The 115,343-nt window shown below is 36.4% G+C and carries 89 protein-coding genes and 1 pseudogene (1 of these 90 running past the window's edge); 70 read left to right on the forward strand and 20 right to left on the reverse strand.

Going from position 1 to position 115,343, the window contains the following annotated elements:
* Positions 1 to 2,484: ribonuclease E (gene rne, locus H4J62_RS08255; RefSeq protein WP_182231324.1), on the reverse strand; the 2,484-nt coding region annotated here is incomplete at its 3' end.
* A 614-nt stretch (positions 2,485 to 3,098) separates the two neighbouring features.
* Between rne and rluC the strand changes: the two genes are divergently transcribed.
* On the forward strand, positions 3,099 to 4,046 hold the full coding sequence (rluC, locus tag H4J62_RS08260) for a 23S rRNA pseudouridine(955/2504/2580) synthase RluC (RefSeq protein ID WP_070376494.1): 948 nt from the start codon (positions 3,099 to 3,101) through the stop codon (positions 4,044 to 4,046).
* Between the two features lie 112 nt (positions 4,047 to 4,158).
* Positions 4,159 to 4,824: an HAD-IA family hydrolase gene (locus H4J62_RS08265; RefSeq protein WP_182216873.1), complete on the forward strand. Its 666-nt coding sequence runs from the start codon at positions 4,159 to 4,161 to the stop codon at positions 4,822 to 4,824.
* 121 nt (positions 4,825 to 4,945) lie between these two features.
* On the opposite strand, the gene H4J62_RS08270 is transcribed toward H4J62_RS08265, so the two are convergent.
* Positions 4,946 to 5,545, reverse strand: a complete 600-nt coding sequence (locus H4J62_RS08270; RefSeq protein ID WP_070376496.1) for a nucleoside triphosphate pyrophosphatase — start codon at positions 5,543 to 5,545, stop codon at positions 4,946 to 4,948.
* Between the two features lie 119 nt (positions 5,546 to 5,664).
* Between H4J62_RS08270 and yceD the strand changes: the two genes are divergently transcribed.
* The 19 genes from yceD (at position 5,665) to prpF (ending at position 24,853) form a co-directional block, all read left to right on the forward strand.
* The gene (yceD, locus tag H4J62_RS08275; RefSeq protein ID WP_070376497.1) at positions 5,665 to 6,177 is read left to right on the forward strand and encodes a 23S rRNA accumulation protein YceD; all 513 of its coding nucleotides are present in this window, start codon (positions 5,665 to 5,667) and stop codon (positions 6,175 to 6,177) included.
* A gap of 47 nt (positions 6,178 to 6,224) precedes the next feature.
* Positions 6,225 to 6,395, forward strand: a complete 171-nt coding sequence (gene rpmF, locus H4J62_RS08280; RefSeq protein WP_070376498.1) for a 50S ribosomal protein L32 — start codon at positions 6,225 to 6,227, stop codon at positions 6,393 to 6,395.
* Positions 6,396 to 6,435: 40 nt separating this feature from the next.
* A complete protein-coding gene (gene plsX / locus H4J62_RS08285; RefSeq protein WP_070377233.1) occupies positions 6,436 to 7,437 on the forward strand; it encodes a phosphate acyltransferase PlsX in 1,002 nt (333 codons plus the stop codon).
* Positions 7,438 to 7,558: 121 nt separating this feature from the next.
* Positions 7,559 to 8,494: an ACP S-malonyltransferase gene (gene fabD / locus H4J62_RS08290; protein ID WP_182216871.1), complete on the forward strand. Its 936-nt coding sequence runs from the start codon at positions 7,559 to 7,561 to the stop codon at positions 8,492 to 8,494.
* An 8-nt stretch (positions 8,495 to 8,502) separates the two neighbouring features.
* A complete protein-coding gene (gene fabG / locus H4J62_RS08295; protein ID WP_070376500.1) occupies positions 8,503 to 9,237 on the forward strand; it encodes a 3-oxoacyl-ACP reductase FabG in 735 nt (244 codons plus the stop codon).
* A 160-nt stretch (positions 9,238 to 9,397) separates the two neighbouring features.
* Complete coding sequence (gene acpP / locus H4J62_RS08300) at positions 9,398 to 9,631, forward strand: acyl carrier protein (protein ID WP_070376501.1); 234 nt, start codon at positions 9,398 to 9,400, stop codon at positions 9,629 to 9,631.
* Between the two features lie 460 nt (positions 9,632 to 10,091).
* Positions 10,092 to 11,330, forward strand: a complete 1,239-nt coding sequence (gene fabF / locus H4J62_RS08305; protein ID WP_182216877.1) for a beta-ketoacyl-ACP synthase II — start codon at positions 10,092 to 10,094, stop codon at positions 11,328 to 11,330.
* A 105-nt stretch (positions 11,331 to 11,435) separates the two neighbouring features.
* Complete coding sequence (gene pabC, locus H4J62_RS08310; protein ID WP_182231325.1) at positions 11,436 to 12,245, forward strand: aminodeoxychorismate lyase; 810 nt, start codon at positions 11,436 to 11,438, stop codon at positions 12,243 to 12,245.
* Between the two features lie 2 nt (positions 12,246 to 12,247).
* Positions 12,248 to 13,246: an endolytic transglycosylase MltG gene (gene mltG / locus H4J62_RS08315; RefSeq protein ID WP_182216867.1), complete on the forward strand. Its 999-nt coding sequence runs from the start codon at positions 12,248 to 12,250 to the stop codon at positions 13,244 to 13,246.
* A 21-nt stretch (positions 13,247 to 13,267) separates the two neighbouring features.
* Entirely contained in the window at positions 13,268 to 13,897 is a 630-nt protein-coding gene (gene tmk / locus H4J62_RS08320; RefSeq protein WP_070376504.1) for a dTMP kinase, read from the forward strand.
* Positions 13,898 to 13,925: 28 nt separating this feature from the next.
* On the forward strand, positions 13,926 to 14,837 hold the full coding sequence (locus H4J62_RS08325; protein WP_182216865.1) for a DNA polymerase III subunit delta': 912 nt from the start codon (positions 13,926 to 13,928) through the stop codon (positions 14,835 to 14,837).
* Positions 14,838 to 14,974: 137 nt separating this feature from the next.
* Positions 14,975 to 15,301, forward strand: a complete 327-nt coding sequence (locus tag H4J62_RS08330) for a PilZ domain-containing protein (RefSeq protein WP_182216863.1) — start codon at positions 14,975 to 14,977, stop codon at positions 15,299 to 15,301.
* A 38-nt stretch (positions 15,302 to 15,339) separates the two neighbouring features.
* Complete coding sequence (locus H4J62_RS08335) at positions 15,340 to 16,110, forward strand: TatD family hydrolase (RefSeq protein ID WP_070376507.1); 771 nt, start codon at positions 15,340 to 15,342, stop codon at positions 16,108 to 16,110.
* Positions 16,111 to 16,487: 377 nt separating this feature from the next.
* Positions 16,488 to 17,717, forward strand: coding sequence for a nucleoside recognition domain-containing protein (locus tag H4J62_RS08340; RefSeq protein ID WP_182216861.1), 1,230 nt, complete (start codon positions 16,488 to 16,490; stop codon positions 17,715 to 17,717).
* A gap of 153 nt (positions 17,718 to 17,870) precedes the next feature.
* Positions 17,871 to 18,563 carry a GntR family transcriptional regulator gene (locus tag H4J62_RS08345; protein WP_182169907.1) on the forward strand — a complete coding sequence of 231 codons (693 nt, stop codon included), beginning with the start codon at positions 17,871 to 17,873 and terminating at the stop codon, positions 18,561 to 18,563.
* Between the two features lie 73 nt (positions 18,564 to 18,636).
* Positions 18,637 to 19,527 carry a methylisocitrate lyase gene (prpB, locus tag H4J62_RS08350; RefSeq protein WP_070376509.1) on the forward strand — a complete coding sequence of 297 codons (891 nt, stop codon included), beginning with the start codon at positions 18,637 to 18,639 and terminating at the stop codon, positions 19,525 to 19,527.
* Positions 19,528 to 19,605: 78 nt separating this feature from the next.
* Complete coding sequence (gene prpC, locus H4J62_RS08355) at positions 19,606 to 20,745, forward strand: 2-methylcitrate synthase (protein ID WP_182169913.1); 1,140 nt, start codon at positions 19,606 to 19,608, stop codon at positions 20,743 to 20,745.
* A 5-nt stretch (positions 20,746 to 20,750) separates the two neighbouring features.
* Positions 20,751 to 23,375: a Fe/S-dependent 2-methylisocitrate dehydratase AcnD gene (acnD, locus tag H4J62_RS08360; RefSeq protein ID WP_070376511.1), complete on the forward strand. Its 2,625-nt coding sequence runs from the start codon at positions 20,751 to 20,753 to the stop codon at positions 23,373 to 23,375.
* A 275-nt stretch (positions 23,376 to 23,650) separates the two neighbouring features.
* Positions 23,651 to 24,853, forward strand: a complete 1,203-nt coding sequence (gene prpF / locus H4J62_RS08365; RefSeq protein ID WP_182216859.1) for a 2-methylaconitate cis-trans isomerase PrpF — start codon at positions 23,651 to 23,653, stop codon at positions 24,851 to 24,853.
* A 93-nt stretch (positions 24,854 to 24,946) separates the two neighbouring features.
* On the opposite strand, the gene dgcA is transcribed toward prpF, so the two are convergent.
* The 4 genes from dgcA to gltS all read right to left on the reverse strand — a co-directional run bounded on the left by dgcA (position 24,947) and on the right by gltS (position 29,278).
* On the reverse strand, positions 24,947 to 26,014 hold the full coding sequence (gene dgcA, locus H4J62_RS08370) for an N-acetyl-D-Glu racemase DgcA (RefSeq protein WP_182216857.1): 1,068 nt from the start codon (positions 26,012 to 26,014) through the stop codon (positions 24,947 to 24,949).
* On the reverse strand, positions 26,014 to 27,009 hold the full coding sequence (gene dgcN, locus H4J62_RS08375; protein WP_182216855.1) for an N-acetyltransferase DgcN: 996 nt from the start codon (positions 27,007 to 27,009) through the stop codon (positions 26,014 to 26,016). The genes dgcA and dgcN overlap by 1 nt, the downstream gene beginning before the upstream one ends.
* A gap of 128 nt (positions 27,010 to 27,137) precedes the next feature.
* Positions 27,138 to 28,013 carry a LysR family transcriptional regulator gene (locus H4J62_RS08380; RefSeq protein WP_182216853.1) on the reverse strand — a complete coding sequence of 292 codons (876 nt, stop codon included), beginning with the start codon at positions 28,011 to 28,013 and terminating at the stop codon, positions 27,138 to 27,140.
* A 50-nt stretch (positions 28,014 to 28,063) separates the two neighbouring features.
* Positions 28,064 to 29,278, reverse strand: coding sequence for a sodium/glutamate symporter (gltS, locus tag H4J62_RS08385; protein WP_182216851.1), 1,215 nt, complete (start codon positions 29,276 to 29,278; stop codon positions 28,064 to 28,066).
* A 335-nt stretch (positions 29,279 to 29,613) separates the two neighbouring features.
* Between gltS and H4J62_RS08390 the strand changes: the two genes are divergently transcribed.
* The 3 genes from H4J62_RS08390 to H4J62_RS08400 all read left to right on the forward strand — a co-directional run bounded on the left by H4J62_RS08390 (position 29,614) and on the right by H4J62_RS08400 (position 35,325).
* A complete protein-coding gene (locus tag H4J62_RS08390; protein WP_182216849.1) occupies positions 29,614 to 32,484 on the forward strand; it encodes a TonB-dependent receptor domain-containing protein in 2,871 nt (956 codons plus the stop codon).
* 98 nt (positions 32,485 to 32,582) lie between these two features.
* Positions 32,583 to 33,755 (forward strand): M14 family metallopeptidase, encoded by a 1,173-nt coding sequence (locus tag H4J62_RS08395; protein ID WP_182216847.1) that lies wholly within the window; start codon positions 32,583 to 32,585, stop codon positions 33,753 to 33,755.
* A gap of 10 nt (positions 33,756 to 33,765) precedes the next feature.
* On the forward strand, positions 33,766 to 35,325 hold the full coding sequence (locus H4J62_RS08400) for an amidohydrolase family protein (protein WP_182216845.1): 1,560 nt from the start codon (positions 33,766 to 33,768) through the stop codon (positions 35,323 to 35,325).
* A gap of 232 nt (positions 35,326 to 35,557) precedes the next feature.
* On the opposite strand, the gene H4J62_RS08405 is transcribed toward H4J62_RS08400, so the two are convergent.
* A complete protein-coding gene (locus H4J62_RS08405; RefSeq protein WP_182216843.1) occupies positions 35,558 to 35,722 on the reverse strand; it encodes a hypothetical protein in 165 nt (54 codons plus the stop codon).
* 234 nt (positions 35,723 to 35,956) lie between these two features.
* Here H4J62_RS08405 and H4J62_RS08410 point away from each other — a divergent pair, with 234 nt between their 5' ends.
* Together H4J62_RS08410 and H4J62_RS08415 are read left to right on the forward strand one after the other, a co-directional pair.
* Positions 35,957 to 38,020, forward strand: a complete 2,064-nt coding sequence (locus tag H4J62_RS08410; protein WP_182216841.1) for a CapA family protein — start codon at positions 35,957 to 35,959, stop codon at positions 38,018 to 38,020.
* Between the two features lie 49 nt (positions 38,021 to 38,069).
* Positions 38,070 to 38,543: an ArgR family transcriptional regulator gene (locus H4J62_RS08415; protein ID WP_182216839.1), complete on the forward strand. Its 474-nt coding sequence runs from the start codon at positions 38,070 to 38,072 to the stop codon at positions 38,541 to 38,543.
* Positions 38,544 to 38,599: 56 nt separating this feature from the next.
* Here H4J62_RS08415 and sbcB read toward each other — a convergent pair whose 3' ends face one another.
* The gene (gene sbcB, locus H4J62_RS08420; protein ID WP_182216837.1) at positions 38,600 to 40,069 is read right to left on the reverse strand and encodes an exodeoxyribonuclease I; all 1,470 of its coding nucleotides are present in this window, start codon (positions 40,067 to 40,069) and stop codon (positions 38,600 to 38,602) included.
* Positions 40,070 to 40,229: 160 nt separating this feature from the next.
* Here sbcB and H4J62_RS08425 point away from each other — a divergent pair, with 160 nt between their 5' ends.
* Positions 40,230 to 41,405, forward strand: coding sequence for a site-specific integrase (locus tag H4J62_RS08425; RefSeq protein ID WP_182216835.1), 1,176 nt, complete (start codon positions 40,230 to 40,232; stop codon positions 41,403 to 41,405).
* 84 nt (positions 41,406 to 41,489) lie between these two features.
* Here the strand turns inward: H4J62_RS08425 and H4J62_RS08430 are convergent, their stop codons facing one another.
* Positions 41,490 to 41,666, reverse strand: a complete 177-nt coding sequence (locus H4J62_RS08430; RefSeq protein WP_182216833.1) for an AlpA family transcriptional regulator — start codon at positions 41,664 to 41,666, stop codon at positions 41,490 to 41,492.
* A gap of 269 nt (positions 41,667 to 41,935) precedes the next feature.
* Positions 41,936 to 42,898 carry a hypothetical protein gene (locus tag H4J62_RS08435; protein ID WP_182216832.1) on the reverse strand — a complete coding sequence of 321 codons (963 nt, stop codon included), beginning with the start codon at positions 42,896 to 42,898 and terminating at the stop codon, positions 41,936 to 41,938.
* A 1,243-nt stretch (positions 42,899 to 44,141) separates the two neighbouring features.
* Here H4J62_RS08435 and H4J62_RS08440 point away from each other — a divergent pair.
* Genes H4J62_RS08440 through H4J62_RS08450 form a run of 3 tightly spaced genes read left to right on the forward strand, consistent with a single transcriptional unit; the run spans position 44,142 to position 46,259 of the window.
* The gene (locus H4J62_RS08440; RefSeq protein ID WP_182216830.1) at positions 44,142 to 45,074 is read left to right on the forward strand and encodes an integrase domain-containing protein; all 933 of its coding nucleotides are present in this window, start codon (positions 44,142 to 44,144) and stop codon (positions 45,072 to 45,074) included.
* 4 nt (positions 45,075 to 45,078) lie between these two features.
* Complete coding sequence (locus H4J62_RS08445) at positions 45,079 to 45,414, forward strand: hypothetical protein (RefSeq protein ID WP_182216828.1); 336 nt, start codon at positions 45,079 to 45,081, stop codon at positions 45,412 to 45,414.
* Between the two features lie 44 nt (positions 45,415 to 45,458).
* Entirely contained in the window at positions 45,459 to 46,259 is an 801-nt protein-coding gene (locus tag H4J62_RS08450) for a TraI domain-containing protein (protein ID WP_182231326.1), read from the forward strand.
* A gap of 110 nt (positions 46,260 to 46,369) precedes the next feature.
* On the opposite strand, the gene H4J62_RS08455 is transcribed toward H4J62_RS08450, so the two are convergent.
* Positions 46,370 to 47,317, reverse strand: coding sequence for a YeeE/YedE thiosulfate transporter family protein (locus H4J62_RS08455; RefSeq protein WP_220470086.1), 948 nt, complete (start codon positions 47,315 to 47,317; stop codon positions 46,370 to 46,372).
* Between the two features lie 131 nt (positions 47,318 to 47,448).
* Here H4J62_RS08455 and H4J62_RS08460 point away from each other — a divergent pair, with 131 nt between their 5' ends.
* Complete coding sequence (locus H4J62_RS08460) at positions 47,449 to 48,567, forward strand: cysteine desulfurase family protein (RefSeq protein WP_182216825.1); 1,119 nt, start codon at positions 47,449 to 47,451, stop codon at positions 48,565 to 48,567.
* Positions 48,568 to 48,664: 97 nt separating this feature from the next.
* On the opposite strand, the gene H4J62_RS20200 is transcribed toward H4J62_RS08460, so the two are convergent.
* From H4J62_RS20200 to H4J62_RS08475, 3 genes are read right to left on the reverse strand one after another with little or no spacing between them, the layout of a single operon-like run.
* Positions 48,665 to 49,765, reverse strand: a complete 1,101-nt coding sequence (locus H4J62_RS20200) for a phosphoadenosine phosphosulfate reductase family protein (RefSeq protein ID WP_220470085.1) — start codon at positions 49,763 to 49,765, stop codon at positions 48,665 to 48,667.
* Positions 49,758 to 52,988: an AAA family ATPase gene (locus H4J62_RS08470; RefSeq protein ID WP_182216823.1), complete on the reverse strand. Its 3,231-nt coding sequence runs from the start codon at positions 52,986 to 52,988 to the stop codon at positions 49,758 to 49,760. Before H4J62_RS08470 ends, H4J62_RS20200 begins: the two co-directional genes overlap by 8 nt.
* A 1-nt stretch (position 52,989) precedes the next feature.
* A complete protein-coding gene (locus tag H4J62_RS08475) occupies positions 52,990 to 53,946 on the reverse strand; it encodes a DUF4007 family protein (RefSeq protein ID WP_182216822.1) in 957 nt (318 codons plus the stop codon).
* Between the two features lie 356 nt (positions 53,947 to 54,302).
* On the opposite strand from H4J62_RS08475, the gene H4J62_RS08480 reads away from it, so the two are divergent.
* Genes H4J62_RS08480 through H4J62_RS08505 form a run of 6 tightly spaced genes read left to right on the forward strand, consistent with a single transcriptional unit; the run spans position 54,303 to position 64,335 of the window.
* Positions 54,303 to 55,136: a DUF4007 family protein gene (locus H4J62_RS08480; RefSeq protein WP_182231327.1), complete on the forward strand. Its 834-nt coding sequence runs from the start codon at positions 54,303 to 54,305 to the stop codon at positions 55,134 to 55,136.
* A gap of 12 nt (positions 55,137 to 55,148) precedes the next feature.
* Positions 55,149 to 55,622 (forward strand): hypothetical protein, encoded by a 474-nt coding sequence (locus tag H4J62_RS08485; RefSeq protein ID WP_182218694.1) that lies wholly within the window; start codon positions 55,149 to 55,151, stop codon positions 55,620 to 55,622.
* Between the two features lie 15 nt (positions 55,623 to 55,637).
* On the forward strand, positions 55,638 to 59,327 hold the full coding sequence (locus tag H4J62_RS08490) for a hypothetical protein (protein ID WP_182231328.1): 3,690 nt from the start codon (positions 55,638 to 55,640) through the stop codon (positions 59,325 to 59,327).
* Positions 59,327 to 61,624, forward strand: coding sequence for a PglZ domain-containing protein (locus H4J62_RS20645; protein ID WP_182218575.1), 2,298 nt, complete (start codon positions 59,327 to 59,329; stop codon positions 61,622 to 61,624). The genes H4J62_RS08490 and H4J62_RS20645 overlap by 1 nt, the downstream gene beginning before the upstream one ends.
* Positions 61,624 to 63,018 (forward strand): BREX system Lon protease-like protein BrxL, encoded by a 1,395-nt coding sequence (gene brxL, locus H4J62_RS08500; RefSeq protein ID WP_182218576.1) that lies wholly within the window; start codon positions 61,624 to 61,626, stop codon positions 63,016 to 63,018. Before H4J62_RS20645 ends, brxL begins: the two co-directional genes overlap by 1 nt.
* Positions 63,019 to 64,335 (forward strand): hypothetical protein, encoded by a 1,317-nt coding sequence (locus H4J62_RS08505; RefSeq protein WP_182218578.1) that lies wholly within the window; start codon positions 63,019 to 63,021, stop codon positions 64,333 to 64,335.
* Between the two features lie 36 nt (positions 64,336 to 64,371).
* Here H4J62_RS08505 and H4J62_RS08510 read toward each other — a convergent pair whose 3' ends face one another.
* Positions 64,372 to 66,408, reverse strand: a complete 2,037-nt coding sequence (locus tag H4J62_RS08510) for a DNA phosphorothioation-associated putative methyltransferase (RefSeq protein WP_182218580.1) — start codon at positions 66,406 to 66,408, stop codon at positions 64,372 to 64,374.
* A gap of 295 nt (positions 66,409 to 66,703) precedes the next feature.
* Between H4J62_RS08510 and H4J62_RS08515 the strand changes: the two genes are divergently transcribed.
* Positions 66,704 to 69,592: a hypothetical protein gene (locus H4J62_RS08515; RefSeq protein ID WP_182231329.1), complete on the forward strand. Its 2,889-nt coding sequence runs from the start codon at positions 66,704 to 66,706 to the stop codon at positions 69,590 to 69,592.
* A complete protein-coding gene (locus H4J62_RS08520) occupies positions 69,592 to 72,024 on the forward strand; it encodes a hypothetical protein (protein ID WP_182218358.1) in 2,433 nt (810 codons plus the stop codon). The genes H4J62_RS08515 and H4J62_RS08520 overlap by 1 nt, the downstream gene beginning before the upstream one ends.
* Positions 72,025 to 72,230: 206 nt before the next feature.
* Here H4J62_RS08520 and H4J62_RS08525 read toward each other — a convergent pair whose 3' ends face one another.
* On the reverse strand, positions 72,231 to 72,809 hold the full coding sequence (locus H4J62_RS08525; RefSeq protein WP_182218356.1) for a hypothetical protein: 579 nt from the start codon (positions 72,807 to 72,809) through the stop codon (positions 72,231 to 72,233).
* A gap of 669 nt (positions 72,810 to 73,478) precedes the next feature.
* Between H4J62_RS08525 and H4J62_RS08530 the strand changes: the two genes are divergently transcribed.
* The 22 genes from H4J62_RS08530 (at position 73,479) to H4J62_RS08635 (ending at position 99,068) form a co-directional block, all read left to right on the forward strand.
* The gene (locus H4J62_RS08530; protein WP_182218353.1) at positions 73,479 to 73,874 is read left to right on the forward strand and encodes a DUF6979 family protein; all 396 of its coding nucleotides are present in this window, start codon (positions 73,479 to 73,481) and stop codon (positions 73,872 to 73,874) included.
* 12 nt (positions 73,875 to 73,886) lie between these two features.
* On the forward strand, positions 73,887 to 74,237 hold the full coding sequence (locus H4J62_RS08535; RefSeq protein WP_182218351.1) for a hypothetical protein: 351 nt from the start codon (positions 73,887 to 73,889) through the stop codon (positions 74,235 to 74,237).
* A 362-nt stretch (positions 74,238 to 74,599) separates the two neighbouring features.
* A complete protein-coding gene (locus H4J62_RS08540) occupies positions 74,600 to 75,286 on the forward strand; it encodes a VWA domain-containing protein (RefSeq protein ID WP_182218349.1) in 687 nt (228 codons plus the stop codon).
* A gap of 3 nt (positions 75,287 to 75,289) precedes the next feature.
* Positions 75,290 to 75,985, forward strand: coding sequence for a PP2C family serine/threonine-protein phosphatase (locus tag H4J62_RS08545; protein WP_182218348.1), 696 nt, complete (start codon positions 75,290 to 75,292; stop codon positions 75,983 to 75,985).
* Entirely contained in the window at positions 75,972 to 77,375 is a 1,404-nt protein-coding gene (locus H4J62_RS08550) for a protein kinase domain-containing protein (protein WP_182218346.1), read from the forward strand. The genes H4J62_RS08545 and H4J62_RS08550 overlap by 14 nt, the downstream gene beginning before the upstream one ends.
* Positions 77,376 to 77,383: 8 nt before the next feature.
* Positions 77,384 to 80,695 (forward strand): DEAD/DEAH box helicase, encoded by a 3,312-nt coding sequence (locus H4J62_RS08555; protein ID WP_182218345.1) that lies wholly within the window; start codon positions 77,384 to 77,386, stop codon positions 80,693 to 80,695.
* On the forward strand, positions 80,679 to 82,151 hold the full coding sequence (locus H4J62_RS08560; protein WP_182218343.1) for a hypothetical protein: 1,473 nt from the start codon (positions 80,679 to 80,681) through the stop codon (positions 82,149 to 82,151). Before H4J62_RS08555 ends, H4J62_RS08560 begins: the two co-directional genes overlap by 17 nt.
* Positions 82,144 to 84,504, forward strand: a complete 2,361-nt coding sequence (locus H4J62_RS08565) for an AAA family ATPase (protein ID WP_182218341.1) — start codon at positions 82,144 to 82,146, stop codon at positions 84,502 to 84,504. Before H4J62_RS08560 ends, H4J62_RS08565 begins: the two co-directional genes overlap by 8 nt.
* On the forward strand, positions 84,504 to 86,255 hold the full coding sequence (locus H4J62_RS08570) for a hypothetical protein (RefSeq protein WP_182218340.1): 1,752 nt from the start codon (positions 84,504 to 84,506) through the stop codon (positions 86,253 to 86,255). The genes H4J62_RS08565 and H4J62_RS08570 overlap by 1 nt, the downstream gene beginning before the upstream one ends.
* 94 nt (positions 86,256 to 86,349) lie before the next feature.
* Entirely contained in the window at positions 86,350 to 87,933 is a 1,584-nt protein-coding gene (locus tag H4J62_RS08575) for a DUF4145 domain-containing protein (RefSeq protein ID WP_182231330.1), read from the forward strand.
* Positions 87,934 to 88,035: 102 nt separating this feature from the next.
* Positions 88,036 to 89,169, forward strand: coding sequence for a CRISPR-associated ring nuclease Csm6 (gene csm6, locus H4J62_RS08580; RefSeq protein WP_182231331.1), 1,134 nt, complete (start codon positions 88,036 to 88,038; stop codon positions 89,167 to 89,169).
* A gap of 380 nt (positions 89,170 to 89,549) precedes the next feature.
* The gene (locus H4J62_RS20750; RefSeq protein WP_182216431.1) at positions 89,550 to 89,846 is read left to right on the forward strand and encodes an Arm DNA-binding domain-containing protein; all 297 of its coding nucleotides are present in this window, start codon (positions 89,550 to 89,552) and stop codon (positions 89,844 to 89,846) included.
* A gap of 260 nt (positions 89,847 to 90,106) precedes the next feature.
* Positions 90,107 to 90,562: a hypothetical protein gene (locus H4J62_RS08590; protein WP_182216355.1), complete on the forward strand. Its 456-nt coding sequence runs from the start codon at positions 90,107 to 90,109 to the stop codon at positions 90,560 to 90,562.
* 54 nt (positions 90,563 to 90,616) lie between these two features.
* A complete protein-coding gene (locus H4J62_RS08595) occupies positions 90,617 to 91,099 on the forward strand; it encodes a hypothetical protein (RefSeq protein WP_182216356.1) in 483 nt (160 codons plus the stop codon).
* Between the two features lie 154 nt (positions 91,100 to 91,253).
* Complete coding sequence (locus H4J62_RS08600) at positions 91,254 to 92,006, forward strand: nucleotide pyrophosphohydrolase (RefSeq protein WP_220465926.1); 753 nt, start codon at positions 91,254 to 91,256, stop codon at positions 92,004 to 92,006.
* A 12-nt stretch (positions 92,007 to 92,018) separates the two neighbouring features.
* On the forward strand, positions 92,019 to 92,339 hold the full coding sequence (locus tag H4J62_RS08605) for a hypothetical protein (protein ID WP_182216358.1): 321 nt from the start codon (positions 92,019 to 92,021) through the stop codon (positions 92,337 to 92,339).
* Between the two features lie 85 nt (positions 92,340 to 92,424).
* Complete coding sequence (locus H4J62_RS08610; protein ID WP_182216360.1) at positions 92,425 to 92,745, forward strand: hypothetical protein; 321 nt, start codon at positions 92,425 to 92,427, stop codon at positions 92,743 to 92,745.
* On the forward strand, positions 92,738 to 93,898 hold the full coding sequence (locus H4J62_RS08615; protein WP_182216361.1) for a WYL domain-containing protein: 1,161 nt from the start codon (positions 92,738 to 92,740) through the stop codon (positions 93,896 to 93,898). The genes H4J62_RS08610 and H4J62_RS08615 overlap by 8 nt, the downstream gene beginning before the upstream one ends.
* Positions 93,899 to 93,976: 78 nt before the next feature.
* Positions 93,977 to 95,962, forward strand: a complete 1,986-nt coding sequence (locus H4J62_RS08620) for a DUF2779 domain-containing protein (RefSeq protein ID WP_182216363.1) — start codon at positions 93,977 to 93,979, stop codon at positions 95,960 to 95,962.
* Positions 95,955 to 96,923, forward strand: a complete 969-nt coding sequence (locus tag H4J62_RS08625; RefSeq protein WP_182216364.1) for a hypothetical protein — start codon at positions 95,955 to 95,957, stop codon at positions 96,921 to 96,923. Before H4J62_RS08620 ends, H4J62_RS08625 begins: the two co-directional genes overlap by 8 nt.
* A gap of 137 nt (positions 96,924 to 97,060) precedes the next feature.
* A complete protein-coding gene (locus H4J62_RS08630; RefSeq protein ID WP_182216366.1) occupies positions 97,061 to 97,513 on the forward strand; it encodes a GIY-YIG nuclease family protein in 453 nt (150 codons plus the stop codon).
* Positions 97,514 to 97,760: 247 nt separating this feature from the next.
* Positions 97,761 to 99,068 carry a hypothetical protein gene (locus tag H4J62_RS08635; RefSeq protein ID WP_310733558.1) on the forward strand — a complete coding sequence of 436 codons (1,308 nt, stop codon included), beginning with the start codon at positions 97,761 to 97,763 and terminating at the stop codon, positions 99,066 to 99,068.
* Positions 99,069 to 99,444: 376 nt separating this feature from the next.
* Here the strand turns inward: H4J62_RS08635 and H4J62_RS08640 are convergent, their stop codons facing one another.
* From H4J62_RS08640 to H4J62_RS08650, 3 genes are all read right to left on the reverse strand, one after another.
* Positions 99,445 to 101,736, reverse strand: a complete 2,292-nt coding sequence (locus H4J62_RS08640; protein ID WP_182216368.1) for an FdhF/YdeP family oxidoreductase — start codon at positions 101,734 to 101,736, stop codon at positions 99,445 to 99,447.
* A gap of 12 nt (positions 101,737 to 101,748) precedes the next feature.
* On the reverse strand, positions 101,749 to 102,540 hold the full coding sequence (gene fdhD / locus H4J62_RS08645) for a formate dehydrogenase accessory sulfurtransferase FdhD (RefSeq protein ID WP_182216370.1): 792 nt from the start codon (positions 102,538 to 102,540) through the stop codon (positions 101,749 to 101,751).
* 493 nt (positions 102,541 to 103,033) lie between these two features.
* Positions 103,034 to 103,282, reverse strand: coding sequence for a hypothetical protein (locus H4J62_RS08650; RefSeq protein WP_182216371.1), 249 nt, complete (start codon positions 103,280 to 103,282; stop codon positions 103,034 to 103,036).
* Positions 103,283 to 103,911: 629 nt separating this feature from the next.
* On the opposite strand from H4J62_RS08650, the gene H4J62_RS08655 reads away from it, so the two are divergent.
* The 9 genes from H4J62_RS08655 to H4J62_RS08695 all read left to right on the forward strand — a co-directional run bounded on the left by H4J62_RS08655 (position 103,912) and on the right by H4J62_RS08695 (position 114,720).
* Entirely contained in the window at positions 103,912 to 104,970 is a 1,059-nt protein-coding gene (locus H4J62_RS08655; RefSeq protein ID WP_182231332.1) for a response regulator, read from the forward strand.
* Positions 104,971 to 104,973: 3 nt separating this feature from the next.
* Entirely contained in the window at positions 104,974 to 105,573 is a 600-nt protein-coding gene (locus tag H4J62_RS08660; RefSeq protein WP_182216374.1) for a cysteine hydrolase family protein, read from the forward strand.
* A gap of 14 nt (positions 105,574 to 105,587) precedes the next feature.
* On the forward strand, positions 105,588 to 108,410 hold the full coding sequence (locus H4J62_RS20650; protein WP_182216376.1) for a PAS domain-containing protein: 2,823 nt from the start codon (positions 105,588 to 105,590) through the stop codon (positions 108,408 to 108,410).
* 240 nt (positions 108,411 to 108,650) lie between these two features.
* Positions 108,651 to 110,618, forward strand: coding sequence for a pilus assembly protein N-terminal domain-containing protein (locus H4J62_RS08670; protein WP_182216377.1), 1,968 nt, complete (start codon positions 108,651 to 108,653; stop codon positions 110,616 to 110,618).
* Complete coding sequence (locus H4J62_RS08675) at positions 110,615 to 111,484, forward strand: M48 family metallopeptidase (protein WP_182216379.1); 870 nt, start codon at positions 110,615 to 110,617, stop codon at positions 111,482 to 111,484. Before H4J62_RS08670 ends, H4J62_RS08675 begins: the two co-directional genes overlap by 4 nt.
* A 585-nt stretch (positions 111,485 to 112,069) precedes the next feature.
* Positions 112,070 to 112,456, forward strand: a complete 387-nt coding sequence (locus tag H4J62_RS08680) for a hypothetical protein (RefSeq protein ID WP_182216380.1) — start codon at positions 112,070 to 112,072, stop codon at positions 112,454 to 112,456.
* A gap of 73 nt (positions 112,457 to 112,529) precedes the next feature.
* Positions 112,530 to 113,291, forward strand: coding sequence for an SAF domain-containing protein (locus H4J62_RS08685; protein WP_182216382.1), 762 nt, complete (start codon positions 112,530 to 112,532; stop codon positions 113,289 to 113,291).
* Positions 113,292 to 113,931: 640 nt separating this feature from the next.
* Positions 113,932 to 114,321, forward strand: a complete 390-nt coding sequence (locus H4J62_RS08690) for a hypothetical protein (RefSeq protein WP_182216384.1) — start codon at positions 113,932 to 113,934, stop codon at positions 114,319 to 114,321.
* Between the two features lie 69 nt (positions 114,322 to 114,390).
* Positions 114,391 to 114,720: an SAF domain-containing protein gene (locus tag H4J62_RS08695; RefSeq protein ID WP_182216386.1), complete on the forward strand. Its 330-nt coding sequence runs from the start codon at positions 114,391 to 114,393 to the stop codon at positions 114,718 to 114,720.
* Here the strand turns inward: H4J62_RS08695 and H4J62_RS08700 are convergent.
* Positions 114,713 to 115,343: pseudogene (locus tag H4J62_RS08700) on the reverse strand (transposase); it runs 154 nt beyond the window's last position. The gene H4J62_RS08695 and the pseudogene H4J62_RS08700 overlap by 8 nt on opposite strands.

Raw genomic sequence — 115,343 nt, forward strand, 5'->3', positions numbered from 1 at the left:
AGGCGCTTCAACAACAGGCGTTTCAACTACAGGCGTTTCAACTACAGGTGTTTCAACAACTGGTGCTTCAACAACTGGCGTTTCAACTACAGGTGTTTCAGGATATCTTGCTTCAACAGGGTCTTCACTAACTTCAGTTGTTACTAATGCTGCGTTAACATCAACTGCCTGATTTTCAGCAGGTTGACGACGACGTTGTCCATTAGAGCGTAAGTGCCTAGGTGAACGACGGTTTCTAGGACGCTGTTCATCACTAGTTTTAGTCTCACTAAGCTCTGGCTGGGTAGCATCGGCTTGTGTAGTTACTGTTTCAACGGTTACCGCTTCGTCGATAGTCGCGACTACTTGAGCCTTTTCTTCTGCGGCTATTTTGCTTAACGCAGCGTTATTAACAACCGTTGAGTTTTCATCAACAATACGTACTTTTTTACTGTTGTTACGACGTTGACGACGTACTGTAGTTTTTTCTTCTTTAGGCTTAGTATTACGCTCTACTGGCGCTTTACGAGGCTGTTTATTCGGCTTGTTATCTTTATTTTCATTAATGTTGTCTTTATTGTCATTAATGACTGGCTTGATATCAGCACGATCTTCATTTTGAGTATCATTACGTTTGTCGTTACGATTAACATTTCTGTTATCGTTGCGGTTTTCGTTACGATTATTATTGTTACGACGTTGACCTTGACGACCACGTTGCGGACGACGTTCACTGTTGTTGCTTTCAGGTTTCTTTGCAGGTTCAACAACTTTAGGTGCAACTTCCTCTTCAGCAGCGAAGAGTGATTTACCCCACTTAATTAAACCATCAAATAAGCCCGCAGATGCTTTTACTGGAGCTACAGGCGCTACAGGTTTTACGGCGGTTAACGGTGCTGATTGCTTAGGTGAAGACATGCCTTGCAAGGCTGGCTCGTCACGTTTAGCGGCTTGCTTATCGAATTTAGGCATTACAGCTTCTTCAACTGAAGCTTCAGTAATGGTTCTTTCGTAGCTTGCTTCTTCAACACTCTCGTCGGTTCTTACTCTAATGACTTCATATTGTGGTGTGTCCATATGAGGATTAGGAATAATAAGAATATTAACGCCGTGATGTTTTTCGATATGAAATACTGAACGACGCTTTTCATTCAAAAGATAAGTCGCTACAGGTACAGGTACTTGAGCTTGTACATGTTGCGTATTTTCTTTAATGGCTTCTTCTTCCATTAAACGCAAAATAGACAAGGCTAATGATTCAACACTACGTACGTGTCCAGTACCATTACAACGAGGACAAACGCCTTGGCTAGTTTCACCGATAGAAGGGCGTAAACGTTGACGCGACATTTCTAATAAACCAAAACGAGAAATTCGACCTAATTGAATACGAGCTCTATCTTGTTTTACAGCATCACGCATGCGATTTTCAACTTCACGTTGATGACGCACAGGTGTCATGTCAATAAAATCAATAACCACTAAACCACCCAAATCACGTAAACGTAATTGACGAGCAACTTCTTCAGCAGCTTCTAAGTTAGTGTTAAATGCGGTCTCTTCTATATCACTACCTTTAGTTGCGCGGGCAGAGTTAACATCTATTGATGTCATTGCTTCAGTTGGGTCAATAACAATTGAGCCACCAGAAGGAAGTCTTACTTCACGCTGAAACGCAGATTCGATTTGTGTTTCAATTTGGTAATGGGTAAATAGGGGAACATCGTTCGTGTAGAGTTTTATTTTACTTAAGAAATCAGGACGAACCACTTCTATATGTTTTTTAACACTTTCGAATGTTTTCGGGCGATCAATTAATACTTCACCGATATCGCGGCGTAAATAGTCACGAATAGCACGAAGGATAACGTTAGTTTCTTGGTGAATTAGGAAGGGAGCAGGTTTAGTTTCTGCCGCTTCTGAAATGGCTTTCCAATGGTGTAAAAGAACGTTTAAATCCCAGTCTAATTCTTCATAGTCTTTACCAACACCAGCAGTGCGAACAATTAAGCCCATGCCTTTAGGTAATTCTAATTTGTTTAAAGAGGTTTTTAAATCTGTGCGTTCATCGCCTTCAATGCGACGAGAAATACCACCAGCACGAGGATTATTTGGCATTAATACCAAGTAACTACCGGCTAAACTGATGAAAGTCGTTAACGCTGCGCCTTTCTGGCCGCGTTCTTCTTTATCAATTTGAACTATAACTTCTTGGCCTTCGCGCAAGACTTCTTTGATATTTGGACGACCCTGAAAGGTATAACCTTTAGGGAAATATTCGCGTGCGATTTCTTTCATCGGTAGGAAACCATGACGTTCGGCGCCATAGTCAACAAATGCAGCTTCTAGAGACGGCTCTATACGCGTGATTTTTGCTTTATAAATATTTGATTTCTTTTGTTGATGACCAGGACTTTCGATATCTAAATCATAAAGTTGTTGACCATCGACAAGTGCTACACGTAACTCTTCCGATTGTGTAGCGTTAATTAACATACGTTTCATAGTTTTAGTGACTCATTTTAGTCACAACACTATAAGCTTCGAACACAAAGCAATTTATCGCTATGGTAACAGCAATTTGTCAGCCTCTCGGGTGTCATATTACAGCGCCATAGTGCGCTGTAAGCTGTTATTTAATCTGATTGTACTCTCAGGTGATATTCACCCAAGAAAAATTGTTTCTTCATGCGCGCAGCAAATTGTGCTGTGCTCGATATTATCAAATTGATATTTGTTGAGCAGTTTGAAATTCGGCGTTTTGGCTTACTATTCGGTTTGTTGCTCGATGGAAATTTATCTAATTTGGTTTATATCATTACAAAATAGCTTTCGTTGCGCGGGACTAAAATGTTTATGCCGTTTTTTGACTTGTTATTCAGGTCAATTCTTGCAATAGGCCGTTCGGTTAATGTGTCGTCGATAATAATTTATCGTGATAACGCACATTAATGTGGCCGCATTTTGCCTCTTACGTTTCGCTAAAAGCTTCTATTTTTTACCTTATTGTCTTAAATAAACAATAACGCCAAGATTATCCCACTTAATTGAGGCAAAAGGCAATTAAATCGCTGAGTTAATTACGCTAAAATGAAAATATATATGTTAAACTCGCTTTTATGAATGAAAATACAAAACCCCAAGTTCGATTTTATACAATCGATAGCGAAGACGCTGGTCAAAGAATAGATAACTTTTTATTAAAAACCTTAAAAGGTGTGCCGAAAAGCATGATTTATCGCCTATTAAGAAAAGGCGAGATAAGGGCTAATAAAAAACGGACTAAACCAGAATACAAAATACAAGATGAGGATCTGATTCGTGTTGCGCCCATTCGTATTTCTGAAAATACTAATGAAGTGTCTACTAAGTTAAATATTGTCGCTAATTTAGAAAAACAAATATTGTTCGAAGATGACCGTTTAATTGTTATTAACAAACCTTCCGGCATGGCAGTTCATGGTGGTAGTGGTTTAAGTTTTGGTTTAATTGAAGCCATGCGAGCTTTACGCCCCGACGCAAGAATGCTTGAACTTGTTCATCGACTCGATAGAGATACTTCAGGCTGTTTAGTTATTGCTAAAAAACGTTCAGCTTTACGTCACTTACATGAACAGTTGCGTAATAAAACGGTGCAGAAATTTTATCATGCCTTAGTTAAGGGACAATGGTCGACTAAATTAACCCGTGTAACGGAAGGCTTGAAAAAGAATGATTTAAAATCGGGTGAACGTGTCGTTGTTGTCGATAACATTAATGGTAAAGAATCAGAAACGCGTTTTAAAGTGTTAAAAAACTTTGAAAATGCCACACTCATTCGCGCCTTTCCGGTTACGGGTCGTACTCATCAAATTCGTGTGCATTGTCAAATTAAAGGTCACCCTATCGCTTGTGATTCAAAATATGGCTATGAAAACTTTGACGAAGACATGAGAAAACTAGGACTTAAGCGCTTATTTTTACATGCGGCTAGTATCGAATTTACTCATCCAAGTACCGATGAAAGAATTAAAATAGAAGCACCGTTAGAGCATTCCTTACAAAATTTACTAACAAAACTAAAGTAATTCCTCTGGCGTGATACTAAAGTAAATTTAGCTTCACGCCATTATCTTCCTTATAAACCTAAACACTTCTTAGCAAATAGACCTTAATTATTAAATGACTAAAAGAGAAAATATGCACAACTATAAATTAGTGATTTTTGACTGGGACGGCACATTAATGGACTCTGTCGATCGTATTGTTTTCTCAATGCAAGCCACAGCTGTTGCATTATCACTTGCACCACCGGGTTATCATCAAGCGAAACAAATTATCGGCTTAAGTCTACCTAAAGCAATTGCAACGTTATTTCCTCAGGCTAATGAAGAGCAGGTACAATTATTAACGGCACAATATAAGCACCAATATGTTGAAGTAAATACTACGCCAACCCCATTATTTGATCATGCGCTTGAATTATTAGTTAATTTAAAAAATGAAGATAAGTTTTTAGCGGTTGCGACAGGAAAAGCGCGAGCAGGTTTACAACGTGTTTGGTTAACGAGTGATACCGAACACTTTTTCCATGCCTCTCGATGTGCCGATGAAAGTATTTCTAAACCTGATCCAGATATGATCAATAGTTTGTTAAAAGAATTAAAGATTGAAAAGCATCAAGCGGTGATGATAGGTGATACTTCTTTTGACCTTGAAATGGCGCAAAGAGCAGGGGTTGATAGTATTGGGGTAACTTATGGTGTCCACGATGAAGACGTGCTGTCAAAGTATCAACCAAAAGCGATTGTTGGCTCATTGGCTGAACTACATCAATTATTGTTAAATAGGGCGGTTAAGGGGTAACACCTGTCGCTATTGTCATTAACTGTTTACTATTTGATTGCTTAGTCAAATAGCAAACGTTGCTGCCAGCAACTAAGCTCAGTTAACTCGGCTATTATACACACCGATTAAACGACGGGTACTATTGCTGTTTTCGTTGCTCTTGTAACACATCTAACCCCTGCGCTTTAAGTAAACTAATCAGTCTAATTAACGGTAAACCTATTAGGGTATTAGGATCATCCCCCTCAAGCTTTTCAAATAAGCAAATACCTAGTCCTTCACTTTTAAAACTCCCTGCGCAGTTATAAGGCTCTTCGGCATGCAAATAGGCAGTAATTTCTTGTGCAGAAAGTTCTTTAAAGTGTACGGTGAATAAATCAACCAACGAGAGACTTTTTCCTGTTGAACTGTCGAACACACATAAACCCGTATGAAACTCTACCGCTTTGCCGCTAAAGCTGCTCAGTTGTTTAAAGCCATTTTCAAAATTATGCGGTTTACCTAATATCTTTCCTGCAGACAAAGCCACTTGATCTGAACCAATAATCAGCGCATTCGGAAATTGACTGGCAACAGCCTTTGCTTTTTCTACGGCTAAACGTTCGACAAGTTCAATGGCTGTTTCGTTAATTAATGGTGTTTCATCGACATTAGGTTTTGCACAATCAAAAGCTAAATTTAACTTTTCTAAAATAATTTTTCGAAAAGGCGATGTAGAAGCTAAAACTAAAGTTTTCACAGGAATTACTCAAAATATAAACAGTTATACAATAATATGTGGGCTTTCTTTAATTTTTAAACAAAAATTGTTATTTTTCTTTTGACAGCAGGGGGCAAGCACATTAATATGCGCGCCTTATGCAAAATCTTAAACTCCCGATAATGATAAACCCCCGAAAGAGCGCCCAACGCAGGTTGGTGTGTGACGGCTTCTTTGAAGTGTCGGGGATGAATAGATTGCTTGAAGTGTGTACTCCATGCAATGAGCAGATGCAGGTTAATGTTAATTTTGATGTGGACGATCTCGGCTTGAATGTCATATCAGGAACAGGATCCGTATCAGTAGCATTAACTTGTCAGCGTTGTACTGAACCATTGATAATAGATTTGGATGTAGAGTTTACTCTAAGTCCTGCTAAAGATGATGAAGCCGCTGAAGCATTGCCGTCATATTATGACGCAATAGAATTAGATGAAAATGGTGAAGTTAACCTGCTAGAATTAGTGGAAGAAGAGTTATTACTCGCAATTCCGTTAATTGCAATGCATGAGCCCAGTCAATGTCAGGCATCAGTTGACAGTGTATGGGGCGAATTGCCTGAAGAGCTTGAAAAACCAAACCCATTTGATATATTACAGAAATTTAAATAAACAACTTATTTAATTAATAACGATTAACCGATTTTTAGGAGTAGCTAATGGCAGTTCAAAAGAGCAAAAAGTCTCGTTCAAGACGTGGCATGCGCCGTTCACATGACGCAGTAACAACAGAAAACTTATCAGTAGATCCAGTATCTGGTGAAACACACCGTCGTCATCATGTAACAGCTGATGGCTTTTACAAAGGTGTTCAAGTAATCAACAAGTAAGCTGATTGCTTTGAAAAGTCTAACCATAGCGTTAGATGTTATGGGGGGCGATAAAGGCCCCCTTATAACAATTCCTGCTGCCATCTTAGCAGTGAAAAACATTCCAGAACTTCATCTCATTCTTTGCGGTGATGTCGATATTATTAACGCTGAATTATCCAAACGTCAGTGTGCTAACCACCCCCAACTAACCATCTTTCCAACCACTCAAATAGTGGCTATGGACGATAAACCTATTGTTGCCTTGCGTAACAAAAAAAATTCTTCAATGCGAAAGTCACTTGACCTTGTTCATGAAAACAAAGCACAAGCCTGTGTAAGTGCTGGCAATACCGGTGCACTTTTTTCAATGGCCCATTTCGTTTTGAAAACACTTGTTGGTGTTGAACGTCCAGCATTAATTTCTTCTCTTCCTACTCATGATGAAAACAAACATGTTTTTATGCTCGATTTAGGTGCAAATGTTTTTTGTGACTCTAATGTTTTGTATCAGTTTGCTGTTATGGGCTCTGTTATGGCTGAGCAGGTCGATGGCATTAAATCGCCACGTATAGCTTTGTTGAATATGGGTGAAGAAGAAATGAAGGGCAGTGACCATATAAAACAAACCGCAGCAAAATTAGCGCAAAACAGTGACATTAATTATATCGGCTTTGTCGAAGGTAATGATATTTTCACCAACAAAGCAGATGTGATTGTTTGTGATGGCTTTGTCGGTAATGTTGCACTGAAAACCTGTGAAGGTGTTGCTCGTTTAGTCTACCAAAAAATGAATACTGTGCTGTCTCGCAACCTTTTTACCCGAATTGTTGGACGTTTATTGTCCTCAACGTTAAAAAAACTCTTTAAACCCCTGAACCCCGACCAGTATAACGGCGCAAGTCTGATAGGATTACGCGGTATTGTGGTCAAGAGTCACGGTGATGCCAGTTCAAAAGCTTTTTATATGGCGATATTAGAGGCGATAAAAGAAATTGAACGTCAAGTGCCAGAAAAAATAAAAGACAAACTTGAAAATGGTTTTGCTTGTGGTCGCAAATAAATTATTAGTATTGAGTTAACGTAAAGCGTATTTAAAGCATTATCTTTTTATCAAGAAAATAATCCATTAAGTATCATCAATACACCTTTAATTAAAACACAAATAAACATTAGGTAATAAAATGCAAAATAATTTAGCGTTTGTTTTTCCCGGCCAAGGTTCACAAACTGTTGGTATGTTAGCTGATTTTGCTGACAATGAAGTCGTACAAAATACTTTTTCAGAAGCGTCTGCTGCTTTAGGTTATAACCTTTGGCAATTAGTTGCGCAGGGTCCTGTTGAAAAGCTCAATCAAACAAACTTTACTCAACCGGCACTATTAACGGCCAGTGTTGCATTATGGCGTTTATGGTCATCACAGTCTGATTGTAAACCGGCAATGTTAGCGGGTCACAGTTTAGGGGAATATTCAGCATTAGTTTGTGCGGGTGTAATCTCTTTAACAGAAGGTGTTAAGTTAGTAGAGAAACGTGGCGAATTTATGCAAGCCTCTGTACCTGAGGGCGTCGGCGCTATGGCTGCTATTATTGGTCTTGATGACCAAGCGATTATTGATGCCTGTGAAAAAGCACAAGATAACGAAGTAGTTGCGGCTGTTAATTTTAACTCGCCAGGACAAGTCGTTATTGCCGGTCATAAAGCTGCGGTAGAACGTGCCGGTGTCTTATGTAAAGAAGCGGGCGCAAAACGCGTGCTACCTTTACCGGTAAGCGTGCCATCGCATTGCGCATTGATGAAAGATGCCGCAGACAAGCTCGCTGAAGCATTTAATAATATCACTTTTAATACACCAGAAATTCCCGTAGTAAATAATGTTGATGTTGTTGCAGAAACAGATGTTGAAGCAATAAAATTAGCCTTGATAAAGCAATTGTACAGTCCAGTACGTTGGACAGAAACGATAGAGCTACTCGCAAAAAGCGGTGTTTCACTCGTCGTAGAAGCTGGTCCAGGTAAAGTGTTACTAGGGTTAATTAAACGCATCGACAAAACAATCACCAGTGTTTCAGTTAATGATCAAGTATCATTAACTAAAGCATTAGAAACAATTAAATAGGGTAAATTATGTTTTCTTTTGAAGGAAAAGTCGTCTTAGTTACTGGCGCAAGTCGCGGTATCGGCAAAGCCATTGCAAGCCAATTTAAAGCTTTAGGTGCAACGGTATTAGGTACGGCAACATCTGCACATGGCGCTGATAACATTAGTGAATATCTAGGCGAAGGTCATGGTTTAGTGCTTAACGTTACTGACAATGATTCTATTGCCGCTATGTTTGTAGCGATCAAAGAGAATCATGGTGGCATTGATATCTTAGTCAATAATGCGGGTATTACGCGTGACAATTTATTTATGCGAATGAAAGATGATGAATGGCAAGATATTATTGATACTAATCTTTCATCTGTGTTTAAAATCAGTAAAGCGGTTATTCGCGCTATGATGAAAAAACGCAATGGTCGCATTATTAATATTGGCTCAGTAGTTGGCACTATGGGCAATGCTGGGCAAGTAAACTATGCAACCGCAAAAGCTGGATTGATTGGTTTTACAAAATCATTAGCGCGTGAGGTTGCATCTCGTGGCATAACTGTTAATACTGTGTCGCCGGGATTTATCGATACCGATATGACACAAACCTTAACAGATGAGCAAAAAGAAGGTATTTTTTCTCAAGTACCGGCAAATCGCTTAGGTAAGCCAGAAGAAATTGCTAACGCAGTTGTTTTTCTAGCTTCCGATGGTGCAGCATATATTACTGGCGAAACATTGCATGTAAACGGCGGTATGTATATGGTTTAATTAGTTGGCTTAATATTATTGAACCAACAAATTGAACAAATTTAGAGCAGTCAACAGGTTAGACCAGACGAAAATTAAAATTAGAAGCTTGCAAGCTAGGCTGTTGACGAATAAACTACACACAATTACGAAAAATTATATTTTCTAGAAAGGAAAAAAAATGAGTACTATTGAAGAACGCGTAAGAAAAATTACAGTTGAACAATTAGGTGTAAGTGAAGAAGAAGTTAAAATTAGCTCTTCTTTTGTTGACGACCTAGGTGCTGACTCTTTAGACACTGTTGAATTAGTCATGGCGTTAGAAGAAGAATTTGATACTGAAATTCCAGATGAAGAAGCTGAAAAAATCACAACTGTACAAGCAGCTGTTGATTACGTTACTGCTAACCAATAATTACAACGTTAATTATTAGTTTTTAGTTACTGGTTTTCAAGCCAGGCTTTTAAATGAGAATTTAAAGTACACATTCAGGCGGTTTTTACCGCCTGTTTTTTTATCTACGATTCATACTCGTACCACTTCAAGATGCAGGTTTCAGCAGTCGATAAAGAGTAAGCGACACAGGTTATCGTTCCACACATAACTTAAGTACTTATATCCGTATGGCCAAAACATTGATTGAAGAGAATAGTTATTCTATTGTTGAAATCAATAACGTTGCAGATAAGCTATAAAACGAGCTCATCGTTACAATACTTGGTAAGGGAATAACTACTGTCCTCGTATCGCGCCTTTTCTGACTTCCTAGCTTAATTCTGAAACTGCATCTTGAAGTGGATCGGGTATATATTGTTATTTTCTCAACATGAGAATATAACGATTTCTTTTCCTTATAAACTCTTAGCGGAGGCACATAGTCATGAGACGCGTTGTTGTTACCGGTCTTGGTATGTTAAGCCCTTTGGGCAACTGTCCTGAATCTACTTGGCAAAATTTACTGCTGGGTAAAAGTGGCATTAGTAATATTGAACATTTTGATACCTCTGTATACACCACTAAGTTTGCAGGTTTAATTAAAAACTTTAATGCAGAAGATTATATTGCACGAAAAGAAGCCAAGAAAATGGATCTTTTTATTCAATATGGTGTTGCCGCAGGTATACAGGCTTTTAAAGACTCAGGTCTTGAAATTGATGATGTAAACACCCACAGAGTTGGTGTTGCTGTTGGTGCTGGTATTGGCGGCCTAGGATTAATTGAAGAAAACGTTGAGAAAATGCTTAATGCAGGTCCTCGCAAGTTATCACCATTTTTTGTGCCTTCCACCATTATAAATATGATTTCTGGTCACTTGTCGATGATGCACGGCTTAAGAGGCCCTAATATTTCTATTGCAACTGCTTGTACAAGTGGTGTGCATAATATTGGTCATGCGGCTCGTATGATATCTTATGGCGATGCTGACGCTATGTTAGCCGGTGGAGCTGAGAAAGCTTCAACACGGACGGGTATTGGCGGTTTTGGTGCTGCACGAGCGTTATCAACGCGTAATGATGCACCAGAGCAAGCTTCACGTCCTTGGGACAAAGACCGCGACGGCTTTGTACTGGGCGATGGCGCAGGTGTTCTAGTGCTTGAAGAATTTGAACATGCAAAAGCGCGTGGTGCAAAAATTTATGCTGAGCTGGTTGGCTTTGGTATGAGTGCAGATGCTTACCATATGACCTCGCCACCTGCCAATGGCGAAGGTGGCGCGCGCGCGATGATTAATGCAATTAATGATGCAAAAGTTGACCAAAGTAAAATTGGTTATATTAATGCTCATGGTACATCAACACCCGCAGGTGATATTGCCGAAACCAACGCAGTAAAGTCGGTATTTGGCGACAATGCTTATAAACTTATGATGGGTTCTACAAAGTCAATGACGGGTCATTTGTTGGGCGCAGCAGGTGCAGTTGAAACTATTTTTACTGTGCAAGCCTTAATGAATAATGTGGTACCACCGACAATAAATTTAGATAATCCCAGCGAAGGTTGTGATTTAGATTATATTGCTCATACGGCACGTGACGCCAATTTAGAATATGCTTTATGTAATTCTTTTGGCTTTGGTGGTACGAACGGTTCATTAATCTTTAAAAAAGTTTAAGCGCAATAACCGAGAAATATCATCAACTAAACCTTGCAGTTAATTGTTTAAGCCTGAATACTAGTCATCAGTATTCAGGCTTTTCTATTTCTAATGAAACCCAATATGTATTATCAAAGTGTTAATGGTCAAGTAGAGCAACACCTTTCAATCAATAATCGCGGCTTAGCTTATGGTGACGGCGTTTTTACTACTGCGAAAGTGCTCGATGGTAAAGTTGAACAATTAGCGGCTCACATTGAACGATTAACCATGAGCTGTAAAACGCTCAATATTCCCTTGCCAGATATGAATAAAGTCATTATTGAATTAATGGCTGTAGCAGAGCGTTATACTTTGTCTGTAGCAAAAGTGATTATAACGGCAGGTGATGGCGGGCGAGGATATTCTCGACAAGGCTGCCAAACAAGTAACGTTATTATTACTTTTCACCCTTTTCCTGAACATTATGCAAACATGCAACAACAAGGTCTTCATTTGGGCGTATCTTCATTGAAGTTAGGTATTAGCTCTTTACTCTCAGGGATAAAACACCTTAATCGTCTTGAGCAGGTGCTTGTTCGCCAGGAAGTCGATAACCGAGCAGAAGATGATTTATTAGTACTAAATTATTTTGATAATATTGTTGAAGCAAGTGCGGCGAATGTCTTTTGGCTGAAAAATAATGTTTGGTACACACCAGAACTAAAAGAGTCAGGTGTCGAAGGGTTAATGCGTAATCATATCTTACAGACTACGGGTAATTATTGTAAAATTGAGATCGTTAACGTAAAACTTGCTGCGCTTGTTAATATCCAAGCGATGTTTATTTGCAACAGTGTTATGGGTATTATGCCGGTTAGACAATTTCAACATCAAAAATTAGCATTAATGCCTTGTCGTGATATGGCTAAGTTTATTGAGGATATTTGCTAAAAATGAAAAAAATTAAGATAATATTTGCTGTGTCGTTTTTCACCGTGGTGATGTTAAGCGCCTCTTTAGTTGCCTATACCTTTTATCAAATGAAACAGCCGCTCAATATTTCATCCACCCAACTATTAACCATTAAAGACGGTACCTCGTTTAGTCGATTTTCAGAACAACTGATCAAAAATGGCTGGCTCAATACGCGCTTTTGGATGCGTAATTATGTTCGACTTAAGCCCGAGTATGCGAATATAAAAGCGGGCACTTATCAAATTAATAAAGACGTTTCTGTCGAGGTTTTGTTGGCGCAATTAGTTGCCGGTAAAGAGCATCAATTTACCGTGACTTTTATTGAAGGAACAACCTTTAAGGAATGGTTAGTGCAGTTGAGTGAAACGGATAACCTAGTGCATACGCTTCAGCAAACTTCGGTGGCTGATATCGCGAGTAAACTCAATATTGAACACGTTAATCCCGAAGGGCTGTTCTACCCAGAAACTTACGCGTTTACTGCCGGTACTACCGATATAGAATTGTTAAAACGTGCTCAACAACAAATGTCCGTTGAATTAAATCTAGCGTGGCAAAATCGCGCCGAACCTTTACCTTATAAAAATAAGTATCAAGCGTTGATCATGGCATCGATAATTGAGAAAGAAAGTGGCAAAAATGCCGAGCATGGCATTATTTCATCGGTATTTTTTAACCGTTTAAACAAAAAGATGCGCCTGCAAACTGACCCAACCGTTATTTACGGTTTAGGTGAACGTTACCAAGGAGACATCAAATATCGTCACTTGCGCGAGAAAACACCGTATAATACTTACCGAATTAATGGTTTGCCACCTACACCTATCGCTATGCCTGGTAAAAGTGCCATACATGCCGCGTTAAACCCATTAACAACAGATTATTTATATTTTGTCAGTAATGGCAAAGGTCAGCATATCTTTTCAACTAATTTAAAAGATCATAATGCGGCAGTAAAAAAATATCAGTTGAACTAAAAATTGCATAAGAAGTAAAAAATGAATAAAGGTCAATTTATCGTCATTGAAGGTATTGAAGGGGCAGGAAAATCTTCAGCTATTTCAGTGGTTAAAAAAATACTCACCGAGCATGGTATTGATTTTATTAATACTCGAGAGCCGGGAGGCACTCCTTTAGCGGAGTCATTGCGCGATATCGTGAAATCTGCCGATCACCAAGAAATATTGACACAAGAAACTGAATTATTATTGATGTACGCTAGCCGCAGTCAGCTAATGGCGAATCGAATTCTTCCGGCATTAGAAAAAGGTCAATGGGTCATCGGTGACCGCCATGATTTAAGCTCAAGGGCTTATCAAGGGGGTGGCAGACAATTTAACGATGAACTTATGGACACGATTGCTCAAGTGACCTTAAAAGGCTTTAAGCCGCAGTTAACACTCTATTTAGATATATCTCCTGAGCTAGGTTTAGCAAGAGCGCAAGCTCGAGGGGCATTGGATCGTATCGAATTAGAAAAAATAGAATTCTTTCATCGTGTCCGTAATAAGTATCTTGAAATTGCGTTAGCCGATGAAACGATTAAAATTATTGATGCCAGTGCGCCTATGCCTGTTGTACATAATAATATTCGCTTAGCGGTAAACGAATTTTTAAAAAGTCATTAATGACTATCACCGTTAGCAGGAAACACTAATGCACAGTTGGTTAGAGCAACAGCAACTTTTGTTATCAAAGCAAATAACGCAAATAAAATTACCGCATGCCATCTTGATCAATGGTGTCGAAGGCGCGGGTAAAAGTGATCTTTCGCTGTGGCTTATTCATGCTTTGTCTTGTACTAAACCCCAAAACTCGCAGGGTATTATCTTACCGTGTAACGTCTGTAAGGCGTGCTTACTGCATAAAAGTCATACTTACCCAGACCATTTGCTTATTGAAAGTGGCGGAAAAAGTATTGGTGTTGATCAAGTGAGACAAGCGAGTCGTTTTTTCGAAAAAACAGCGCAAATAGGTCATTGTAAAACGACATTAATAACCGCAGCACATCATATGACTATCTCTGCGGCCAATGCCTTATTAAAAACCCTCGAAGAACCTAATGCTAATAACTATATTGTTTTATTAACCTCTGAAGTTGAAACGTTATTGCCGACCATTATTAGTCGTTGTTATGTGATTGATATTCGGCCGCCGGTTGGTGAAAAATTATTAGCTGAGCTTAAGCAATCTGGTAGCGACCCTTTTGTTAATTTGAGTCACTTAAAAGAACTCTCTGACAGTTTTGTTAATGACCAATACCAACATTTTGAGAGCTGTTTCTTTACTTTTTTGCAAAATAAAACCATTAAACGTAGTGAAATATTAAGCTTACTGGTTGATAACACCAATAGCGTTCGCTGGTTAGAAAAAGTCATGGTTAAGTTGATGCGCCAACAATATAATTGGCTAAAAGGCGACATTATCTTGAATGAGCAGGTAATATGGTCAATATATCAATTAGTTTTGTCTGCTATTAAACAACTTAAATTGTTAATGCAAGCAAACAAACAATTCATCTTTGAAAAGCTACTGGTTGACATAACAGCAGTTATAGAAGAAAAATAGAAAAATAAGTACGCGCGAATAGCAAGCAATATTAGCTCAATTCATCTTTGAAAAGCTACTGGTTGACATAACAGCAGTTATCGAAGAAAAATAAGATTATAATAACTAGCTCATAAGATAAATTTTGAGGAATAATGATGAAACAATTTAGCTTAGAATTTTTATCTGACAGAGAATTATATCAATACTATATGCCCTTTGTTAAAAATGGTGGGCTATTTGTTCGCAGTACAGAGCAATTTAATTTGGGCGATGAGGTAACACTTGAAGTCACCTTGCCTGACGCCCTAGAGCCATCAAGTGTTGTAGGCAAAGTATGCTGGTTAACGCCAACAGGTGCTCAAAATGGTACACCAGCGGGTATTGGTGTTAGTTTTGAAGAAGATAATGACAATGTACGTAATCAAATTGAAAAGTTGATAGGGCGCTTACTGAGCTCTTCAGAGCCAACATTATCAATGTAGGGTTTTGTTTTAATTAAAAAATTATTGGAGAAAGTTGTTTGTTTATAGATTCACATTGCCACTTAGATAGACTGGATTTAACCGAGTTTGATGGCGAGTTAGACAATGTTTTAAAAGCCGCCGCCGCCGCTCAAGTAGACGAGATTTTGTGTGTTAGCGTAACCTTAGCGGAATTTCCTAGCATGGTAGAAAAAACGGCTAAATATGATAATGTCTGGCTGTCGTGTGGCGCTCACCCACTAAATCAAGATGATTTAATTGACCAAGAAGAGCTTGCCCGTTTATCACAAACCGACAAAGTGATTGCGATTGGTGAAACTGGCTTAGACTATTTTTATGCCCCTGAAACTAAAGCGGTGCAACTCGATTCTTTTCGCAAGCATGTCCGTGTTGCGAATCAATTAAATAAACCGCTAATTATTCATACTCGTGATGCTCAGCAAGATACCTTAGATATTCTTCGTGAAGAAAATGCCGCAAATGTTGGTGGTATTTTACATTGCTTTACCGAAACTTGGGATATGGCAGAGCAAGCGATTGACCTTGGTTTTTATATTTCATTTTCTGGTATCGTTACCTTTAAAAATGCCAGTGAATTACGTGAAGTTGCTAAACTTGTCCCCGATGATCGATTTTTAATTGAAACAGATGCACCTTACTTAGCGCCAGTTCCTCATCGAGGAAAGCAAAATCAACCCGCTTATGTAGTCGATGTCGCTAAATTTTTAGCAAGCGTTCGTGGACAGTCAGTTGAAACGATAGCCGAGCTTTCAACGGCAAATTTCAAACGACTTTTTAAGCTAAAATAAAGGCAAAAAAGTGCCCGAAACTATTGCTAGCTCGGGCCCAAGGGAATGGCTCGTAAAGCATGAGCCGTGCGCTAATAAACACTATTTACATCGATAAAAATCAGTAAAATAAAAATGAAAAATCGCGAGCAATTGATTAATATTTACACTGTGTGATTAATTGTAGTGTAAACTTTTTTAAAAGCTAATTTAAATTTTATTTATTATAAGTTACTGATAAATAGTATTTGTTTTGTTATCTTGTATTTTACGGCTAACACCCACACCGCTAGTGTGCCGTTATTTCTCTCCACTTGTCTACAAGCGTATTTGACTGTAATTACTGCGGCTAATATGTCATGATAATTTCATTATCTATGACTAATAAGATTATCTTTGTGTTAAATCGTTTGTGGATCAGTTTCTTTTTTATTGCTTTTGGCTCGGCGCTTTATCAATGGTTTTTTCTTGATAATCTTTTAATCTTTGAAGAACTCGTGCAAGCGCTTTTTTCAATGTCAAAAGTGACCGTTGATATTGCGATTGGCTTAATTGGTATTTTAAGTTTTTGGTTAGGCATGATGAAAATTGCTGAAAACGCCGGTTTAATGGATAAGCTTGCGCGCGCTATTTCGCCGTTATTCACCCGTTTAATGCCAGGTGTCCCTAAAGGTCATCCGGCTATTGCTTCCATGACGATGAATTTATCGGCTAACTTTTTAGGTTTAGATAATGCAGCAACGCCGCTTGGCTTAAAAGCCATGCAAGATCTTCAGCAATTAAATCCGCAAAAAGATACCGCAACCAATGCGCAAATATTATTCCTGGTTTTAAATACCTCAAGCGTTACACTTTTTCCCGTTGCTGTGTTTGTTTATCGTGCTCAGCAGGGAGCTGCTAGCCCTACCGATGTTTTTGTCCCTATTATATTGGCAACATTTGCTTCAACTTTCGCTGGCTTATTAGCGGTAGCCACAGTGCAAAAAATTAAGCTGTATAACTCCATTATTTTACTCTATTTATCTGCAGCGATTGCTTTAGTAGGAGGTTTAGTGGTGTATTTCTCGATGCTGACCTCACAAGCACTTGCCGAACAGTCGTCATTTTTAGGCAATTTTTTAATTTTTTCGACCTTAATTATTTTTATTTTGGCAGCGGTTAGAAAAAAGGTCGATGTATACGACAGCTTTATAGAAGGGGCTAAAGAAGGTTTCGACACCAGTATTAAACTTATTCCTTATTTACTGGCGATGTTGGTCGCTATTGGCGTCTTTCGTGCAAGTGGCGCATTAACACTAATTGTCGACAGTTTTAGAGAGTTAGTGATGTTTTTAGGATTTGACACCCGCTTTGTTGATGCGATGCCTACGGCGTTAATGCAACCGTTAAGTGGCTCTGGTGCCAGAGCTATGATGATTGAAACGATGAAAACCCATGGTGCCGATTCTTTTGCCGGTCGATTAGCATCAATTTTTCAAGGATCAACAGAAACAACTTTTTATGTACTAGCCGTTTATTTTGGCTCTGTGGGTATTCGATATAGTCGACATGCCATTGCCTGTGGCTTACTTGCTGATTTAGCTGGGATTACTGCTGCAATAGCGGTTTGCTATTGGTTTTTTGGTTAACCCCCTCAGCGCCTACACCTAATTTAACGAGTGAATTGTCGACAATTATACTTTGGTCTACTTGACTTTTAAGCTGTGTGCTTTAGTATGATTTTTAAAATCGGTAAATGTCGACAATTACCTCATTAAGACAATTATGGCGCTAGCATACTTATGGCATTAGACAATCCAACCTTACAAGAACCAGTGACTACTGCAGACAAAGTTTTCTATGCCATACTTCATGCGATTGTTGATGGAAAAATAGCCGCAGGCAGTAAAATTAGTGAGCCCGGGTTAGCTAAGCAATATGAAATCAGTCGTTCTACTTTGCGAGAAGCCCTCAATCGTTTAGAAAAATGTCATTTAATTGAGCGTAAAGCCAATGTTGGCTCAAGAGTTGTTGATTGCACCATCGAAGGCTTATTAGAAATATACGTGGTTCGTGAAGCGCTTGAAGGCATGGCTTGTCGAGAAGCGGCAATTAACATGAGCGATGATGAAATAGCCGAAATGCAAGATATGCTCGCTCAACACGCCAACTCACAAGACCTTATTGATGGTGTTGCTTATTATCAAGAAGAGGGCGACTTAGACTTTCACTATAAAGTGATATTAGGTAGCCATAATCAACAATTAATCAATATTCTTTGCGGGCAGCTCTACCACTTAGTGCGTATGTACCGTATTCAATTTGGCATGCATAGCCCACGCGCAACCCGTGCCTTTGAAGAACATTCACATATTATCCAAGCGATTTGTGACCGAGATGGCGAACTTGCTGAAATTTTGATGAGACGTCATATTGCCGCATCAAGAAAAAATATCGAAAAGAAAATAGCGCTACAAAATAGCGCGACACAATAAATAAAAGTAAAGCTGACCAGTGGCTTTAACAAATAGCACAACAATTATTTAACAAAAACTAAGAGGAAACCCTATGTCTACGCAACTTTCACCTGGCGCTAAATTCCGTCAAGCACTAGTAAACAATAAACCTTTACAAGTAGTGGGTACTATCAACGCTTATTGCGCGATGATGGCTGAGCAATTAGGTCACCAAGCTATTTACCTTTCAGGTGGTGGTGTTGCCAATGCTTCATATGGTTTACCAGATTTAGGTATGACGTCATTAAATGATGTTATTGCTGACGTACAACGTATTACTGCTGCTTCAAGTTTGCCTTTGCTGGTTGATATAGATACCGGTTGGGGTGGCGCGTTTAATATCGCTAAAACTATTCGCGATATGGAAAAAGCAGGGGCAGCCGCGGTTCACCTTGAAGACCAGGTGGCACAGAAACGTTGTGGACATCGTCCAAATAAAGAAATTGTTTCAACCCAAGAAATGGTTGACCGTATTAAAGCCGCTGTAGATGCACGTATTGATAAAGACTTCTTTATCATGGCTCGTACTGATGCTTTTGCTCAAGAAGGCTTAGAAGCGGCACTTGAAAGAGCTAAAGCTTATGTGGCAGCGGGAGCCGATGGTATTTTCGCCGAAGCAGTTAAAACAGAAGAACATTATCGCGCTTTTACCGAAGCGTTAGATGTACCAGTGCTCGCTAATATTACCGAATTTGGTCAAACCGAATTGTGGAACAAAGCGCAACTAGGTGAGTGGGGTTGTGCGATGGTACTTTACCCATTATCAGCATTTCGTGCGATGAATAAAGCGGCTGAGTCGGTTTACAAAACCTTACTTGATGATGGTGACCAAAAAGCTGAAATCGACAATATGCAAACGCGGATGGATTTATACGATTACTTGGGTTACCACGACTACGAGCAAAAGCTTGATGCTTTGTTCACCGAAGGCAAAAATAAGTAACAGATATTATAATAAAATAAAACTAAGTTAGCAGCGATACAAGCGACTAACCCAACAAAAGAATATGAGGAAAATAGTATGTCAGATGTAAAAGTAGCAGATAAAAAAATTGGTGGCGCAGGCTTACGTGGTCAAAGTGCGGGTGAAACTTCGCTTTGTACCGTTGGTGAGTCAGGCTCAGGTTTAACCTATTGTGGTTATGATATTGCTGATTTAGCTGAAAACAGTACCTTTGAAGAAGTTGCTTATTTACTCTTTCATGGTGAACTCCCTAATGAAAAAGAACTCGCCACTTATAAAGCTGAGTTGTTTGCCATGCGCGACTTACCGCAAGCATTAAAAGCGGTATTAAAACTGATCCCAAAAGAAACTCATCCAATGGATGTTATGCGCACCGGTTGTTCATTCTTAGGTAATTTAGAGCCAGAAAATGATTTTAGCGAGCAAAATCAAGCCGCCAATCGCTTATTAGCCGCATTTCCTGCCATTATGTGTTACTGGTATAAATTCTCCCATGACGGTGTAGAAATTGACTGTACTTCAACCGAAGACTCTTTAGGCGGACATTTCTTGCGCTTACTCAATGGTGAAAGCCCATCAGCACAGCATCAACGTGTTATGGACGTATCATTAATTTTATATGCAGAACATGAGTTTAATGCTTCAACCTTCACGGCGCGTGTATGTGCTTCAACCTTGTCTGATATGTTTTCATGTGTCACCGGTGCTATTGGCACATTACGTGGTCCACTTCATGGTGGTGCTAACGAAGCCGCAATGGATATGATTGAATCATTCTCATCGCCAAGCGACGCTAAAGAAAAAATGGCGGGTATGCTTGAACGTAAAGAAAAAATTATGGGCTTTGGTCACGCAATTTACCGTACTTCAGACCCACGTAATGTCATTATTAAAGCATGGTCTGAAAAGTTAGCGGCTGAAAATGGGGATACGTCACTTTACGATATTTCAGTAGCCTGTGAAGAATTCATGTGGGATACCAAAAAGTTATTCTGTAACGCTGATTTTTTCCATGCTTCAACGTACAGCTACATGGGTATTCCCACTAAATTGTTTACCCCTATTTTTGTCTGTTCACGCGTAACAGGTTGGTCTGCTCACATTATGGAGCAACGTTCAAATAACCGTATTATTCGTCCAAGTGCTGACTACAAAGGCGCTAAGCCGAGAACGGTTCCACCTATCAGCGAAAGGTAATGACTATGAATTATGAACATCGCAAACCGCTGCCCGGTTATAAAATTGGCGGCATCAATATAGATTATTTTGATACTCGAGGGGCGGTTGAAGCAATAAGCGCCGGTAGTTACGCAAAACTACCTTATACCTCACGCGTATTAGCTGAACAATTGGTACGCCGTTGTTCACCTGAAACCTTAACAGATTCACTTAAGCAATTAATTGAGCGTAAGCAAGATCTTGATTTTCCATGGTATCCGGCACGTGTTGTTTGTCATGATATTTTAGGTCAAACGGCTTTGGTTGATTTAGCGGGTCTGCGTGATGCCATTGCCGAGCAAGGTGGTGATCCTTCAAAAGTAAACCCGGTTGTACCGACGCAATTAATTGTTGATCATTCTGTTGCTGTTGAACATGCTGGTTTTGAAAGTGATGCGTTTGAAAAAAACCGTGCCATTGAAGACCGCCGCAACGAAGACCGTTTCCATTTTATTGAATGGACCAAAACAGCGTTTAAAAATGTTGATGTTATTCCTGCGGGTAATGGCATTATGCATCAAATCAATTTGGAAAAAATGTCACCGGTTATTCAACTCCGTGACGGTGTTGCTTTTCCTGATACTTGTGTTGGCACCGACAGCCATACCCCACATATCGATTGCTTAGGTGTTATAGCTATTGGTGTCGGTGGTTTAGAAGCTGAAACTGTCATGTTAGGTCGCCCGTCGATGATGCGCTTACCTGATATTATTGGCGTAAAACTGGTAGGTAAACGCCAACCGGGTATTACAGCTACTGATTTGGTTTTAGCTATTACTGAATTTTTGCGTAATCAAAAAGTGGTATCAAGTTACTTAGAATTCTTTGGTGAAGGTACCAAAGGTTTAACTATAGGTGACCGCGCTACTATTTCGAACATGACACCAGAATATGGCGCTTCAGCAGGAATGTTTTATATTGATCAACAAACCATTGATTATTTAAAACTGACCGGCCGTGAGCCAGAGCAAGTTGAACTGGTAGAAACCTATGCTAAACATACCGGTTTATGGGCTGATGACTTAGCTGACGTTGAATATGACCGCGTTATCGAGTTTGATTTATCATCAGTTGGTCGTAATATGGCTGGCCCGTCTAATCCGCACAGTCGTTTACCGACCAGCGAATTGTCGTCAAAAGGCATAGCGAAGGACCTTGATGCCTGTAAAGCACAAGAAAAAGCCGGAGAAATGCCAGACGGCGCGGTTATTATTGCCGCTATAACCAGTTGTACTAATACCTCGAACCCTCGCAACGTTGTGGCGGCAGGCTTAGTGGCTAAACGCGCTAACGAGCTTGGCTTATTGCGCAAGCCTTGGGTTAAATCATCTTTTGCACCAGGTTCAAAAGTCGCGAAACTTTATTTAGAAGAAGCCGGTTTATTATCTGAAATGGAAAAAATGGGTTTTGGTATTGTCGGTTACGCTTGTACAACTTGTAACGGCATGTCGGGCGCGTTAGATCCAAAAATTCAACAAGAAATTATCGACCGTGATCTTTATTCAACGGCGGTTTTATCGGGTAATCGTAACTTTGACGGACGTATTCATCCGTATGCTAAACAAGCCTTTTTAGCCTCACCACCGTTAGTAGTTGCTTATGCTATTGCCGGTACGATGCGTTTCGATATTGAAAAAGATGTACTCGGACAAGATCAACAAGGTAATGATATTACCTTAAAAGATATTTGGCCAACTGACGAAGCCATAGATGCGATAGTTGCAAGCTGTGTTAAGCCAGAGCAGTTCAAGAAAATTTATACGCCGATGTTTGATTTAGGCGCTTTTGAACCGGCTGAATCTCCGCTTTACGATTGGCGAGAAATGAGCACCTACATTCGTCGTCCACCTTATTGGGAAGGCGCCTTAGCGGGTGAACGTACCATGAAAGGTATGCGTCCGTTAGCAGTTTTAGGTGACAACATCACCACAGATCATTTATCACCCTCAAATGCTATTCAACTCGATAGTGCTGCAGGGGCTTATTTAGATAAAATGGGCTTACCTGAAGTAGACTTTAACTCTTATGCAACGCATCGCGGCGATCATTTAACCGCGCAACGAGCAACTTTTGCTAACCCTAAATTGTTAAATGAAATGTGTCGTGATGACAAGGGTGACATTAAACAAGGTTCACTGGCGCGTATAGAGCCAGAGGGCACAGAGTCACGTATGTGGGAAGCGATTGAAACCTACATGGAGCGTAAGCAACCGTTAATTATCGTTGCTGGCGCTGACTATGGTCAAGGTTCATCACGTGATTGGGCGGCTAAAGGTGTTCGTTTAGCCGGCGTTGAAGTGATCGTTGCCGAAGGTTTTGAGCGTATTCATCGTACTAACTTAGTGGGCATGGGTGTTTTACCTTTGCAGTTTGTTAATAACGAAACACGCCATACCTACAATATTGATGGTACCGAAACATTTGATGTTGCAGGTAACGGTGAAATGTCACCGGGCGCTGAAATGAACGTGTTAATGACCCGTACCAACGGCGAATTATTAACGATACCAGTTAAGTGTCGTTTAGATACCGCCGAAGAAGTGTCAGTTTACAATGCGGGTGGCGTATTGCAAAAGTTTGCGAATGACTTCTTGGAGTCTAATAGATAATTGATTTTTAATGTTTTATCTAGGTTTAAAGTGCTCATTGACCTTAGTCAACTGCGCATTGGCATTGATAAAACACTTCTTATAAAAATCAACTCGGTGTAATTTTAATTAAAGCAGCAATTTAGGTAACTAATTTGCTGCTTTTTATTAGTGACAAAATCGTAAAGCAAAAAGCTTTTTAGTAAAGATAATGGCAGCAGCATAGACCGCTATGTGACATCATTCAACCTAGCTAAAGCGTCTTTTGAGAAGCGAAAAATATTGAAGGAAAACTGATGATTCATACTCCCCAAGTACACATACCTCAAGTAAAGATTCCTGCTACTTATATGCGTGGCGGCACTTCAAAAGGTGTGTTTTTTAATTTAACTGATTTACCTGAACGTTGTCAGGTTGCCGGCGAAGCACGCGATAATATGCTGCTACGCGTTATTGGTAGTCCAGATCCTTACGGCAAACAAACCGATGGTATGGGCGGCGCAACCTCAAGCACCAGCAAAACCGTTATCTTAGCAAAATCAAACCAAGCCGATCACGATGTAGATTATTTATTTGGCCAAGTGGCTATCGATAAAGCGTTTGTTGATTGGAGTGGTAACTGCGGTAACTTAACCGCTGCAGTTGGCTCATTTGCGATTAATTCTGGCCTTGTTGATGCAACGCGTATTCCTGAAAACGGTATTTGTACCGTACGTATTTGGCAAAAAAACATCTCGAAAACGATTATTGCTCAAGTACCTATCACCAACGGTGAAGTACAAGAAACAGGAGATTTCGAGCTCGACGGGGTTACTTTCCCTGCGGCAGAAGTACCGGTTGAATTTATCGCGCCCGTTGATCCATCAGAGGCGATGTTTCCAACGGGGAATATTGTTGATGACCTAGAGGTACCCGGTGTTGGCGTTTTTAAAGCAACCATGATCACCGCAGGTATCCCAACCATCTTTTTAAATGCAGATGAAATTGGTTATACCGGCACCGAGTTACAAGAAGCCATTAATGGCGACCCTGCAGCACTAGAACGCTTTGAAACGATTCGTGCTTATGGCGCGATTAAAATGGGCTTAATTACTGAACTTTCAGAAGCCGAGGCTCGCCAACATACGCCCAAAGTTGCTTTTGTTGCACCAGCAAAAGATTATGTTACCTCAAGTGGTAAAGCTGTTTTAGCAAGCGATATTGACTTACACGTTCGCGCATTGTCTATGGGTAAATTACACCATGCGATGATGGGCACAGCTGCAGTGGCTATTGGCGCAGCAGCCGCTATTCCTGGTACCTTAGTTGCTCTTGCTACTGGTAATGCTGCAGGTGAAGGATCAGAATCTGTGACTTTTGGTCATCCATCAGGCACGCTTAAAGTAGGAGCACAAGCCAGTGAAGTTAATGGCGCTTGGATTGTTGATAAAGCCGTAATGAGCCGAAGTGCTCGGGTATTAATGGAAGGTTGGGTACGTATTCCTGGCGATTCATTTTAATTTCTAATTAAAACTTAAAAAAAAGCCCTGCAAGCAGGGCTTAGACATTTCAAAAAATTGAAGTCTTTAAGGGAATAAAGAGAAACATAAAAATTAATCAATAAGTAAATTACTCGCTGCTTGCAATGTATGCGGACCGCCCCATAAAATCGGTGGAAGAGGTTGCATCACCCCTTTGTCAAAACTGAAACCAAACTCTCGGTCATCGCGTATAAGTAATGGGCCGTCTAAGTCAACATAACGTGCTTTGTTAACAAGTAATGCAGCTGGGGCCATGGCTAAAGAACTTCCAACCATACACCCGAGCATAATTTCGAAGCCTTGACGTTTTGCTTGCTGAGCCAGCAAAACTGCTTCGGTTAAGCCGCCTGTTTTATCGAGTTTTATATTAATAACTTGATAACGACCTTTTAAATAATCAAGCTCTGCACGAGTATGACAGGATTCGTCAGCGCAAAGAGGAATGGGTGAGTCAAAATTAATTAAGGCTTGATCATGTCCAGCTTGAAGGGGTTGTTCAATTAAAATAACGTTTAACGCTTTAAGCTGTGCACAGTTGTTCGCCAAATCATCAATTGACCAGCCTTCGTTAGCATCAACAATGAATTCGCTGTTAGGCGCTGCCTGCGCGATAGCTGTCATTTTTTTGATAATATCTTGATTATCAAGCTTAACTTTAACTAATGGCGGGTTATTAAGTTTAGTAACGGCTTCAGCCATAGCTTCAGGCGTATCTATACTGAGTGTTTGAGCTGTAATACAAGCTTTAGCAGGATCAAGGTGTAATAATTCTTCGACCGTTGTGTTTAGTTTTTTAGCCTGTAGATCCCACCAAGCACAATCTAAAGCATTTCGTGTTGCTCCTGCAGGTAAGGAAGCAAGCGTTTCACCAATGTTTTTATTGGTTATCTCGGTTAAAGCTAGCGCGCTAATTTGTTCCATAACAATATCCACAGATTCATTATAACGAGCGTATGGTACTGCTTCCGCCCAACCACAATGTGTTCCATCATCTATTGTTACTACAACCACATTTGCTTGAGTTTTTGCGCCTCGAGCAATACGAAAAACACTTTTTAATCGCAGTTGTTCATTGAAAACGTTGATTGTCAGTTTGTTAACTGAATGCTGTTTTTCACTTGCTTTATTTTCTGTCACCATTACAAAGTAGCCACAATGCTATCTGTACCATCTCTTAATGGGTCAACACAAGGAAGCGAAAATTCCTCACTTAGTTTAGCACAAATACGTTGCCCTTCTTCGACGCTAACACTTGAAGTATTCACCGTAATACCGACAACTTTAGTGTTTGGATTGGTTAATTTTGCGGCTTGTAAATTTAAGTTGATGGTTGCCTCAATGCTCGGAAATTTACTATGAGGTAAGCCGCGCATATAACTACGATTTAAGTCATGACAAATAACCAAAGCATCAGGTTGAGAACCATGCAGTAAACCTAAACTAACCCCTGCAAAAGCTGGGTGAGAGAGCGACCCTTGACCTTCAATAATATCCCAATGTTCGCTATCATTATTCGGAGATAAAGACTCAGCGGCCCCTGATAAAAAGTCTGAAATAACACAGTCAATAGCTACACCAGTACCTGCTATTAAAATTCCGCATTGTCCTGTTGCACGAAAATCAACATTCATTTTATGTTTTTTCATTGATTTCTCTAAGCTTAGAGAGGTATACATTTTTCCAACCGAGCAGTCAGTTCCTACCGTAAGGAGCCTTTTACCGGTGCGCTTAACGCCAGTTCCCGTAATAAATTCGGCTTTAGGATGACGAATATCAAGTAATTTTCGGTTTGTTTCTTTAGCTTTAGCGACAATTGCTGGGAAATCGGTAAGTTTATTGTGCAAGCCACTAACTATGTCCATGCCGTTGTCTAAAGCTTCAATAATATAGGGTAGCCATTTTTTATCTAGTACACCGCCACTGTTGGCAAAGCCAAGAATGAAAGATTTTGCGCCTTTCTCCGCGGCTTGCTTGATATTTAATTTTTTAATTCCCGTTGAAACTTTACAACCAGTAACCGCATATTCACCAATGCATAGTTCTGGGCGCCAATCTGAAACACCACGCGCCATTTTTATTGACAGTTGGTCGGTGGCGTCGCCGATAAATAATAAGTATGGAGAAGCAATATGCATAGCTGTATTCCTAAAGTTAAACGTGGATAATTTTTATTTGTATCCAGAGCTTAACTTAGTGAGCATGCATTAAAAGTGACAAGGTTTTAATTGATCATAACCTAGGGTTATGTTTTTGTTTTATTCCTTTAAAATCCTAGGGTTAGGTATGGCATAAACTCATCAATAACCTTTGAATACTTACGGTTTTCAAGATGAACAGCATTTATATTAAAAGCTAAAGTGGGTTCGAAAGATGCTATAGCGACATTATCGCTTAAGTTACCTTCTGCAGTAAAACGGTCGACAACACATACACCTACGCCTCTAGCGACTAATCTAGCGGCAATAAAGTAGGTTTGAACTTTGATTGTTGATTTGAAATTAATGTCTTCCTCCATAATTCTTGCCCATAGCATTTCAGCTAAGGGGCCGCTGTCGCTTATGTCAATAAATTCAAGATCACAGACTTCATTAAGGGTTAACTTTGTCGGACAATGCGGGAATTTGTCTTTAGGATAGACAATAACCAGCTCAGATTGTGCTAATGAAACAGAGGTCAACCCCGGCAGTGTTTTAGGAGAAAACAAAACCGCTAAGTCACATTTATGCTCTAATAGCGTTTGCATCATTTCGTCGTTATGAATAGTTTGAATATCGAAAGTGACATTAGGAAAGTCTTTATGGAAGTTGGCAATGACATTTGGGATAACATCAAAACCAAGTGCAGGAGAAACCCCTAAACTTATGCTTCCAAATTCTGACTTTTTAATATTTTGCGCGGTATTTTTGATTGAACGCATTTGTTGATAAATTTTGTCAACTTCATCAAAGAGCATTTCAGCTTCATCCGTTGGGATAAGTCGGCCCTTAACCCTGTCAAATAAGTTAAAACCTAATTGAAGCTCAGCATGAGATAACACTTTACTGACAGACGGTTGCGACACATGCAATATTTTAGCGGCATTGGTGATTGAACCAGTGGTATAAATAGCATGAAAAATTTCAATATGTCTTAAGCGCATTGTGTTTCCTAAAAATCAAAATATTAATGAGTGTTTTATACTGTCCGACTTTAACCATTCATAAATGGAAAACTTAAATATAACTGTATAACCAACGCATTGGTAATATCAATAAAAAATGCACCAACTAGTGGCACAACCAAAAATGCTTGAGGGGAAGGGCCATGACGAGAAACCAAAGATTCCATATTAGCAACCGCCGTTGGTGTAGCGCCTAAGCCGAACCCACAGTGTCCACCAGCCATAATTGCAGCGTGATAATTTTTTCCCATTATTCTAAAAGTGATAAAATAAGCAAATAACATGAGCATGACAGCTTGTACGAGAATCATAAATATCATTGGGCCAGCTAGGCTAACTAACTCCCAAATTTTAAGTGACATTAATGCCATTGCTAAAAACATTGAAAGTGCCATCGTACCCCATAAATCAATACACGCTCGGCTAATTTTATAGGTTTTAGTGAACTCGGTAAAATTGGTAATAACAACGCCTACTAATAATGGAATTAAAAAAGCAGGTAACACAACATCCACAGATTTTAGGGCTAAATAACCGATATTACCTAAATACATACAGCTTAAAATAACAAATAAAGTTTCCATCATCTTTCTTGGCGTAACAAGATCATGATCATCAGGATCAAAGGTGATGGTATCGTCAAGTTCTTCGTGGTACGAGTTATCGGGTTTCAAATTGTATTTTGTGATCAATCTTTTGCTGACGGGGCCACCAACAAGCCCACCTAAAATTAGACCTAAAGTTGCGGCCGCCATCGCTAATTCAAAGACACTACTAGGTAAACCATATTCATTAATGAATAAATCAGAGTATGTTGCACCATTACCATGGCCGCCAGAAAGGGTAACTGAACCACCAATGAGTCCCATTAAAGGATCTAGTCCTGTAGCCATTGCTATCGAAACACCCACCGCATTTTGCACAATTAAATATAAGGTGGCGACACCCAGGAACAACAAAACTTTAGGACCACCTTTAATAAGTAACGCAAAACTTGCACCTAATCCGACCGTTGTAAAAAAAATGGTCATTAATGGTGTTTTAAAAGACATGTCGAATAGAAAGTTTACCTCAAAATATATATATAAAATGGCTGAAAGTATTGAGAACACAATGCCTCCTACCACAGGTTCAGGAATATTATTATTTCTTAAAAACATCACTTTACTATTTAAAAAGTATCCCGTGAAAAGAATTAATAAAGCGATTATAAATGTTTCTATTATTGATATTTCTAGTTGCATGTTATTCGTTGCCTTTATTTTTATGACACTTTTATTTTTATAATGAATGAACTGTATGTTCAAAAACAGAAATCTGATTGTAAAGGGTAATCAACCAATAAGCAGTTCAAAAAGTTAACAAAAGCATAACCAAAGGTTCTAATCAATCAACTATCGCATATATAAACGCTTACTTTATGATAATCTTGATTGTACATAACTTTAGGTTATAGGGTTCGGATATTCTAGTAATGGTATTGTTGAATGACTTTGGGCAAGGTGAGTTTAATAAAAAAATGATCGGATATAAATATTCGACAAAAATGACCACAATTAAATTATACAAGGTGGAAGAAATGAAACAACAAGCGAAAAAATCACATAAATTAAAGCACTTAACCTTATGCGTTATCACGGCATTAACAGCCCAAGTTACTTTTCAAGTTCATGCCGAAGAAACATCAACTGAAGCAGAAGAAAAGAAAGTAGAGCGAATTAGTGTTATTGGCTCTAACGTTAAACGTGCTACTGATATTAGTCCATTGCCCGTAACAACAATGACGGCTGCGGATATTGAAAACTCAGCTGCCATGTCAGGAGATGAACTACTTCGCTCCATTCCACAAATGGGCTCTGTTAATTTTGGTGAAACTACCGGTTCTTCAAACGTCAATGATGCCCGTGGTGATGTTGGCTCATTCAACCTGCGTGGTTTAGGTGCTGGTAATACCTTAGTATTACTTAATGGTCGCCGAATGGTAAATCATCCTGGTACACAATCTAAATCAGGCGCTAACAAAGTACCTGTAAATACCGTTAACTCAAACACTTTACCTGTTTCAGGCTTACGTTCATTAGAAGTGTTGCGTGATGGTGCTGCTGCTGTTTACGGCTCGGATGCTATTGCTGGCGTAGTTAACTATGCGCTTGATAGTGAATATGTTGGTAACAAAGTGAGCCTTAGACATGGTGGTTCTCAAGGTACACCATTAAATGAAACAACTTTTACTTATTTAGGTGGTGTCGAGCTTAATAACGGTCTTTCTAACCTTGTTGGATCTTTAAGTATCTATAACCGTAACGGCATGATGGCAACAGAGCGTCCATATTCGGCAAGTCACGATAGACGCGAATACGCAGGGTTACCTGAAGAATTTATTGGTGATACACAATTAGATAATCGAAGTTCAGATACGCCTTGGGGCGAGTTTGACAGTGATAGCTTAGGAAGATTTCATTTACAACCTGACACTTTATCCGGTTGTGTAGATTCAGCACTGACAGTTGAAAATGTTTGTGTTGACCAGGGCAGTTCCGGTAGAGATATCCGTTTTGATCGAGGAACCACTCGTCCTTTATCTTCAGATGCAAAAAGAGTTAACTTTTATACTCACTTTACGCATGAAGTTAATGATGATGTTGAGTTTTTTGCGGAAGGTATTTATTACCAAGCGGAATTGACGAATCAATCAGAGCAAAATCATAACGGCAGTAAGCATCGCTTTAATATATCTGCAGATGCCTTTTACAATCCATTTGGCGAAGAAGTAACTTTACGCAGATATCGTCCTACTGATATAGGGCCAAGAACAGTTACGGTTGATGACAGTAGTTTTCGTGTACTTGCCGGCTTTAAAGGTTATATGGGTGCATGGGATTGGGAAAGTGCTGCATTTTATAGTGAAGCCGAAACGAATGACCGAAGCACACGTATTGATGTAAATGCCTTTGAAAAAGCAGTGAACAGTACAGATTCAGCCACCGCATATAACGTTTTTGGTGGGGGTGATGTTAACAATCCAAATACTATTGGTAATAGAACTTTAGTGTCTCCATCAATCAGCGACCAGTTTTTAATTGAAGCGCATACTTTATCGCAAACTAGCCTTGCGTCGATTGATTTCAAAGCAAGTAACCCAGAAATTTTCTCTATGCCAGCCGGTGACGCTGGGCTTGCTGTAGGTATTGAGTTTCGTCGTGAAACTTACGACAGTGACCGTTCAAAATATGTAGACGGAAGCTTGCCTTTTATTGATGCTTCAGGTGTTGTGAATGAAAGCTCATTGTATGGAAGTAGCGCAACAACTGATTCTAGTGCTAGCCGTAATGTAGGTTCAGCTTATGCAGAGCTTATCGTGCCATTAATTGATAGCGGTGATCAGTATGCTGAAGTTCAATTAGCAGCACGCTATGAAAATTTTTCTGATGGCGGTGATGCACTCAAACCTAAAGTTGCTTTATTTTACAAACCGACAGATTGGTTAAGTGTGAGAGCATCGTATGCTGGTGGCTTTAAAGTACCTGGCTTACAACAAAGCTCTGAAGAAGCAAGCATGCCACGTCGTTCTTCTAAGTATGACCCTGTAACTGATGAAACCTATGCGGTTATTGATAACCGTCAAGGTAATTCAGACCTTGAGCCAGAAGACAGTGTGAATACCTCTTTTGGATTCGTTCTTGAACCGACTGATAACTTAACGTTCACTATCGATTATTGGAATATTGACCAAGAGAATCTCGTTTTTCTTGCTCCTTATGAAACGGTGCTAGCGCACGATTATGTGATACGTCAAGACGGAGGCACTGGTAATTCTAATGTTATTCGTGATGGTGAACTAGTTGCTAGCCAAGTAAATAACCGATATATAAATGCAGCAAGCCAAGAATTGACAGGTATTGATTTTGGCATAGTATATGATTTTGAAACATCATTTGGTGATTTTGAATTTAACATTAATGCAGCACATTTAACTAAATATGAAACATCTGTTGATAGTCTTTCTGCAATCGTACTTGAAGCACAGAAAAATTTAGATAAATATCCTAACCTTGCAGAGGTAGAAGTTGCAGGTGTCGGCGATTTAATCTTAAAAGATGGTAATCCTGAATGGCGTGCTAAATCGTCGTTAAACTGGAAACTTAATCAATGGGGAGCTGGTATAAGTGTTAATTACGTCAGTGAATTTATTGATACCAGTGCAGATTATACCAATGATGATGAAGTAAAAGTGTTTTTACCGATTGCTAGTATGACAACTGTAAATGTATATGCGTCATATAAATTTGGTAAAGGTAGCCCTCTTGAAGGTACATACGCACGTTTAGGTGTTCGAAATATTGCTGACGAAGAGCCGCCATTAGCAGATAACTTCTGGCACGGTTACTCAGGAGATTACCACTCAAACCGTGGTCGTTACGTTTATTTAAATCTAAGTAAATCATTTTAAATATTAATATTTTCTTACTGTAAAATAACAAAGATGGCTTGGCAAATCACTTTAGCCGAGCCATCTTTATATTAACCATTCAACTTTAAAGATTAATTATGAAAAAATTATTATTTATTTGCGCATTGTCATTTTCAGTCTTATTACTTGCCGCTTGTGCTTCAAATGATGAAAGTATTAATACGCAAACATGTAATTCGGGCAATGTTATTTTAACCGCTGATTTTTCTGCAGGACGTATGGATGAGTGTAAGTCGCTTGGAAATAACGAGTATTTAATCCAACTAAAACCTGAAAATACTCCTATTAACTCAAGCCCATGGTATGCATTTAAAATACAAGCCAAGCAATCAGCAATGATTAAAATAACGATGATAGTGAAGGGGGACAAACACAGATACCTTCCTAAAGTTAGCCAAGACGGACAAAATTGGAAGCTACAACCCCATAAAATTAATGGTAAACGACTGATCATGAATATTGAAGCATCACCAAATGCGATTTATATTGCGGGTCAAGAAATTATCGATAACCAATACTATATAGATTGGGCGAATAAACTGATTAGCAACGATAACATCGGTCTTGATGTATTGGGACAATCGGTACAAAAACGTCCTATTTACAAAATTGAATCAATAGGCTCTGGTAATGAATGGCTAGTGATCTTGGGGCGTCAGCATCCCCCAGAAGTTACCGGCGCTTTAGCGTTATTTCCTTTTGTTGAAACATTACTTGCAGATAACGATTTAGCTAAGCAGTTTCGTGATAAATATAACGTATTAGTTATTCCCAATATTAATCCAGACGGTGTGTCTATGGGGAATTGGCGACATAATGCCAATGGTTTAGATCTGAATAGAGATTGGATTAACTTCAGCCAACCCGAAACCCAGCATATAAATAACTATCTGAGGTCACTCGTAGCAAAAGGTGAAAAAATCAAATTTGCCGTAGATTTTCATTCAACACAGAAAGATGTTTTTTACACCATGCCAGTAAATTACGGCGTAGAAGAACCTTATTTTGTTAAGCATTGGTTAGGTCAATTAGACAAAGCCATGCCTAACTTTAGAGTATTACTGCAGCCAGGAAATACACCGAATAATGGCGTGTCGAAACAATATTTTGCGGATCATTATAATGTTCATGCTATTACTTATGAGATGGGTGATGAATCAAATCGTGAAAACATTAAAATTATTGCGAAAAATGCATCAACACTATTAATGAGAACAATGCTGTCGAACACTAATCATAATAAAGAATAGGTCAGGGTTAATGAGTCAGAAAATGATTAAACAAGTATTAATAACGGGCTGTTTGCTTAGTTTATTTTCTTGTTCTTTTGAACCGAAAGAGCAGGTTGATACCTTAATTAAAAATGGCCAAGTTTACACAGGTATCCATGGTGAAGCACAAGCATTAGATATCGTACTATGCGGTGATATTATTTGTGGTGTTTATCCACAAGGTGATCATAACGTAATTGCTAAAATAGTCATTGATGCTAAAGGCAAAGTAGTTAGCCCAGGTTTTATTGATCCACATACACATAGCTTAGCAGAGCTTTATAGTCAGGATAAAAATCATAATTTAAATTACCTGACCCAAGGCGTAACGACGGTTATTAATGGAAATGATGGTGAAGGTCCCGTCGATATTGCAAAAGCAGCTGAAGACCTCGAAGCTAATGGTATTGGTACTAATGTTGGTTTACTCGTTGGTCACGGCAGTCTGCGTGAAGAAGTAATGGGCCGAGCTCAACGTTTTGCAACAAAAGAAGATCTTGACGAAATGTCGCTATTATTGACGAAAGCAATGGAGGCTGGCGGGCTAGGTTTATCAAGCGGGCTTTATTATGTACCGGGAAGTTTTGCCAATACCGAAGAAGTCGTAACGCTGGCTAAAATTGCGAGTAAATATGGCGGGGTTTATGATACGCATTTACGCGACGAAAGTACTTTTAATATCGGTTTAAGTGCAGCAATCGACGAAGCTATTCATATTGCAAGTGCAGCGGATATACATCTTCACCTTGCTCATATTAAGGCGTTGGGTGTTGATGTTTGGGGGCAAAGTAAAAATGTCATTGAAAAAGTAGAGCAAGCTCAAGCGAGCGGTTTAAGTATTTCAGCTGATCAATACCCTTGGTTAGCTTCAGGCACTAAATTACACAGTGCAGTAATGCCCAAATGGGTCATGGCTGATTCAAAAGAAGCCTTTTATAAACGATTAAATGATCCTAAGTTAGCCGAAAAACTACGTAGCGAAATTACTGAAAACATTCGCCGGCGCGGTGGACCAAAATCATTATTGATCACTGCTTTTAAAAACCAAGAGCTTGTTGGATTAACTCTAGCTGAAGTGGCAAACAAAAGATCATCAGACGCCATTACTACAGCGATTCAATTAGTACAAGAAGGTGATGTTCGTGTTGCCTCTTTTAATATGTCGCCACAAGATGTTGAAAAATTCATGATACAACCTTGGGTGGTTACATCGTCAGATGGAACTAATGGTCATCCAAGGAAGTATGCGAGCTTCCCTAAAAAATATCAAAAGTATGTTGTTGAAAAGAAACTACTTACTTTAGCTGACTTTATTAAAAAAAGTTCAAGTAAAACGGCTGAAATTCTTGGTTTAGACAATAGAGGGAAATTAGTTAAAGGCTATAAAGCTGATATTATTGTATTCAATCCAAAAACCTTTAGTGCGAAGGCTGACTTTTCTACTTGGAACCAATATTCAACAGGGATAGAGCATGTGATGCTAAATGGTGAATTAGTCATTCATCAAGGAAAGTATTTGAAAAAGCTTGCCGGTAAATTTGTTAATTAACTTGCTCATTAGTTAATAACAGTAATACGTAAGTGGAAACCATAACGTTATTAAACCTTAGTTCAATAACGTTTTTTCTCATGATGAATTAATTACATCTCCTGTTATCACAGGACGGGATCTAGACAATAATAAAGCTGTTAAATCGTATTAACACTAAAGTTTAAAAATCTTTAAAAAAGTTGTTTTGACATTTACAACCAAATCCACCCAAAAGCAATCATTCAATTTCTTAATTATACCCTAATATATAAAAGGGCGTTATATCGTCGCTTTCATAAGTAGACAGTGAGGGTTTAACATGTGCATCACTTAATGTACTACGCGTAAAAAATGAATTGGCTATTTTCTTATCTTCAGTTGTTTCTCCATCATTATTAGTTGTTGAATTTTTCATTATTGCCTCTGTTTCATCATTAATAGGGTATGACTTATCCTCACTCAATTCTCTCAACATTAATATTTATAAAATTTTGGTGATTCATAAATGAAGGCTATAGGTAATGCTAATGAGTTTAATCAGGTTTAAGTCCATACCCTTAGGTTATAGGGATGTTTGTTTTATGAATAAAAGTTTCAATGAAAAATCTATATAGTAGTACATGTTGATTGTTTTAAATTAGGAGTTTTAATGAACAAGTTCTGGTCAGTTTTATTATTCATGGTAACGGTAAACAGTTTCGCTAACGATACTTTTGTTATTAATGGCAAGGTAAATACCGAACAAGGAAAATCACTTGCTGGTGTTGATGTGCAGGTGGGAGATAAAAAAGTTACCACAAACCAGAAAGGCACATTTGTTATTCATGCTAATATTTCTGATAGTTACCAAATTGTTTTATCCCATCCTAATTATTTCTCTAATGTTCAAACATTCAGCCATTTTGAATTATCGCAATCTCTAGATAAAGAGAAAAACATTAGTGATATAACTTTAGTTAAAAAAGCGAAAAATCGGGTTATGTTGGCCTTTGGTGGCGACGTTATGATGGGACGACGGTTTTATAAACCTTATTTTGGTGATGAAATATTGATACATCCAGATAATAAAGCAGCAGATAGTCGCGCTATTGTCTCGCATATTAAACCTTACATGAGTATCGCAGATTACGCTGCCGTTAATTTAGAAACACAAATTGCCGATGAAAAACCGACTGAACGAGCACCAAAGTCAGTCACTTTTTATTCTCAACCTGAAATATTAGATGCGTTAAGTTGGGCAGGTATTGATTATGTATCCCTCGGTAATAACCATACTTATGATTATATGGATTCAGGATTACATTCTACGTTAAAGTTTTTATCTCAAAGTCAGTTGGCTTATTCTGGTGCAGGTATTAATGAAAAGTCTGCCTTGAAAGCCCATGAACAAAAAATAAAGAACAATAACTTTTCTATGCTTGGTTACGTAGGTTGGGAAGGTAGCGCAAATCCCACACAAACGGCAAATAACGATCATGGTGGTGCAGCATATGGCTCAATGGAAAATATGTTGAGTTCTGTGACCAAGCAAGTCGAAAAAGGTAATATCACCATTGTTCAATACCATGGTAGCCAAGAGTACGCCAATAGCCCTACAGGGGTTACTGAACAACGATTGAAATCTTCTTTAGATGCAGGTGCAGCGCTAGCGATAGCCCATCATCCTCATGTTACTCAAGGTTTAGAGCTTTATGATAATAAGTTAATTGCCTATTCAATGGGGAATTTTATATTCGATCAAAACTTTAGTGCGACTCAACATAGCTTTATTTTGTATGTATGGCTTGATGGTGAAAAATTTCATCGCGCAGAAATAGTGCCTATTTATGTTAAAGGTTATAAACCAACACCTGCAACAGGTACTAATCGCTATACGGTAATGAAACGCCTTAAAACATTGTCTAAAATTCGTAATACGGAAATAACCCAATCAGGAGGTCACGGTGTTATTACCGCTAATAAAGTTTTAGATACAGTTCAACCTCAAGACACATCAAAAACACAACTAACGTTTAGCGCTAATGAACGTGTTACCAGTTTATATCAATTGCCATGGCAAGCACCTATCACACAAATCGTTTTACCTAATAACAAGGTGAGTTATCGTTTAGGGACAAACCTTATTAATGGCAGTGACTTTGAAACCTTTATGCTTTTTGATAGCCCTGAACGCGGTTGGTTATTTGACCGAGAAAGTACGTCGATTAATGATTTTGGTGCAAGTGGACAACATAGCTTATCGATACAATTAAAACCATTACAGAGCAATACTTTTGGTATGCAGAGTTTTAAAAGAGTATATAAACCAAGTAGTCCGATGACATTAAAAGCAAAATTCAATGTACAAGCTTCGGTGAAAATCAATTTCTATTGGCAAGGGCGAAAAACCCGTCAAAAACTGTTTGATGCCTTTGAAAATGGTGAAAAACATTTAATTGGCTCAATAGATTTAAGTGAAAATACAGAATGGAAAAATGTTGAAATAGAGTTTGATTCACCACGAATTGGCTATAAAAGTTATCGAGTCATTGCTCAAGCTATTCTTGAAAATGGAGAGGAGTTAACGCTTAATATTGATGATTTTGCATTGATAGAATGGCAAACAGCTTATAGCAAACAGGTTGAACCGAGTAATTATAACAGTCAAAGCGCTCAAGCATCGTATTTAGGGATTGACCGTTTTATTGAACAACCTATAACGCTAAAGCATTAGATTAGGAAGAAACCTTTGTTTTATATAACGGAAATAGTAGACAATATTTATGATTAATATTTCAGAACCTGAGCTACTTGATGCGGTAAAATCGTTGTTAAATGACCAGCGTTTCGGCTCTCAGTTACAATTAACGCGTGCGTTGTCATTACGTGGTTTTGATAATATTACACAAACACGAATTTCACGCTTATTGAAAAAGGTGGGCGCAATAAAGTTTCGTAATAACAATAATGACGCTGTTTATCGGTTGCCATTAAAACAACACATTCCTCGAGCTAAACAGTCTATTGACTCTGTGATTCTAGAAATCAAACACAATCATATACAAATAATTATCAAAACGGTTATTGGTGCAGCGACATTGATTTCAAAGATTGTTGAGGATATGGGCGAGCGCTTAGGAGTTCTAGCCTGTATGGCGAGTGATAATACAATATTAGTCATTCCATGTGACGTGAGTAATATTGAAGAAACAACAAATAACCTTATAAATTATCTAGATATGAATTGCGATAGTTAAGTTTCATGCCTTAGATAGTTAACGTTTAACTATCTAAGGCATTCATATTATTAGCCTTAAGACTGTAAGTATTGATAAAGCGCTTTAAGCACCTTCATTTTTCCTGCATCGCTCTCATGTTCATGCGCTAAATTCTCTAACGTGATCATAAACTCATCAGCACTTAATAAGCCTTTGCCACCAAACTGAATTTTGTCTTGGCAACGCTGCTGCCACTTTTGTTGTTCAGCACTGCTTAAAGTTAATGGATAATTTCTGGCTCGATATAAAAATAATAAAGGCATTAATCGTTCATCTTGAAAAATAAACGGGTGAGTCGCTAATTGTTCAGGTGAAAGCTCACGTAGAATATCCATTTGTGCTTTATCACCGTGCGAAAAGAAATTACCTCCATACAGAGAGTGCTCAGCGTCTGGCTTTGCTTGGTCGCTATAGTCTTCGGCAGCAAATACTTCTGCTAATTTATCTCTTACTTCTAAATGCTGTTTTAACTTAGCCAAATTTGCTAAACAAAGCTCGCGAGGGATCTTCAAACGTTCGGCATTTTCAGGCAATAATGTTTTTGCTGGCGCAACAATAGGGCACTTGTTGAGATGAATAAGTTTTATGGGAATGGGTAATTCGTCATCGGCTAATTCATCGTGTCGAGTATACAATCGCGCTTTGATTTCATCGCTACTTAAATCAAATAATGGCTGTGGATCTAACGCTAAGTCTACAGCGATAATGGCATTTTTATTAACCGGATGATAAGCAAAAGGGGCGAACCAACTGGTACAACCGTGCTCCGATGAAATTTTACTTGAGGTATGAACAATCGGCGTCATATTATAAACGTCAATTAATTCAGCAACCTGCTTTTTATTTCTCAGATTAAAAATAAAGTCATAAAGCTTAGGCTGTTTTTCTTTAATCAACTTTGCCATCGCAATAGTGGCATAAACATCACTCATCGCATCATGCGCGGCTTCATGAGCAATATCATTGGCTTTAGTTAATAACTCAAGACGAAAACTAACCACTTGTTCGCCATCTCGCTCAACGGTTGGCCAGTTTATACCTTCAGGGCGAAGGGCATAACAAGCTCGTACCATATCAATAATATCCCAACGAGAATTACCATTTTGCCATTCCCGTGCATAAGGGTCGTAAAAATTACGATAAAGAAGGTAACGGGTAAATTCATCATCAAAACGAATACTGTTATAGCCAGCAACGCAGGTATCAGGTTGGGTAAATAACGTATGAATACGTTCAGCGAACTCAACCTCAGATAAACCCTCTTGCTGAGCTTTCTGCGGAGTAATACCCGTAACTAAACAAGCTTCCGGCTGCGGAAGATAATCTTGTGGCGGCCGACAATAAAACATTTCTGGTTTGCCAATAATGTTTAAATCATGATCGGTTCGTATACCGGCGAACTGAGACGGTTTATCAAACTTCGGCGATATACCGAAAGTTTCATAATCGTGCCAGAGAATCGTTGGCTGGTTAGTTGTGTTGTTTAGAGAAGATTCTTGTTTCATTTTATCCAGGTAAAACAATCTGTTGAAGTTTTTATTGTTGTTAATGTATCTTGCTGTATTTTATTAAATATCGATGTTTTTTCTTGTTTGTGTACCCTTGTGTGTACACAAAAGCTATTTTATTGTGTACGCCATTAGAGCGGTTTTTTGTGTACACAATATGACGATAAGTTATTCAAAATTAAAATCTTTGTTAAATAAACCACATGCAAAAAGGTTTGAGTTAGCTGACCGTGATGGATTAAGTGTTCGTGTCACTCAAACAGGCTCAATTTCTTTTCAGTACAGGTATCGGTTTCAAACTATTGCAAAACGTTTAACCCTTGGTCGCTTTCCTGATCTGACTTTAGCACAAGCCCGAGACAAAATCCCTGAATTACGTCAGTTGTTGAATAATGGTAAAGACCCAATCGTCGAATTAAAAAGGCTAATAACACCAAGTGGAGCTAGTATTGATGATTGCATCTATGCATTTATAGATAGGCATGTTTCAAAACTTCGTAAGAATACTCAGAACTTATACTGTTACACGTTAAAACGTCATGCTATTGGTGCGTTTGATTTTCCTGTCGAGGATGTGACAATTCGAGAATGGTATAATTATTTTGATAAAATTGAAGATGAATATACCGAAATAACCGCACAAGATATTCTTGTTAGGCTGAAAACCTGTATGCGTTTTTGTATAAAACGTAACATCATTTCTTCTTCTACTATTTTAATGATTGCGCCAAAAGATGTAGGTAAAGCATCTGAAATAGGGGATAGGGTTGTTTCACCCAAAGAGGTTTTAGTTATTTGGAAAGCACTTAATCAATCAAAATGCTACCCAACAACCAAAAATGCCATAAAATTAGCTATTCTCACTGGCGCAAGGCTCGGTGAAATTAGGCACATGGAAGCTTGTGACATAGATTTAAATACGAAGCTATGGACGATTCCAAAAGCTAAAAGTAAAACGAATAAAAAATTTGTTCGACCACTAGCTCCCGAAGCATTAAAAATTATTAAATGGCAAATAGAGACATTTGGTGATTTAACTCACTTTGTCTTTCCTTCAGGAAGTTACAATAGGCATATTAGTCCACAAACCATTAACAAGCTAAGTCGTTCAATTGTTAAAAATATGGAAATGGAACGATGGAGTTGCCATGACTTCAGAAGATCACTTTCGACAATATTATCATCAAAAAAGGTTGAGCTGCACGTGACTGAAAAAATGCTAGGACACTCATTAGGAGGCATATTAGCCGTGTATAATAAACATGAATGGCTAGAAGAACAGCGTGAGGCCTATGAACTATGGGAAACGATACTTTTTCAAGCTATGAACTAAATAATTCATTTAGAGAAGCAGCAGAAAACGAGGTAAACTCCTTAAAAGAGTTCTCTACTATGTGCTTCACTTGATTAATGTATATTATTTTTTTATAAAGTTATTCTCCTCCCAGCTTTCTACGTCAGTTAACCGCCATATAGGTCGTGTATTTTCCGGTGTGATAGATGCCGGAAAACCTAAATCTTTCCGCCAACGCCAAAACGCTGCTCGCTGAATATTATAACGGTTTAATAAATCTTGTAATTTTAAAAATTTCATAAGCGTACCCTCTCTACAGTTCCTGGATTAAAATAATAATACTTTTTAAATCTAGCATGGAAAAACTGTTTCAATAAAAAAATATAATGTTTTACTTACGATTGTTTTAATGGAACAAAGTGATGTTTTGCGATAATTAAAACTTGTATTGTTATAAATAATAAACTAAAGGAAATGGGCGACAAGTCATGATTTTTTGAAATTAAAGTCAAAATGTATTTTAAAACACTCTGACCTCATCGATTCCATCCAATAATAACTAAAAACGATTAATTGCTGGTTGGGTAACCTGTGAATTTTGAAAAACTCGATATGTTAGCTAGGCGGTAAACTGTGCCGTTATATACAGCATAACCATCTTTTGTTGATGTACCTTTGTACCAATATTTCATTTTAGCGCTGAAGTTGCGGTAAATATCCCTGCCAATTGGCGTACTGATTATTTGGTCAGCATTTTTAGGGTATTTTAGAATGCTTTTATCTGGTCGTATAAATGTTGTGTAGGTCGCTTTTTCACCGTCGGTAACGTCAACAGAGTAAAAGCTAACAACCCAGCCACCGAAGTCACTAATGAAGCCTGTGTCCTCTCCAAATACGTTTAATAGTGGGTCATCAGGTTTATGTAACTCAAGCAAGCTGGTGCTAACAAATATAACAGAAGGGGCGAAAACATGGTTAGTTACGTTATTCATCAAATTCAATTCAAACACGGGTCGCATTTCAGTGCAGTTATCAATACATTTTACGGAGTAACCAAACTCCGCGGCTGTTTCTTTAATGTTGTTTATGGTTTTTTTTCTATAAAAATCGGTTGCTTCTTCAACAGTCATTGTGGCATTGGGATGTTCACTTTTTGGAACAACTAAGAATGAAGTATGTTGCATGGTTGGGCGGTTTTCATAACTCTTCATGGCATACTTAGCAATTAATCCGACCGCACCAGCACCTGAGTTATCTAAACCACCTGACAAAAGTCCAGAGGTAATAAAACCCTCGTCAGCCATACTTTGCTTCCAACGTTGAGGATCATAATCTGAATTCGCCAAGGTTCGCTCGAGATAAACGATTTCCTTTTGAGGCATCAAATGACGAAGTGCATATCTGAACTGTAATGAAGATTCGGCTTTTTTATAATTGTTGTCAGGTTGATTCTCTGCTTCTTGATAAGCTGTAAATGAACAAGCGGTCAGTGTTAACAGCGAAGATAAAAATAAGGGTTTAAGTATGTTCATGTCTATTACTCGTCATTGTCGTTAATGGTTACATTCTACCGTGTGAATATATAGCGACAAATGAAGGTCTTTCATCTCCATTTTTTGTTATACATCCTTGTTTTATATACCTTGTGATAAATCCATTTTTATTGCAATTAAATTTTCGTCAAAACTAGTTAATTACTGACCTGTGTTCGTAATAAATTTATTTGTTTTTTGACCCATTAAGTGGGAGATAAATGATCAAAACTCAAATGATTAATTATCTACATTCAGTTGTTTTCAATATTTTCTATATGTGTAACAAATAAAAATTGAAGAGGGAATTTAACAAAAAAACACACAATAAATTGAGTTTTTCTTGGTTTGTTTGTTCTATCTTGCTGAATTTATTGTATTTTACTTTGATTTTTGTTGCACTACTACAATTTACGGTGCGGCTATGGCTTTACAAATATTTAAGAGTATATTAGAAGATGTTTTCGCGAAAGCGATTTTGCTCTTTTGAGCCTTTCAATATAGAAGTATTAAAGAAATTTAATAAACTTCTCAAACCACTTTATATAAAGTTTCAATGGTTTGTACAAAAAAAATACCATTATAAAATGGTATTTACTAAGACTAATGAGTCTTAAAATAATCGATAAAGGATACAACATCGTGTAGCTACCTATGAACTACACGCTGCCTAAATAACAGTCACTGGTATCAGGAAATGATAATTATCAAATTACTGAATTATATTGTCAATTAGTGTAGAAAAATGTACTTAAACTATTAAGAGAAGCCATATAGTTTAAGTTATTCAGTTCGCTACCAAAAGCGATTTATCGACTGTAATAACAAGTTAAAAAATGATTTGTTCTTGCTTACACACGCTGAAAAATCCATAGAATTGTTTCGGCTTTAGAAAAACCTTCTCATTATTTTTCTATTAACTAAAAGTTTTTTACATTTGTTTATTTTGATTTTTCAAATAGAGACGGGAACCTATTTGCCTTGGAAAACATCACTCTTAAAGGGTTTTTGTTAATTATTGATAAATCAAACTGAATAAAAGAATATGATTTTTTAGAAAATCAGCTGCTAGCCAACCCAATAGAGCCGCCATATATTCGACGATAAAAAACCATCAAAAAATTTCATTCAATGGGCGGTAGGCCTTAATCCTACTTAACACTAAACATTTTTTGGCACATGAATGAACCAAAACATATTAACTAATTTATCTACTTCAATAATTTTATAGGAGGGTTTTCTTATGAAAAATCCAAAACGTAATTTTGGCAAAGGAAAAGGTCTAAAATTTTCGGCCAAAGAAGCTTTAAGAGAAATTAAAGGTAACCGATTTGCAACCATAAGTACCCATTGTCATCGATTTAATTTGTTTGCTGATTTTTGTAAAAAAAATAACACCAATAATGCAGTTTATATCACTCAAGATCTATTTGAACTATATGCATTACGGATATTAGATCGTGTATTGGTTGGCGATATAAGTACGCATTACGCTCATAACCTAATAAGTAGCATCAATGTTGTAATGCATGCCTTTCGTCGTGATAAATGTATTTGGTTGAGTCCTAAAACATTATTTGGTCCACGCAGCCATGTAAGAAAAATCGCACCCAATATGTCTTTATTTGTACTCAAAAAGGCTTGTAGAAAAATCAGCATTAAAGCTGGTTTTGACATTGCATTGTTGATATGGCTTGCACGGGTTTTGGGTTTGAGATTACGAGAAGCAATATTGCTTGATGCAAAAAAAAGTCTCAAAGAAACTAAAAGCAAAGGACATGTTGATATACGAAAAGGCACAAAAGGAGGACGGGGTAAAAAAGTCGAACGTTTAGTTAAGTCAAATAAAAGGGTGGTTTTTGCTCTTGAGATGGCTGTAGTAGCTCAAAGTAATAGAGTTTCTTTTATTCCTAAAAGTGAAAAGCTAATCACGTTCTACCGCCGAATTCACAACATTGCTTTACCTATTTTGAAAGAGTTTGGAATCGAAAAAATTCATGATTTACGGGCAGCTTTTGCTTGTGATGACTATAAAAATGAACTTGGTATTGAAGCTCCAGTTATAAGTGGAAAATCAGTAACGAAGACACCTGAAATAAAAGAAAAACTAAAAAAAATAAGTAATAAGTTAGGTCACAACCGTGAATACATAATAGACAGTTATTGTGGGAGATAACACTTTGAAAAAATTAACCTTTGCTCAGATAAAAATGAAAACATTTATTGGTGATAATTTTACTGGCGCGGCAATTTCTAAAGCAAAGCATCATGAAAGATCATTTCTAATTGCAGCAGCTATATCTGGGCGTTTTTCATGCCATGTCTACCAATATCAACAAAAGCATTTGCTGTGGTTTCTAATAGAGCATATTAGTAAGTTCACAAAAGGTACTCGTTATAACTATCTATTAACGCTGGTGAAAATTATTCGTTTAAATAAAAGAACAGCTTGCTGGGAGACTGTATTGGTCAAAAATTTTAAAATTTCAGAAAATAAATATCTAACTCAACATTAATTTTGAGTTCTAAATACACTTTATTAACACAAAAGGAACGTATGATGAAAAATGTTTGTAATACAATTGCTAGTTTATTAAATAAAAGAAGAGATATTAAACGAGACATACGTAATAGATCTTTACCCTGGTCTATATCACTAAGTTTAGGAGCTAAAAACGATATAAAGGACATTATTTTAGAAAATAAAATTTACATAACTAAGGCGAGACAATATTTACCTTTCAATGATAATGAATTTAATCGGTTCGTTTTACCTATTATTGAATATATTGCAAAATATTATCTTTATTTACCTTCATGCAATGATCATCATAGACATGCTGGTGGTGCATTTTTGCATTCAATTCATTCTGCTTTATATACTGCATCTTTAATTGAACGTAGCTCAGAGATTTACAGAGATATAGATGGAGAATATCGTCGTATGTACGAAAGTACTAGCCCTTTAGCTGTGTTTATATTTGCTTTATTACATGATACGGGCAAATACATCACTGACCATGAAGTTTCTGTATGTGACAAAAAAGGAACTATTAACCAAAAGATAAAGCCTTGGGACCCTACTAAAGAAACGATCCATGATTGGCTAAAAATAAATAAAGTCCAATATTATAGGGTGCAGAATAGCCCAAAATGTATAGCTAATAAATATAAAATACATACCCTAACTTCATTATCTAAATTAGATCATATTTTAGACACCTTTAGTCATCCAAAGTTATTAAAAGATCAGCTTTACATGATGCATAAGAATTTTGGTGATGGGTTAACTCAAGAAATGTTGAAATTTGTTGAGGTAGGGAGGATGCTATCTATAAAGTTTTACATGGACTCACATTAATTTTTAACCATACAGGAGTAAAATTTATGGCAATGCTAGAATAAGATATAGTTAAACTGAGGCTGTAACAAAATCAGAACAAACAGAGATTTTGTCACAGCCTCTTTTAATTACTGTTTTAAACTCTTAATTGCATATATTTCACGCATGTATAACCCACTCCAGATACCTATTAGCATCCCCAAAATAGCAGTTATACCCCCAGGAGATAGCGTGGGTAAAGCTAGTAATAATTGAGAGTCATTCCCACCTAACGCTAATGATGCACCTATCCCCATGCAGGCACCAGCCATTAAATGTAGAAGCCATTGCTTCCAGTCAGACTTTACTATTTTAAACCTTTTCGAACGCCAAGCGGCGGTTAACATACCAGCTATCAAAGATAAAAATACAAAGTAACTCTCCATTGGAGGCCATAAAGTTTTATCAGCGCTTGTTAAAGCATGGCTAATTTTTTGTAAAAGTCCAGATGGAGTCCACTTATCGTCAAAGAGAAACACAAAACCACCAATGAGGCCTATTGTCATCATTGTTAGCCAAAGTTTTGTTCGCTTTTTATCACCGTTAAAAGCCCAAATTAATAATGCAATTGATATTGAAACAAGTATTCCTAACGTGATTTTTTTAGATAATAATAATTTTATGTGAGTTGTAGTTGGACTCCATTGAGCTAAAATAGACCAACCTATTATCCAACCGGTAATAGTGAAAATCATTTTAGAATCACCTCGAGATAGTTTACTTAATGTCGAAACACCACAGCCCTGATTGAATGCAGTACCAAAGCCAAAAATAATTCCACCAATTACAAACCAACTATTTACTTCATAGGTTTTAAAGTGAGTATGGATACCGAAATAATTAGCATAAAGCATGGCAACCCAAGCCAAAACACCACTGAATAATATGGCTAACAGAAACTCTGGCTTTCCATTTTTGCATTCGTTAACACCTCTAACCATACACAAACCAATAGATTGAGCGAGATAGCCAATAGTGCAAACTAGTATTAACGCAATTGGTAGAAACATTATAATATCCGAGTAAATTTTATCCATAAAGTATGGTCTATAGTTTCCTATTATTCATTAATATTTTTAATGGACAAAGGGGATAAATATGCCCTTATATTTATATTGATGGTAGAATAATTATAATTAAAAACACTACGTATAATGATAATGTTTCGATGATCTATTTAGATACAGCAGCTTCTTATCCAATTCTTCCTGAGGTAAAAAAAGCACTTTTAGAAGCATTTGAAAAGTCCTTTGCTAACTCGGCTTCTAGTCATTTTTTAGGTGAACAAGTCTCTGATGAAATCAGTAAAGTACGAGAGCAGTTAGCGAATGAAATTGGTGCATATCCCAGTGAGATAATATTTACTAGCGGAGCTACGGAGTCTAATAATATAGCCTTTAAGAGTTTCCTTTTGGGAACAGAATTAACAACAGATAAAAAACATATTGTAACTACACAGATTGAACACAAATGTGTATTCGCTATTTGTGATTACTTAAAGTCTTTAGGTTATGACGTTACCTATGTGAAGCCTAATCGAGATGGTATTATTGAAGCTGAATCTATTTTAAATGCAATCAGACCTGACACAGCGCTAGTCTCCGTTATGCACGTGAATAATGAACTAGGTACTATTAACCCTATTGCTGAAATTGGTCAGGTTTGCTTCGATTTAGGGGTGTTATTTCATAGTGATGCTGCACAAAGTTTCCAGAAAATCGATATAGATGTTGATGATATGAATGTCGATGTAATGTCTTTATCAGCTCATAAAATAGGAGGCCCAAAAGGTATAGGAGCAATCTATATTCGTGACTTACGTAAAAAACATTTAATGCCAGTAATTCATGGGGCAGGTCAAGAAGACGGATTACGTGGGGGGACAGTTGCAGCTCCACTTATTGTTGGGTTTGGAAAAGCTATTGAAGTATTTTCGAACTACTATGAAAAATTTAAATCACGCCATATTAAATCTTACTTATTAAACCAATTGAAATTTAATGGCATTGAATATCAAGTCAATGGCTCTGAACTTGCGCTAGAGAGTTGCATATCATTAACTTTACCAAATATTAATACTGATGTATTTGTAAGGGATAATGAGTCTAAATTATGCTTAGCACAAGGCTCAGCATGCTCTTCAAAGGAGATTGAGCCATCACATGTTCTAACTGCATTAGGTTTAGATCGAAAATTAGCTGATCATACCTTTAGGATCAGTTTCCCTTTAGACATATCGATCGATGACTTAGACTTTATAATTGCAGTAATAGCTAAAGCACGTTGATTTTTAGATGTTTTCTATCAGAATTTTCAGTTTATTACATTAGTAGCGGCCATAAAAAAAGCGACTAAAAGTCGCTTTGATCTAAATACAACAGGTGTTATTTATAACAAGTAACACAAGCCCCGCCACCCTCTATTTCATCATAGGCTTCATCCATAACGTCTGTATCAATATTCACAACATTTATTTGTAATTGGTTTTGGCGTCTTCGAGCTTTTTTGGCAAAACGTTCCATTCTTTTTGCATGATTAGCTTCAATTTGTACAATTCTGTCTGGATCTTCTAGGGTCGAAAGAGGCGTATCTTTGCCAAGCCAATAAAAAGTACCATCAGGGCGCTTTTCTTCAGCCGTTTTCTCATAGCTTTTAGCTTCTTCAAAAGCATCCGGATATATTTGCTTTAATCTAACCCATTCTATCTTTTGCTGATAAAAACAAAAAGTACAGCCACTTCTTGAACGCCATCCATAATAGCCTGGTTTTCCAACATCCATAGCTTCAACAATTTTTCTATAAATATCTACAGTGAGGTTTGAGTCTTTATATGTTGAGTTAGTCGTGTGTATTATTTCATTCTCAAAATGCTCAATAACGACTTCCTCAGTAGGCGTTGTTGGCATATTAGTATTGAGGTCTATAAACAGTTTACGATAATTTATAACTTCTTCAGTATCAGAGAGAAGATCAGCACCTTGCAAAATATCAAAAATATCTTTTCTATTTAAACCATCTTCACGAAATGGCATCTCAATTTTGAGGTATGCTTCGTTATTCGAGTTAGTTAAAAAGCCTGTTCGAGCGGGTTCATCTGCGCGAATACCTACATAAGAAATAACTTTATCATAGCCTTCATCCATCATTTTTTTATTAATCCACATCTCAAATGGAACTAACTTCATTTGAATAGTGCACCAACGTGCTTGGGGTGATGGCAAATAGTTTTGATGTTTTTCTAAATGATAATCAAAATCTTTTTTCGTACGATTAGAAGAAAATACTTCATCATAAGGGTCGATGATAGGCTTACCTAAGTAACCTTCCAAACGATCAATAAAATCAATTACCTCAGGGAGCTCTTTACCTGTATCGGTAAAGTAATATTGAATATCAAGATCAGGGTAATTATCGCGCATATACATAGCAAGTGCGGCACTATCCTTACCACCAGATAATCCTAATACATGAAGAGTCTTAGGCATGTTCAATTTCCTTTGTCATTTCATCTAATAGAGCCATTAAAACAGCTCTTCGTTCATGCACTTCTAACGTTGAAAGTGAACTTTCGACATTACTAATTTGAGTCTTATAATCCCTTCTAACAGATTTATATTCTAAAGCTTTAAATGAAGCTTGATAATTAGCTAACTTAAAGCGTTCTATTACTCCAATAAGTTCTGCTTTAGCTTTATTAATTGCATTGTCATCCCAATTACGTTCTGCTTTACCTGATAATAATGAGATTATATTGGGTATCCAATTATTGTTACTTGCAAACTCACCTAAACGTTGGGCAAATGTTTGAAGCTTAGCATCCGATGTGAAACCAGCGACATTTTTACATTGCTTCAATAAATATTCATCAATAGGCAGGTAACTAGTTATCTCAGTTTTAAATGCCTTAACCATTTCTTTATGTGAATTAGTAATCTCATCCAATATATTTTTTATATCATTAGACTTTATATCAATTATAGATTTTTTTGTAAAAAGAGAAGTGACTTTATCGAATAAATAATCATGAGGGTCTGATGCAGTTTTTGAATATAAGATAAAATCTTTAGCTGTTTCGGATAATGACTTTGTATTACGAGTCCAAGTTGAAAGGCCTGTAAATAATGTAACATACTCTTGAGCAATTGCTAGTGGTGTAGGATCTCCACTAAAGTTTGGAAGAGCAATTGCCAATTCATTCAAGTACGCCGTTTTTTCTTGATCAACTTTTACGAGTTGGACTCCAACAAAAGACGATTTAAGCATTAACTTTATTACAAACTCTTCATCTGGTGCAGTAATGAACATATGTTCGTTTGTCGCATCATTTTTGTCAAAAAATGCAAAGTCTTTAAGGTGTGTCATTACAAAGGCAAGCATCCAAATGGATCTAATCCCCTTAGGAACACCAAAAGGTTTATGAGACCAAAGATCATCAATTTCATTTAACCAAACAATATCGCCACGCTTTTTGATAAGGAGACTTGCAGAATTAAATAACGCCTTAAGATTTACATCACTTGGTTGACTGAAGCCTAAAACACCTTCAGTTTCTGTATGGAGTTTTTTATTTTTCAAACATGAAAAATATAATCCTTTCTCCGCTGGAAAACTACCAGCAGGGAAGTTCAAGTTCTCTTCTTCAAAATTTTCAGCCATTGCGATAAGCAATTTCTTAATTGCAGAGTTAGCACTACCTGATGGTTTAGAGCGGTTTACTAGCTCATTCTTAATCACAGGAGCTTTATTGTAAATATGATCGGCAATCGAAGATGTTATTGATGCCAACGTTTTATTTTCAAGTAACAGTGAATCATATTTCCATTGTGCTGTTTTAAAAGCTTTATCAGTTGCTTCAAAGATAGATTGTTTTGCTAGTTCTATACGATGATTAATTTCATTTTTTGCAATAAAGTCATGACTAATTTCTTTATGCTCCTTTAATACTTTATTCAAAGCAATCAATTCAATTGCCTGTGTTTTTAATATAGAAAATTGAGCTTGATGGCCTAATATAATATGTTCATTATTATCAGCAATAGCTTTTGCTCTTTCAAATAAAGACTCTTCTACAGGTAGCACAAACCACAAAAAAGTATCTCCGCTTACAGGGCTTGTATCTAAGTCCACTATTTCGGATAAATTATGCTTTCCAATTATTTTTGTTTGTGCCCAGCGCATTGTGCCCGTCTTATGGTAATGAGCTGTTGCGAGTATATTATTTGCTTGAGAGATTTGAGACGTCCAATCAACACCATCTTTAATCTCTCTTATTGTATCCGTGATTAATTGATTAATGTCGATATCACTGCCTTGAAAAACAAACAATGCATCGTGCTTTTGACGATAGATAATTACAGTCCATTCTTCTAACTCTTTTATGGCTAAAGTAACATCGTGTTCTGAAAATCCTCGTGAACTGAAGTAGCTAATTAAGAGCTTTCTTTTTGCAAATAGTTGGTGTTGAAAACCAAATAAAGTTAACAGTGCAATGGTCTTGGTTATTAGACAATGTAAGTCAGAACCTTTTTGTTCTGCTCTATAAATTGCATCTTGGCCTTCCAACCAAACCTTACTGTCTGAACTTGCCAGAATGATATGATTTAGGTTGTATTGTAGGTAATCCCAGAATAGCTCAGGGTGAAACAAGTCAAGTTTCTTAGTTTCAACATTCAATTCTGTTGGATAATGTTGCTCAATAAACTGTTTGAACCCCCTTTTTTCATTGGATGCTAAAAAACCAAATAAACTTCGTTCATTTTGAGAGAAGCTTCTTTTTGATATAGGGCCCAATAGTAAACTTACTATAGGATCTAACGGTAAAGAGTTTAACAGAGGTACTTTTCGGTCAGTTTGAGAGGGAAAGTAACTAAGTACTGAAGAAATTAAGCTATCATTCTCTTGAACTAATTTTTTTTCTACTTCGTCTGTCTTGGCTATTGAGTCACCAATTAATACCAACGATTCATCAATAGAAGGGATGTAACCCATGTCGCGGTAGCGACCTTGTACTTTAGCCCAATCTTTTTGAGCTGAAGCGTTCATTACTTTAGAATATTCACTAAATGCTTGATGCAAGAAGCCAATTAAAATTGCAGGCGTTTTAGATTTTTGAATAACATCAGCAAGGTTTTGAAAAAAATATAAGTCTTTATTTTCTCTTGATTGATAATCTAATGCTTTCCCCATTTCATCTAATAAAATGATTACACCGTCAGATTTAACACCCTTATCAAGTGTTGAAGCAATTAGTGTGAGACATTCATCATCGTTTAATTGAAAAATATCCTGTTCAATAAATTCATGTTCTAGTGTTTGTAAAATAGAGCAAGTAATAGTTGCTGAAGGGACATTTAAACCACAAACATGCTTTACAACTTTCCAACCTTTTTTTATATTGAAGTTTGATTGAAAGTCCTTTTCCTTAGAGCTAGCTGTTAATTTTGCATTTGCATAGTTTCGTACATTTTTATTATCAGACAGTAATTGCGTTAAGAATAGTGCAATAGTTGATTTACCTGTGCCATAAGGCCCTGTGATGGTAAAACAACGTTGTTCACTTTTAGTGAAATCTCTGCTGATAGTATCAAGCACATTTAAAGCGGTACCATGTAAGATGAAGCTATCTATGAAGTCTTTATAATTAAAAGCGTCATTATCTAGACGAGTAGAACTCTTGTATTTTTGGTTGATATCAATCAAAGATGACATTTCATTCAACTCCATAGTATTTATTTAGAATTTTAATCGGGTTCTTTATTAAATTAATGGGGCATGAAATTTGCCTCAAGCCTCTAGAATCAACCCAAGTTAATCCACCATTTGTAGTAAGCTGAGCATCATCAAGTTTTTGGCCAAGACCATGTTCTGATAATCTAAATATTCTACCAGGGGAAAATGGATTACTTAGTAAAGAGTCAAAACCAATAGTTAATTCTTCTGTCTCAACGTTAACGTCCTCTAAATCAATAGTTAAATTCATAAATCTAGCTACAGCATAAATGAATACTTCGATAGGTAAATCTTGTTGTTCGCGAAGAGGACTTGTATAAAATCCATTACCGTTGTCATTAATTAAACTTAATTCAGCTAAAGGAGATGAAAAATGATCTTCGTCTATTTTAATTGTTTTAGCTGAATTAGCTTTTCTTTTTCGGCAATAAGTATGCAAAAAACAATCAAGATCTTTCTTTAGACTTTTATCCGTAATACCATCATTTTGACAAATTCTCTGAGCATCTTCGACAAAGTCGAATAAATATTTTTCTTTTTCAAAACTTTGCACATGTGAAAAGTTAAAAAAATATCGGTATGAAGTTAAAGATTCGTCATCAAAGTTAAGTAAAAAATGAATTAACCAAATAGAACCTTTCTGTTCTAAATACGGATCTTTCCCCTGATGTATATCAAAATCACCAAAAATATAATTACCCAGTTCGGTAACCGAAGGGACTTTATTTACTTTATCGTAAATTACACTAGTACAATCCGACCAATAACGGATGGCATTTACCATATTTTTACCAACACCGAGTTCTATCACCGCTTTTTCAACATCCTCATTCTTAGACGTTTTCAAAAAATGGCCTGAATTCATATGGTTAACAGCTTTGTAAAGCCATCCATATCTTAAAGGGAATGTATCGTGTCCGGAAAATTTTGCTTTCATTGATTCGAGAGTCTCTGGAGAAGTTGTCCAGAAGAGATGGTATTACTATTTTCTTTATTATGAAAGTAAAAACTGAACTGTGTCTGTATATAAGAACAGTTTATTTAGGGTAAGTCTTTATGTTGATGACTCTTTGTACAAAACTACAATAAATGCTTTGATTTAACATGATGTTACGGTTAAGGTGTAATGATAATATTTAAATAATTGGATGGAGCCGATGATATTTATTTTATAGCTAAGATCTTATCCTCCCTCCCTCTCTAGAAATCGTTCATATGCTCTGTTTACTAGTTTTATTTAGTTTTTATTTGAAACGTTAATAAAATTGTTTGTTACTTATAAAGAGGTTCTTAATGGCATTAATTAGCAATAATAAATTTTCAATTACTAAGTGGCGGTTAAGTACCGGCCTTAAAATGTTGAAAGCTAATCCGGATATATTTACTACGCAGGCACAAAGAGTTGCAATGAGAGAATTCATTGCCGGCTCAGCAGTAGTTAAATCAATTAATGGCTGGATGCAATCAACACAGTTATCAAAAAATAGTACTGGGTTGTCTGAATTAGGACTGATTATAGAGCAAAACGACTCGCAACTGGATAGATCTGCAACATGGTGGGCAATACACCTTCAATTAACCCTTTCTGATAAAGGGGAGCCTTACAATACACTATTTAAAAATTTAGATTCATTTACTAAAGAATGGTTAAAAGAAAAAGATATCAAAGATAGGATGTATGAAACTCTTGATTCATACGCTGAAGCTAGTGTTGACTCAGCTTATGATGGAGTGAAAAAAATATTTTCTTCTGATAGCCCTCTTATGGATCTAGGTTTAGTTGAATATAGGGTATATGCAGAAGCTACAGAAATAAAATTAGGAACACCTAAAGTTACGGATGAAGCCATTATTTATGGGTTATCTTTAACAAGGTTTACATTTTTTAAAAGTAGACAAAGTATTGATTTTAAACTTTTAATTGACACTGGAATAAATAACTACTTATGCATGTCTAAAGTTGATTTTAAGAAAAATTTACAAAGAATGAGCCAAATGAATCAATGGAAAGAGTATTTTGGATTTGACCAAGCTGCTGACCTTGAATCTATTACCTTTAAAGAACTTTGCCAGCCGAATACAGCTTTAAAATTATTACTTCAACAAGGAGATGACACTTGGCTATAGTGTCTTAATCATATGGATTTAGCATTTTTACAAAAACTAATAACTGAGAATATTCAAAAGTACCATCTAAAATCTCATTTAAGATATATAAATATTTGTTTTTCCAGTAAAGACCTTAAAGTGGTAAATGAATTAACTAGAGCTGTAAGGATTGCATTACCGGGTTATCAGATTTGGGATGATCCATCAAATCATGTTGCACCTGATTATGGTGTTGGGCGAAAAAAGTTTTTGAGTGAAGTAAAAAAATACTCCTCATCCAACGGACTAATTATTCAAAAGCCGGAACAGTGGTTTGTTAATTGGCAACTCACTGATAAGCAAGCTTTTTGGTCTGATAGGTCTCTAAGTCATGGATCTAGTAATACTATTATTGTGTTTGCGGATAGTGATGAATTTAGGAAGCAAAATATTAATTATTATAAAGAAATAAGAATTGATGGCATTAAAACTTCTTTATGGCTACCTATTAAAGCTACCAACTAGATAATTGAGATAAATATGAATATTCACGATATTGTACAAATCCATGCAGACCAAAGTCAAGCTGCTGTTGTACTGGAACAAGAACTTAATAATTCTTCTTTAGTTGGTAGCTACAGTCCAACTCAAGCTTCAATAAAAGTTTTTAAACATATATGTAAAGCTGTTCTTCCATCAGCTTTTAAAGAACAACGAGCATTAAATATATATGGCAGTTATGGTTCGGGGAAAAGTCACCTTTCTGTAGTGATCGCACAGCTCCTTAGGGATGGTGCTAGTACATCTTGTTTTGAACAGTTTAAAAAACGGTTAAATAATATAAAAGAGCAAGAGTTATCAACTCAATTAGAACAAGTCTTTTTACCTAACGATGATACAGATTCACGCCCCTACTTATTAGTGTCTTTGTATGGTTCTAATACTCCGTCAATTGGTGCAAAATTAATGGAAGGGCTTTTTGATTCAATTCAACGCCATCCTGAATTAGATATAAAAAATATATTACCTGACACAGAGTTTGATGTCTGCTTAAAAAGATGCAAAGAGATAATTGAACATAGCCCTGAACGAATGCGTGATGACTTGACATCTATTGGTATTGATAATTATTTAACTATTGATGAACTAATGTTCGGTTTGGAAGAGCATCAACAATCGGCATTAAATGATTTTCTCTTTTGGCATAAAAAAGTATGTTTTGGATCTAGCTTTAATATAGCTGCCGAAGGAGGAAAGAACTTTATTGAAGCCTACTTTGAAGCCGGTATCAATTTATCTACTCATTATAATTATAGTGGAATTGTTGTACTTTGGGACGAATTTGGTGCTGCATTGGAAGATATGATTGCTAACCCAGCTAGAAATGCTGGTCAGGAAATAATGGAACTTCAACAATTTGTTGAAAAAGTTTGTGCTCCTGACAATGGCCACACAATATTTTTAGGTGTAACTCATGTTTCATTTGAGGAATACGGTGATCGCACCAGTGCTAATGATGTTGTAAAAGAGAGCCTGTCCAAAATATCTGGTAGGTTTAACACGCCGTTTAAAATAGAGCTTAATGCGTCAGAGGCTGAGGGGTACCATTTATTAGGTATGCAAAAGTCATGGACTCAAAAAGGCAAAGAGCTGACGTCATTGGAATCAATCGAAAAGAATAAGCTCATTAAACAATGTGTAAAGTTAGATGTATTCAAAGAACTATCTGATCAACTACCTTTAGTTGTTGAAGAAGTTTATCCTTTGCATCCGCTTATGGCGGCAGGGCTATTTAACCTTTCAAATTTGGCGCAAGCAAATAGAACTGCTCTTACATTTTACAGAGATAATGCAAGTGAAATAGTTAATAGAGAGATTGTGAATGGTGAGCTTTGGGGAGATGAATTAATAAGGTTACCTAGTCTTGTTGATTATTATCGAGATAGTTTCCGTAAGCAAACACCTAGTGAATGGAGAAAGTATGAGCTAGCGATCTCTAACGTTGTGAACGATACCGATGGTAATAATAAACAACGTAAAGATATTATTAGCTTAATATTTCTTTCTCAGGTACTAGGAGAAAACTTCAAAGCAAATGAAAGTTTATTAAGTTGTGCATTATACAGTAATGGAAGTAATGGACTACTTGAACACTTACAATGGTTAAAAGTTGCAGGTTTAATATGGAAAAATAGTGTCACTGATATATGGACTCTTGCAGGGGAGGCAGGGATAGATATTGAGGTAATGATCGAAGAAGAATATGAGCATTATGATAAAAACAACATAGAAGGGTTACTCTCTGAGAATAAAGCAATGAGAGATGATTTATTTCCTGCATTAGGCCGCCATAACCTTGAACCCGCATCTTCAGGCATAGTTCGTTCGTATGAGCTAGAAATGTTAAAATCATCGTTTGCTGCATCTGATATTAAAAACCCTAGCTCAACAGTTAGTGCAAAAGTCTATCTAGTCTTGGCTGAAAAAGAAATAGATGCAACTGCAATAGTGCACAAAATAGGTTTAATAAAGCCCCAACTAAGTTATTTTTGGATCCCCTTAATGGGAATCGAATCAGAAGTTTTATTAGAAAATAATGAAACCTTTTCATTAAAAAACCTTTTAGTTAAGTACTTAGCAATTCATAATATTTTAAAAAAATCAAAATCATTAACTGAAGACTTGATACGTCAGCTAGAAGCAAAATGGGAATATAACAGACAATCAATTATGAACATGCTGTCTAGTTTATATGGTAGAAACGGCCTCCAGAATGGTAAGTCTGCTATATATAAAGCGGGTGATGACAATAAGTTGCACAGTGTAAGTTGGCATAATTTTAAGGCTATTTTACAAAAAGATATAGGTCAATCGTATCCAAATGAAATATCAATAAGAGCAATGAACCTAAATGTATTAACTGATGAAAAGTATACCGGAAGCTCAAAAGTTACTAATTTAGTAGATAAAATTTTAAAGTTTAATGAAAATCCATCCTATCGTACAAATGACTTACTCGGGGAAGCTAAAGATACAAGTGAGCCTGCCGGATTAATCAACGGGACTCTTTGCGCTAATAATATGTTTATACAAAGAGCTGATGGGTGGGATTTTAAAAATGATGATGAACTAGATGAACCAATTAAGTCATTAATTCTAGATTTAAAAAAGAATTTTCTAAAGCCAAACCGAAATGTTGCGTGCCATACTTTTGAATTAAGGGAAAGGTATGTAAAAGAGCCTTTCGGTATTCCTGCTTGTACATTACCTATATTTGCTGCTTTTGCATTAAGAGGGGATATTAAACGAATCCGTTGGTCAGGTAATAAAGATAGTAATGTTTCAAAAATTCTAACTAAAGCCTTTGAAGGCGGTAATAAAATTGGATTTAAGCTTGTAGATTTTACCGATAATCAACTTGCTATTCTAAGCATTGTAGGAAACGAGTTTGGTGTCGAATTCGATGGAAAAAGTTCAAAAATCGATTCGGCTAATAACTCAGCTAAAAAGCTTAGGGAGCATATTAAAGCTATGCATGAAAATATAAAATACTCTAATAAATTAAGTGCTGGAGTATGTGAATTAGTTGAATTTGTTGAATCAGTTGGTAAGAGCAATCAAGATTTAGCTGAACATTTGCTTGAGTCATTTGAAATTAAGAAAAGAATAACGGTTAACGAATTGTCAACTATTAAGGAGCAATTTTCTTCAGTAATAAATGAGTTCTCTAAAATAGCGGATATAAAAAACTTCCAAATTAAAGAAGTTTTTAAGTCTATTTATCCGCAACCAGAAAATAAATTAAAGTTAATAAATGAACTAAATAACCTAGGTAATCCTACGGCAAATAGATTAGCTACACTTCTTGAGGAAACTGAAGCAGCTGAGGAAGTAGCATCTTCATTTTTAACAACAACATTTTTAAATAAACCTTTTAATGCATGTTCAGATATTGATATCGGAATATTAAGTGGTACTTTAAAACAATTAGTAGAGCAGGCAGAAAGCTACTCTTTCAAGCAGAATCCTATAATACATGATGTGCCATCAAGCCCTTATTTAACAATAGCCCCTGATCTACCGTCCAATTCTGATGGTTCTCGGCAAAGTAATTCGAAGAATGTATTTAATAATAATTTACAAAAGTTAGTTGGAAATAGTGAATTATCAAAAGAAGAAACAATAAATTTAATTCAAGATTTCCTGAATAAATTAACGGACGATGCATAGTGCCTATTCAATTAGTTGTTGATGAATATAATATTGATCTTGTGGATGTTGCTAATGCCGTATCTGCGCCTTCGGATGTATACCCATACAGAGAAAAACTATATGGTTATTTAAATCAAAATAATCAAGTCATTCATCGTGTATACTTTAAATCACGGGCACTTTATCTGAGATTCAAAGACTTTGAAGGGCTTGATGGTGTTTTACCTACCATAATTTTAACCCCCAGAACTATTTTTAATAAGAGTTTTAATGTTGTCTGCCCTGATTGGTTAACGAATGACTTGATTGTCGAATTAAACTTACTTGAAGCAACTTGTAGTAAAGAAGACGGAGATTTAATAAACATTATTATGGGGTGTGTTGACCCTACTATTTTCACTGAAAACGACTTCAATGTAGCAATAGAGAAGTTGGGAACTAATGTTAATCAATATAAATTACTGTTAAAAATAGATACTGTAAGAGATCGGATTGTATCTAAATTTAGTAGCTCGTTTGATATTGATAAACATCGAATCAATTCTTTATTTGACTACTTATTCGCAGAACAAGACTTTCATGTAAGTCTTAATAAGTTAAAGATTGAGCGACATACTGATGAGCTGCGTAAGATAGTATCTTATTTCAAATTGAATTATTCCTTACCAGCAAGAACTATAAACTCAGAATTACTGAAGATATCTAATTTTTTATTACCAGAAGACTTAGCCTTAGATTTGGTTGATAAATGGTTAGAGATTTTGGCTGATGTTAATCGACTTATACTGCATGAAAAATATGGCTTTGAAGATATAGTGAAGTTACTTATCTCCCCATGGCCTTCTCTATTGAAGATGATAGAAGAATTTATAGACACAAATATAAATTATTTGACGGATGAGTTGTTATTTAAACTTGAATCTTTTGCTTCAAAAGAAAGTAAAATATTAACTACCAAGCTTAAAAGTTATAAAACATCTGTTGAAAAAATTGAATTTCCTGAAGCTCCTAATGTAGATACAGTACTAAAATGGGCTGATGGTTATCTAGATAAAACAAGAAAAGACTTTACTGCGGACAATGAGATAGATTCTGATAATGCAATAAAGTTTGCTCATTGGTTAAAAAATCAAGGTCCTCGTATTTCAAGAACTAATTCTCATTGGTTAAATTTTTCAAAACAAGTATCTCAATCTCTTAAAGATAATAAAATTGTAGTTATATGCATGATTGACGCATTGTCATCTTTACATGAAGATTTAATTATTGATAGTTTTTCGGCGATAGAGCACTTAACTCTAGAAAAAGAGAAATTATTTGCACCTCTTCCTACTTTAACTGAAGTCGGAAAGATAGCGGTGTTGACAGGTAAGGAAATGGGTACTCATTCTTTTACTTCTGATCAAGCAATTAAAGATAGATATAAAGAACACTTAAATTCAAGTCAATCTCTTAAAATTTTTAAAAGTTGGGAAGACACCAGAAAATCAAAAATAGAAGTTGATCATAAATTATTGGTGTTTTTTGAAAATAGAATTGATGAAAGGCTTCATGATTGCCCTAGTTTTGAAAAACACCGTAAAGACGTAAAGGCAGTTTTAAATCAGCTAAAAACAAAAATAGAATCATGGCGTAAGGACGCCATAATGCTAAATAAAGAAATAGTTTTTTATATAACTGCTGATCATGGTATGACAGTCTGTAAAGATCATGAACACTTGAATGTTAATGGAACAATCAAAGATAGAGTTATCAAAGTTGATCGAAGTCCAGTAGAGCTACCTAAGAATTGTAGTTTTATTAATATTGCAGGAAAAGACTCTGGTTATATTGTTCCTCTAGACCGAAGGTACTTTTCAAGTAAGAAAAAAGGGAAGGTTCTATCTCATGGAGGAATGACACCTGAAGAAGTCTTTATTCCAAACTACAAGCTTTATTCCGGAAGAAAAATTCACTATCAGGATGTAATTAGTGTTGAACTTACGGATAAAGAATGTAAAAAAATAAATAATAAATGGGCTATATCATTAGAGTTTAATTCAATTGTAAATATTGATGATTTGAGAGTTAGATTTAAGGCACCGTTTATCTGTAACCAAGAAATCGTTTGTCTAACTCCAGGTAAAGCCATGATTGAAAACTTTGAGTTTTTGAGTTCTGTTGAGCAAACTGGGTTAACTGAGGTTAGCTTAGAGGCGCATTATACAATTCAAGGTAAGGCTCATACAGAAGTAAAGAATATTTCTATAGATTTCCCTCGTAAGTTGATTGAGGAAAGTCAGGCAAGTAGTGGTTTTGAAGGGATGTTTGATTAATGTTAAAAGAAGAGTTAGATAAAAAAATTCAACGCGCATTTGGCACGTTAACTATAGATAAAGAGTTAGTTAGAAACTTAAAAATTAGAGACAAAAGAACTATACCTTCATTTGTTGAAGAATGGTTAGTCTCTAAATTTCAAAGGCCAGGTGCTTCTAAATCAGATACATATCTATCCATAACAGACTTCATGAGCAAACACCTGCCAGACAAGTCTGAAAAAAATAAAATAAAATATGCAATACAAAATAATCAATCGACGGTTTTACTTGATAGGTATGAAGTGAGAATTGATATTACAAAAGACAAACGCTTATTAGCAATACCCAGTATAGATGAAAATAGTGCCTCAATTACAAAAGACGTTTTGAACGCAAATTCCTCTCTTTTAGAGGGAGGACAGTGGGGAGCTGGACGTTTGAACCTTGGTCATGATGGAAAAAATAATATTATTGAAATGGTCGAGTTTCAACCCATGGAATCGGGGACTGTAGTTTTATCCGAAGTAATCAATGCAAGAAGTGATTTTACTACCCAAGAATGGATTCACGTATTATTGAGATCTATGGGATACGAACCTTCGGCCTACACTCAAAAGCAACAACGTTATTTGTTAATGAGGTTAATTCCTCTTGTTCAGAATAATATCAACATGATGGAATTAGCACCAAAAGGAACTGGAAAGTCTTTTATTTATTCTAATTTGAGTCGTTATACTTGGTTGAATAGTGGAGGAGCTCTTTCTGAAGCGCAGCTATTCTATAATTTATCAACTAAACAGGTAGGTTTGTTTGGAAATTATGATTTATTGGTTCTTGATGAAGGGCAATCAATAAACTTTAAAGGTGCTGATGATATTCATGCAAAGTTTAAAAATTATCTAGAATCAGGAGAGTTTAGCCGTGGAAACAAGAAGGTTGCTAGTGAATGTGGTTTATTGATTTTAGCCAATATTGACTTATTCGATAATAAACCCGTTAGGTCCGACTATATAAAGCATTTACCTGAAATGTTCCATGATGATGCTCTTATTGACCGATTTCATGGGATTATTCCAGGGTGGGAAATACCACGCTTTACTACCGATAAAGCGGCACAAGGACTAGGAATTAAAGCTGATGTTTTTGGACAATACTTACATCAATTGAGGCTTGTGAGCCACGTTACTTTTCCATTTGGAGAGTGCCCTGAGATTAAGGGGGATATTAGAGATAAGAATGCAGTTACTAAATTATGTACAGCAATGTCTAAATTGCTTTTGCTTAATCCTGAGGATGAGGGCTACCAAAAATATGTTCTAGAACCAGCTATTGAATTACGCACTAGGGTAAGAGAGCAATTAGCAGAGCTAAATCCAAGTGAGTTTACTGCAACATTAGACCTGAGTTATTAAATGTTTGACGAAAAAAGTCCAATGCTTGATATACCTTTTGATAAACGGAACACATGCTGGTTTTGTGGTGAAATATCTTTTAAAAACCTCTCTATTAAAGATGAACTTTTAAAAGACATTAACTCTGATTATACACAAGTTCTTTTTCCTGCTTGTGAAGAGTGTTTTAATTTATCCATGAAAATTAAACACTCTTCTATTGAAGAGATTCAACAATCAATAAAAGATAAAATTGTCATTAAATATTCTAAATATTTGGCGATAGGTTCGAAATGGACAGCGGAAGAAATACAAAGTAGTGAATTTTCTGGTATCGCTCTTTCTGGCTTTAAAGAAAGTGCATGGTTTATGTTTGAACAAACTAAAAGTCGAATAAACTATACAGGCTGGGACGTTTCTGTCGATGGGATATCTTTAGGAAATACAAGTGGTTTAAATAGGGTTAAGTTTGATGGCGTTCAATACTCAAACCTGAGTGAATTGTTGAACTATCTTGTGAAAACATTCTCAATAGATAAAAACTTTCTTCGACAAGTGATTGATATTTATGGAAAGGAAAATATAGTTCAAGCCGTTAAATATTGTAGGTTAATAATCCACTTTGACGATGAAGAACGGAAATCTGCTTTAAATGATCTTAGAATTTCAAAAAAGGAAGAAGAGGCTCTGTTAAGTCAGGATCACTCTATACTTAACTTCAGCCTTACTAAAAATGATGTTTTTAAGTGTGAAATAAATAAGAAAGTTATCCCCTCTGATGCAATATTATGGGCAATGAGGAGTGGTATAGTTACATTAAATGATTTAGACAATAATGAAGGCGAGATGTTTCAATATTTTGAAGAGAAAGGATTTAGTGATGATAAAATATTTAACTATTTTAATTCATTAGAAATATATCTTGATAAGCGGAACCATTCACCAAGTTGGCGTGCAATAAATGATTCAAATATAGAATTGTGGGAAAAAATAATTAGATCTGTCAAAGGAAACCATTACTTTGAAGATAATTTTCAACTCACAAGTGATAGCTCAAAACTTAATAATGAATCTGACGATGAGACTAATGATGAGTATTTGAAAGAATCATTAGAGATACTTCTTATTCTAGAGTCAATTGTAGGAGTTAAAGCCATAAAAAGTGGTAATATTATTAGCTCATCACAAATGGAAGAGTTTATTTTCGAGGCTGAATTTTATGACATTAAAGACTATGAACTGTTTTTCGATAGTATCTATGGGCATGATTATGAAGAGCTATTACCTAAGGACCCTTTTTTACAATATAAACATTGGAAGACTTGGCCAATAGAGTAATTAAAAATGTAACTGTGATACTCAAATTTAATGAAATCATAATGTATAAAATCTGCACCCTTTAATGACTATTTTATTATCCGATAACAATGAGTTAATGCCTAGTGTTGTTAATTGGCTGGAAGTGTTTTTATTAATATTAAATAACTCCTTTAATAAACGCTTATGAAAGGAACTTTGTTTCTTATAATCTTCAAAGCTCTCATCAATGTACTCAACCTTATCTAATAGAATAGGTCTTCTACTTTCATTAACATAATCAAAAAAATCAACATCTTGTTCGGCCATTTTTATTTTTACTCGCTCTTTTAGCTGGGGAAGCGGGGAATCATCAAACCCTTCATACCCTAATAAAGTAACTTTGCCGGACGTTATATGAATCTTTACAAGTTGAATATCATCTAGCTCTCCATACAACTGTAAAGCGGAATATACATATACACGAAGCAATGGGGATAATTCATTAATGAACTTTTTATGTAGTGTTAATGAATGCGGCTGCCCGTTTTCTAAGGCTAATTTAGCTGCCGGTAATTCTTTTTTTGCTTTAACGCATTCATGCGTAATTCTATCTATATTTGCGATATTAAACAAAAGCTCTTTTGCTTGATGTAACGCTATTTTATGCGTATCAAAGAAAGCCTTAATATCTCTTTTAAGATCATCAGGTAGGTGTGTGTAAGACGTTCTTCCTTCGAACATACCTAACGCAAAGTAGATGAGTAAATCTTCTTTACGCATGGTAGCTGCAAGTTCTAATTCTTCTTGACCAAACCAATCGGTGACTAATTTTAGTGCCTTTTTATTTGAGCCAATTATCTCTTTAATCTCGTCACTCTTGTTGAACTCTTCATTAGCTGGAACTCGTCCATAAGCTAAACAACTTAACCAAAATGACTCTAGTAGCTCTTGGTGCTTTGTGAAAAGAATCCTTGCTTGATCTTCATTAACCGGCTTAGGAGCTGTTTTTTGTTGCCATTGATAGCTTCTTTTATGCCTATTCTGAAGGAAATGTTGTTCGAGATCTTTATCTTTAAAAACATAAAATATACCCGGGGATATAGCTATAGGCTCTTCATCAAGTGTTCTTTCAATATATGATTTTAATTCTGCTTGGGAAAAATACTTCTGAAATGTATTCCTTGAAGTAACTACTCCATCTTTATATGGCGTGAATTGAGCAAGATAACTTTCGTTAGCCAACATTGCCGAAATAATTAGTAATTTATTAGTTGTATCCCATGCGCCTAATACTGCACCTATTCGTTCGTCTTGATCTTCAATGACATTAATCACAAAGCCTAAATTGACTACGTCGGAGTTAATTATTTCTGAATCTGGTCGGAAGGTAGGATCCCATCCTAATGCATCGATACCATGAGCTTCTAGTTCTCTAAGATCATCACCTCTACCACAACCATAATCAAAGATAGAATACTCACCGGATAAGAATCCATTTTTAGCGAGTGTTTTCATAGGGGCTGATAGCTCATGTCTTACAATCGCTGTTTTATGCCTATCTATTTCTTTCTCCTGTTCAACATTATTAACTACTGCAGAGCTTCTAAATAAACGACCATCTACTAACTCATAACCATACTTTTCAATTAATCTTTCCCATGATTTTTTGAAACCAATCATACGGCTATTTTCATAAAGGCCAATAGCTTCACCTTCTTGAGTAAGCATACAAAAATGCTCAAATGATTCGTGATGTTTGGAAACCATTGTTTCTTTTCGGTGAAGAATAGGGGGGTTGTCTTGTTTCGAATAGTTTGTAATTCGATGGGATAGCTTTGTTAAATCCACATTTACACTTTGTTCTAGGGCAGGGTATGAGTCTTCAAAAAACAATGGGTAATTTAACAAAGATAAACGAAAGTCTTTTCTAAATACTTTAACTAAATTCCAATTTTCATCATCAACCTTTAATGCTTTCGCGACAATTGTTATGAATTTAACCAGCACTTCAGGTACATCGGAAAATGTATCTTTATGAAAATATATCGAGTCAGGTAACTTCTTACCTACATCAAGTGAGTTGACTAATTTTTTAAATTGCTCTGCATTCATCTTATTAGCCCTATAGAAAGTAACTTAGCTTTGTTCATCATTGTTATAGGCGTTCTCAATCTAAAAATAAGATCTCTAATTAATGACAAATATTGTATTGATGATAAATACTATCGAAATTTAGATGATTGACAATGATTAATATTGACACCTTTAAATAGAATAAGTGAAAACATTGTTCTGGTTGTGTCTATAAATGTATATTTTTTGCTAATTATTAATAACTTAGTTAATATGTTGTGATTAGTAAATGCATCAAATCTAGTTTGATATATAACCCTTTCAAGGACGTAACATGACTTCTAAAGACATAAAAATAGACCTGAATACAGATCATCGTACAGGAAAAATCCCTAATGAATCAGTCATACAAATAGCTTTAATAAAAAACTGTATATCAGAAATAACAAACAATATTAATGCTACAACAGGCCTTGCAAATAATACTGATGGTGATGCTCCTTTATTGCAGTCAGGTGAGAATGTTTATTTTGTTGACGGTACCCGTGGTGCTGGTAAAACTACCTTTATGCGCTCGTTAAGAGAAGAGTTAGAAAAAGATGAAGATTCGAAAATATATCCCCTAGAGCTAATTGACCCAACGAAGTTTGAAACGCCGATGGGGATTTTAGTTTCAGTTATTAGTTTATTAAACTCCGCTGTTGAAAAGAAAAGAAAAAATAGCTTTTCCTGGGGAAATGAAAATAAAGATTATGATGAATGGCAAGATGTACTAAATAAGTTAGCAAAAGGTATAAAATCTTATGCGAAAAAGGACAGTAAAATAGATAGTATTGATGATGTTTTAAGATTGTCTAAGGGAATAGATTATTCATTTTCTAGCTTAACACTTAGTCAGCAATGCCATGAGTTGTTTGATAAAGCAGCTAAAATAATTAATTGTAAAGCGTTTTTATTAACATTTGATGATGTAGATACTAACTTCGCAGCAGGTTGGGAAGTTTTGGAAACTATTCGATGTCAATTAACAAGTGCGAGAATAGTCACTTTAATTACAGGTGACTTACAGTTATATACTCACTTAGTTAGAGGTAAGCAGTTTGGTAATTTTGATAAATGTCTATTTAAACATGATAGTAAGCGTCAAGGTGAACGTGAGTTGATGGTAGATCATTTAGAACAACAATACTTATTAAAAATTTTCCCCGTTGAAAATAGATTTAGGCTCCGCACTTTAGGGCAATTAATCCAAAATGATGATCATAAAATATATATTAAAAGTTTCTGCGGAAAGGAGGATTATCTCGTAAGTGTTATCACAAACTTGATTTCTGATGGTCTTAACTTAAAAAGTTCAAATAATGAATATATTGATGAATATTTAAATTATTTGCTTCAATCACCTATAAGGCAAAATCTTCAATTAATAACTCGTTACAATAATGATTTGGTAAAGGAAGGTAATTTATTAAAGACGGATAGTGACGATGAAGTAAGAGCTAAACTTAATAATATAAATAAGCCAAATATCTTAAATTCCACGCTCAATGCACTTATGGTCTCTTGTCTTTATAAAGCAGGAATAGATAATGTAGAGTTAACTAAATTAAACTTATCCTATATTAGTTCAGAAGTGTTTAATTATTCGCATATTTATGGAGATGTAAATGCAAGCTTTTATTTACGACCAAATTCAAATAAGGAATACCTTTGTAATATATCAATTACTTTGGCAGCCGCAGTAGCCGCTAATTTAAAAGGGAGTATTTCAAATTGCCTTCGTTATATGCTAGTTGCACTAGGTAGTGTGAGTTTATTCGATACAATCTCAAATATTAAAGAGAACAAAGTAATTAGTAATGATAAAGAGCAATTTAAGATACTATTTAAAAGTTATATGGGCATTGGTCGTAATGAAAGTTTAAGTAACTGGTCTTCTCATGCTCATGCTTGTTTAAGTAGCACAAAGGTAAAAGTTGTCTATCCAGGTGTGTTACAACTTAACAAAAATGCGAGAAGCCATTATTTATATAATGTGAAATCTAGTGAGGATGGTTATGCTGTTTTTAAGTACAAACAAAATGAAACTAATCTTGCCTATTTATCTGCCGCATCTTCAAGTAGTGAATCAGTATCAACAAAGAAGTGTAATTTCTTTTCGATATTTAGTTTGATATCAGCTATAGATGAACTGATGAATGTTGTAAATGATTCTGATGATTTTGACGTGAAACACTTCATTAAACCTATGACAGTTAAAACCGCATCTATTCCTACCTGGAGTGGAGATGTACTACCTGATACAACGGAAGATGAAGAAGATGAAGCAGAAGATGATGAAAAGAATAAACTTGTAGAGGACGCTTCAATAACTGACGATATTAAGGAGTGGTTTAGTGCTTGGCATAAAAACCTAGGTAATTTAAATGACAAAACAACCCCATCAGCTTTACTTATTGGAAAAATATGGGAACGACTTAATTCTAATTTAGCAGAAATAGCGCGTCAGCACCGTAGTAGGCTTGCTAAAGATAAAGCCGGCAATGTAACTAAAGCTAATGGTAATGCAGCACTAATTATGCGTTACAAAGTTATTGCTTTATTAAATGCCGTATTATTTGAAGAAGATAAGTACCATAAAAACGAGAAAGAAAATTCACTATTTAACGACCTTGGCTCTTTAACTAACTCTGTAACTTCAAGTAAAGAATTTTCTAATAAAATTAAGAAGATAATAGATAATAACCTTCTTGATAGAAACCTTGAAGCACTTAGTATTCGATACCCTATATTTGTTTCACTAGCAACTTGTCCTTTAATTATTCCATTTATTTTTGCAAAGAATAGTTGCTACGATATCGTAGATGAAATCCGATATAACCGAAGAATAAATTACTTTTTTATCAGTATGTCTTCAAGTTTTAACCCTAAATTTAAGCCTGTGGTAGAAGAAGTAGCGGAAATATTAGAAGAAAAAAATAAACTAGCAGAGGTAGAAAAAACAAAAACATCAGTAAAACAGAAAGCTTTAAATGTAAAAGAAGAGAACGTTATGGATGATGCTATTAATAAAGTGCAGGATGAATACGGCTTTCAGACCCTGTATAAATCATATGTAGCTGATGTGAAAAAAGGCAAAAATACAGACCCTATCTACAAAACAGATGTACAAGATGTAGTTGAAGCAAGTTCTGTTATAGAAGAAAATACGGCTTCTAAATAATGAGTCAACTCCCTTATATAGAACCTTATATATTATCTTCTAATGAGATTTTGGCCGATTTTTTAAATCGGCCATTTGATGAACTAATTTCAGCGCAAACCTACAATGAACTTGTTTATTATACATTTAGGAAATCTCAAACATTATTACCTGACCATGTTTTTTCAAAGCGTTGGCAATCAATTATTCAGCAACAAAAATCAGGGTTTTGTATTGAGGCATTAGATCATTTATCTAGTCAGCTTTTACAAGTAAGAGTTAATAAAGTAGAGGTCAAAATAGAGCACTTTAACGAGTGGCAAGGTATATTATCTCGAATGTCTGGCTTACCAGTGATTTCTTATTTACTTGCAAAGCAGAACTTAAGTGATGATAAATTAACAGAAATGATATACGCAAGCATAGGTCATTCTGTTTTAGTACATCCGTATCAGCCTGATGTAGCTGATTATATATTGCGTGAACAATTAAATGAAACACATATCCATTTGAATGGTTCTACGAGTGCAGAGCAATGCTGGTTAAGGGCATTACATTCTCCTAAGCTAGAAATCATTGAGTTTAGTAATAGTTACAATATACATCAGCAAGCAAGGGAGTTAGTTCGTCAAATTGATCCTACGCTAGACCCTTTAGTATTAAAAAAACGTCTTAGCCTTGCCATCGGTTTACGGGAAATTTTGAGTTGTTATGCGCGTGGTAAAGGATTTCCGGAAAGCTTAAAAACTTGCAATACTGTAGATGAAATTGTGGAATTACAAAGGACTCAGCACAAAAAATTATCAATAGCAGATGAAGTTATATTTCAAAGTAAAGTGATACAAGCCTTAATAGATGAAAGGACTGACCATCCGATTCAAAGAGTATTTTGGTTGTATTTATTATTGATGAACCAATACTGTGAACTGATGGTACAACGGGAAGATCAGTTTGGTTTTGATTTTTTTCAAAAATTTACATTTACAGACTTACGTGAAAATGAAGAACAGTGTTTTTTAAAACGCTTCAAAGTGATACATGGTAACAATAAAAAATCTCAAGTCGGTTTTTTTGAGGGACGATTTGCTCCAAAAAAGACTTACGTAAAGTTAACAAGTTTATTGAAAGATATTTTATCTGGTTATCATGAATACTTAGGTCTAAAAAAGAGTAAAAACTTATCGTTGACAGACTTATTAATCGATTTAGATAAAAATGAGATTAATAATGATAAGTTTAAACTTGCTTTAGTTGTTCATTTTATAAAATTAAAAGAGAATCAATTAAATAAAAGTTATTTCAGGTTTTCAGAATTACGTCAGGACCTTCGTGACCGTTGTGATATTTTAATAAAATGTTGTGATGATTACCCATTGTTGATTCACTGGTTGAGAGGCGTTGATGGCGCTGCAAATGAATTACATACCCCCCCTGAAGTATTTGCTCCAATTTTCAGGGTATGTAAACAATCAGGTATACACCATTCTACTTTTCATGTAGGTGAAGATTTTGTTCACTTACTATCAGGAATACGTGCGATTGATGATGCTGTGCGCTTTTTGCCTCTCCAAACAGGTGATCGTTTAGGGCATTGCACTGCGATAGGTATTTGGCCTGATATATGGGCACAGCATATGCCTCATCATTTACGTGTCACCAGAGAAGATTGGTTGCTAGATTTACTTTTTATTTGGAAGTATTTTAGTACCAGTAGTAAATATCAAAAAGTTTCAGAAAAAGCACGGCAAGATGCTATTGAGCAATCAAATTATATTTTCAACGACGATATTTTTTTAGATATAGAGCAGAGTTATGCTGTTTTATCGTTGCGTGATGCTTGGCCTGAGTATTTCTTACAAGCAATAAAACTAATCGATGACTTCCCTGGTAAATTTGTAAATAAAAGTAAGTTTCAATGGAGAATGTTGGGCTTAATCAGCCCTAAGTGGCAGGAGGAAGCTAAGCATATTGAGAAAATTATCCATAAAACTCATGAAAAAGTACTTAAACTTTATGCTAGCTGGCTTACAAATAAAGATTTACGCACACGGAGCAATGAAATTATTAGTGTGGAAAGGGATTACTTACCTAATGAAGCGAGTGTTGAATTACAAGATATGCTTTTACAGAAATTGAGCACTAAAAAAATTATCATCGAATCTTTACCAACAAGTAATGTAAGAATTAGTCAGTATAAGGAAATGAAAGAACATCATATTTTCCGTTGGATGGGGCTAGATATACGACATGAAAATAGTGGAATAAAAGCCCTAGTCTCTCTTGGGTCTGATGACCCAGGTATTTTTGCTAATGATCTTGTTACTGATTTTTATCACTTGTATCAAGTATTAAGAGAGCAATATAAACTATCTGATCATGATGCAATAAAAGAGTTAGCTACAGTAAATGAAAGAGGTCGAATTTACCGTTTTCATCATCAACCAACAGTATGACTTCAATAATAAAAAAAAAGCAAGCATTCGAACTTAGCCTTTTTATTACTAAAAGGTTTTGTTTGAATCACTCTGCACTATTCGGTAATAGAAAGCATTACCTTGTTTTTTAAATGTTAACTTTCCACTTACACTTACCACAGTTTTTAATTCGCTGTTAGTTTGTGCCCATTCTAATTATTCATGGTAATGATGAGTGGCAATCTTTATATATTGGGCTCAATATTATCTATTTGCTCTTTCTCATCAGTGGAAGAGGAAACTGTTGCCAGAGGTTTGAGTCTGCCTTCGGTATTTAGTTGGTAACCTTTACGGTTGATAAGCTTTTGCCATTGTTGCTTAAAACCTATTTTTTTGGTGTTTTTGTATAGTTCAATTGCTTCACCTTCAGCGGTAATTGCTTGGAAGGATTCTATTAATGGATAGTTTGCTAAAACAAAAGTCTCTTTACGATGCAATATAGGTGGGTTATCTGATTTATGGTAGTTAGCTTTCCGCTGTGTTTGCTCTTCTAAGTCAATTGTTATGCTTATATGGAGTGCAGGGTAGGCGTATGTATCAAAGTCGGGATAGTTGAGCAGGGTTATTTTAAAATCACGTTTGTATAACTTTAGTAAGTTCCACTGCTCGGTAATGTTCAGTTTATTGATGGTGTCTAAAATATAACTTAGCAATGTGTCTGATAATACTGATTCAATTGCAGAGCGGTGCAGGTAAATAGCAGTGGGTAACTTTTTTCCGTGCTGTAGTGATTTAACTTGCTCGCGGTATTCAACAAATTTCATTAGTAGGCTATTTACCTTGGTTCATGTCTATTAGATTCTGCTCAATTTGACTTTGATCTATTTGATAAAAAAAGGCATTAACTTGCTTTCTAAACGTTAGTTTACCGTTTTCTCTAAGGTGCATTAACTCACAGCCAGAAATATTCAGTAGTTTTTGTGTTTTTTTACTGGTTAGCCAGGTGCAATTTAGATCGTTATTTGTCATGGTATTTAGATATTAGACTGTGGTTTACAAATACCACAGTTTTTAATTGGCTCACTTTTTATTCTGTTAGTTTGTGCCCACTCTAATTATTCATGGTAATTATGAGTGGCAATCTTTATATAGTCATTTCTGGTAAAGCTATTTTCAGTATAGTCTTTTTTAGTGCCGTTTATGGTAATACAGGTAGTTTTATGAATTGCAACGTAATTAGAGTTTAGTGCCCGTAATACATTTGCCACAAAGCTTTGGGGAAAGTTATTAACCAACGTTAAGTATGACCTGTCGTCGTTATCAAAAATTGCCACTTTCATTCCTTTGGAATCTTTTAAAAGTCATTATAAGTTAATGGTTTAGTTAATCTGTTGAGTATTACTTTTAAAGTTAACATGCTATCGTTTGGACAATGAAAATATACCTTATAGTTTTGAGGTCATCATTATTTATTAGATTTAAATGGAGTAAATATGTCTAATTATGGTAAATACGGGTTAGTTGCTTTAAACGCTGTTAATAAACTTAACAGCATGAAAGAAATTGCCCCCAGTAACGCATGGGATGAAGCTGCTGCATTTGTATTTCCAACTCAGTTAAGTTCAAGAAAGAAAGGGTGTCCGCGTTCCTCATTTTTAGGCTTATGTGAAGAAGGTAAAGTTAAAGGTGTTAAATCTGGAAATTATACCAGCTCTAAGGCTAATAAAGCTTATGCAAACGATGCCGCTGAGTTGCTAAAAAATACCCCTAAGCTAACCACAAAAGAATTATGGGGTAAGGTAATTAGTAACGCTGAGCCTAAAGCCCATAATAGCCAAATGAATGTTGTTGCCGCTTTATTTCATGAAGGCTACTTAATTACCGGATAAGGATTTTATATTTTGCATAATGAAAGCGTTAATCAAGAAAGCACGAAGCAAAAAAATATTAATAAAGAAGACTTTAAGCGTGAATGCTCTCGCCAGTTAATGGATTACTTTCAGCTATTACACAAAAACAAACTTGATACTGAACTTAAGCACAGAGTGCAGGGCTTTATTAATGCCGGTGAATTTTTACAGGTTATCACTAGAGCTGAAGCGATTCAGTTAATGGATGATGCTCACTTGTCTGTATTTGGTGTAACGAATGAGCAACGCAAGGCGCGTAAGGCAGAGATAAAATCGGTAAAAGGTGACCAATGGGCTAGTATTTTTGATATACCTGCAGTAGAGAGGTTGGCTAAAAGGTAACTTGGCCTTTGTTTTAAAATAGCGAAGATAATGTGTTGTTTTACCATTTCGTTGTTTTTAAGTTGCGATTACAGGTAGTAGAGGTAATAAATCAGGTATCTTTCTGTAATATATAGGGAAAGGTTGATTTAAAATAATGGTAATTAGTATCGTTTTAGGGGATAGTAAAGTAGTAAATAGGATGTATTAACTAATATGGATATCAAAAGAATATAACTCATCATATGTTTCACTTCAGTTAAATTGATTATTACTTCTTTGCATGTAAATGACTCACACTTCTTAAGCTTGTGAAGTCTTCATGCTGAGAATAATAGCTCATCATGCAGTTAATCCAAATCATACCAAATAACGGAATAATTATGACCCTAAAAAAATTTGTAGCAAATAAACCCCGCGCACTTCCTGTAATAATTTTAGCTGACACCAGCGGCAGCATGTCTATCGATGGAAAAATAAATTCTCTTAATCAATCTTTAAAAGATATGATCAAAAGCTTCGCCCAAGGAAGTAGAAGCAGGGCTGAGATTAATGTTGCTGTTATTACTTTTGGTGGCCAAGCTGAAGTTCATTTGAATCTAACCCCGGCACATCAAATAGAGCAACTTGAAGAGTTACAAGCCACTGGGGGAACCCCGCTTGGTAAAGCGTGTTTATTAGCAAAAGAATTAATTGAAAATAAAGAGATACTTCCATCAAGATCATATCGCCCTGTGATTATTTTATTGTCTGATGGACATCCAACCGATAATTATAGTTCAGCATTCAATGAACTAATAAATAGTGATAGAGCAAAAAAAGCAACCCGTTTAGCCTTATCTATTGGCGCTGATGCTGATGATAGTGTGTTAGGTGATTTTAATAATGACATAGAAGCTCCTCTCTTTTATGCCAAAAATGCTAGTGATATCCATCGTTTTTTTCGTGCAGTGACTATGAGTGTATCTAATCACTCAAAAAGTCAGGCGCCTAACGAGCCAATGAAACTCGATTTTGCTGAAGTTGCAGAAGGCGAACTTGTTGAAGATGATTTCGATTTAGACTTCTAAGCAATGCTAAAGCTTATTTCAACTTCTGTTATTGGTCCTGGGCATATTAGTGATAATTTACCGAACCAAGATGCGATTGGCCATTTCATTAGTGATAAATATTGGGCAATCGTAGTTTGTGATGGCATGGGGTCGAGAATTCATGCAGATATTGGCTCCATTATCGCAATCCAATCGATTAAAGCAGTGCTTAAAAAGTCTGATTTTGATGCTCCTTCTAAAACAGTGATCGCTGAATTTTATCAGCATTGGCTTAATACACTGAAACAGCGTGCAATAAAACCAAATGATGCTGTTACCACTGTACTCATTGCTTGGGGAGATCATCAAGGACGTTTCAGGTTTTTTCAATTAGGTGATGGGGTGATTTGTACTACAAAAACAAACTATACCAAAACATCAATTGATGAATTTTCTAATTTAACTACAGGGTTGGGCTTATCGAAGCAATATGGCGATTGGACTGCTGGTCATGGAGCCTTATCGACGCAAGATAAGGCGATATTGTTGATGACAGATGGTATTAGTGAAGACATTACTGAGCACTGCGAATTTACTGAAGCACTGGCAACCTATTCCTCTAATAAGTCACCTAGGCGAGTAAAGAAGCATTTAAAAGATATGTTTGTAAGCTGGCCAACCCCTTTTCACACGGATGATAAAAGTTTAGCTATGGTAATTTTAAATGACAAAAAGTAGAAAGAAAATTGTTTATGACAGTCAGGGCAATGAATATGTACTGACAGGTAAAGTTGGTGAAGGCGGACAGGGAATGGTGTGCAGTACAGATCGCCCTGGCACTTTAGTTAAAATTATTAACACTAAAGACAAAGCTAAAATTGATAAAGCTATAAAACAAATACAATGGATTAGTCAGCAAAATATTAGTGATTTAAATTTGGCATTGCCAAAAATTGCCATTACCCAGCCAAAACATGGTTATGTAATGGAATTAATGGATGGTCTCATTTCATTACAAGATGTATTAGAGCAAAGCTTTAATGATCTTCAAGATAATGAAAGTACTGAGCAGTATTTAAATACAGGCAGTATTAGTAGACGTATTAAGCTGCTATTAGAGATAGCATCAACTTTATCAGAGCTTCATTCAAGAGGTTATGCTTACGGAGATTTATCTCCTGAGAATATTTTTGTGTCGAAGAACGTAGCACATTCACAAGTGTGGTTTATTGATTGTGACAATATTTGCTTTAATGAACGTGAAGGTTCTACTCACCTTTTTACACCCGGTTATGGTGCACCTGAAGTGGTTAGAAATGAACAAAACATTAATTGCCTAACAGATGCATGGTCGTTTGCGGTCATCGCATTTGAGTTATTGACGCATCAACATCCTTATAAAGGTTTGTATGTTGAAGATGGTGAGCCTGAAATTGTTGAGCAACAAGCTTTTGAAGGACAATTACCTTGGATATACGATTCTAGTGATGACTCTAATGAGTCAGTTGGTGGCATTCCGTTAAGTATGGTTGCGAATGCTCAGATGGTTGAGCTTTTTAAACGTTGTTTTGAAGACGGTAAACAAAACCCATTATTGCGACCATCTTTGACTGAATGGCGAAGTGTTCTGCAACGAGCAACCGACCAAACTTTGGATTGCCAACATTGCCGTCATCAATTTTTCTATGATACGAGTAAGAAACCTCAAAGCTGCCCATTTTGCGTTCAAGAAGCTGAATCTGGTAGCTTTATTGTTTTTGAGCAGGTTATTGTGGAAGAAGAAGATGGCAACACTCAATTTCACTCACTAAATAATCATCGCATCATTAACAAAGATGGGACTCTGAGTTTTAGTTCAGCGCCATATGGCACTGAACTATGGAACCAAGCCGATTCTTTGCTCAACATTAACTGGAAAGAGAATAAGCTTCATTTACAACCCATTAATAATGCGACAGTTCTGATTCATAAAGGTGACTCTGATTTAGAGTTCACCCGAGAAAAAAGAATTGCTTTAAGCAACAGTACGACAAAGAATCCTTATTATTTTTCAGCATGGCAGCCTAGTGCAATAGAAGATGATGCACATCTTCAGTTGATGCAAAGTTATCGCTGGCGTTTTGTGTGAGGTAAATGATGAGATTATTAGAATCAAAGTTACTAGAATCGGATGTTGTCGAATTATCATTAGAAAATCCATCAGAAACTGCATTAAATTGGCTTGTAGGCGAGAGCGTAGAGATATTCGAAGAGAATGATTTATTTTACCTTAAACAAGGTGATTATTTTGAAGAAGTGACATTTTCAAACTTGTCATTAGCTAGGGCTGTGAATAACAATGACCCTCAAGTTGTGCTTGCCGTTATTTGTTATAAAAACGCTTCTGCAGTTGCCGTAAAGTTTATGTACTTGCGTAACCTATGCCCTGAAAAAGTGACAATCAATCTTGACTCCTCTTCAATTAGCGCCATAGCAAAAGAGTCTGGAGTCGAACTTACCTTTTCGGCAACACAACAGTGGTTTGAGCAGACGTTCTATTTTAATTATCAACAACAAAATGCCATGTTATGCGAGTTTCATGCAACGGCGCTAGGAGATAGTTTTAAAATTATTGGTGAAAAATATGCTGCTAACATTATTAAGAATGATAAATCGTGGTACATCAACACCATAATACCATTAAATAGGCCCACCGAAAAATTAACTATGTTTTGTGGTGAACACCAGTTAGTCGAATATAGCTCAAATCACGGAATTAATGAGCCAACGCAGCAATTGATGCTTGATCAGCATACCAAAGAACATGGTAGCTACTTTCAATTATGGCTTAAGTATTCAGAAACTCATTGGCAACAAGCGTCTCGTATAGCCAAATCCGCTGGATTTTTATCTTATACTGAGTGTAAATCTATTTCCAATGAAAAAATTAGATTTCGTTTTATTTTAGGCGAAGTCCCAATTAAGAATTTTCTCAATAAATATAAAGCTGAATTAGAAAATTTAGGTGAACGATTTAACATCGAGAACTTAGAATTACAGGTAGCGGACGTTGCACCAGACTATTTAACTGAAGTTGATCAGTCGTTAGATTTACCAGCGAAACATGGTGGAAAGCCTAATTGGTTAAAGGAATTGAAATTTACTAATGGCGTGTTAGAAGGAACTCTCAAAGAAAGGGCACCGAGTAAGGGGGCTATCTTCATATCTCTTAATGGTATTAAAACAGCACAAGAACGTAAAATGTCAGCGTTTAATTCACTCCGCCAAGGCAATAATCCATTGCCACAAATTAAACATATTTTCGAAGGATTACAACCTCCACAGCAAAGACCTAAACGTATTAAGCCATTATCAAAAAAAGCTAAAGCGCGTTTTAAGAGTGATCCTACTAGGCAACAAGAGAAAGCACTAAAGATAGCGTTAAACACACCGGATATTGCTTTAATTATCGGCCCACCAGGAACGGGTAAAACACAAGTTATCTCTGCATTACAACAACGTATAGCTGAAGAAGGAGATAAATTTGGTTCGCCGATTCAACATCAAATACTACTCAGTAGCTATCAGCATGATGCTGTCACTAACGTTGTCGACAGGTCGGGTGTCTTTGGGTTGCCAGCATTAAAAGTTGGCAGACGCGAAAAAAATAGAAACTCTGGTTCGGGAATATCACAGTGGACCCAGCAGCGTATTGATAGGTTAAGTCCTGATATTAGCAATGAATTACAACAGTTTTCAGAATATAAATTATTTGAGTCAATCAATGAACTCGTATTATCAATTCGTCTTGCCACTAATCCTAGCGACCTTAAATTCTTGTTATCATCGTTAAGAAAAAAACTTAATGAGTGGCAAATTGATTATGGCTTTAATATCAAAGCATCAATTCTAGACAGTGTTGACGCTTTAACTGAAAGGTTTTCAAGCTTACCTTGTCTTAATCTATCTAAAGAACAAAGAACATTACTATATCGTACGGTTAGAGGGGTAAGAACAACAGATATCGCATTTAATGATGATGGCTTGTTACGAGCGAAGAGCTTGTTACACACCTTAGAGTCATTAGAAGAAACCCAAAAGTACGCCCAAAAAATAAAAGCGCTAATAAATGATGGTGCTAGTTCCTCACAATACGAATCAGTTAAACAAGGTTTACTAGAAGGTTTGAAATTACCTTATGTGATACTAGGTGCACGTTATGTGACAGCAAAAGAGATTGATAATTTAGAACTGTTACAAGAAGACCTAGAGCTGACAATCACTACCAACCCTACGTTAGGGAAACTATATTTTCGCCAGCAATATATAGATACATTACGCAATCAACCAGCCGTAGTTGAACGATCAATTGCAGAATACGTTACGGTACTCGGTGCAACTTGTCAGCAAGCTGCTGGCGACAAAATGGTATCACTTAAATCAGTTGAACAAAGTGAAAATATCAAGTTTGATTCCGTGATCGTTGACGAGGCAGCGCGTGCTAATCCACTTGATCTAATGATACCCATGGCAATGGCAAGAACGCGCATAGTGCTGGTGGGCGACCATAAGCAATTACCACATATGCTTGAACCTCAAGTTGAGAAAGAACTGCAAGACAAAAATGAAATAGAAATCGTCGATCATGAATTACTCAAGCAAAGTTTATTTGAGCGGCTATATCATGATTTAACAAAATTTGAGAACGAGGGTGGGCCAAAGCGAGTTGTGATGCTAGATACTCAGTTTCGAATGCATCCGGTGCTTGGTGAATTCCACAGTAAAGAATTTTATGAATCGGCAGGTTTAACACCAGTTAAACCTGGCCTTAAAGCAAAGGACTTTCCGTTAGATGTGCCTAATTACGAAGGGAAATTAGCGGCTTGGTTAGATGTTGGGGAAAAAGCGGGGAAAATGAACGACTTGAATGGTTCAAAATATCGTCAATGTGAAGCTGTTATAGTTGCAGAAGAAGCCGCTAAAATTCTAAAAGAACGTCCTGATTTGTCAGTGGGAATTATTACCTTTTATTCAGCACAGCGTGATCGGATACAAGACCTTATGGTAGATAAAGGAATAATGAAAAATACTTTCGGCGAATATGAACCTGCTACAGGTTATGACCAGCTACCTAATGGTGATGAACGCTTTCGTGTTGGTTCAGTGGATGCTTTTCAAGGGAAAGAATTTGATGTCGTTTTACTGTCTACAGTGAGATCTTGGCGTTCAGGTACTTCATTTAATAGTGAAGATATTAATAAACAGCTTGGTTTTTTAAGAATTATTAATCGCATCAATGTCGCTATGAGTAGGCAAAAGCGGTTATTAATTGTTGTCGGCGACCAATCACTAGCCAATCCTGAGTTAGCGAAAACAATCGAATTTGAAGATGGAACAAAGCAACAAGTGTTGCCAGGTTTCAATGCATTTTATCAATTATGTCAAGGAGAGCATGGCTGTGTTCGCTGATACTTATCTTTTACAAACAAAGCAGCCAGACTATGATGCCAAGTCGTTGTTATGGCCAGTGAATATGTGGCAGGTGTATACCAATAATCCAAAAGGAAGAGAGCTAAACATATTTGAAAAAACAATTTTACAACTGTTTAATGTTTCAGAGAAACGTAATTTAAAAAATGAAGACATAGCTAACTGGCTAGGGCTAGAAACTGACATGGTGAGCTATATTATCACCGCGCAGCTTTTACCTAATGGTTGGTTAACTGAAAGTGGGCAAGTGACAGAAAGCGGTACTAAAATACTTGATAACGAGGTAAATGATAGTTTAACCACGGCCTATGTATTCCAGTGCGCAATTACCCAACAATGGTTACCAAGAGTGTGTTTTAATCTTGAAGAAATATATTCAAAAAACAACTCGGGCAGACCTAAATTTAAATTTAAGCGAGCGAGTAATTCTGTGTCAGCACCTTTTGTCATTGCTTCAAGAAAAATTGAAGCAATGCCACCAAATGAAGAAGACTTAGAATCAATTGCGATTGATTTTCAAGAGGCTATTTATATTGCCAAAAATACCCGTGAGAACGATGAATGGCAGCCTCCGCAGTCTAAAGTTGACCGACTAACGCTCGCACCGCAAGGTGTAACACCCGCTTATTTAACCGTTTGGGGTGATACTCAAACTAGCTTTGAATGGACGTTATATGATCCATTTGGCGTTTCAACTAAAGCTAAATGGATGAAAGAATTATTTCAACAAGGATGTAAGTCCAATAAAGCGTTAGGCCAATTTGCACTTGCAGCACTTGATGTAGGTAATGAGAAAATGGATTATGAAGAAGCTTGTTTAAATTTTGCAGAAAAAGCTAACTTTACAGTGTTAGTTAAATATCCTAACGCAAAAAAAATACCAGGATTAACTGATGCTCTTTTTGAAATGCTTGAAGTCCATGAAAGAATTTCTCATGAAAAATCGCCTCATAACAGCTCAAAATCAAAATTAATTGTTAGTTGTGGTCAGATTCTTGAAGTTGTTTGTACGCAAATTTTGAAAGATTATGTGTTAGATAATCCTTACAAGTTACCCAAACCACAGACTAAAAATGGCACTGAGATCATTAAACATTTGATAGCAGAAGCGACAGCGATGTCAGGCAACATGCTAAACGAAGCGACTAAGGTTCAGCCATCAAAAATATATAGTGCAGCAATAGGTACAAACAGTTCACTTAGAGCGCAGTTGGTCGCAATTTTTATATCGATGACTAATCATCATCAGCATCCACTAAAATTTCTGCTGGATGATCAAACATATTTTAAGCGCTTTTACGCATTAACGTTTTTACGTGATGGTTGCGCGCACAAGAATCCACCTAAGGTATCAATAACAACAGTTGATAATGCTGTAGATTTGATTGACACCTTTTTAACCAAATTATTTAATGGAATAGAGAACAATGGCTAGAAACAAAAGCAAAGCTAAAAATAAAGTAAGCATACCAGTAGTACAAAGTAAGCCAGTAAAGCAAATTGGTATTTTAAAGGATTTGTTTAGTAAAGCCGGTATAGCATTAGATCCTGATCTTGAAAGTAAGCTTAATGCAGAACAAGATATTCAACTATCAGAACTTATAACAACGCTTAACAAATCGATTACCGAAAATGAAAAGAACCAAGCGGAATTAATCAGTCAAAAGCAAGAGCTTGAAAAGGACGTTACTGCGCTTGAAACGCGTAAACAGCAAGTTGTGCAAGAAGATAAGGCGTTAACGAGATCACGCCAGTCCATAGAGAGAAAGTCAACGTCGCTGCTACATCGCGAAGGTGAATGTGCCAACATTGAAGCGCAACTTATAGAGCGCGAAGCCAATGCACAAGCTGGATTTGTGCGTGAGCGCCAAGAATCACTTGCCACAATGAAACATAGCTTTCACGAACTACAACAAGATATAAGTGCGTTAGAACAGCAGAAAATTAAAAATGACGTTGACTTAATTATCCATCAGCGCCAACAAGCAACAGAGTTTGAATCTCAACTGCAATCTAAGTTATCTAATGAAGTTGAACATTTAAACACTGAAAGACGTTCTTTTGAGAAGCTAGCGCAAGAGTTAAAAGGAGATCAAATAGAATTAAGCACCGCTAAACATCAATTTAATGAACAGCTAAGTCAACAAAAATTAACAGCGCAGGCATTACGTGCTGATTTAACTAATGAATTTCAATTTGAACAGCAGACATTAACAAATAAAATCGAATCTCTAGAATTATCTCGTCAACGAGATTCCGATAAAGTTAAACAGCTACAACAAAAAATATTGGATTTTTCTGATCTAGAACGTGAAGCTAAGATGCGTGAATTCTCTAATCCTAGCGATGTATTAGAACACCTTGATAACGTTGAACAAGAATTAAAAGAAGCTCGTTCAAAACTTAAAGGGCGCAGTGAAACCGATCTTGAAGACGAACTTGAATATTTCAAAGAAATAGCCGAAGAGAAAACTGAAACGCTAGACAATATGCGTCAAGACTTAGATGAGGCGCAAGCAAAAGCACGAAAAAATCAGCTCAGTATCCGTGAAAAACAGGAATTACAATCACAAAATACAGTGTTGGAACTGCATAATAAAACACTAAAAGTATCCATCGATAGCCTTAAAGCAACCTTAGATGATCTCATCGACAAGCAACAGTCACAGCAAGTCTTTAGTGAACTCACCAAAATGGATAGAAAGTTTGCAGAGCCTTTAGCGGTAACAGGTATCTCATCTTTGAGTGAATTTACTAATGAACTACAGGATCGCATTGCTAACGCTGAAAAAGGTGTAACGCTTTATTACGACATTAATGATCTTCGTAAGTTTGTAGCTGGCCTTGCCATGAGTCAATTGCATGTTTTTGAGGGGATATCCGGTACCGGTAAAACCAGTTTGGTAAAGGCCTTTGCTAAAGCCGTTGGAGGACATGTGACAACAGTTCCAGTACAAGCTGGTTGGCGCGACAGAGATGATTTACTAGGGCACTACAATGCCTTTGAAAAGCGCTATTATGAAAAAGAATGCTTACAAGGACTTTATCGAGCTCATACACCGAGTTACAAAAGTCGGTTTAATATAATTTTACTTGATGAAATGAACCTTTCTCGCCCTGAACAATACTTTGCGGAGTTTCTATCCGCCATAGAAATGCGTGATGGAGAACGAAATATAGTATTGATGGACTCAAGTGTTGCTAGTCCACCTAAATACTTTTTCGAAGATCGCAAAATACCACTGGCAAGTAATACGTGGTTTATGGGGACAGCTAATCATGACGAAACTACGTTTGAATTTGCTGACAAGACTCATGATCGTTCATTTATGATGGAACTTAAACGTCAAGATAAACCTGAAAATTGGCAACCCAATAAAGTGGCTAAAGCGACTATTGATATTCAATCGGTTAGAACTCTCTTTGACGAAGCTTTGTCACAGCATAAAGATGAAGTCAACAAATTACTAATTAAACTCAAAGAATCAGACTTTACTAAGGTATTAGAAAATGATTTTGGCATAGGTTGGGGCAATCGATTTGAAACTCAAGCTCTACGGTTTATTTCTGTTTATATCGAATGTGGTGGTGAAGCGATTAAAGCACTTGAACATCTTCTTATCACTCGTGTACTACGTAAAGGCAAGGTGTTGGATCGTTTTGATATATCTCAAACAAAATTGGACAAGTTACTTAAAGCTTTAGAAACCCTGCTGGGTAATGACTGTGATGAATCTTCACACATATTAATGACTGAAACCGAGATTAAAGCAGAAGGTGTTTTTTAATGCAGCTATTTTCACGCCTAAGTGGCGAGTTAATACCATTTGATAAAAACATGACACTACCTTCAGGGCTTTATGCCCTGAAGGATGGCGCACAACAAATCATTCTATTTGATGATGGCAGTGGAGCGTATCATCAGGATGATACTGACATATTTTTTAATCAAGATGAACGTAGTCAAACCGATAAAGATATAGTAAACAATGAAGAAGCACTAAATATAACCTTTGATGCGATAGCTCATATTATTGACAAATACGAAGAAAATTCAATTGTAAAATTTAGTCATTTATTACCACCAGAGGTAGCTGAATTTATCGCGCCGACCGATTTAGACCAAGCCATTATGTCAGGGTTTAGTAATGGTGTATTCCAAACAATAAACCAACGTCCCAGGATGAGCATGCGTTATGATGTTGAAATCATGGCAACAAGCCGTGTAAAGCGTTATGCCTCAAACTATCAAGCACATCTAGTCGCTCATTCTGAGTGTTGGCAGCAACGTACGTTCACAGGGATTATTCCTAAAAAACTCAAAGGACAAGTGAGTGAAGATGAAATAGTTATTTATGAAAATAAAGTATATGCCCGGTTAATTGATAACTTACTTCGATACTTAGCAAGCGCACAAGCACGTATTCAACAAATATTGGATGTGATAGCAGAATTTGGTGAGCTTGATGCACAAAATAATATTCATCATTATATTACTCAAATAACAAAAGATTGGGGCCGCGCATATGAAGCTGCTGATGTGCGCGAATTAGCACAAAAAAGTAAAGAACAAATGGATATTGTTCAGCAATATCGCGCTAAACTAATTCATATGAAAAATGGTGTACTGTATCGTTCAATACCTCAAAATTTACAGGTAGGAATTGCGCTAAAACCCACTAATATTCTAGCTCATGATGACAATTACCGTCGTTTAGCTGCAATATGGCGAACGTGGTCGAAAGTGTCATCAAAAAACCGTTTTACCCCTCAACAAATGTTAGCTATGAAGCAGCAAAGACAGCTAGATTATACACATTACGTATCTACTATTATTAAACAAATCTTCGCTGATATGGGGTGGGAAACAAACACCGACATGACAAGTATTGATATTCATTCAAACTTGAGCATTAGGTTTGATAGACCTCAACAAGGGTGTTTCGAATTTAGTCATAATCACCAACATATAGCGCGGATTATAGTTAATGCAGAACCATTACAAGCAAGTGATTTACCACGCGCTTATGATGATAAAACTTTCATTATCTCTCCCCAAATCAGAGCAGTGAAAATTTTCGATACAATCGTTGAGTTATCACCTTTAAACCTTCACGCTAAAGAAGCACTTTCAAGACTTATCGTGAAAAGTTTATGGAGATGGCTATTAGGTGTGTTTATTGAGCCGTTACAAGGTAAATTACCAACTCCTATAGAGCATGCATTATCTGATAATAGGTCAATATACACGCCATTAACCCAAGAACAGACCAAGGTTATTAATAAACAGGCTAATAAAGCACTTGTTGAAAAAATCAAATTAAAAAACGCGATTGCCACTTTTGTACGTCACTGCCCTTATTGTGGAAAAGTAGGAGATAAACGCTCGTTTATAGTTAAGTCTAGTGATTATTTTAAAGGACAATGTAATGACAGATCATGTAATTCAGAGTGGGTGCATGACCAAAACAAAGCCACTTTCTTTAAATTAAATAATGGGGGAGATAAAGATGGTAGGTTTGCATTTTCAATACCTTAGCGAAAATCTATACTTCACAAGCTTGTTATCGTCAAAAAAATTGTAATATCAATATGATGTGGTTCTAGTTAATAACAATTAAATAGGATCGTATATGAACCAATTATCATACTTATCAACACCCACTGAACAAATCGATAACTACAAGTTTTTGCAAAATAGCCATCCTGAGTTATATAGAATAAGTCAGGAGGTCGATCAATTCTATTCAAATGATCATGGATGCTGTTTGTTAAAAGCACGCTTGTTTATTGAGTTATGGTGCCACGAAGTAGGAGAAAAACTAGGACTACGTCCACCAGTAAAGGGTGACTTATTAGATAAAATAAAACAAATTTCAGCGAGCAATAAGGTTCCACCATATATTGTGGAGTATTTACATCATATCCGCGTAGAAGGGAATAGGAGTGCTCATATTGCACAGAACATAACTGGACAATGGAGTTGTAGCAGTAGTTTAAGTCGAGTAAAACTTAAACACTTAATGGTAAATATATTTGAACTTGCACAATATTTGGCATTTAAGTTAAATAAGCAAAATCAGCCTCAAGTAAGTTGGCAAGAGCCTATGCCAAAAGAAATGGCTGATCATGTATATGCATCACTGAACGGAAATAAAGAGGCAACATTTTCATTAGCAGAGCATACTCTAGCCTCAATTATAAGTTTAGCCCATCAAAAAGAGCTTAATAACAAAAAAAGAAAACAGCAAATGGAAATGCTAAAGCATGATTTATGTTACTGGCTAGATAAGGCTCATCAACAGGGGCATCCTGATATATGGTTGATGTATGCTCTTGTGTATAAAGACAATCACCTTCCGTTACCTAATGGTCAAACTATTGATCGGTGTTTCAAGCAGGCATTGATAAATGATGATCAAGGTGAGGCAAAGTATCAGTTTGGTATTTATTTAATTAATCATAACCAATATAACCGAGGTTGTGATTTTATCGAGCAAGCAGGTCATAAACATCACCACCAAGCAATTCGATTATTACAAGAAAAGTATTATCAGAAAGAACCTGGAAAATATTTACTTTGGTTAAACATAGGAGTTGAATCCTCTGAAATAAGATCATTCACTTTAGATTTCGAATACAAGTTATTCCTGTGGCAATTAGATGTTGATAATGAGCTTTTAAAGAAGAAAGCCCGAAGCGCATTTATTAGTGCACAGTCACGTCGTTCTCCTGGAATTTCATATTTTGAAGGTTACTGCACATATTTTGGGTATTGGGGGAAAAAGCCAAATGCGGAGTTTGGCTTAAAGAAGATGGTTGAAAACTATAAAGGTATTCCGCAATTTATATATTACGAAGAGATTTTATTTAATTTGCTAAAAGATCAGCATGAGTACATTGAAATAGCATTAACGATGTCAACCAATGCATTACGTATCAATCAAACGGTTATAGGTAAAGCTAAAATTCAGTTTGATTTAGCAATGCTGATCTGGAGAAAGTTACGTAAAAATGGAAAAGCAAAATCGCCACATGGCATCAAAAATTTACTCAGAGAGTCAGCGAAAGACGGCTGTATAGAAGCTTTACAGTTTATCAAGTCACCCAATGGGCGTGCTTTATTACGTGATAATAGTATAGTATCTGTCAATCGTAATCATGGACATGTTGATCGTAAAAAGCAAAAAAAGGCTAAAAAGTCAGCCCGAAAATAAATAACTTAAACAATGAATTAGATCAAAATATTACAACTTTATAGATACAATTATTTATGAAATGCAGTAGTATGTTATACAAAATTATCAAACGGATGCTTGATGAAAAACATTTTACTCGCAATCACTGGCGCTAGCCCACAAGTTGTAACCGAAACCTTATACGCACTTCACACCGAAGGAAAAACTTTTCCAGACGAAATGTTTGTTATTACCACAACAAGTACCAAAGCAATGTTGATGGAAGGCCTATTTGATAATGGACATTTAGCTGGATTACAACAAGAACACGGCCTACCGGACTTCAAGTTTGATGAATCACATATTTGGCTTATTGAAGATGAAGATGGTAATCCAATCGATGATGCCAAAACAATTGAAGATCAAACCTATATGGCTGATTTTATTACCCATAAAGTATTTGAATTAACCAATCAAGAAGAGGTAGCAATACATGCATCTATTGCTGGTGGTCGTAAAACTATGGCATTTTATTTAGGTTATGCCATGTCATTGTTAGGTCGCCCGCAAGACACCTTAAGTCATGTATTTGTAAACGATGAATTTGAATTTGTAAAAGATTTTTATTATCCGACCAAAACAACTAATTGGATCACAGGTAAATTTGGTAAATGTAAGTTAGATACAAGCCAAGCTAAAATAACTTTAGCCGAAATTCCTTTTGTAAGAATGCGACAATCGGTAGATCCACAATTGATAACGTCTATGGGAGAAGCATCCTTTAGTCAAACTGTTGCGACCATAAATTCTACACATAGTAAGTCATTAGTTTTGGATCTATATCAGAAGGCCAAAACAATTTCCGTTTCAGGGGTTGATATTAAGCTTACAGCGAAAGAGTTTTCATTTTATATATGGCTGCTTAAATTAACACAAAAAAATAATAATGGACTTATTGTTGATCGAAAATTCGAAGATAATACCGATGCTTCTCTCGGGTTTCTAAATGAATGCTGCAAGGTAGGTACCGACATTAGAGTGTTTAAAGCATTTAATATTGAGCCTGAAGATTTCCGTGATGGTGATCTACAAGGTTTAAGTGCAATGGAAAGAGCCTTTGTCCAACAAAATCGTTCAGCTATCAATAAAAAGCTTAGAAAGGCACTACCCTTAGAGTTAGTTAAAAAGATAGACATAGCTTCAGACAAAGATGGCCATGACCAAAAGTACTATATTGCTGCTGTTATTGATGATATAGAAATTAATTTTAAATGAATAGATGATTTTTGCTTTGGTGTAAGCTAATTCCCTTTGATGATTCAGCCTGAAAGGTGCTTTATCTTACGATAGATGCGGCATCAATAATTTATTGTGTACCTCAAAGCGTACACAAAATAATCACGCTTGTCTCTAGCCCTTTAAATTCAATAGGGTTTCATAATCGTGCCAGAGGATCGTTGGCTGGTTCATAGTGTCACTCTGTGTAACGTTACGTTCTTTGTTGTTCATATAAATCAACTATTTAACTCTGTTGTATGTGTTGTTGTGTAACATTGGATATCATCGTGTTTTCTACCGTTATAAATAAAAGTGTCCCATTTGTGTACCCATGATAAAAATTACAAGGTAATAAAAATGGCACTAAGTGATTCAAAATTAAATCTTTATTAAATAAAAAACAATCCAAACGTTTCGATATAGCTGACCGTGATAGTTTAAGTGTACGTGTTTCGGAGTTCTGTACCATTACTTTTCAATATAGTTACCATTACCATGATAAACCATCTCGTATTGCATCGGGACGTTATCCTGATATTTCATTGAAACAAGCGGGTGAGAAGATACCAGAGTTACGACAATTGTTAAATGATGGTCTTAACCCAGCTGTTCAAAAAAAACGCTCTAAAGAAACTCGAAACGCAACGTTAGAGGAATGTATTGATTGGTTTTGACAGTACAATTTTAGATCATTAATTAATTCATGGACACACAGTAATCTTATCCTTGCCGCAGATATCTGTTTGAGTTATGTGTTTTTGAATATTATTCATACCTTCCTATCACTACTTTTGTGTCCAAGCATGAACTTGTGTACCTAAGACAATATATGTCCCACTACTTCTTATAATGACCTCATCAATTCGACATGTTTATGTATTTGTCACATATCACATCGAATTATTTGTTATTAATGGTTAAGCAGGAGAGTCGCATGAATAAAGTTATTCAAACAATTTACACAGTTAAAGCGTTGGAACGTCTAGGGGCAATGGAGAGACGTAGCAATAAAATACCACAGGCAAACTTACAGCTTGCGCCAATGTTACATTGGGTTGCTAATTTTTTCTATTGCTATGGCTGCTTGGTAATAGGGCTAATTATATTTGCATTAACTCCATTAGAAAGTGAAATATCAGGAGTGATTATTAGTTTTGTGACTTTTTTATATTTCAGCATGAAAGAGTGGTATGAAATGTGGGAAGACAGAGCCGAAGAGATACGCGAACTTGATATCGCAGAGGTATACAGTTGGAAAGAGTTATCAGAAGCTGAAATGCATAAACTTGCTTTGAGTATTCAAAACAGACCGTCACATGTTTTGCTAAGTTATATCCTTTACTTTGTTCCGCATACCTTATTTTCAGCACATTTTTATTCAATGTTCTGAATGTTTACAAATAGCAGTATTTAAAAACTCATTTACTAAAAAAAGGTGAGCACTATGCAAATTTCAAATGATGTAGCGAGAGCAGAAATGCTGAGTTTTTTTAAGGCTAGAGCCGAAGATAAGCAAATTAACAGTACCGAAGATTATGAGAAGCACTTATACAAAGTCATTGTTCAGCACCTGAATGTCTTTAGTGGGGAATACTTGTTAGAACAAGAGCTAACTGAAGGCAAACAGGAGGGATTTGAATACCTTACATGGATGGCAGCAGTTGAGTGCTACGAAATCAAACATGACTTACCTAGAAGGTTGAGCCAATTGAGATTTGACTTAGATCTTAAAGTTAATAATAAACATAAATATGTAAATTTGATTGATTTGAATAAAGATATCATTGTCTTGAAGTCTCGTTTACCTGCTGAATATAAGACACTTGGCTCTTACAGTGAATATAAGTTCCATTTATATAAATTTATTAATGAAACTTTTTCAGGTAAAAAAAAACTGATTACGATATATGTTATTGGGGCGACTTAGTAAGGCTATATGAGTTAGAAAATAGATTGCCGTTAATTTGTCGTGAGTTAATTAGTTTGGAGAGATATAGAGGAATTAGAAGGCTAAGACAAAAAATGACTTAGTGGTGAGTATAATGATTTCAAATTAGTTTATAACTACGAATAAGGCACTTATGAATACAGTCAATAATCAAGTATCTGAAGATTACTTTATACACCGCATTAAACCTGAGTACCAAAAAGAAGCTAATATTTTGCTGGCTACTACTGGTGTTCTTAACAGTTTTTCTGGCAAGTACACTTTAGCCATTTCCAACTGCACTATGAAGCCAGTAGCACTATCTTCAATGAATCATCAGCATTGCCTTTATAAAGCATCAGTGATTAATCAAGATGATGTTGTCGTTGATACATTTAATTGTGAGGGTTCTCCAAATCAGTGCTTTGAATACCTTGCACATCGTTTTGAACAATTGCTAACAGGGCACGAAGATCAAATTTATTTAAAGCAGCATGCTGAATTAACTCTAGATGACATTCTAGTCACTGAGAACTGTAAGCCATCACAAGTCTCAATTGATAAGCAATCATCATTATCAGTGGTACAGGAAGAAGTTGATGAATGGATTAATACCTTGGGTGTCCGTTACTTTAGCGAGTTAACTAACTTATCAAACCTAATTGAAGAAGTGGGAGAAGTAGCTCGTTTAATAGGTCGTGAGTATGGGGAACAAAGCTTTAAGAAAGGTGAAAAACCAGAGTGCATTAAAACCGCCATTGCTGACGAGTTATCCGATGTGCTGTTTATTGTCGTGTGTTTAGCAAATCAGCTTGGTATTAACTTAGATGAAGCCTTTGCTAAAAATATGGATAAAAAGACCAATCGTGATACTACTCGACATAAAAACAACAGTAAGTTGAAGTAAGGTGACATTTATATGAAAAGTGATGTGACTCATTATACAGGGAATGCAAAGGTCATTTACATGCTAAGCCTTTGGCTTACTCCTGATATGTGGGAAGATAAGGCTCTATTTGCTGAAATCAAAGAAGTAATTCAAAAACTGACCGAACAGTCTTTATCTCAACTATCTGAGCGAGAATTGTGTCTCACTCAAGAACTTACTAATGCCCTTTTAGAAGCAACTTTAGCCTCATTTGATAAAGCAGACGACATCCAAAAAGATGAGCTTGGTTTAGTGCTCAACGATATAACCAAATTCGTATCATTCTTGGAAGTGAGCACTGAGACTCACTAATTTCATGCTCAACTCCATCGTGAGACAAAAGATGTCTTAGCTGGTGTTTACAATGAACATATAAATCATTATTGTTGAGGTTGCGATGGAATATATTACGGTGTTTTTTGGTTCGTTATTAACGGTTTACATGCTTGGAATAAACTCTCAATTGGTTAGAGATAAAAACTGTATAGGGGCTTTTTCTTTAGCTTGGTTCATTTCATTGTCCAATATGCTTTATATAAAAGTGTTTGTGATGAGCGATGAATTTATGCTGACTTACTTATGTTCAGCATTAGGCAGTGGTATCGGAATTGTTTTATCAATTATCACTTATTCAAAAGTACATGAATTGTTAAGTAAAAAGACTAATAAAAATCAGGTTATTAGTTCTTTGTTAATAAAGGGAAATGAAAATGCCTAGAACATATGCTTGTTACCATGAAGCTATAAAAACAATAATCCAAGACGGAGAGTCTAATAAAATTACATTAGCGGCGATTATTAAACACTCGGATTTTGTTATAAAAAGAGAACACGCAGAGTTAGCTGACTTTAATAAATTTATAATACGAGAAATCAGATACCTGATAGAGACTATAGGTAAAGTACATAATACTGACAAGAGCAAATTAGTAGAAGAAAAAACAAAACGTGGTAAAGCTAATTATTATTATTGGTTCTCATATGAAGTAAGAGAGGAAGAGTTATATGGCGAAGGAGTATCGAAAGAAGGTTATTTTGCCAGAGCAGTTGTTTTTAGCTTTATTGAAGAAAACTTAAGAGAATTTTTTCCTCCAGAAATTATGGCATCGTTAAAAGATGATTTAAATAATGCCCATAATGAATTCGATGTCCTTGGCGGAATCGCAGGGAAAATGAAATTTATTCCTTCAGGTGTGGAAGTGTGGCCTTCTTATGATATTGATGAAAGAAACCCGAAAGATTGGAATTTAGCCTACCACGCATTAATGGAAGAGTTTGTTATACAGGCTGATTATAATTCGAGTCTTAACTCAGGGATTGAACGAGTACATTTATCACCTCAACGTGTTCAATATGCAAACCATAAAGTTGTGCTTCTTTGTTATATACATGATTCAGGGGAAGTTAAATCATATGAAGTTTCAAGGTTGATGAATGTTAAAAAATCTGCAGATTATAAATTCAAGACAGTAAATTTTAATGATATTGAAACAGAATATGAATTCGAAGCGCTTGTTAATTTAGGTGTTAAAAATTATTTCGATAGTGTGAAGTTTGGTAATGAACTTAAATCAACTCCATCAATTAATGGGGTATATTTAGTAAAAGCAAAGATACAAGTTCCAGATCATTTTTCTGAATCTAAAAAAGGGCAACCAGACCCTTTTGCAATAGCTAACTTTCTTAGTACTTTTGCAGACTCGATGGAGGTTCTTGAGCCTGATTTTTTAAGAGAAGAAATGAAACGAAGGGCAGATAACATATCTAAGTTGTATTCTGATAAACACGACAGCACTCCTATAATCAAAAAAAGCCATCATGTGCAAACAGGAAACCTTAAAAAGCTTAAAGAAATAGACGAGGGAAGATAATGATACAGGGTAAGGCAAGTTATGACTTACCCATCATTATAATGATGCTTGAACTGTTAACTACAAATGGATGTACAAATGACTAAACCTCGTTACTTAACTAAATCTCGTTTCAAAATGGCAACGGAATGCCCAACTAAGCTTTTTTATACAGGTAAAAAAGAATACCCCAATACCATGCTTGATGACCCATTTTTGGCAGCCCTTGCTGATGGTGGTCATCAGGTTGGTGAATTAGCTAAGCAGTATTACCCTAATGGTTTTGACATTACCACACTTGATTATGATGAAGCCGAAAAGCAAACACTAGAGCTACTAGCACTTGATGAAGTGGTAATATTTGAACCCGCTATTCGTTTTAATAACTTGTTTATTCGTGTAGATGTATTAGTTAAAAAAGGTAATCACTTTGAATTAATTGAAGTGAAGGCCAAATCATACTCAAGCCAAAAAGATAAAGACTTTCTTAATACTAAGGGAAATGTTTCATCTAAATGGCGACCATATATTTTCGATGTGGCGTTTCAAAAACATGTTTTAAAAAGTGCTTTTCCAAAATCAACGGTTAGCAGCTATCTAATGCTTGTAGATAAGTCAGCGATTTGTGCAACTGATGGTCTTAATCAAAAGTTTGTATTGGCTAAAGATGAACATAATCGAAAAGGTGTCACGATATCATCAAGCCTTAATGCTGAAGATTTAACCAATAAATTACTTACCAAACTTAATGTCGATAAAGTTGTTGAACTTGTTTATCGCAAAGAACTACAAACAGGAATGCCAGCTTATTCTTTTAAAGACAACATCACAGCACTTGCTAAGTATTATCAAGAAGATAAAAAAATAGCACCTGTTATCGGTAAAAAATGCAAAACCTGTGAGTTTCAATGCTCTACGGGTGATGAACAAAAGGGCAAGCTAAGTGGTTTTAAATCCTGCTGGAAAGAACAACTTCATTGGTCTGATGCTGATTTCAATGATAAGACCGTACTAGATATTTGGAACTTTAGAGGTGCAGATAAACTTATCGAACAAGGCATAATCAAGCTTGTTGATGTTGAGCCTGAACATATTGGTGAAGTAGAAAATAAAAATGCCGCTTTAGCACCCAAAGAACGCCAATGGCTGCAAGTAGAGAAAGAACAGAACAAAGACACTAGTATCTATTTTGATACCGACAGTATGCGTAACGTGATGGCTAGTTGGACTTACCCGTTACACTTCATTGATTTTGAAACCAGTGCGGTAGCTATTCCATTTTATAAAGGTATCAGTCCCTACGAGGGCATAGCATTTCAATTTTCGCATCATATAGCTCATGCTGATGGGCGAGTTGAACATGCGGGTGAATTTTTAAATACCGCAAAAGGTGAGTTTCCTAACTTTGAATTTGTTCGTGCTTTAAAAGCACAGCTTGAAAACGATCAGGGCACTATATTCATGTACTCACCACATGAGAACTCATATTTGAATATGATTTATAGACAATTAAATAATTCAAATGAGTTAGACAAAGACGAACTTTGTGAGTTTATCAAGTCAATTACTCGCTCAACAAAGAGTAGTAAAAAAAACTGGCATGGCGACCGTTGTATGGTGGATATGCTTGACCTTGTTAAAAAATATTATTACGACCCAGCAACGAATGGTTCAAATTCGATTAAATATGTATTACCAGCCATCTTAAATAGCTCTAAGTATTTGCAAGAAAAATACAGTAAGCCCATTTATGGTAGTGAAGGTGGCACTGAGTCAATTAACAGTTTGAACTTTAAAGAAAAAGTTTGGATTGAATTTGATGAACAAGGTAAAGTAAAAGACCCATACAAACACTTACCGAAAATGTTTGCTGATATAACAGATCATGATGTTGAATTGCTATCAGAGGGGGATGAATTAAACAACGGTGGTTTAGCGTTAACCGCCTATGCAAGATTACAGTTTACTCAAATGAGTGAGTATGAACGTGAAGAATTGAAAAAGGCGCTGTTGTGCTATTGCGAAACAGACACGTGGGCAATGGTGTTGTTGTATCTTGAATGGAAGGAAATGATTAATGAATAAAGATAAATTTGTAACTAACCCTGAAGTTATTGACTTTGTTGCATGGGCTGTAAATCTTTTACCGTCGCTTGAGGTAAATCTTAATATATCTAGGAAAGGAACTGGACGAGCTATAGGTACAAATGGACCTGGTGTGCAAGGCATGTTTGTCGGGGTGGACGCTATAACAAGTGCTTACCAATGGTTAGGTAGGTGGAAGGATGCAGATGGTAATTACACTGAATCTTGTGATTGGCATTCCACCAAGAATTCGTTAAATGAGTTGAGTCAATGGCTCAGAAATAATATTCAAGCAGGAAGCTCCATTGAAGTAATTGAATGTTGTAAGCAAATATTAATTTGGGGAGGGGATAGAAACCCTGCTGTTGGTGCCGGAAGGTTCCTAGGAACACTTAAGGATGAGATACGAAATTACTTGATTGATGCTAGAAGCCAACTCTCACTAGAGGTAGCCGATCTTAGGGAGTTAGATGGAATCTGTGAAATGAATTCAATGCTAACAAAAGTTCACGCTTTAGCTGCAGATGATGGCCTTCCTATTTACGACTCTCGAGTTGCTGGTGCATTTGCGTGCTTAGTTGAAATATATAGACAAAATATGAATACTCCTTGGAATCAAATACCTGAATTACTGGTTTTTAAGGCAGTAGATTATGCAGATCGTAGAAGAGTTCTAGGGATGAATAATCTGCGGAGTCCTGTAGTAGATCCTGGGGTAATCACTAGAGCAACAAATCCAGCAGCAATTGAAACACGATCTTGCGATTGGGCTTCTTCAAAAATTAGGCTTGGCTGGATAATGGAGGAAATTATCTCTGTCTCGGAAAAAAAGGAACTATTTATGTTTCACGAGGCAACATTACTAAATAATACTCGAGTAGCTAAAATGCATGCCTTAGAAGCTGCTCTATTCATGATTGGTTTTGACGTTGATTGCATTAGGGATGTTAATTTTAGTTAGTCCTTATTTATGTTTTTCTGAAAAATTTATTTAATTTATTTAATTTATTTAATTTATATAATAAGTAGCTTTTGTAAGACAAAGTTTGTCTAGCTTGTTTGGTATATTCATTTCTCTCAAGTCAACAAGGATAATTTATGAGTTATATCGATAATTTAATAGCAAACTGTGAAGAAGCGAAAGTTGCAAAACCAACAAGAGAGTTTGTTTTAGGTGGGCTTTTAGATTTAGATAGAATAAAAACAGCAATTTATGTTATTGAACAAGTATCTGGCGATATCAGTGATGCTTTCAATTCACTTTCAAATTATAAGGCAACGAAAGATAGAGCTTGCCCAGCATTAAATGCTCCATCGAAAATTATGTATGTTGGTTCTTCTACAACAGGAGTTAAAAGTAGAATAAAACAACATATTGGTGATGGTCATAAAGGCACTTATGCTTTGCACCTTAAGCATTGGTTTAAAGGCGACTATAAAATTACGATTATGGAATTTGATAAAACACGGGATGTGCTTCAAATCATTGAAGATGACATTTCAGAACGTTTATCTCCTGCATTTGGAAAGAAGGGCGGTAACAATAAGTAAGTTTTCTAATTAGTTTGACTAACTTGTACAGGAAACGTCTCCTCAGCGACCTGTTATTTATGGCATTAATTTTTAAATACAAAAAAGGATAAATTTGTATGATGTTTAAAAAAGTAAATTTCTTATTTCTTTAGCTATAACAGCTACCCTTGTTGGTTGTGGAGGTGGTGGAAGTTCATCACCTGACAAGCCTGACCCAATAGTAGCGAATACAATCTCTCTTACAGGTAAAGTTATTGATGGGTACGTGTCAGGTGCTACGGTTTGGTTGGATTTAGATGGTGATAGTAAGTTTGATAAGCAAACTGAGCCGTCAGTAGTTTCAACTGAATCAGGTAATTACAGTTTTGAATTCACTGAAGAACAAGCTTCTTGTGTACCTTACTCTACTATGTATGTCGATGTGCCTGTTGGTGCTATAGATGAAGATTTAGGCGAGGTTACTGAGGCATATCAGATGTCTTTTCCTCCATCTATAGAGCCTTTATCAGATGATGATATTCGTAATATATCGCCATTAACGTCTGTTATTTGGGGGCAATTACGACGTCAATTAAAAGGGAGTGGCAAGGGAAACTTAACTTGTGATGAACTTAAGGCTGATACTGATTTACGTCTTGAGCTTAAGCAAGAAATTGAAGATGTAATACTAAATCTGATTGCTCATTACAATTTATCGGCTGATCAAATTTATTCAGATTTTATTGCGAATAATGACAGCGCCGCTTATGGCAAAGCTCAGTCTATTGTTACGGGCTTAAAAGCTGCTTATAAACATAAAAAAGCCTTGGAAAAAGAATATCCAACTGCTGCCGAAATTCGAGTTGTTATCTATCAAGACAAAGATAAAGATGAAGAGTACAACTTTACTGATGCTTGGTATCGCGATGAAATTATTTATATGGGCACTGAAGACTTTATTGAGTTTGTGAAGCTTAAAGATACAGGGTCATTAAAAAAAGTTGATGTTGTTTTAGCTAAATTTCATGAAGTGGGAATTAGCTGGGGCGACCAGTCACTCAAAGGTTGGCTAAGTATTCGAGAAGATGTATATATCAATGCAGACCAAACATATCGCTGTGGCAATATTGAGCGTGTTAGCTTTGAAAAAGAGGGAATTCACTATGAGCTTGGGAATTCAATACCCACAGTCACTTTCCCAACACTTGAAGAGTGTATAAATACCAGTTTAGAAAACCCTTATGAGCGTAACTTTAACTTACGTTACTCTGAAACTGATTATGAGTATGGTGCAGAGTTCTATTTCAGAGACATGAATGCTGACTTTCAAACTTTATCTAATTGGGTAAATGTTAAAGAGAAGGTTGCAGATCTAGATCCAGCAGATTTCTTTACTGCTTTTGATGCAATGCCTTATCGATTTGATGATGAAGTTGCAGTTGATGTTAGTTACTGGCGTAAAAGCAAGGCAACAGGTAATGTAGTGATACATAAAAATGATGAAGGAAAGTGGCGTAAAGAAACGAAGCAAGAGGACGGCACAACTTTTTATGAATGTAGTGTTGACGGCGTTAACTGGGGAGACTGTCCTTAATCGCTTTTTTATTTAGGTGGCTTTAATTAAATACCAGCTTCATGCTGGTATTTTTATTTTTGGCTGATGATATACCTCAATGCTCAATGGCTTTCTAAATATTACGCCACTACATAGGGTATTTAAAAAGGTAAAGTTGTTTAGCAATATAGATATAAATTTAATAATAAGCCTATTCGCTTAACATTAGGATATTACCCTAGCATGTCATTGAGTGATGTACGAAGTAAAGTACACCACTTAAAGGTTTGTTATTAGGCCACTCCAGTCGCGTCACGTAGTTTTAATTCAGCGATATAAATTTAACTCTGTCGGTTACTAATCAAGAAGCGTATTTTATCGTTCTTGATAGGTAACCGATATATCTAGTTAAGACCTATTGTTGGTTATCCATTTTTTCAATAGATATTGGTATCGATTTATATGTTGGGGTACCGCATTCGTCAGCGATACTTTCTAACGGCACTAAGGGATTTGTTTCTGGATAATAGGCAGCCACACAGCCTGGGGGGATAAGGTATTCAACAATTTTAAAATTAGAGAGCGAACGTTCTATGCCATCGTTTGATACCGTTGTTATTTTGACATAATCTCCATTTTTTAATGCCTGTTTATCTATATCTTTTGCACTCATAAATATGATATTACGTTCACCATATACACCACGGTAACGATCATCCATTCCATAAATAGTGGTGTTGTATTGATCGTGTGAACGCAGTGTTTGCAACGTTAGTACCGGCTTTTTAGTCATTAACTGTGCACGCTCATGTACTAATTGGTCTGGTAATCTAGCATCACTAAAAATGGCTTTTTTTATTGGAGTACGCCAATGACGTTGTGCTGCTGAATTTTCTAGGTGGAAACCTCTACCTGCTTTTATTCGGGAGTTATAGTCATCAAAACCGGGTATGACAGCACTTATTTCTTTACGAATTAACCCGTAATTACCGGCCAGCGTATTCCAATCGACTATTTTATCGCCTACTGATGCCATGGCTATTGCAGCAACAATAGCTGTTTCTGAACGAAGAGTGTTAGCTGCTGGTTCATTTTGACCCGTTGAACTGTGTACCATACTCATTGAGTCTTCCACCGTAATACACTGTTCGCCGCTAGATTGGCGATCTATTTCTGTACGGCCCAAGCACGGGAGAATTAGCGCACGTTTACCTGTTATTACATGGCTTCGATTTAATTTAGTACTGATTTGTACGGTTAAGTCACACTTTCTTAGGGCCTTGTGAGTACGCGTGGTATCAGGTGTTGCCGCAGAAAAATTGCCGCCCAAGGCAATAAATACCTTAGCTTTACCCTCAAGCATGGCATGAATAGACTCAACGGTATTAAAACCATTATCACGAGGAACATTAAAAGAGTAACGATTCTCTAGTGCATCAAGAAAGTCCATTGACGGATTTTCATTGATCCCCATAGTACGATTACCTTGCACATTTGAATGACCGCGTACCGGACATGCGCCAGCCCCTGCTTTGCCAATATTACCCCTGAGCATTAGTACGTTCAATAACTCTCGTACTGTAGCGACAGAATGGCGGTGTTGGGTAATCCCCATCGCCCAAGTGAAAATAACCTTATTACTGCTGGCATATATTGTTGCTATTTGTTCAATATTTTCTCGAGTCAAACAACATTGGTCAAGAATTTTGTCCCATTCGCTTGCCGCAACACTTTGTTGATATGCTTCAAAACCATGACAATGTTTATTGATAAACTCGATATCGAGTACTGATTTATCATGCTCAAATCTTTCAAATAAACATTTAGCGACGCCACGTAATAACGCCATGTCTCCGCCTAAGCGAGGGGTGAAATAATATTGACTGATGGTAGTCCCCGTTAAGAAGATCATTTCTTTTGGGCTTTGTGGGTCTGAAAACTTTTGCAATCCACGTTCTTTTAAATTGTTAACGGAGACAATTTTAGCTCCGCGTTTACTTGCCTCACGCAAGGTTCCCAACATACGAGGATGATTAGTGCCTGGGTTTTGGCCGAAGACAAAAATGGCGTCAGCTTTAGAAAAGTCGTCCATAGTCACCGTACCTTTACCTGTACCTAGACTATTTGTCATGCCTATGCCAGAGGCTTCATGACACATATTAGAGCAGTCAGGAAAGTTATTTGTGCCTAATACTCGACCAAATAACTGATATAAGTAGGCCACTTCATTACTCGCTCGACCAGAGGTATACAATAATGCTTCATTGGGGGAGGAAAGTTGCTGCAGGCTAGTGCCAATGATTTTAAAAGCTTCTTGCCAATCAATTGGCTGGTAGTGATCACTTATTCCATCGTAATACATTGGTTGGGTTAAACGGCCACTTTTCTCCAGTGAATGATCATCCCATTGTTGTAATTCTGTTATTGAATATTGTTTGAAAAAATTGCTATCAACACGTTTACTGGTGGCTTCCCATGCAATGGCTTTAACGCCATTTTCACAGAAGTCTACTTTCCCGGCAGTGGTAGAATCACCCCATGCACAACCAGGACAATCAAAACCACCTGGTTGATTTGCTTTGAGTAATGCTTTAACGCTTTTCGCGGCATTTTCACTTTGAATTAAGTGTTTAGCTGAGCTTCTTAGTGCTCCCCAACCACCAGCAGGTGAAGAATAGGCAGGATTGTTTTTTGATGACTTAGACATATAAATCCTTTATTAGGCGTAACGTTTTAGTTGCCCATGTTGGAAGCAAAATAAGGCTATTTGAGATTTGCGAGCTGAATTAACAGCTAAGTCAGTCGGCTGTGCTAGCGTGACTAACGTTGTCAGAGATAAGCGAGCAGCCTTGGCAATTAAATCATGACTGCAGCGGCTTGTTATCAAAGCAAAACCATCATGAGTCAGTAATTTTTTATGCGACAAACAACCTAGCAATTTATCTAACGCTGAATGACGACCCACATCCTCTCGAAAGGCGATCATTTTAGCAGATAAATCAAAAAATGCAGCGCAATGATTTCCTCGGATACTCCCCGATTTTTTTAAAATACTAGGTAAGGCATCTCTTGCTTGAATAATAATTTTCTCAGAGGGTAATTGAAACGATTTTACCTCTTTTTGATGAGGCTGATTTAATGACATAGCAGCTTCAATAGAGTCTAGACCACAAAGGCCACAGCCACTTGGCCCAGCCATCGTTCTGCGTCGTTGCTTCAATCGATGCTGAACTCGTGCTAAAACCAGAATATCAACTTGCCATCCAGAGATATGTGAATGAACAATGATATCTAAAACTTCGTTAGCCGAATGAATTAAGCCTTCGCTTAAACTAAAACCAAGTGCAAAGTCTTTTAAATGCTCAGGAGATGCCATCATTACCGCTTGGCTAATGCCATTAATACTAATTGCAATAGCTGCCTCAGTAAGCTGCGCTTGATGCAACTCTTTCTGAGGAAGTTCAGCAATTTTTTTAGTGCAGTTAAGATGCTCTATAATAACATTCTCCAAAGTGTTTTTATCTTAAAATAGTGGCGCTTTGCCATACTATCGACAAAGCCATTCTATTATACAATAGGACCGTAAGGTTTTTAATTACCTCCAGCATATTTTCTCGAACACTCAGTGTTTTAAACCATTACACTTAAATCTGTAGTATTAATTTCTCTACAGACATCATCATCAATTTCAATACCATATTCAACAGTAAATTCTTTGTATTTTAATGTACCCAATCGTACTTAAATGTATGGGAGAGTTACTTTAGTGATCTAATTAAGTAGTTGATATAAAAATTTATAATTTTTTTTGACGTCCATCTTTGGGGGCATTAGGGGGGTAGAATTTGAGTCTCTCTATCTGCACCAAATACAGGTTCAATAAGAACCAATGAAAACTGAAAGCTCCAAGTTATATAGGGTTTTCAGTTTTTTATATCCAAAATGATTTGATAATATACTTTACACTGTCATTTTATTTTTAATGTGCTTAGTGCCAAACACGACTATTGGATACCTTCCAATTCTGGATTAACAATGACTACTGTGCTTTGACTTTCTTCAACAGGTTTTTTAATACCATCAAAGGCATATTGCTCGCTTATTTCTATTGCTTCAGCCACATCTAGTAGCTCTTGAACAAGAGCATCACGGATCACAACTAATCCAATGATTGAACCAATAAATATAATTGTTGCCAAAAATACCATTTCAGCGGTAACTGCAAAACCTGCCTGCTTTCTAATATTAATCATAGTAATTCACCCCTGAATTGATATTCTTTGTTAGCTATGGGCTGTGAATATTACAAAGCATTATTTATGCCAGATAATATATCAAGAATTATTAAGGTGAAGTGTTAATAATTCTTGATAGCTTTGACAGGCGTCACTTATATACTTTTTTCTTTTATTATCGAGTAAATATTTGTCAAATATGTATTTTATTAAAGTATTGTGTGACTGATTATTAGCTTTTTTCATAAAGTATAGCTAATAGTTAGAGTCTGTGTGTTTGATGTTAATCGATATTTATACAGTCGACAAAGATACTGGAGGAGCTAATAACTGTGAATTAAATCTCAATACTTATATTTTGCTTAAACGAGCGGCTTATTTTCTCTAGAACAAAAAATTGATGGATTTTTTGAAGTTGTTTTTACACTATTTGGAAAACTTAGTATGGGTAATTTAATATATTACTTTTAGCAATTTGGTTTTTATTCTGATTTGCAATTTGCAACTCAAATTGACTTTTATGATTATATCTAAAATCAATAATTTTTAATTATTGATTTTAAACGTTAAATAATAGGCTTTATAATGGAACGTTAATTGCTTTGATTAAGGATAATATCGTTTTTTCATTAAAGGTGAACATCATTTTGGAAAATTCAAGAATTGATATATTAGAATTGGTTCAATGTGTAGGAGCTATGTTGATAGCTCAAATGGGGCGACCCGTTTGTTGTCGATTGCTAAACCAAACCAGTTTTAGTCGAGCTATGGTTGACCTTGATGCAAATAAACTGACAAAACAGCTTGCAGAAGACATTCAACAGGCTATAGATAGTGTCGAATATGGTGTCACTATAAAATTCAGTGTTGTTGATGATCACATGCATTTTGATTTTTACTGTGATGACCAAAGTGAAAAATATTTTAGCACTATAATTTCTGGTAAACCTAAACTAGAAGAAAGCCTGCCAGAGCTGATTGGTGAGCCAATTAAAGTCCGTATTCAATCAGACGACAGATCATTACAACATTGTTTTCGTTCGTTTGAACAAGGCCTTAATATTGAATGTATAGCGCAATCATCAAATGAAACAGCTGATTCACCTTGCCATATCGAAATTAAAGATTGTCGAGCTACGTCTGACGTTTATGCTAACTTAACTAAAACAAATAGTCATTCAACGATTGTATTGCGTACTATGCAACAATTGCAGGAGCGTGAGCGTACGGACGAAATTTCACTATATTGGCCATTTTTTGATAGTGATTTACATAACCTTTTGGGTGACATTAAGCATTTACGTAAACTTAGAGTTTTTGTTGCAGACGATAGTCAACCCAGTAAAATGACGACAATAATCATGCTAGAACATCTAGGTTGTATTCTTACTGGTGCAGATGATGGTATTGAAGCGTTGGAGTTGACCAGCAAACAGCCATTTGACCTTATATTTTTAGATGAACGGATGCCCGGTTTACTTGGTAGTGATGTTGCAAGCCAGTTACGTGATGGTAATGGCGTAAATGCTAATACGCCGAAAATTTCGCTGACAGGGATCACCGACAGAGATTCTGTTGCTGAGTTATATAGAAAAGGTATTACTCATCATATTGAAAAGCCTATTACAAAGTTAGTGTTAGAAAATTTTTTACAACAATATCGTAAAATTCAACTTGCACAAGTAAATGAAACTATTGGAGTTTAAAAGATGAATAATTTATCCCATACCGCACTAGTTTTGATAGGTTATCAAAATGATTATTTTTCACCACAAGGTATTTTATATAGTGTGATTGAAGAATCATCAAGAGTGACGGGAGTACTTGAAAATACGCTTACGTTACTTAGTGAGTATGGGCGTGATTTTGGGATGGTGATCAACACGCCCATTCATTTTACCGCTGACTACAATGAGCTAGCAAATCCTATAGGTATTCTTAAAGTCATCAAAGATGTTGGAGCCTTCAAAGAAAATACGTTTGGAGCAGAAGTTATTCCTCAACTGTCTAAATTTGATGATTTTGTTACTATAATTCCAGGTAAGCGAGGATTGAATGCATTTTCTAATACAGATTTAGCGAAGTTACTTCATGATAAAGGTATTACCGATATCGTGTTTGCAGGCACAGTTACTTCCATCTGTATCGATTCCACTGCGCGTTCCGCAATAGATTTGGGCTTTAACGTAACAGTTCTGGATGATTGTACCTCTAGTCGAACACCTTTTGAACAGAACTTTTATTGCACCGAAGTTTTTCCTTTATATGCCAATGTTTGTCACTGGTCACAATTAGCTTCAACTAAATAGCATAGGATGTCAGCGTGGATAACAGCAAAGAGCTCCAAGTACAAATCCAATATGCCCTAATTGAGAAGCTATCAAAAAGCCAGCAAGCTCACGCTAAATTACTGTCGTTGTTAGATGAATGTATATTTGAATGCGATAATAACTTTACGCTGACCTATTTAAACTCAGCCTGGAATAGGCAATTAGGGTATACCGATAACGAATTATTGGGTTGTGCTTTACCAACTTACTTGCATGAAAAAAGTAAAGAATCTTTCTGTAATAACATGGCTGAAACAGCATGTGAAAAAAGTGATCCTAAGCGAGTTGAGGTTTTACTTAGAGATAAATCTGGTGAATACCGATGGTTTGAAATGCGTATGGTTAGAAACGCTGAAGAGGGGTTTATAGGATCTTTGTTCGATATTCAAGCTCATAAAGATATGGAAACCCGCTTACGCTTTAAAGAAGAAGCACGAAAATTATCTTTGGTTGCAAGTCACACCAACAACTTGGTGATTATAACAAATGAATGTGGTGAAGTTGAATGGGTTAATCGCAGCTTTGAAAAACTATCTGGGTACTCTTTTGAGGAAATTAAAGGCCAGCGACCAGGAAAGTTACTACAAGGGCCAATGACTGATCAGAACGTTGTTACAGTTATGTCTGAAGCCATTAAAAATAAGGAGAATTTTAACGTCGAAATTATCAATTATAATCGCGATGGTGAGCCTTATTGGATCGCAATGGATGCATCACCAGTAAAAAGTAAAAATGGTCAAGTTAGCCACTATATTGCGGTCCAATCTGATATTACCCAACGAGTAAAAGCTGAACAGTTGGCATCTGCTGCTGAATACAGTTATCGACTAGTAGTCGATAATATTAGTGAAGTTGTTCTGCGCCTTCAACCAGACGGACGCATTGCTTTTATGAATCATGCATGGAGTGATTTAATCAAGTTGCCTGAAAGTCAATGTATGGGTAAAGAGATCACTGAATTTGTTAGTGGTGTTAACCAACCAATTGTTATTAAGGCTTTGAACCAATTTGCCAATGGCGTGCACAACACATGCAGATTAGAATTACAGATGAGATGCGCTGGCGGTTCCCATACTTGGGCAGAAATGAGTATGACGCCAATTGTTGATCAAAATGGTGCCTTAATTGCTATTGCCGCTACGCTTGTTGATGTTGATGAGCGTGTAGCAGCAGCATATGCATTAAAAGAGGCCAAGCAGCATGCTGAAACCCTTGCTGTTGCAAAAAGTCGTTTTCTGGCTAATATAAGCCATGAAATTCGCACCCCACTAAATGCCATGATTGGCTCAAGTGAAATATTACAAGATACTGGGCTTAATCAAGAGCAACAACGCTTTGCTGATATGATCCAATCGAGTGGAAGTGCATTATTAAGTATTCTTGACGACGTGTTAACCTATTCACGTTTTGAAGCTAATGCAGTCACACTTGAGCATCGAAAATTCGACTTAGGTATTTGTATAGATGAAGCTATTGATATTTTGTCTGACAGCGCGGTTAAGAAAAAGCTGAAACTGATTTTGTGTATTGATGCTAATGTACCAATGAACGTCATAGGTGATAATGTTAGACTTCGCCAAATTTTAATTAATCTTCTGGCCAATGCTATTAAGTTTACGAGTATTGGAGAAATTAACATTCATGTAGCATACAAACCCACAGAAAATAACCAAGGTGTTCTTTCAATCAAGGTTATTGATACGGGTATTGGCATTGCTGAAGAAAAAATGTCTCAGTTATTTGAACCTTTTATGCAATCTGACGTGTCTACCACTCGTCAATTTGGCGGTAGTGGTTTAGGTTTGGCCATCTGTCATCAAATTTGTGAAGCTGCAGGAGGAACAATTAGAGTCAATTCTAAATTAGATAAAGGTAGTACTTTTTGTATTGAAATTCCAATTGAGATTGATATTTCTGTTCCACAAAATCAATTACCTTTACTACCAGATAACTGCAACAATATTGTTTGGTTAATTGGGAATGATAATAATCTAAACGATGCAATTAAGCAGATATTCAAACGTTACAAAGTAACATATAAAGTGTTTAGGTCCACCTCAGAATTACCTGATCCTTCTATTGGGTTAGCTGACTTTTTGGTAGTGACTGAGCCGGCTCAAAGCGATAGTTGTAGAAAGTATTTAAAGCCTTACTTCAGCGATGGCTCCACACCTTGTTTGATAATATTGGATCTGCTGGGCAGTGGTAAATTCACTCATTGGCACAGTAAAAATGAATTACTGGTTAATGGCCCGATCAAAGTTTCTCACATTAGTAGGATTTTGGAGCAGTTGCATGAGATGTTAGGGAAGGCTAGTATCAAGTTATATGACGCACTCAGCGTTAATAAGAGTGATATTAATTTTGGTAATGCGACTATTTTAGTTGTGGAAGATAACCAACAAAATCAAATTATTATAGAACAATTTTTAATATCTTGCGGATGTCAGGTGCTAATCGCTAACCAAGGCGTTGAAGCGTTACGCATGTTGAAAAATTCTGAAATTGATTTAGTGCTCATGGATATCCAAATGCCGGTAATGGACGGTCTAACCACGACTACTCATATACGCTCAAGCGATGAGCACTTTAAGCATGTACCTATTATTGCGGTGACTGCTGACGCAGTCTATGGTGACAAAGAGCGTTATATGAAAGCTGGTATGAATGATTTCTTGCCTAAACCTGTTATTCGCAAAGAATTACATCGCTTGTTAATTAAATACTTACCTGAACATAAAAAGCAAAAAAATAATGAAACTAAAGTTCAACGATTGTTAGAAATGCGCACACTTGTTGCAAAATGCCTCTTATAATCTACATATTTGCAAAACGCAATTCAATATAAGAATGTTCAATTTCATTTTCCATGTAGATAAATTCCTTTCTGATAATAAATTTTAAATATAATTTATAACCTACTGTTTTATAATAATTAAATCTAAATCCTTAAACTAATCTCCAACTTGGTCTAAATGTTGCGATATAGCTAGTAACCGCCGTATCAACAAACACCATAAGTATGTAGCTGCGGACGAATGTAACAGGAGAGCATTATGAAATTTTTTAAATTAGTTTTGATTAATTATATTTGGTTATTAGCTTTATTCTCAACGGTATGTGCAGCTGATGGCCTGAAATTTGTAGAGACCGCAGACAGTAAAAAGTCCAAAGAAACTAGGGAACTAGTGCAGTGGACACACAGTCGATTAGTCTTCAATAAACCGCTTGAGCGAATTGCTGTTGGGCAAGAAGAAACTTTACAAGTAGAAGTACTGAGTAAAAATGAAGCTTTAGCATTGGCCAAAAAAGTGGGCCGAACTAGTGTTATGGTTTGGTATACTGATAATACATCAGAAACTTTTCTATTTACTGTTACTTCAGATTTAAGTGTATTACATCACGCCATTAAAGATATTCATCCTAACATCTCGTTGACACTAGCTCCTGATCGTAATGCGCTAGTGTTACGTGGAAAAGTACCTACTATTAAATACCGAATAGCAGCTGAAGCGGCGGCCCGTAACTATTTCGAAGCAGGTCAAGGAGACAATGATAATGTTTTGCTGCAGTCATCGGCAATTGCATCATTGGTTAATAATTTGCGTATGCAGGACAAAGATGTTCAGCATACGCTAAAAAGAAAGACTAAATCAGCCGCTATTATAAACTTAATCAAGGTTGAAATATTACCTGAAGATATTGTTACTCGGGTGAAAAATAATATTAACTTAGTGGGGGGCGAGTCTGTCACTGTGACACGTGTTCAGCATGGAGATGTTCCTAATGCTAATCAAGACACTTTATTACTAAAAGGTTATGTAGATAACCAAGTTGAATTAGTTAGAGTACTTACTGTTGCATCTAGACTCGTGACCGGAGAAGAAAGCAAAAAATCTAAAGAAGCCATTATTACGATTCTAGCGAACGAGTCAGGTGGGCTGTTTACGAGTAATAGCAAGAAAAGCTCAGCTGGCCCGGCAGGACTTGGTATTAGTGGTGCGTCTGGATCCAGCGGAAGTTCAGATAATAACCTTGCTTCAAATATTGGCCGCGCGAAATTATTGTCCATTGCTGGAGGTAAATTATTATCGGTGATTGAAGTACGAGATTTACCGCTAATTCGCGTCTCGGTTCAAATGTACGAAGTTAACCATCGTCGCTTGAAACAGTGGCGTCCAGATTTTTCAGTACTTAGTAAGGGCTATGATAAAACGAGTGGTAATTTTGGCTTAGCAGGAGCTAGCCCTAATGAATCATCATCGACAAAAGTTAATAATGCCTTGCAGGTGTTAGGTGGCGGGCTAGTAAATAATTTGCAAGTAGCAGGTAAAGATTTTGCCTTTGATTTATTGTTTTCAATGTTAGAAGAGGAAGGAATATCTAAAACCTTATCTCGTCCTACTTTAACTGTATTAGCTGGTGAATCAGCTGTATTTTCAGCAGGTGGTGAAGTGCCTGTACCAACTGCATTTGCACCAAGTGGCATTGTAAGTGGTGATGAAGTTGGGGCGAATACTTCTGGTGTTTTTAGTGGGACAACATTTAAATCATTCGGCGTTCAGTTACAGGTTCGCGCTATGGTCGACGAACATGACCGTATTACTTTGGACTTAAACCCGACAATTTCTACACCTGATACGCTTCTAACTCAGGAAATTTCGAGTAGTACAGGTAGCGGATTAAATACCTCAGCGTTTAATGTTAGAAGTATTAGCACATCAACACGTTTGCGTGATGGACAACCTATGGTTATTGGAGGGCTGGTCAGTCGTGACATTAACAATAATCGAGACTTTATACCTGGTGCGAGTCGCGTGCCGGTACTTGGAAAATTAGCAGAGTCAACTTCCGATTCAGATACAGAACGTGAGCTATTTATCATTGTTACACCTACCATCGTTCGTGAGATGAAGCATGAAGTCAACTTATGGCAGTTCCCTTCAACTGAGTTTCTACTACAAAAATCGGTTTTTAATGTCAACCAGGCATTCAATGCCTCAGAAAAGGAGACAGTAAAATGAATATTAAAAAATTATTTTCAATTTGTATGATATTCAGTGGTTTATTTATCACTGGCTGTGCGAACAAGAGTACAAGTAACCAAGTTTATGCGCCCAATGAGCAGTTAGATGAGCTTTTAACTAGGTATGTAAAAATAAAAGTACCTAAGCCTAAGTGTCAAACTCGAACGCAACAATTAATAAAGTGTCGAATGACATCATTTAACCGCGAAGAAATGTGTTTGAATAACCTCGCAAGCAACTCTAATTGTAAAAAAGCGAAAGATCATAATTTAATCGATGTTAAAGCGTTAATGATTAATCTTAACTGTCATGATAATAGCAAACCGATAGTTGATTGTTTTCGATTTGCATCTGAATTGAACGCCTTGTATCTGAAATATCCAAATCATAAGCGAATTATGATGACTAGTGCATTAGTGGAATTTGAAATTGGTAACACTAATACAAGCCAGCAGTTATTAGATTTGATTTTGTCTAAGCGTGGTGCATTTCCTGAAGCGGCTATTTTGCGCAGTAGAATAGCAATGGAAGAAGGGAACTTGACTTTAGCCAGAACAATAGTCAAACGACAGTTGAGTGTAACACCCTATAATCCGCACCTTTATGAACTTCAAGCGGCATACTATTATCTTGAAGGAAAATATACTAAAGCATTACAAGCTATAACATCAGCCGAACGCTTTATGGAAAGTGATTGGCGTATTAATTACCACAGAGGCATAATTTATGAAGCGCAGCAGCAGTGGTATAAAGCTTGTAAGGAGTATACCGGTGTACTAAGAGAACAGCCAGATAACCAGATGATGAGTGCAAAAATACTGTTACTAAGAGAACATATTGGTTGTTATGTTAATCCAGCTTAGCATTTGAAATTGGTGGTAACCCCCTAATACTACCACTTATTAAATAAGCCCAAACCGTTTATTAAGCGCTTGGGTTTTTTATTTTTTAGCGCACAGTCATCACAATAATTGTCGATAAATTTCAAGTTATTCATACTAATTTCATAAAATTTTTCTCATGTGAACTGGTTAAGATAGACCAGCCAACCAATGCTGCACGCGTGAATGTGAGTACTTAAGTTCTGTCTGGAACTAAAGGCTCAATCACCGTAAATCGTGAGAGATCATTCTAGCTCATAATCTTGATTTATTTTTTCTTCATACATCAAGATCAAAACTTCATGGTATTTATTCATTAAATTTGCTTTGCAAATTGCGAATCAATTTGTCACTTCAGCTTTAGATAGTGATCCTCTTGGTATTGTAAACTTAAATAGTCTGAATATGGTCTTTGCTCAACATGTTGTTTAATAAGGGGTTATTAAGGTGTTGTTATTTGATTTTTACATTTACTTACAAGCTGGCACAGCAATCGCAATAGTCTATGTAAGCTCAAATTAATTGGGCTTATAAACGACTAATTTTATAACCTTAGAGGTAAACACTATGAAAGCGATTAAAAACAATACACCGAGTAAAAAGAAGCAAGGCGGATTTGTAATGACTTCAGAGTTGTTGTTGTTATCTACTACGATAGTCATTGGTCTTGTGGTTGGTTTAAGTACTATGCGTGATGCTGTAACGGCTGAAATGGAAGATGTTGCAGAAGCTATTGGTTCACTCGACCAGAGCTACGCTTTTGATGGTATGAAAAATGGTGAGGGTACTGCTGAAATCAGTGGTTCAGGTTTCATCGATGCAGTAGATGCTAACGCTGGTGACGGTCAGAAGTTCGAATTTATAAATACTGACTTTTCTGAATCAGCTAATGATATAAGTGGCACTGCAAGCACCGCCGCGGCTTCTGCTAACAATGTTGGTAGCTTGAATTAATCCGTGGCTCAAAGGGCAGGATAAGTATTTCGCTCCTGTCCTCGTTTTTCTAATCTGATTAATGAGGTGACATATGAAAGCTAAATTAACCGGTAGTGCTACAGGTGCCATGATCCTTTTTGCGGCATCGGGTATGCTAGCTTCAGTGCTAGGACTGCGTCAATTTGACAAGCTGACAACTGAGCCTGCGTGGATAGTAAGTAGCAATCTACAGTCAGGTCAAGTGATCACTTCAGGACTGCTTAAACAAGTACGTATTGATCTGGATAACCTTGTAGGGACGATTCAAAACTCCCGTCGATTGATGGGCCAAACATTAAAAGTTAGTAAGAGTGCGGGTAGTACAATTTCCCCGAGTGACTTAAAGGTCAAAGAAAAAAAATCTTTATCTCATGCTATTCCACCAGGTCGGGTGTTATACACCCTAGAGCATATTCAAAAAGGTATGCCTTACGAACAGTTAAGTGATGGTGATCGTTTTGATGTGGTTGTAAGAGCTCGAAATGGTGTACGTACGGTTGCACGAGATGTGCAGCTCATTGGTATCAACCATCCTGCAGCCCGAAAGGCTGATAATAGTGGTCTGAAAAATATGTTGATGCCTAAAGGTAAACAAGCAGGTAATCAACCCGGTTTGTCGTTGGTTGTTGCCGTAAGACCATCGGATGTGTATCCCTTAACCAGTATTAGAGCAAGCGACGCTGTAGCGATGATTTTCCACAGTGCACATGATATGGCAAAAGGCACTCAATATAGTATTGATCCTAAACAACGTTTTCGTAATGTTGAAATGGTAGCAGGTGTGCACCGCACAAGAGTGCAGGTTATTAATTAACAAAACTTGTAGTAACAATAATATTTCTACTCTCTCCTGAGTAATTTTCCGGTTTAGTCTTACATTGATTGAATCGGATTTTTTTTAATACTAGTACACCTTTTTATATTTAATCGTTATACCCATTTCATAAATTATTGCTCACAGGGAAGTGAGTACTTAGGTTTTGTTTGGAACCAAAAACCTGTGCTCACAGGGAAGTGAGTACTTAGGTTTTGTTTGGAACCAAAAACCTGTGCTCACAGGGAAGTGAGTACTTAGGTTTTGTTTGGAACCAAAAAGGCTATTTGCACATCCCTAACAGGTACTTATTGACCCATCGAAACTTCTTATCTGGATCTACAGCATTACCATAAGTGAAATTTATAAATCATTTTTGATAGAGGTAACTCGTTATAATTTGATTTGTATTTTGCAAATCAAATTACTTATTGCGGTAATCTTCGTAAATATGTATGACTAAATGTTTTTGTTACTTCCAACTTACTACACTGTTTTTTATTGGTTTTTTATGTTTTTTGTGTGATTTTATTGTTTTTTTTTATATTTGGCACAGCAATGGCAATAACCTTAATAGGCTCATTAAATTAATAACAAATGATGAGCCGATATCTTTTTAACACTACCAGAGGTAAACACTATGAAAGCTAATATCAATAAAAAGAACATGAAGAAAAAGCAAGGCGGTTTTGTGATGACGTCAGAATTATTGTTGTTGTCTACGACTATCGTTATTGGTTTAACCGTAGGGTTAACAACAATGCGTGATTCTGTAACTGCTGAAATGGAAGATGTCGCTGAAGCGATTGGTTCACTTGATCAAAGTTATGCCTATGACGGTATGAAAAACGGTGAAGGTACTGCTGAAATCAGTGGTTCAGGATTTATCGATGCCATAGACACTAACGCTGGGGATGGAGTGAAATTTGAATTTATCGCGAGTGATTTTTCTGAAACAGCCAGTTCTATTAGTAGTAGCGCTAGTAGTGGTGCTAATTCTGCTGCCAATGTTGGTAGTTTGATAAACTAAAATACTTAAATAGTAGGGTCAGTCACCTGACTGGCTCTTTTATCTTTAAATTAATGAATGAGGTGATGTATGAAATACAAATTAAATACACCTTTTGCCTGGAGCGTATTCGCATTCGTTACTTTAATATCCATAGCATATTTTTTACTACCATTAAATCATTTGTTCACAGTTTCAGCTTGGGTAACTAAAGTAAATATCTCAGCAGGTCAATTGATTACGTCAGATTTGCTAGTTAAAACTAGAGTTTCTACTAATAATATCTATGGTTCAGTTCAGAACCCTGATGCACTCGTTGGTAAAATGTTAGTGGTGAATAAAGAGGCAAGCAGTACAATTTATTGGCATGAGTTGGCTGTATCCTGTAACAGATTTTGTGTAACTTCCAGTTTTAAATAAAGTCCTTTAAACGGTCTTCGAATTCAATCATAAATCGATTCAAGGCCGTTTTCCCGTTTCTTATTGAGATTGTCCATCTCTTGGATGCCGAATCTATTGCAAGATTAACTACTTTCTTCGCTGAGTCATCAGAGGGAAATCGTTTGCGAATGTCTTGAGGGTATTTATCATCCCAGCGTACGCAGACGTTATCGAGTTCAAGTAATACCTCTTCTTCTGTCACTGATTGATATATTCGCTTTACATCACCCGTTATTGCTTTGTAATTCCCCCAGGGTGCATACTTCATCGAATTTCTTACCATATGAACAATACAGAGCTGAACTTGTGCCGGAGGAAATACGGTATTAATCGCTTCAGCAAAGCCTTTAAGACCATCAACAGATACCTAATAACTCTTTTTACCTTTAATGTTAACACCTAAGGCCAGGTAAACCTCTTTATTGATAACCTGTTTATCTTGTCTGATTTTAACCACTAAACAGTCAAGATAAACAATAGGGTAGACTGAATCTAGAGGTTGATCTTGCCACTCAGTGACTTGTTCTATTACGGCATTAGTGACAAGAGATATAACGTGGGTGAAATATCTGCGCCATACATTTCTTTGAACATTTTAACGA

This window comes from Colwellia sp. BRX8-5, from assembly GCF_014077325.1.
In the GTDB taxonomy this organism is placed as follows: domain Bacteria; phylum Pseudomonadota; class Gammaproteobacteria; order Enterobacterales; family Alteromonadaceae; genus Colwellia_A.

What these genes read in the sequence shown, in the direction of transcription:
- rluC (WP_070376494.1), top strand. Translation starts at nt 3,099, where the DNA reads ATGAATGAAAATACAAAACCCCAAGTTCGATTTTATACAATCGATAGC.
- H4J62_RS08265 (WP_182216873.1), top strand. Translation starts at nt 4,159, where the DNA reads ATGCACAACTATAAATTAGTGATTTTTGACTGGGACGGCACATTAATG.
- yceD (WP_070376497.1), top strand. Translation starts at nt 5,665, where the DNA reads ATGCAAAATCTTAAACTCCCGATAATGATAAACCCCCGAAAGAGCGCC.
- rpmF (WP_070376498.1), top strand. Translation starts at nt 6,225, where the DNA reads ATGGCAGTTCAAAAGAGCAAAAAGTCTCGTTCAAGACGTGGCATGCGC.
- plsX (WP_070377233.1), top strand. Translation starts at nt 6,436, where the DNA reads ATGGGGGGCGATAAAGGCCCCCTTATAACAATTCCTGCTGCCATCTTA.
- fabD (WP_182216871.1), top strand. Translation starts at nt 7,559, where the DNA reads ATGCAAAATAATTTAGCGTTTGTTTTTCCCGGCCAAGGTTCACAAACT.
- fabG (WP_070376500.1), top strand. Translation starts at nt 8,503, where the DNA reads ATGTTTTCTTTTGAAGGAAAAGTCGTCTTAGTTACTGGCGCAAGTCGC.
- acpP (WP_070376501.1), top strand. Translation starts at nt 9,398, where the DNA reads ATGAGTACTATTGAAGAACGCGTAAGAAAAATTACAGTTGAACAATTA.
- pabC (WP_182231325.1), top strand. Translation starts at nt 11,436, where the DNA reads ATGTATTATCAAAGTGTTAATGGTCAAGTAGAGCAACACCTTTCAATC.
- mltG (WP_182216867.1), top strand. Translation starts at nt 12,248, where the DNA reads ATGAAAAAAATTAAGATAATATTTGCTGTGTCGTTTTTCACCGTGGTG.
- tmk (WP_070376504.1), top strand. Translation starts at nt 13,268, where the DNA reads ATGAATAAAGGTCAATTTATCGTCATTGAAGGTATTGAAGGGGCAGGA.
- H4J62_RS08325 (WP_182216865.1), top strand. Translation starts at nt 13,926, where the DNA reads ATGCACAGTTGGTTAGAGCAACAGCAACTTTTGTTATCAAAGCAAATA.
- H4J62_RS08330 (WP_182216863.1), top strand. Translation starts at nt 14,975, where the DNA reads ATGAAACAATTTAGCTTAGAATTTTTATCTGACAGAGAATTATATCAA.
- H4J62_RS08345 (WP_182169907.1), top strand. Translation starts at nt 17,871, where the DNA reads ATGGCATTAGACAATCCAACCTTACAAGAACCAGTGACTACTGCAGAC.
- prpB (WP_070376509.1), top strand. Translation starts at nt 18,637, where the DNA reads ATGTCTACGCAACTTTCACCTGGCGCTAAATTCCGTCAAGCACTAGTA.
- prpC (WP_182169913.1), top strand. Translation starts at nt 19,606, where the DNA reads ATGTCAGATGTAAAAGTAGCAGATAAAAAAATTGGTGGCGCAGGCTTA.
- acnD (WP_070376511.1), top strand. Translation starts at nt 20,751, where the DNA reads ATGAATTATGAACATCGCAAACCGCTGCCCGGTTATAAAATTGGCGGC.
- prpF (WP_182216859.1), top strand. Translation starts at nt 23,651, where the DNA reads ATGATTCATACTCCCCAAGTACACATACCTCAAGTAAAGATTCCTGCT.
- dgcA (WP_182216857.1), bottom strand. Translation starts at nt 26,014, where the DNA reads ATGGTGACAGAAAATAAAGCAAGTGAAAAACAGCATTCAGTTAACAAA.
- dgcN (WP_182216855.1), bottom strand. Translation starts at nt 27,009, where the DNA reads ATGCATATTGCTTCTCCATACTTATTATTTATCGGCGACGCCACCGAC.
- H4J62_RS08380 (WP_182216853.1), bottom strand. Translation starts at nt 28,013, where the DNA reads ATGCGCTTAAGACATATTGAAATTTTTCATGCTATTTATACCACTGGT.
- gltS (WP_182216851.1), bottom strand. Translation starts at nt 29,278, where the DNA reads ATGCAACTAGAAATATCAATAATAGAAACATTTATAATCGCTTTATTA.
- H4J62_RS08390 (WP_182216849.1), top strand. Translation starts at nt 29,614, where the DNA reads ATGAAACAACAAGCGAAAAAATCACATAAATTAAAGCACTTAACCTTA.
- H4J62_RS08395 (WP_182216847.1), top strand. Translation starts at nt 32,583, where the DNA reads ATGAAAAAATTATTATTTATTTGCGCATTGTCATTTTCAGTCTTATTA.
- H4J62_RS08400 (WP_182216845.1), top strand. Translation starts at nt 33,766, where the DNA reads ATGAGTCAGAAAATGATTAAACAAGTATTAATAACGGGCTGTTTGCTT.
- H4J62_RS08405 (WP_182216843.1), bottom strand. Translation starts at nt 35,722, where the DNA reads ATGAAAAATTCAACAACTAATAATGATGGAGAAACAACTGAAGATAAG.
- H4J62_RS08410 (WP_182216841.1), top strand. Translation starts at nt 35,957, where the DNA reads ATGAACAAGTTCTGGTCAGTTTTATTATTCATGGTAACGGTAAACAGT.
- H4J62_RS08415 (WP_182216839.1), top strand. Translation starts at nt 38,070, where the DNA reads ATGATTAATATTTCAGAACCTGAGCTACTTGATGCGGTAAAATCGTTG.
- sbcB (WP_182216837.1), bottom strand. Translation starts at nt 40,069, where the DNA reads ATGAAACAAGAATCTTCTCTAAACAACACAACTAACCAGCCAACGATT.
- H4J62_RS08425 (WP_182216835.1), top strand. Translation starts at nt 40,230, where the DNA reads ATGACGATAAGTTATTCAAAATTAAAATCTTTGTTAAATAAACCACAT.
- H4J62_RS08430 (WP_182216833.1), bottom strand. Translation starts at nt 41,666, where the DNA reads ATGAAATTTTTAAAATTACAAGATTTATTAAACCGTTATAATATTCAG.
- H4J62_RS08435 (WP_182216832.1), bottom strand. Translation starts at nt 42,898, where the DNA reads ATGAACATACTTAAACCCTTATTTTTATCTTCGCTGTTAACACTGACC.
- H4J62_RS08440 (WP_182216830.1), top strand. Translation starts at nt 44,142, where the DNA reads ATGAAAAATCCAAAACGTAATTTTGGCAAAGGAAAAGGTCTAAAATTT.
- H4J62_RS08450 (WP_182231326.1), top strand. Translation starts at nt 45,459, where the DNA reads ATGAAAAATGTTTGTAATACAATTGCTAGTTTATTAAATAAAAGAAGA.
- H4J62_RS08455 (WP_220470086.1), bottom strand. Translation starts at nt 47,317, where the DNA reads ATGGATAAAATTTACTCGGATATTATAATGTTTCTACCAATTGCGTTA.
- H4J62_RS08460 (WP_182216825.1), top strand. Translation starts at nt 47,449, where the DNA reads ATGATCTATTTAGATACAGCAGCTTCTTATCCAATTCTTCCTGAGGTA.
- H4J62_RS20200 (WP_220470085.1), bottom strand. Translation starts at nt 49,765, where the DNA reads ATGCCTAAGACTCTTCATGTATTAGGATTATCTGGTGGTAAGGATAGT.
- H4J62_RS08470 (WP_182216823.1), bottom strand. Translation starts at nt 52,988, where the DNA reads ATGTCATCTTTGATTGATATCAACCAAAAATACAAGAGTTCTACTCGT.
- H4J62_RS08475 (WP_182216822.1), bottom strand. Translation starts at nt 53,946, where the DNA reads ATGAAAGCAAAATTTTCCGGACACGATACATTCCCTTTAAGATATGGA.
- H4J62_RS08480 (WP_182231327.1), top strand. Translation starts at nt 54,303, where the DNA reads ATGGCATTAATTAGCAATAATAAATTTTCAATTACTAAGTGGCGGTTA.
- H4J62_RS08485 (WP_182218694.1), top strand. Translation starts at nt 55,149, where the DNA reads ATGGATTTAGCATTTTTACAAAAACTAATAACTGAGAATATTCAAAAG.
- H4J62_RS08490 (WP_182231328.1), top strand. Translation starts at nt 55,638, where the DNA reads ATGAATATTCACGATATTGTACAAATCCATGCAGACCAAAGTCAAGCT.
- brxL (WP_182218576.1), top strand. Translation starts at nt 61,624, where the DNA reads ATGTTAAAAGAAGAGTTAGATAAAAAAATTCAACGCGCATTTGGCACG.
- H4J62_RS08505 (WP_182218578.1), top strand. Translation starts at nt 63,019, where the DNA reads ATGTTTGACGAAAAAAGTCCAATGCTTGATATACCTTTTGATAAACGG.
- H4J62_RS08510 (WP_182218580.1), bottom strand. Translation starts at nt 66,408, where the DNA reads ATGAATGCAGAGCAATTTAAAAAATTAGTCAACTCACTTGATGTAGGT.
- H4J62_RS08515 (WP_182231329.1), top strand. Translation starts at nt 66,704, where the DNA reads ATGACTTCTAAAGACATAAAAATAGACCTGAATACAGATCATCGTACA.
- H4J62_RS08520 (WP_182218358.1), top strand. Translation starts at nt 69,592, where the DNA reads ATGAGTCAACTCCCTTATATAGAACCTTATATATTATCTTCTAATGAG.
- H4J62_RS08525 (WP_182218356.1), bottom strand. Translation starts at nt 72,809, where the DNA reads ATGAAATTTGTTGAATACCGCGAGCAAGTTAAATCACTACAGCACGGA.
- H4J62_RS08530 (WP_182218353.1), top strand. Translation starts at nt 73,479, where the DNA reads ATGTCTAATTATGGTAAATACGGGTTAGTTGCTTTAAACGCTGTTAAT.
- H4J62_RS08540 (WP_182218349.1), top strand. Translation starts at nt 74,600, where the DNA reads ATGACCCTAAAAAAATTTGTAGCAAATAAACCCCGCGCACTTCCTGTA.
- H4J62_RS08545 (WP_182218348.1), top strand. Translation starts at nt 75,290, where the DNA reads ATGCTAAAGCTTATTTCAACTTCTGTTATTGGTCCTGGGCATATTAGT.
- H4J62_RS08550 (WP_182218346.1), top strand. Translation starts at nt 75,972, where the DNA reads ATGACAAAAAGTAGAAAGAAAATTGTTTATGACAGTCAGGGCAATGAA.
- H4J62_RS08555 (WP_182218345.1), top strand. Translation starts at nt 77,384, where the DNA reads ATGAGATTATTAGAATCAAAGTTACTAGAATCGGATGTTGTCGAATTA.
- H4J62_RS08560 (WP_182218343.1), top strand. Translation starts at nt 80,679, where the DNA reads ATGGCTGTGTTCGCTGATACTTATCTTTTACAAACAAAGCAGCCAGAC.
- H4J62_RS08565 (WP_182218341.1), top strand. Translation starts at nt 82,144, where the DNA reads ATGGCTAGAAACAAAAGCAAAGCTAAAAATAAAGTAAGCATACCAGTA.
- H4J62_RS08570 (WP_182218340.1), top strand. Translation starts at nt 84,504, where the DNA reads ATGCAGCTATTTTCACGCCTAAGTGGCGAGTTAATACCATTTGATAAA.
- H4J62_RS08575 (WP_182231330.1), top strand. Translation starts at nt 86,350, where the DNA reads ATGAACCAATTATCATACTTATCAACACCCACTGAACAAATCGATAAC.
- csm6 (WP_182231331.1), top strand. Translation starts at nt 88,036, where the DNA reads ATGAAAAACATTTTACTCGCAATCACTGGCGCTAGCCCACAAGTTGTA.
- H4J62_RS08590 (WP_182216355.1), top strand. Translation starts at nt 90,107, where the DNA reads ATGAATAAAGTTATTCAAACAATTTACACAGTTAAAGCGTTGGAACGT.
- H4J62_RS08595 (WP_182216356.1), top strand. Translation starts at nt 90,617, where the DNA reads ATGCAAATTTCAAATGATGTAGCGAGAGCAGAAATGCTGAGTTTTTTT.
- H4J62_RS08600 (WP_220465926.1), top strand. Translation starts at nt 91,254, where the DNA reads ATGAATACAGTCAATAATCAAGTATCTGAAGATTACTTTATACACCGC.
- H4J62_RS08605 (WP_182216358.1), top strand. Translation starts at nt 92,019, where the DNA reads ATGAAAAGTGATGTGACTCATTATACAGGGAATGCAAAGGTCATTTAC.
- H4J62_RS08610 (WP_182216360.1), top strand. Translation starts at nt 92,425, where the DNA reads ATGGAATATATTACGGTGTTTTTTGGTTCGTTATTAACGGTTTACATG.
- H4J62_RS08615 (WP_182216361.1), top strand. Translation starts at nt 92,738, where the DNA reads ATGCCTAGAACATATGCTTGTTACCATGAAGCTATAAAAACAATAATC.
- H4J62_RS08620 (WP_182216363.1), top strand. Translation starts at nt 93,977, where the DNA reads ATGACTAAACCTCGTTACTTAACTAAATCTCGTTTCAAAATGGCAACG.
- H4J62_RS08625 (WP_182216364.1), top strand. Translation starts at nt 95,955, where the DNA reads ATGAATAAAGATAAATTTGTAACTAACCCTGAAGTTATTGACTTTGTT.
- H4J62_RS08630 (WP_182216366.1), top strand. Translation starts at nt 97,061, where the DNA reads ATGAGTTATATCGATAATTTAATAGCAAACTGTGAAGAAGCGAAAGTT.
- H4J62_RS08640 (WP_182216368.1), bottom strand. Translation starts at nt 101,736, where the DNA reads ATGTCTAAGTCATCAAAAAACAATCCTGCCTATTCTTCACCTGCTGGT.
- H4J62_RS08650 (WP_182216371.1), bottom strand. Translation starts at nt 103,282, where the DNA reads ATGATTAATATTAGAAAGCAGGCAGGTTTTGCAGTTACCGCTGAAATG.
- H4J62_RS08660 (WP_182216374.1), top strand. Translation starts at nt 104,974, where the DNA reads ATGAATAATTTATCCCATACCGCACTAGTTTTGATAGGTTATCAAAAT.
- H4J62_RS08670 (WP_182216377.1), top strand. Translation starts at nt 108,651, where the DNA reads ATGAAATTTTTTAAATTAGTTTTGATTAATTATATTTGGTTATTAGCT.
- H4J62_RS08675 (WP_182216379.1), top strand. Translation starts at nt 110,615, where the DNA reads ATGAATATTAAAAAATTATTTTCAATTTGTATGATATTCAGTGGTTTA.
- H4J62_RS08680 (WP_182216380.1), top strand. Translation starts at nt 112,070, where the DNA reads ATGAAAGCGATTAAAAACAATACACCGAGTAAAAAGAAGCAAGGCGGA.
- H4J62_RS08685 (WP_182216382.1), top strand. Translation starts at nt 112,530, where the DNA reads ATGAAAGCTAAATTAACCGGTAGTGCTACAGGTGCCATGATCCTTTTT.
- H4J62_RS08690 (WP_182216384.1), top strand. Translation starts at nt 113,932, where the DNA reads ATGAAAGCTAATATCAATAAAAAGAACATGAAGAAAAAGCAAGGCGGT.
- H4J62_RS08695 (WP_182216386.1), top strand. Translation starts at nt 114,391, where the DNA reads ATGAAATACAAATTAAATACACCTTTTGCCTGGAGCGTATTCGCATTC.